The organism is Mycobacterium sp. NGS66 (assembly GCF_059812225.1).
The window spans coordinates 1-113129 of sequence record NZ_JCALCG010000010.1 but is presented as its reverse complement, the minus strand read 5'-3'; the positions used below and the strand labels follow the sequence as shown (position 1 = coordinate 113129).

Annotated in this window: 107 protein-coding genes, 4 tRNA genes and 1 pseudogene (1 of these 112 running past the window's edge); 60 read left to right on the top strand and 52 right to left on the bottom strand. The window is 65.6% G+C overall.

Features of this window, described 5'->3' with window-relative positions:
* The 3 genes in view from AC5Y2L_RS18540 to AC5Y2L_RS18530 are tightly spaced (each overlapping or abutting the next) and all read right to left on the bottom strand, a layout consistent with a single transcriptional unit that may run on beyond the window.
* Positions 1–232 carry the beginning of an NAD(P)-dependent oxidoreductase gene (locus AC5Y2L_RS18540; protein WP_499938932.1) on the bottom strand. Its footprint begins 602 nt before the window's first position, so the window shows 232 of its 834 coding nt (coding positions 1–232); its start codon is at positions 230–232; its stop codon lies beyond the left edge, outside the window.
* Entirely contained in the window at positions 229–1032 is an 804-nt protein-coding gene (locus AC5Y2L_RS18535) for an SDR family oxidoreductase (RefSeq protein ID WP_499938930.1), read from the bottom strand. The genes AC5Y2L_RS18540 and AC5Y2L_RS18535 overlap by 4 nt, the downstream gene beginning before the upstream one ends.
* Positions 1029–2483, bottom strand: coding sequence for an aldehyde dehydrogenase family protein (locus AC5Y2L_RS18530; RefSeq protein WP_499938929.1), 1455 nt, complete (start codon positions 2481–2483; stop codon positions 1029–1031). Before AC5Y2L_RS18530 ends, AC5Y2L_RS18535 begins: the two co-directional genes overlap by 4 nt.
* A gap of 87 nt (positions 2484–2570) precedes the next feature.
* Here AC5Y2L_RS18530 and AC5Y2L_RS18525 point away from each other — a divergent pair, with 87 nt between their 5' ends.
* Both AC5Y2L_RS18525 and AC5Y2L_RS18520 read left to right on the top strand, forming a co-directional pair.
* Positions 2571–3344 carry an SDR family oxidoreductase gene (locus AC5Y2L_RS18525; protein ID WP_499938928.1) on the top strand — a complete coding sequence of 258 codons (774 nt, stop codon included), beginning with the start codon at positions 2571–2573 and terminating at the stop codon, positions 3342–3344.
* Positions 3345–3370: 26 nt separating this feature from the next.
* Positions 3371–4156, top strand: coding sequence for a carboxymuconolactone decarboxylase family protein (locus AC5Y2L_RS18520; RefSeq protein ID WP_499938926.1), 786 nt, complete (start codon positions 3371–3373; stop codon positions 4154–4156).
* A 49-nt stretch (positions 4157–4205) separates the two neighbouring features.
* Here AC5Y2L_RS18520 and AC5Y2L_RS18515 read toward each other — a convergent pair whose 3' ends face one another.
* A complete protein-coding gene (locus AC5Y2L_RS18515) occupies positions 4206–4535 on the bottom strand; it encodes a hypothetical protein (RefSeq protein ID WP_499938925.1) in 330 nt (109 codons plus the stop codon).
* Between the two features lie 556 nt (positions 4536–5091).
* Between AC5Y2L_RS18515 and AC5Y2L_RS18510 the strand changes: the two genes are divergently transcribed.
* The 4 genes from AC5Y2L_RS18510 to AC5Y2L_RS18495 all read left to right on the top strand — a co-directional run bounded on the left by AC5Y2L_RS18510 (position 5092) and on the right by AC5Y2L_RS18495 (position 7187).
* A complete protein-coding gene (locus AC5Y2L_RS18510; protein ID WP_499938923.1) occupies positions 5092–5382 on the top strand; it encodes a GlsB/YeaQ/YmgE family stress response membrane protein in 291 nt (96 codons plus the stop codon).
* A gap of 151 nt (positions 5383–5533) precedes the next feature.
* Entirely contained in the window at positions 5534–5896 is a 363-nt protein-coding gene (locus AC5Y2L_RS18505) for a DUF7218 family protein (protein WP_499938922.1), read from the top strand.
* Positions 5897–6387: 491 nt separating this feature from the next.
* A complete protein-coding gene (locus tag AC5Y2L_RS18500) occupies positions 6388–6768 on the top strand; it encodes a DUF6197 family protein (protein WP_499938921.1) in 381 nt (126 codons plus the stop codon).
* A gap of 185 nt (positions 6769–6953) precedes the next feature.
* Positions 6954–7187 carry a hypothetical protein gene (locus AC5Y2L_RS18495; RefSeq protein ID WP_499938920.1) on the top strand — a complete coding sequence of 78 codons (234 nt, stop codon included), beginning with the start codon at positions 6954–6956 and terminating at the stop codon, positions 7185–7187.
* A gap of 16 nt (positions 7188–7203) precedes the next feature.
* Here AC5Y2L_RS18495 and AC5Y2L_RS18490 read toward each other — a convergent pair.
* From AC5Y2L_RS18490 to AC5Y2L_RS18480, 3 genes are all read right to left on the bottom strand, one after another.
* A tRNA-Ser gene (locus AC5Y2L_RS18490) sits at positions 7204–7293 on the bottom strand.
* A gap of 29 nt (positions 7294–7322) precedes the next feature.
* The gene (locus AC5Y2L_RS18485) at positions 7323–7778 is read right to left on the bottom strand and encodes a nucleoside deaminase (RefSeq protein WP_499938918.1); all 456 of its coding nucleotides are present in this window, start codon (positions 7776–7778) and stop codon (positions 7323–7325) included.
* Positions 7779–7806: 28 nt separating this feature from the next.
* On the bottom strand, positions 7807–8328 hold the full coding sequence (locus AC5Y2L_RS18480) for a tRNA adenosine deaminase-associated protein (RefSeq protein ID WP_499938916.1): 522 nt from the start codon (positions 8326–8328) through the stop codon (positions 7807–7809).
* A gap of 108 nt (positions 8329–8436) precedes the next feature.
* On the opposite strand from AC5Y2L_RS18480, the gene AC5Y2L_RS18475 reads away from it, so the two are divergent.
* Positions 8437–9381 carry a prephenate dehydrogenase gene (locus AC5Y2L_RS18475; RefSeq protein ID WP_499938966.1) on the top strand — a complete coding sequence of 315 codons (945 nt, stop codon included), beginning with the start codon at positions 8437–8439 and terminating at the stop codon, positions 9379–9381.
* Here the strand turns inward: AC5Y2L_RS18475 and AC5Y2L_RS18470 are convergent.
* The 5 genes from AC5Y2L_RS18470 to AC5Y2L_RS18450 are packed head-to-tail and all read right to left on the bottom strand — an operon-like array spanning position 9344 to position 13452.
* Positions 9344–9943, bottom strand: a complete 600-nt coding sequence (locus tag AC5Y2L_RS18470; protein WP_499938914.1) for a putative glycolipid-binding domain-containing protein — start codon at positions 9941–9943, stop codon at positions 9344–9346. The two genes, AC5Y2L_RS18475 and AC5Y2L_RS18470, sit on opposite strands and share 38 nt — an antisense overlap.
* A 4-nt stretch (positions 9944–9947) precedes the next feature.
* Positions 9948–10694, bottom strand: coding sequence for an ABC transporter permease (locus AC5Y2L_RS18465; RefSeq protein WP_499938912.1), 747 nt, complete (start codon positions 10692–10694; stop codon positions 9948–9950).
* Positions 10691–11377 (bottom strand): ABC transporter permease, encoded by a 687-nt coding sequence (locus AC5Y2L_RS18460; RefSeq protein WP_499938910.1) that lies wholly within the window; start codon positions 11375–11377, stop codon positions 10691–10693. The genes AC5Y2L_RS18465 and AC5Y2L_RS18460 overlap by 4 nt, the downstream gene beginning before the upstream one ends.
* Before the next feature lie 3 nt (positions 11378–11380).
* The gene (locus AC5Y2L_RS18455; protein WP_499938909.1) at positions 11381–12487 is read right to left on the bottom strand and encodes an ABC transporter ATP-binding protein; all 1107 of its coding nucleotides are present in this window, start codon (positions 12485–12487) and stop codon (positions 11381–11383) included.
* A gap of 8 nt (positions 12488–12495) precedes the next feature.
* A complete protein-coding gene (locus AC5Y2L_RS18450) occupies positions 12496–13452 on the bottom strand; it encodes an ABC transporter substrate-binding protein (RefSeq protein WP_499938908.1) in 957 nt (318 codons plus the stop codon).
* A 91-nt stretch (positions 13453–13543) separates the two neighbouring features.
* Between AC5Y2L_RS18450 and AC5Y2L_RS18445 the strand changes: the two genes are divergently transcribed.
* On the top strand, positions 13544–13915 hold the full coding sequence (locus AC5Y2L_RS18445; RefSeq protein ID WP_499938906.1) for a LapA family protein: 372 nt from the start codon (positions 13544–13546) through the stop codon (positions 13913–13915).
* 117 nt (positions 13916–14032) lie between these two features.
* Here AC5Y2L_RS18445 and AC5Y2L_RS18440 read toward each other — a convergent pair whose 3' ends face one another.
* The gene (locus AC5Y2L_RS18440) at positions 14033–15076 is read right to left on the bottom strand and encodes a phosphotransferase family protein (RefSeq protein ID WP_499938905.1); all 1044 of its coding nucleotides are present in this window, start codon (positions 15074–15076) and stop codon (positions 14033–14035) included.
* Between the two features lie 102 nt (positions 15077–15178).
* Positions 15179–15787: a histidine phosphatase family protein gene (locus tag AC5Y2L_RS18435; protein WP_499938903.1), complete on the bottom strand. Its 609-nt coding sequence runs from the start codon at positions 15785–15787 to the stop codon at positions 15179–15181.
* An 80-nt stretch (positions 15788–15867) separates the two neighbouring features.
* On the opposite strand from AC5Y2L_RS18435, the gene AC5Y2L_RS18430 reads away from it, so the two are divergent.
* The 5 genes from AC5Y2L_RS18430 to AC5Y2L_RS18410 are packed head-to-tail and all read left to right on the top strand — an operon-like array spanning position 15868 to position 20585.
* Complete coding sequence (locus AC5Y2L_RS18430; protein WP_499938902.1) at positions 15868–16893, top strand: phosphotransferase family protein; 1026 nt, start codon at positions 15868–15870, stop codon at positions 16891–16893.
* A gap of 1 nt (position 16894) precedes the next feature.
* Positions 16895–17659, top strand: coding sequence for an SDR family NAD(P)-dependent oxidoreductase (locus AC5Y2L_RS18425; RefSeq protein WP_499938900.1), 765 nt, complete (start codon positions 16895–16897; stop codon positions 17657–17659).
* Positions 17660–17686: 27 nt separating this feature from the next.
* Positions 17687–18985, top strand: a complete 1299-nt coding sequence (locus AC5Y2L_RS18420) for an acyl-CoA dehydrogenase family protein (RefSeq protein ID WP_499938898.1) — start codon at positions 17687–17689, stop codon at positions 18983–18985.
* On the top strand, positions 18982–19593 hold the full coding sequence (locus tag AC5Y2L_RS18415; protein WP_499938897.1) for a TetR/AcrR family transcriptional regulator: 612 nt from the start codon (positions 18982–18984) through the stop codon (positions 19591–19593). The genes AC5Y2L_RS18420 and AC5Y2L_RS18415 overlap by 4 nt, the downstream gene beginning before the upstream one ends.
* Positions 19593–20585: an NADPH:quinone oxidoreductase family protein gene (locus tag AC5Y2L_RS18410; RefSeq protein WP_499938895.1), complete on the top strand. Its 993-nt coding sequence runs from the start codon at positions 19593–19595 to the stop codon at positions 20583–20585. The genes AC5Y2L_RS18415 and AC5Y2L_RS18410 overlap by 1 nt, the downstream gene beginning before the upstream one ends.
* Positions 20586–20630: 45 nt before the next feature.
* Here the strand turns inward: AC5Y2L_RS18410 and AC5Y2L_RS18405 are convergent, their stop codons facing one another.
* Positions 20631–22505, bottom strand: a complete 1875-nt coding sequence (locus AC5Y2L_RS18405) for an alkyl/aryl-sulfatase (protein ID WP_499938965.1) — start codon at positions 22503–22505, stop codon at positions 20631–20633.
* 175 nt (positions 22506–22680) lie between these two features.
* Here AC5Y2L_RS18405 and AC5Y2L_RS18400 point away from each other — a divergent pair, with 175 nt between their 5' ends.
* Positions 22681–23166: a lipoprotein LpqH gene (locus tag AC5Y2L_RS18400; protein ID WP_499938894.1), complete on the top strand. Its 486-nt coding sequence runs from the start codon at positions 22681–22683 to the stop codon at positions 23164–23166.
* Between the two features lie 104 nt (positions 23167–23270).
* Complete coding sequence (locus tag AC5Y2L_RS18395) at positions 23271–24896, top strand: protein kinase domain-containing protein (protein ID WP_499938892.1); 1626 nt, start codon at positions 23271–23273, stop codon at positions 24894–24896.
* A 1-nt stretch (position 24897) separates the two neighbouring features.
* Here AC5Y2L_RS18395 and AC5Y2L_RS18390 read toward each other — a convergent pair whose 3' ends face one another.
* The 6 genes from AC5Y2L_RS18390 to AC5Y2L_RS18365 form a co-directional block, all read right to left on the bottom strand.
* Complete coding sequence (locus AC5Y2L_RS18390; RefSeq protein WP_499938891.1) at positions 24898–26388, bottom strand: sensor histidine kinase; 1491 nt, start codon at positions 26386–26388, stop codon at positions 24898–24900.
* On the bottom strand, positions 26366–27070 hold the full coding sequence (locus AC5Y2L_RS18385; protein WP_499938964.1) for a response regulator transcription factor: 705 nt from the start codon (positions 27068–27070) through the stop codon (positions 26366–26368). Before AC5Y2L_RS18385 ends, AC5Y2L_RS18390 begins: the two co-directional genes overlap by 23 nt.
* 175 nt (positions 27071–27245) lie before the next feature.
* Positions 27246–27404: a DUF6131 family protein gene (locus AC5Y2L_RS18380; RefSeq protein ID WP_499938889.1), complete on the bottom strand. Its 159-nt coding sequence runs from the start codon at positions 27402–27404 to the stop codon at positions 27246–27248.
* A gap of 33 nt (positions 27405–27437) precedes the next feature.
* On the bottom strand, positions 27438–27659 hold the full coding sequence (locus AC5Y2L_RS18375) for a hypothetical protein (RefSeq protein ID WP_499938962.1): 222 nt from the start codon (positions 27657–27659) through the stop codon (positions 27438–27440).
* Between the two features lie 145 nt (positions 27660–27804).
* Complete coding sequence (locus tag AC5Y2L_RS18370) at positions 27805–28215, bottom strand: MmcQ/YjbR family DNA-binding protein (RefSeq protein WP_499938888.1); 411 nt, start codon at positions 28213–28215, stop codon at positions 27805–27807.
* Positions 28208–29185, bottom strand: coding sequence for a class I SAM-dependent methyltransferase (locus AC5Y2L_RS18365; protein ID WP_499938886.1), 978 nt, complete (start codon positions 29183–29185; stop codon positions 28208–28210). The genes AC5Y2L_RS18370 and AC5Y2L_RS18365 overlap by 8 nt, the downstream gene beginning before the upstream one ends.
* Before the next feature lie 145 nt (positions 29186–29330).
* Here AC5Y2L_RS18365 and AC5Y2L_RS18360 point away from each other — a divergent pair, with 145 nt between their 5' ends.
* From AC5Y2L_RS18360 to AC5Y2L_RS18335, 6 genes are all read left to right on the top strand, one after another.
* Positions 29331–29678 carry a nuclear transport factor 2 family protein gene (locus tag AC5Y2L_RS18360; RefSeq protein WP_499938884.1) on the top strand — a complete coding sequence of 116 codons (348 nt, stop codon included), beginning with the start codon at positions 29331–29333 and terminating at the stop codon, positions 29676–29678.
* A gap of 5 nt (positions 29679–29683) precedes the next feature.
* A complete protein-coding gene (locus AC5Y2L_RS18355; RefSeq protein ID WP_499938883.1) occupies positions 29684–30715 on the top strand; it encodes a phosphotransferase family protein in 1032 nt (343 codons plus the stop codon).
* Positions 30716–31196: 481 nt separating this feature from the next.
* Positions 31197–31460 carry a hypothetical protein gene (locus tag AC5Y2L_RS18350; RefSeq protein WP_499938881.1) on the top strand — a complete coding sequence of 88 codons (264 nt, stop codon included), beginning with the start codon at positions 31197–31199 and terminating at the stop codon, positions 31458–31460.
* The gene (locus tag AC5Y2L_RS18345) at positions 31453–32463 is read left to right on the top strand and encodes a hypothetical protein (RefSeq protein WP_499938879.1); all 1011 of its coding nucleotides are present in this window, start codon (positions 31453–31455) and stop codon (positions 32461–32463) included. Before AC5Y2L_RS18350 ends, AC5Y2L_RS18345 begins: the two co-directional genes overlap by 8 nt.
* Positions 32447–32941, top strand: a complete 495-nt coding sequence (locus AC5Y2L_RS18340) for a hypothetical protein (protein WP_499938877.1) — start codon at positions 32447–32449, stop codon at positions 32939–32941. Before AC5Y2L_RS18345 ends, AC5Y2L_RS18340 begins: the two co-directional genes overlap by 17 nt.
* A 97-nt stretch (positions 32942–33038) precedes the next feature.
* Positions 33039–33824 carry a hypothetical protein gene (locus AC5Y2L_RS18335; protein WP_499938876.1) on the top strand — a complete coding sequence of 262 codons (786 nt, stop codon included), beginning with the start codon at positions 33039–33041 and terminating at the stop codon, positions 33822–33824.
* A gap of 281 nt (positions 33825–34105) precedes the next feature.
* Here the strand turns inward: AC5Y2L_RS18335 and AC5Y2L_RS18330 are convergent.
* Positions 34106–34178 (bottom strand) — tRNA-Arg (locus AC5Y2L_RS18330).
* An 18-nt stretch (positions 34179–34196) separates the two neighbouring features.
* A tRNA-Ser gene (locus tag AC5Y2L_RS18325) sits at positions 34197–34285 on the bottom strand.
* An 89-nt stretch (positions 34286–34374) separates the two neighbouring features.
* Here AC5Y2L_RS18325 and AC5Y2L_RS18320 point away from each other — a divergent pair.
* Entirely contained in the window at positions 34375–35442 is a 1068-nt protein-coding gene (locus tag AC5Y2L_RS18320; RefSeq protein WP_499938874.1) for an aromatic amino acid aminotransferase, read from the top strand.
* 3 nt (positions 35443–35445) lie between these two features.
* On the top strand, positions 35446–35901 hold the full coding sequence (locus tag AC5Y2L_RS18315) for a DUF4334 domain-containing protein (protein ID WP_499938873.1): 456 nt from the start codon (positions 35446–35448) through the stop codon (positions 35899–35901).
* On the opposite strand, the gene AC5Y2L_RS18310 is transcribed toward AC5Y2L_RS18315, so the two are convergent.
* Positions 35898–36491 (bottom strand): TIGR03086 family metal-binding protein, encoded by a 594-nt coding sequence (locus AC5Y2L_RS18310; RefSeq protein ID WP_499938871.1) that lies wholly within the window; start codon positions 36489–36491, stop codon positions 35898–35900. The genes AC5Y2L_RS18315 and AC5Y2L_RS18310 overlap by 4 nt on opposite strands.
* 23 nt (positions 36492–36514) lie before the next feature.
* Between AC5Y2L_RS18310 and AC5Y2L_RS18305 the strand changes: the two genes are divergently transcribed.
* The 4 genes from AC5Y2L_RS18305 to AC5Y2L_RS18290 are packed head-to-tail and all read left to right on the top strand — an operon-like array spanning position 36515 to position 39963.
* The gene (locus AC5Y2L_RS18305; RefSeq protein ID WP_499938870.1) at positions 36515–37339 is read left to right on the top strand and encodes a crotonase/enoyl-CoA hydratase family protein; all 825 of its coding nucleotides are present in this window, start codon (positions 36515–36517) and stop codon (positions 37337–37339) included.
* Between the two features lie 17 nt (positions 37340–37356).
* Positions 37357–38598 (top strand): lipase LipE, encoded by a 1242-nt coding sequence (gene lipE, locus AC5Y2L_RS18300; RefSeq protein WP_499938868.1) that lies wholly within the window; start codon positions 37357–37359, stop codon positions 38596–38598.
* Positions 38599–38626: 28 nt separating this feature from the next.
* Entirely contained in the window at positions 38627–38818 is a 192-nt protein-coding gene (locus AC5Y2L_RS18295) for a hypothetical protein (RefSeq protein ID WP_067374371.1), read from the top strand.
* A gap of 38 nt (positions 38819–38856) precedes the next feature.
* Positions 38857–39963 (top strand): Rv2629 family ribosome hibernation factor, encoded by a 1107-nt coding sequence (locus tag AC5Y2L_RS18290; RefSeq protein WP_499938866.1) that lies wholly within the window; start codon positions 38857–38859, stop codon positions 39961–39963.
* Between the two features lie 79 nt (positions 39964–40042).
* Here AC5Y2L_RS18290 and AC5Y2L_RS18285 read toward each other — a convergent pair.
* Positions 40043–40129 (bottom strand) — tRNA-Ser (locus tag AC5Y2L_RS18285).
* Positions 40130–40424: 295 nt separating this feature from the next.
* Here AC5Y2L_RS18285 and AC5Y2L_RS18280 point away from each other — a divergent pair.
* Complete coding sequence (locus AC5Y2L_RS18280; RefSeq protein ID WP_499938865.1) at positions 40425–41396, top strand: NAD(P)H-quinone oxidoreductase; 972 nt, start codon at positions 40425–40427, stop codon at positions 41394–41396.
* A 66-nt stretch (positions 41397–41462) separates the two neighbouring features.
* On the opposite strand, the gene AC5Y2L_RS18275 is transcribed toward AC5Y2L_RS18280, so the two are convergent.
* Complete coding sequence (locus AC5Y2L_RS18275; RefSeq protein WP_499938864.1) at positions 41463–42659, bottom strand: cysteine desulfurase-like protein; 1197 nt, start codon at positions 42657–42659, stop codon at positions 41463–41465.
* A 138-nt stretch (positions 42660–42797) separates the two neighbouring features.
* Between AC5Y2L_RS18275 and AC5Y2L_RS18270 the strand changes: the two genes are divergently transcribed.
* The 16 genes from AC5Y2L_RS18270 (at position 42798) to AC5Y2L_RS18195 (ending at position 60425) form a co-directional block, all read left to right on the top strand.
* Positions 42798–44768, top strand: coding sequence for a DUF6541 family protein (locus tag AC5Y2L_RS18270; protein ID WP_499938862.1), 1971 nt, complete (start codon positions 42798–42800; stop codon positions 44766–44768).
* 93 nt (positions 44769–44861) lie between these two features.
* Complete coding sequence (locus AC5Y2L_RS18265) at positions 44862–45332, top strand: bacterial proteasome activator family protein (RefSeq protein ID WP_499938961.1); 471 nt, start codon at positions 44862–44864, stop codon at positions 45330–45332.
* Positions 45333–45335: 3 nt separating this feature from the next.
* Positions 45336–46172 carry a galactan export ABC transporter ATP-binding subunit Wzt/RfbE gene (gene wzt, locus AC5Y2L_RS18260; RefSeq protein ID WP_499938860.1) on the top strand — a complete coding sequence of 279 codons (837 nt, stop codon included), beginning with the start codon at positions 45336–45338 and terminating at the stop codon, positions 46170–46172.
* Positions 46165–47073 (top strand): galactofuranosyltransferase GlfT1, encoded by a 909-nt coding sequence (glfT1, locus tag AC5Y2L_RS18255; protein WP_499938858.1) that lies wholly within the window; start codon positions 46165–46167, stop codon positions 47071–47073. Before wzt ends, glfT1 begins: the two co-directional genes overlap by 8 nt.
* 84 nt (positions 47074–47157) lie before the next feature.
* Positions 47158–47988 (top strand): galactan export ABC transporter permease subunit Wzm/RfbD, encoded by an 831-nt coding sequence (wzm, locus tag AC5Y2L_RS18250; protein WP_499938856.1) that lies wholly within the window; start codon positions 47158–47160, stop codon positions 47986–47988.
* A gap of 142 nt (positions 47989–48130) precedes the next feature.
* Positions 48131–49369, top strand: a complete 1239-nt coding sequence (locus AC5Y2L_RS18245) for a threonine/serine exporter family protein (RefSeq protein WP_499938854.1) — start codon at positions 48131–48133, stop codon at positions 49367–49369.
* Positions 49370–49458: 89 nt separating this feature from the next.
* Positions 49459–49992, top strand: coding sequence for a GTP cyclohydrolase I (locus AC5Y2L_RS18240; protein WP_499938852.1), 534 nt, complete (start codon positions 49459–49461; stop codon positions 49990–49992).
* A gap of 5 nt (positions 49993–49997) precedes the next feature.
* On the top strand, positions 49998–50531 hold the full coding sequence (locus AC5Y2L_RS18235; protein ID WP_499938850.1) for a 6-carboxytetrahydropterin synthase: 534 nt from the start codon (positions 49998–50000) through the stop codon (positions 50529–50531).
* Between the two features lie 56 nt (positions 50532–50587).
* On the top strand, positions 50588–50791 hold the full coding sequence (locus tag AC5Y2L_RS18230) for an NfeD C-terminal domain-containing protein (RefSeq protein WP_499938848.1): 204 nt from the start codon (positions 50588–50590) through the stop codon (positions 50789–50791).
* Between the two features lie 41 nt (positions 50792–50832).
* Positions 50833–51951 (top strand): SPFH domain-containing protein, encoded by a 1119-nt coding sequence (locus AC5Y2L_RS18225; protein ID WP_499938846.1) that lies wholly within the window; start codon positions 50833–50835, stop codon positions 51949–51951.
* Positions 51952–52121: 170 nt separating this feature from the next.
* The gene (locus AC5Y2L_RS18220) at positions 52122–52610 is read left to right on the top strand and encodes a GreA/GreB family elongation factor (protein ID WP_499938845.1); all 489 of its coding nucleotides are present in this window, start codon (positions 52122–52124) and stop codon (positions 52608–52610) included.
* A gap of 136 nt (positions 52611–52746) precedes the next feature.
* Entirely contained in the window at positions 52747–53088 is a 342-nt protein-coding gene (locus AC5Y2L_RS18215; RefSeq protein ID WP_499938960.1) for a GtrA family protein, read from the top strand.
* 31 nt (positions 53089–53119) lie between these two features.
* A complete protein-coding gene (dprE1, locus tag AC5Y2L_RS18210) occupies positions 53120–54517 on the top strand; it encodes a decaprenylphosphoryl-beta-D-ribose oxidase (protein WP_499938843.1) in 1398 nt (465 codons plus the stop codon).
* Positions 54518–55282 carry a decaprenylphospho-beta-D-erythro-pentofuranosid-2-ulose 2-reductase gene (dprE2, locus tag AC5Y2L_RS18205; RefSeq protein ID WP_499938842.1) on the top strand — a complete coding sequence of 255 codons (765 nt, stop codon included), beginning with the start codon at positions 54518–54520 and terminating at the stop codon, positions 55280–55282. It abuts the gene before it with no gap.
* A gap of 2 nt (positions 55283–55284) precedes the next feature.
* Positions 55285–57159 carry a galactan 5-O-arabinofuranosyltransferase gene (locus AC5Y2L_RS18200; RefSeq protein ID WP_499938840.1) on the top strand — a complete coding sequence of 625 codons (1875 nt, stop codon included), beginning with the start codon at positions 55285–55287 and terminating at the stop codon, positions 57157–57159.
* Positions 57159–60425, top strand: coding sequence for an arabinosyltransferase domain-containing protein (locus AC5Y2L_RS18195; protein ID WP_499938838.1), 3267 nt, complete (start codon positions 57159–57161; stop codon positions 60423–60425). Before AC5Y2L_RS18200 ends, AC5Y2L_RS18195 begins: the two co-directional genes overlap by 1 nt.
* A gap of 6 nt (positions 60426–60431) precedes the next feature.
* On the opposite strand, the pseudogene AC5Y2L_RS18190 reads toward AC5Y2L_RS18195, so the two are convergent.
* The 3 genes and pseudogenes from AC5Y2L_RS18190 to AC5Y2L_RS18180 all read right to left on the bottom strand — a co-directional run.
* Positions 60432–60536, bottom strand: a pseudogene (locus tag AC5Y2L_RS18190) (LuxR C-terminal-related transcriptional regulator); the annotation flags it as partial.
* 53 nt (positions 60537–60589) lie between these two features.
* Entirely contained in the window at positions 60590–61681 is a 1092-nt protein-coding gene (locus AC5Y2L_RS18185; RefSeq protein WP_499938837.1) for an ankyrin repeat domain-containing protein, read from the bottom strand.
* A gap of 661 nt (positions 61682–62342) precedes the next feature.
* On the bottom strand, positions 62343–63773 hold the full coding sequence (locus AC5Y2L_RS18180; RefSeq protein ID WP_499938836.1) for an ADP-ribosyltransferase: 1431 nt from the start codon (positions 63771–63773) through the stop codon (positions 62343–62345).
* Positions 63774–63883: 110 nt separating this feature from the next.
* Between AC5Y2L_RS18180 and AC5Y2L_RS18175 the strand changes: the two genes are divergently transcribed.
* Both AC5Y2L_RS18175 and AC5Y2L_RS18170 read left to right on the top strand, forming a co-directional pair.
* Positions 63884–64174: a WXG100 family type VII secretion target gene (locus AC5Y2L_RS18175; protein ID WP_499938834.1), complete on the top strand. Its 291-nt coding sequence runs from the start codon at positions 63884–63886 to the stop codon at positions 64172–64174.
* Positions 64171–64476 carry a WXG100 family type VII secretion target gene (locus AC5Y2L_RS18170; RefSeq protein ID WP_499938833.1) on the top strand — a complete coding sequence of 102 codons (306 nt, stop codon included), beginning with the start codon at positions 64171–64173 and terminating at the stop codon, positions 64474–64476. Before AC5Y2L_RS18175 ends, AC5Y2L_RS18170 begins: the two co-directional genes overlap by 4 nt.
* A gap of 10 nt (positions 64477–64486) precedes the next feature.
* Here the strand turns inward: AC5Y2L_RS18170 and AC5Y2L_RS18165 are convergent, their stop codons facing one another.
* Positions 64487–64963: a YbaB/EbfC family nucleoid-associated protein gene (locus AC5Y2L_RS18165; RefSeq protein ID WP_499938832.1), complete on the bottom strand. Its 477-nt coding sequence runs from the start codon at positions 64961–64963 to the stop codon at positions 64487–64489.
* 269 nt (positions 64964–65232) lie between these two features.
* Between AC5Y2L_RS18165 and AC5Y2L_RS18160 the strand changes: the two genes are divergently transcribed.
* From AC5Y2L_RS18160 to AC5Y2L_RS18150, 3 genes are read left to right on the top strand one after another with little or no spacing between them, the layout of a single operon-like run.
* The gene (locus AC5Y2L_RS18160; protein ID WP_499938830.1) at positions 65233–65550 is read left to right on the top strand and encodes an ArsR/SmtB family transcription factor; all 318 of its coding nucleotides are present in this window, start codon (positions 65233–65235) and stop codon (positions 65548–65550) included.
* Entirely contained in the window at positions 65547–66026 is a 480-nt protein-coding gene (locus AC5Y2L_RS18155; protein WP_499938829.1) for an SRPBCC family protein, read from the top strand. The genes AC5Y2L_RS18160 and AC5Y2L_RS18155 overlap by 4 nt, the downstream gene beginning before the upstream one ends.
* Complete coding sequence (locus AC5Y2L_RS18150) at positions 66023–66658, top strand: maleylpyruvate isomerase family mycothiol-dependent enzyme (protein WP_499938827.1); 636 nt, start codon at positions 66023–66025, stop codon at positions 66656–66658. Before AC5Y2L_RS18155 ends, AC5Y2L_RS18150 begins: the two co-directional genes overlap by 4 nt.
* Here the strand turns inward: AC5Y2L_RS18150 and AC5Y2L_RS18145 are convergent.
* Entirely contained in the window at positions 66647–67783 is a 1137-nt protein-coding gene (locus tag AC5Y2L_RS18145; protein ID WP_499938826.1) for a BTAD domain-containing putative transcriptional regulator, read from the bottom strand. The genes AC5Y2L_RS18150 and AC5Y2L_RS18145 overlap by 12 nt on opposite strands.
* 196 nt (positions 67784–67979) lie before the next feature.
* Here AC5Y2L_RS18145 and AC5Y2L_RS18140 point away from each other — a divergent pair, with 196 nt between their 5' ends.
* From AC5Y2L_RS18140 to AC5Y2L_RS18125, 4 genes are all read left to right on the top strand, one after another.
* Positions 67980–71303 (top strand): arabinosyltransferase domain-containing protein, encoded by a 3324-nt coding sequence (locus tag AC5Y2L_RS18140; protein ID WP_499938824.1) that lies wholly within the window; start codon positions 67980–67982, stop codon positions 71301–71303.
* Positions 71300–74548: an arabinosyltransferase domain-containing protein gene (locus tag AC5Y2L_RS18135; RefSeq protein WP_499938823.1), complete on the top strand. Its 3249-nt coding sequence runs from the start codon at positions 71300–71302 to the stop codon at positions 74546–74548. The genes AC5Y2L_RS18140 and AC5Y2L_RS18135 overlap by 4 nt, the downstream gene beginning before the upstream one ends.
* A gap of 456 nt (positions 74549–75004) precedes the next feature.
* Positions 75005–75514, top strand: a complete 510-nt coding sequence (locus AC5Y2L_RS18130) for a hypothetical protein (protein WP_499938822.1) — start codon at positions 75005–75007, stop codon at positions 75512–75514.
* Positions 75515–75552: 38 nt separating this feature from the next.
* Positions 75553–77334, top strand: a complete 1782-nt coding sequence (locus tag AC5Y2L_RS18125) for an acyl-CoA dehydrogenase family protein (protein ID WP_499938820.1) — start codon at positions 75553–75555, stop codon at positions 77332–77334.
* A 55-nt stretch (positions 77335–77389) separates the two neighbouring features.
* Here the strand turns inward: AC5Y2L_RS18125 and AC5Y2L_RS18120 are convergent, their stop codons facing one another.
* From AC5Y2L_RS18120 to glf, 11 genes are all read right to left on the bottom strand, one after another.
* Complete coding sequence (locus AC5Y2L_RS18120; protein WP_499938819.1) at positions 77390–78964, bottom strand: acyl-CoA carboxylase subunit beta; 1575 nt, start codon at positions 78962–78964, stop codon at positions 77390–77392.
* Between the two features lie 7 nt (positions 78965–78971).
* Positions 78972–84254 (bottom strand): polyketide synthase Pks13, encoded by a 5283-nt coding sequence (gene pks13, locus AC5Y2L_RS18115; RefSeq protein WP_499938958.1) that lies wholly within the window; start codon positions 84252–84254, stop codon positions 78972–78974.
* A gap of 95 nt (positions 84255–84349) precedes the next feature.
* Complete coding sequence (gene fadD32 / locus AC5Y2L_RS18110) at positions 84350–86239, bottom strand: long-chain-fatty-acid--AMP ligase FadD32 (protein ID WP_499938818.1); 1890 nt, start codon at positions 86237–86239, stop codon at positions 84350–84352.
* Positions 86240–86561: 322 nt separating this feature from the next.
* The gene (gene culp6 / locus AC5Y2L_RS18105) at positions 86562–87584 is read right to left on the bottom strand and encodes a carboxylesterase Culp6 (protein ID WP_499938817.1); all 1023 of its coding nucleotides are present in this window, start codon (positions 87582–87584) and stop codon (positions 86562–86564) included.
* A gap of 126 nt (positions 87585–87710) precedes the next feature.
* Positions 87711–88622 carry an esterase family protein gene (locus tag AC5Y2L_RS18100; RefSeq protein WP_499938815.1) on the bottom strand — a complete coding sequence of 304 codons (912 nt, stop codon included), beginning with the start codon at positions 88620–88622 and terminating at the stop codon, positions 87711–87713.
* 215 nt (positions 88623–88837) lie between these two features.
* Entirely contained in the window at positions 88838–89893 is a 1056-nt protein-coding gene (gene ag85A / locus AC5Y2L_RS18095; protein ID WP_499938814.1) for a diacylglycerol acyltransferase/mycolyltransferase Ag85A, read from the bottom strand.
* Positions 89894–90250: 357 nt separating this feature from the next.
* Positions 90251–92272, bottom strand: a complete 2022-nt coding sequence (gene aftB, locus AC5Y2L_RS18090; RefSeq protein ID WP_499938813.1) for a terminal beta-(1->2)-arabinofuranosyltransferase — start codon at positions 92270–92272, stop codon at positions 90251–90253.
* Positions 92259–93176 (bottom strand): decaprenyl-phosphate phosphoribosyltransferase, encoded by a 918-nt coding sequence (locus AC5Y2L_RS18085; RefSeq protein WP_499938811.1) that lies wholly within the window; start codon positions 93174–93176, stop codon positions 92259–92261. Before AC5Y2L_RS18085 ends, aftB begins: the two co-directional genes overlap by 14 nt.
* Entirely contained in the window at positions 93173–93694 is a 522-nt protein-coding gene (locus AC5Y2L_RS18080) for a phosphatase PAP2 family protein (protein WP_499938810.1), read from the bottom strand. The genes AC5Y2L_RS18085 and AC5Y2L_RS18080 overlap by 4 nt, the downstream gene beginning before the upstream one ends.
* Positions 93687–95615, bottom strand: a complete 1929-nt coding sequence (locus tag AC5Y2L_RS18075; RefSeq protein WP_499938808.1) for a glycosyltransferase — start codon at positions 95613–95615, stop codon at positions 93687–93689. The genes AC5Y2L_RS18080 and AC5Y2L_RS18075 overlap by 8 nt, the downstream gene beginning before the upstream one ends.
* Positions 95612–96811 (bottom strand): UDP-galactopyranose mutase, encoded by a 1200-nt coding sequence (gene glf, locus AC5Y2L_RS18070; protein ID WP_499938806.1) that lies wholly within the window; start codon positions 96809–96811, stop codon positions 95612–95614. The genes AC5Y2L_RS18075 and glf overlap by 4 nt, the downstream gene beginning before the upstream one ends.
* A 267-nt stretch (positions 96812–97078) precedes the next feature.
* Between glf and AC5Y2L_RS18065 the strand changes: the two genes are divergently transcribed.
* From AC5Y2L_RS18065 to AC5Y2L_RS18055, 3 genes are all read left to right on the top strand, one after another.
* A complete protein-coding gene (locus AC5Y2L_RS18065; protein WP_499938805.1) occupies positions 97079–98152 on the top strand; it encodes a PirG in 1074 nt (357 codons plus the stop codon).
* 173 nt (positions 98153–98325) lie between these two features.
* Positions 98326–99963 (top strand): N-acetylmuramoyl-L-alanine amidase, encoded by a 1638-nt coding sequence (locus AC5Y2L_RS18060; RefSeq protein WP_499938803.1) that lies wholly within the window; start codon positions 98326–98328, stop codon positions 99961–99963.
* A gap of 187 nt (positions 99964–100150) precedes the next feature.
* Positions 100151–102070 carry an alanine racemase gene (locus AC5Y2L_RS18055; protein ID WP_499938801.1) on the top strand — a complete coding sequence of 640 codons (1920 nt, stop codon included), beginning with the start codon at positions 100151–100153 and terminating at the stop codon, positions 102068–102070.
* 225 nt (positions 102071–102295) lie between these two features.
* Here AC5Y2L_RS18055 and AC5Y2L_RS18050 read toward each other — a convergent pair whose 3' ends face one another.
* From AC5Y2L_RS18050 to AC5Y2L_RS18025, 6 genes are read right to left on the bottom strand one after another with little or no spacing between them, the layout of a single operon-like run.
* On the bottom strand, positions 102296–102763 hold the full coding sequence (locus AC5Y2L_RS18050) for a DUF350 domain-containing protein (RefSeq protein WP_499938800.1): 468 nt from the start codon (positions 102761–102763) through the stop codon (positions 102296–102298).
* Positions 102764–102779: 16 nt separating this feature from the next.
* The gene (locus AC5Y2L_RS18045) at positions 102780–103946 is read right to left on the bottom strand and encodes a glutathionylspermidine synthase family protein (RefSeq protein WP_499938798.1); all 1167 of its coding nucleotides are present in this window, start codon (positions 103944–103946) and stop codon (positions 102780–102782) included.
* Positions 103943–104680, bottom strand: a complete 738-nt coding sequence (locus AC5Y2L_RS18040; protein ID WP_499938796.1) for a hypothetical protein — start codon at positions 104678–104680, stop codon at positions 103943–103945. The genes AC5Y2L_RS18045 and AC5Y2L_RS18040 overlap by 4 nt, the downstream gene beginning before the upstream one ends.
* A 58-nt stretch (positions 104681–104738) precedes the next feature.
* Positions 104739–105563, bottom strand: a complete 825-nt coding sequence (locus tag AC5Y2L_RS18035; RefSeq protein WP_499938957.1) for an HAD family hydrolase — start codon at positions 105561–105563, stop codon at positions 104739–104741.
* Complete coding sequence (locus AC5Y2L_RS18030) at positions 105560–106330, bottom strand: lysophospholipid acyltransferase family protein (RefSeq protein ID WP_499938795.1); 771 nt, start codon at positions 106328–106330, stop codon at positions 105560–105562. Before AC5Y2L_RS18030 ends, AC5Y2L_RS18035 begins: the two co-directional genes overlap by 4 nt.
* Before the next feature lie 6 nt (positions 106331–106336).
* The gene (locus AC5Y2L_RS18025) at positions 106337–107104 is read right to left on the bottom strand and encodes a lysophospholipid acyltransferase family protein (RefSeq protein WP_499938794.1); all 768 of its coding nucleotides are present in this window, start codon (positions 107102–107104) and stop codon (positions 106337–106339) included.
* 186 nt (positions 107105–107290) lie between these two features.
* Here AC5Y2L_RS18025 and AC5Y2L_RS18020 point away from each other — a divergent pair, with 186 nt between their 5' ends.
* The 3 genes from AC5Y2L_RS18020 to AC5Y2L_RS18010 are packed head-to-tail and all read left to right on the top strand — an operon-like array spanning position 107291 to position 108843.
* Positions 107291–108133 carry an AraC family transcriptional regulator gene (locus tag AC5Y2L_RS18020; RefSeq protein WP_499938956.1) on the top strand — a complete coding sequence of 281 codons (843 nt, stop codon included), beginning with the start codon at positions 107291–107293 and terminating at the stop codon, positions 108131–108133.
* The gene (locus AC5Y2L_RS18015; RefSeq protein ID WP_499938793.1) at positions 108087–108488 is read left to right on the top strand and encodes a VOC family protein; all 402 of its coding nucleotides are present in this window, start codon (positions 108087–108089) and stop codon (positions 108486–108488) included. Before AC5Y2L_RS18020 ends, AC5Y2L_RS18015 begins: the two co-directional genes overlap by 47 nt.
* A 1-nt stretch (position 108489) precedes the next feature.
* Entirely contained in the window at positions 108490–108843 is a 354-nt protein-coding gene (locus tag AC5Y2L_RS18010; protein ID WP_499938791.1) for a VOC family protein, read from the top strand.
* 713 nt (positions 108844–109556) lie between these two features.
* On the opposite strand, the gene AC5Y2L_RS18005 is transcribed toward AC5Y2L_RS18010, so the two are convergent.
* The 4 genes from AC5Y2L_RS18005 to AC5Y2L_RS17990 are packed head-to-tail and all read right to left on the bottom strand — an operon-like array spanning position 109557 to position 112500.
* Positions 109557–109889, bottom strand: coding sequence for a hypothetical protein (locus AC5Y2L_RS18005; RefSeq protein WP_499938789.1), 333 nt, complete (start codon positions 109887–109889; stop codon positions 109557–109559).
* A gap of 43 nt (positions 109890–109932) precedes the next feature.
* Positions 109933–110481, bottom strand: a complete 549-nt coding sequence (locus tag AC5Y2L_RS18000) for a hypothetical protein (protein ID WP_499938787.1) — start codon at positions 110479–110481, stop codon at positions 109933–109935.
* The gene (locus AC5Y2L_RS17995) at positions 110478–112112 is read right to left on the bottom strand and encodes a DUF4185 domain-containing protein (RefSeq protein ID WP_499938785.1); all 1635 of its coding nucleotides are present in this window, start codon (positions 112110–112112) and stop codon (positions 110478–110480) included. The genes AC5Y2L_RS18000 and AC5Y2L_RS17995 overlap by 4 nt, the downstream gene beginning before the upstream one ends.
* Positions 112113–112149: 37 nt before the next feature.
* Positions 112150–112500, bottom strand: a complete 351-nt coding sequence (locus AC5Y2L_RS17990; protein WP_499938783.1) for a hypothetical protein — start codon at positions 112498–112500, stop codon at positions 112150–112152.
* A gap of 196 nt (positions 112501–112696) precedes the next feature.
* Between AC5Y2L_RS17990 and AC5Y2L_RS17985 the strand changes: the two genes are divergently transcribed.
* Positions 112697–113129, top strand: a 433-nt coding sequence (locus AC5Y2L_RS17985; protein ID WP_499938781.1) for a hypothetical protein, incomplete at its 3' end; no start/stop codon positions are given.

The following is a 113129-nucleotide window of genomic DNA, read 5'->3' as shown; positions in this document are numbered from 1 at the left end:
GCAGCACCTCGTCGACGTCGTCGTCCCCAATTACGCAGAGGCACAACACATCTGAGGCAGCCCCGAGCGACCGGCGATCCGCTGCGTAGGCGGCGCCGGTACCGTCGAACTGCTGCATGGACTCGGGCCGGCGCGCCCACAACGTTGTCGGGAATCCATCCTCGATAATCCTGCGCGCCATCGGCCCGCCTTGAGATCCGAGACCGACGAATCCCACTCGGAGCGCCGTCACGAATTCGCCTTGATGCTCGCCTGGATGTACGCCTCGATGTCCTTGGCGCGTTCCAGCAGGGCGTCGTGCACCTCGGGCGCGGTGACCACTAGGAATCGCCCCGCTTCGACCGCTTCGGCGGTCATCCGTCCGACCTCCTCTGCGCTGACGATCGGGTGCGCCGGAGCGCGCGGTGTTGCGGGCGTGTCGCCGTATACGGTGATGCCTTCCAGGATGTTGGTGATCACGCCGGACGGGCACAGGCACGTCACACCCACACCCTTCGGCCCGAGATAGGTTGCCAGCGCCTCAGATATCCCGACGATCGCGTGTTTCGACGCGACGTAGGGAAGCCGGTCGAACCCGTAGCTCAGCAGCCCCGAAGCGGAAGCGGTGTTGACCACATGGCCGCTGCCCTGAGCGATCAACCCGGGGAGGAACACCCGGTTGCTGCGCGCGACGCTGAACAAGTTGACGTCGAGCGTGCGGACCCACGCGTCGTCAGGCAGCGTCTCAGGCGCGCCGATCGCGAGCACGCCGACGTTGTTCATCACCAGGTCGATCCGGCCGAACCGCTCGAGTGCAGCCTCGCGGAGCTGCTCGAGGTCCGCTTCGACGGTGACGTCGACGGGAAGCCCGATCGCCGGTCGGCCAAGCGCGGTGATCTGCTCGACGACCTCACTGACCCGCGCTTCGGACAGATCGCTGACGACGACGAACGCGCCGCGGTCTGCGAAAGCCAAGGCAGACGCCCGGCCGATGCCACTGCCCGCGCCGGTCAGCACGGCGACTGCGCCGTCGAGGCGAAGCGGCAAAGTCATGCGATGCCAACCGCTTTGGTGCGCAGGAACTCGAACAAACCCTCCTGGCCGCCTTCGCGACCGAAGCCCGAGATGCCGACACCGCCGAACGCGAGCTCGCAGCCGACGACGGGGCTGGCTCCGTTCACGTACACCCCGCCTGCTCTAAGCGCGGTCACCATCCGGTGCACCCGATCGATGTCTTTGGTGTACACGTAAGCGGCGAGTCCGTACTCCGTCGAGTTCGCCGTCTCGATCGCCTGCTCTTCGCTATCGAAGCGCATGAGCGAGAGCACCGGGCCGAACACCTCGATCTGACCGAGCTCGGAGCCTGGGTCGACATCGCCGAGCACCGTCGGTTCCACATAGAAGCCCCTCGACAGGTATTGAGGAGCGCTGCCTCCGGTCAACAGTTTCGCCCCATCGTTTTGCGCTCGCTCGATCATGGCCAGGATGCGTTGTTGCGCCTCCCGGGTCACGACCGGGCTGATGGCGGTCGCCGGGTCAAACGGATCACCGCACCGCATGCCCGCGACTGTTGCCAGGACTCGCTCCACAACGTCGTCGTAGATGTCGGTGTGCACGATCATGCGGGACGGGATCGCACAACCTTGCCCGGCCAGCGTGCCGAGGACGCTGAAGGCATTGACGGCAACGGCCATGTCCAGATCGGCATCCGGGAAGAGCACGTTGGCGGATTTGCCGCCGAGCTCGAGCACCGCCGGTTTGAGCGACTCGGCGCATGCCGCAAGGATTTTGCGCGCCGTTGCTGGTCCGCCAGTGAAGCTGACCTTCTCGACGAGCGGATGGCGGACTAGCGCCGCTCCCGTGTCGGGCCCGCCCAGGACGAGGTTCACGACGCCGTCGGGGATTCCCGCTTCTTTGACCAGACCCATCAAGTGCTCAGTCGCGTAGGGCGTCAGCTCCGACGGCTTCATCACGACCGTGTTCCCGGCTGCGAGCGCCGGGATCAGCTTCATGCCGATCGAGACGACGGGGCCGTTCCAGGTAAGGATGATCCCGACGACGCCGTAGGGCTCGGGCATCGAGTAGGCCAGTTCACGCTGGTTGGCCGGGAAAGACGTGACCCGCCCCTCGATCTTGTCGGCCCAACCTGCGTAGTACGACGTCCAATTCGCCATGACGCCGACGAGGGACTGGCTCATACCTGCCGTCATCCCGTTGTCGAGCACCGACAACCGTGCGAGCTCGGCGGCGTCGCGCTCCATCAGTTCACCGAGCCGGCGAAGCACGCGAGCGCGCTCCGCCGGCCGCCAGGCACGCCACTTCCGGTAGGCGGTGTGCGCGGCCTGCACGGCGTGGTCGACGTCGTCCGGGCCGGCCAATGGCACCGGTCCCTGAATCTCCCCGGTCGCCGGAAACACGTGCTGGTGCACGCCGCCCGAGCCGCTCGGGCGTGCCTCGCCTCCGATGTGCAGGTGCACGACGGGAACGCGTCGGTCAATGATCATGGTGGGCCTCTGCATCCCGGGGTTAAGACGAATTACTTATTAATAAGACACTTGACTTCATGGGTCAAGTGTCTTAGTAATGCTCGGATGGATGTGAAGCAGCTTTTCGACCTGACCGGCAAGGTCGCCGTCGTAACCGGCGGCGCCGGTGGCATCGGTGAGGTCTACGCCCAGGCGCTGTGCGAAGTCGGCGCTTCGGTCGTGATCGCCGACATCAACTTCGAAGCAGCGCGGCGCACCGCCGAAGAGTTGGTGAGCAAGGACTTCCCGGCCATCGCGGTGCACCTCGACGTCACCTCGGCCGAGTCGGCCGCTCAGATGGCGTCGGCGGCGATCGCGGCGTTCGGCGGCATCGACATCCTGATCAACAACGCCGCAATCATGACCGACCTGCCGCCGTACGGGTTGTCGAAAATGCCGGTGCCGGACTGGGATCGGGTGCTCAATGTGAACCTGCGCGGTCCGCTGCTCTGCACCCAAGCAGTTGTCGAGTCGATGGCCGGTCGCGGTGGCGGTCGCATCGTGAACGGCCTGTCCGCGGGTGCGTTCATGCCCGGCGGGATCTACGGCGTGTCGAAGTACGCGCTGCACGGCCTGACCTGCAATCTGGCCAGTGAGCTCGGATCACTGGGCATCAACGTCAACGGCATCGCGCCCGGACTCGTCGACAACGAAAGTGGCTATGCGAGCCTGCCGAAGGACTCGCCGGTCCGCGACATCCTCGGCGCACAGATCCCCGGCAAAACCTCGGGGCCTCCGGCGGATCTGGTCGGAACGATGCTTCTGCTGTGCTCCCCGGCGGGCGACTGGATCAACGGCCAGACGATCTCGGTCGACGGCGGCTGGATCATGCGGTTCTGACTATCGGGATCGGCGAAAGGATCCACATGAGCGACTGGACAACACGCGAAGAACGGCGGGCGGTTGCCAGAGCCGAGTACGAGCGCATTATGACGACCGAGAGCCCGGACCCAAGCGGTGCGTACCTCGAGGCCGGGGTCATCGGGTATGTCTTCGGCGAGATGTGGCGCCGAGGCGTCCTCACCCCACGAGACCGACGCTGGATCACCCTCACCTGCGTCGGGGCTGCGGGGGCGATCACCCCGATCGAAACTCATGTCTACGCGGCTCTGAAGAGCGGCGACATCACCTACCCGGAGTTCGATGAGTTCGTACTCCATTTCGCGACACAGGCCGGCTGGCCCAAGGCGTCGGTCATGCAGATGTACGGGATGATGGCCCGCTTCAAGCTCATCGAGGAAACCGGTGCGGAGGTGCAGCCGCACGACTTCGAGCTCTGGGCGGAACCGACTGACGACCACGCCCGTCGGCAACGCGGTGATGCGGCGTACGAACAGATCCACGGCACGCCACCACCGACGGCCTCGACGCCGTTCCAGCGCCACGCACGTCTTGACTATCTTTACGGCGAAATCTGGAGCCGGCAGAAATACCTTTGCCGCCGCGACCGAAGGATCATCAGCATCTGCAGCGCCGCGTCGGCCGCGGTCGACGAGGAGGTGACCGAGCACCTGCAAGCCGCCCTCAGACTCGGCGACATGAGCCGCGAGGAGCTCGAGGAACTCACGGTTCACTTCGCCGTCTATATGGGATGGAACCTCGCGCGGCGCCTCGATGACCTCTTGGTCAAGGTGGCCGGCGACAGCGGTTGAGGTGACAGCAAAGGCTCGCGCGATCTGTGCTTGCGCGAGCCCTAGGTCGTCACCCGCGGCGGGCGCGGGAAAACTCCCTGCTGGACCTTAGTGCCAGCAAGATCAGGATCGGCGCGACGAAAATTACGCCACCAACCGCTTGCACCACGGCTTCGCCCGTCGCGGTCTTATGAAAGAGGTCGCTGACGAGTCCCACAGCCGTGAAAGCCACCTGAATTATCGAAACGACCATCAGCATTGTTCTGCGGCCCTTCAAATTTCTGACGCCGCCCCAGATGAACAGAGCACTGTGGGCAACCGCCAGCAGGAGGACGGCGCCAAGGATCGCCACCAAAACGGGGCTTCGCATGCTGGCTAACACAAGTGTTGTCAGCAGCAAAAGAACGCAGCCTAGTGCGCCCAGACCGCCGACGATGAACGCCAGGACCGATGCGGCAGTGATAGTGCCTGGGCGGCCGTTGTCCTGGGCCGGAGGACCGTAGAACGGCGGCGCAAATGCGTACTGAGGCCGAGCCGCTACGTAGGGATGCGCGGGAGCGTGCGGCGCCGGCATGCCGGCGCGGGGCTCTGCGTACGCAGGCCAAACCGTTGCTTGGGGCACAGTGCGCTCGGTGCGTGCCCGGTCTGGATGTGACATCGTTTCTCCTTGAATGACTTGGTTTTTGGGTTGATTTCTGCGGCATGCAGTTGGCTCGGACGGTCGTCGCCGCCGCCGAAGTCGTTTGCTGCAGCGAGATTCGCAGTCAGCGCTTGGCGCGTCCTAAACAAGTCCTTGGAATGCGCCCGTGGTCATGCCGGGCTTCGCCGAGCCGACGCAGCCCGACGCTTCCCGCAAGTCAGCCCTAACCCGACGTATGTGTTATAAGCCGGCCGTTCCGGGGAACTCCTCGTCGAAGATGGAGCCCACCAGGGGCACTGTTATGACAGGAGATGCAATGATCGGGTCAATAGTCCTCGCCGTCGTCGTGGGGGCGCTAATCGGTTTGGTGGCGCGTCTCGTCATGCCTGGCAAGCAAGACATCGGCATGATCATGACGATTGTCCTAGGGGCCCTTGGCGGGTTGATTGGCTCATGGGTGGCCAGCAAATTCGGCTACCACAATGCCAATGGTGGAATCGCCTGGATTCCGTTCTTCATCGGAGTCGGTGCTGCCGTCGTCCTCATCGCGATTTGGGAAACCGTCCGGGGTAGTCGCACCCGCCGTTCTGGATTGCTGCGCCGGTAGCCGGCGGCTGGTGTCGGGCCGCGAACTTGATCAGTCCCCGGCGTTCGCAGCTTCGGTGTGGGCGATGTCGATAAGTTGGCGGTCGATGGATTCCAGCTGCCTGGACAGCGCACGTATCTGAGTGAGCAGGTCCACCCGCCGGTGAACCAGCGTGTCGCGGCAGCCGCGAATCGACAGAAAAATCCTATTCGTCCTCAATGCATTGAGTAATTCGCATGTTCTTCGCGGTTTGGAACGGGTATTCGGGCTGCACGAGGTAAAGGAGTTCCCAGTGGCGAAGGATCATGGCTCGAGCGTCAAGAATGACAAACAGTATGAGGGTCTGCGCAAAAAGGGGATGAGCAAGTCGCGGGCTGCGGCGATATCGAACTCGCCGGGCTCCTCCAGCAGGGGCGGCAAGATTTCCGGCAGCAGCCAGAGCAGCCGTAGCAGCGGTAGTGGCAGCGGTGGTAATCAGTCCCAGAAAAAGGCCGCTGGACGCAAAGGCGGCAAGAAGTCTAGCTCGAATTCATAACCCGCGAGTATTCGCGGGATTCTTAGCCGGCCTGCGACGACCGGCCCAACAGCCGACCGGGTGGTAGCCGGCTGGAATCTCCCACACATATCAGCCGGGGCAAGTCATTTCGCGACATGATACCGCCCGTGATATCGCATTCACGACTGCCACGTTGCCCACTTTGCTGGTACTTAAGTGGCAGGTGTGACCAGCGCGGCAGTATTCCGTCGACCATGCCCGAGAACCGCGATGAGTCTGCGTTGAGGGTGCGGCCCACTCGCACTTCTGTGCCATAGGCGCAGCACCAACGCCGGGAAAGTAACGCAATGATGTCGATAGCCGCCTTAGCGGCGTGGCGTACAGGTGAGCACCCCATTGTGTGAGCACCATCGAAGGGCTCCACCAGGAAAGTCGCCGACGAATTGAACGCGATGCGCGCACCGCTCTCGCGGCCGAAGTAATAGGACTCGGCGCCGCCCTTCGAATGGCTCAACCGCGAAAGGAATGAAATGAACGTCAGTCAGGTCAGTCAGAAATTGCAGGTGGCCCGCAATCTGGTCGCGCAAGGCTGGATCGCTGGCGGTCACGTGAGCCTGGGGACTGACGGGCAGTTCAGGTACTGTGCCCGGGGCGCACTCAACAAGGCTTTCTTCGGTCGTGCCACATCTAAGGCCGAGATGACGCCAGACGACGAATTGCGTTTGGCGCAGCGGCTTCTCGCAGAGGCAATGCACGGTCCGGTCCTCGTCGGATCAGACTCGACGACGATCCGCCACGCGATAAGCACATGGAATGACAGCCGGGCGGGACGTAATCCCAAGGCCCATGTGCTGGCCGCCTTCGACGCGGCAATTGCCGAGTGCAAGCGGTTAGAGGCCAACGCAAATTAGTTCGGCATTGGCTTACCACGCGCATTGCCCAGCGGCCGTGGGGCCGGTGCCACTGTCGTCCACCGAGCCAACATGCCGGTGACGCAGGACGTCCGCCTCTACACTCGGCGTCTAGCTCCTCGGTTTAAGTTCAATTGTCTGAATTTGAGCGTAGATTCAGACAGACGTAGAGCGAGGACGACGCGATGCCAGAGGAAGAGTCCAGCCCCGATACGGGTCGTCTGGCCGACAGCGGCGACACCTGTGACTGGGAGCGACCCAACTGGGGGTGGGGATCCCGCGAACCAGTGCCGATGTTCACCGAGGCCGAGATCCGCGCAGCCTGCACGGCGGCCAAGCTGTTAGATCAAGAGACCGACGCCCTCATCGAAGCCCTCAAAGACACCCGCGCCCACCACATTGGCAATATCACGCCGTAAACAGCCGTAGAAACTTTGGCGGTGGCGGAGGGATTTGAACCCTCGGACGGTGTTAGCCGTCACACGCTTTCGAGGCGTGCTCCTTAGGCCGCTCGGACACGCCACCGTCGAGCAGCTTACCGAATCAAGCGGCCGTCACCCCAATCGCTGGCGCGCGAAGAAGGCCTCCAGCGGCGCCGCGCACTCCTGCGCCAGCACACCGCCACGCACAGCTGGGCGATGGTTGAGCCGCCGATCACGGACCACATCCCACAGCGATCCGACCGCTCCCGTCTTGGGCTCCCAGGCGCCGAACACCAGCCGATCGACACGAGCCAGCACCAACGCCCCGGCGCACATCGTGCAGGGTTCGACGGTGACCGCCAGCGTGGTCCCCGACAGCCGCCACCCTTCGCCCAACGCGCGGGCCGCCGCCCGCAGAGCCAGGATCTCGGCATGCGCGGTCGGATCGGCAAGGGCCTCACGCGCGTTCACCGCCCGGGCGAGTTCGGTTCCGTCGGCACCGACGATCACGGCACCGATAGGCACGTCGCGTGGGCCTGCCGTCTCGGCCACTGCCAACGCGGCGCGGATCAGATCTTCGTCAGTCACCGACCGAGACGATCACCGAGCCCGACGATCACCGACCGAGCCGCTCGATTACCGCCGACAGCTCGTCAGCGAAGCCCATCTCCCGCGCAATGCGCCCCAATTGCTCGTCGGCGTACAGGTCCGTCTCGTCGAGGATGACTCCCAGCACCGCCTCGGGCAGTCCGATATCGGACAGCAACCCGAGGTCGCCCTCCTCGAAGGGCTCGGCGTCCTCGAGATCCTCGGGGTCGATGTCGGCGTCGAGATTGTCCAGCACCTCCGCCGCGATGTCGTAGTCCAGTGCCGCGGTGGCGTCGGACAACAGCAGCCGCGTCCCGGACGGCGCCGGGCGCACGATGACAAAGAATTCGTCGTCGACGTCGAGCAACCCGAAGACGGCGCCCGCGCTGCGCAGTTCACGTAGCTCCGTCTCAGCGGCCGACAGGCTCGTCAGCGAATTGGGCGCCATCGCCGAACAGCGCCATTGGCCCTCTTCGCGCACGACCGCGACGCCGAAGCCGTCCGGCGTGTCTGACGACGGGCCTGGTGCCGGGGCCCGTTGTGCTCCCATGGGCGCCTACGCTAGTCGCTGACCTGGCCCCTGACCAGATGAGCAGCCCGACCTCAAGGCTTGGCGAGCACCGAGCTGTGCCAACCTTGGACTGTGGTGCAGACACCGGTGTGTGTGCTCGGACTAGGACTGATCGGCGGTTCGATAATGCGTGCGGCGACGGCCGCCGGCCGCGAGGTCTTCGGCTACAACCGATCGGTGGAAGGCACGCAGGGCGCCAGCTCCGAAGGTTTCGACGCCACCACCGACCTCAGCGAAGCGCTGCGACGCGCCTCCGACACCGAAGCCTTGATCGTGCTCGCCGTTCCCATGCCAGCGGTGCCGATCATGCTGACCCACATCCGCGACCTGGCCCCCAACTGCCCGCTGACGGACGTTACGAGCGTCAAGTGCGCGGTCCTCGACGAGGTCGCCGCGGCCGGGCTGCAGGCGCGGTTCGTCGGCGGTCATCCCATGACGGGTACCGCTCACTCGGGGTGGGCCGCCAGTTACGCGGGCCTGTTCACCAGGGCCCCCTGGGTGGTCAGCGTGGACGACCATGTCGACCCCGCGGTGTGGTCGATGGTCATGACGCTGGCCCTGGACTGCTCGGCGGTGGTGGTGCCGGCCAGATCCGACGAACACGACGCTGCGGCAGCGGCCATCTCACATTTGCCGCATCTATTGGCCGAGGCGCTGGCCATCACCGCCGGCGAGGTGCCACTCGCCTTCGCGCTGGCGGCGGGATCTTTCCGCGACGCCACCCGGGTAGCGGCCACCGCTCCGGACCTGGTGCGCGCCATGTGCGAAGGCAACGCCAGCCAACTGCTGCCGTCGGCCGACCGGGTCATCGAGCTGCTGAGCCGCGCCCGCGATTCGCTGGCCGCCCACAACTCCGTTCAGGAACTCATCGAAGCCGGCCACGCCGCACGAACGCGCTATGACAGCTTCCCGCGCTTCGACATCATCACCACCATCATCGGTGCGGAGAATTGGCGGGAGGAACTCGCCGCCGCGGGCCGGGCGGGTGGAGTGATCAGATCCGCTCTGCCAAGCCTGGATAGTCCTCAATGAACCCGTCGGCGTCGACGGTCACGGTGGTGTCGGCCACCGGTGACCGCAGCTTGATCCCGTTCAGCCGGCCCTGGCTGGTGTAGCTCACAGTGGCCGCGGTTACGGACATCTCGGGCACGTTCACATAGACGATCGGCAACACGATCGTGTCCGCGCGTTCGTGCAAGCCGAGGCGCCGGATCGGCAGCGCGTTGAAGAACGGGCTGAACACCACGTCGACGTCAAGAGCGCCGTTGAACCCGGCCCGCCGCTCGCCCTGATGGTCGGTGATCAACCACATGTTTTCCTCGTCGCGCGAGATGGCCAGCTGGCGCTCTCGTTCGGCCAGGGTGACGGTGAGCCCGAACCGCTTCGTGGCACCGGTTTCATCGGTCTGCACTTCGTAGAAGGCGCCGAACGCCGGGTTGGCCGCGGTAGCCGCCGCTACAATGCGGCCGTTGGCCCGGATTCGCTTGCCAGACAACTGCACTCGCACCGATTCCATACGCGAGATGTCTTGCGCACGCCAGGTCAACATCGCCGGCCAGGTGCGCGGAGTCGAATCAGAAGAGGCTGCGTTCACTCATCTACCGTAGAGCGTGTCCGCCGACCGCGGCAGTGCTGTTCGCAACTGCGCTCGCCGGTAACGGGCGCCGACGGCCGATGGGTATACGCAGCCGGCCCGTGCCGGGCGCCGATGCCCACACGGCCAGCGCCAGCAGCCCATCCAGGATCAGTGCCAAGGCCGCCACCATCAGCGCCCCGACCAGGGCGAGGTGAAACTGGCGCACCTTGATCCCGTCGATCAGGTAGCCGCCCAACCCGCCGAGGCTGGCGTAGGCGGCCACCGTCGCGGTGGCAACCACCTGCAGTGTCGCGCCCCGCAAACCGCCGAGGATCAGCGGCAGCGCGTTGGGCACCTCTACACGCAGCAGCACCTGGGTCTCCGTCATACCCATGGCACGCGCGGCGTCGACCACGATGGGATCGACGTTGGCGATGCCCGCATAGGTGCCCGCCAATAGGGCCGGGACACCCAGCAGCATCAGGGCAAACAGCGGCGGCCCCAGACCCAGCCCGAACAACAGCACACCCAGCAACAACACACCCAGCGTCGGCAGCGCGCGCAACCCGTTCACCGCTCCGACCACCAGCAAGGTGCCCCGACCGGTGTGCCCGATGATCAGCCCGATCGGCACGGCGATCAGCGCCGACGCAGCCACGGCCAGCGCGGTGTACTCCAAATGCTCGGCGATGCGCGCCGCCAGCCCCACCGGACCGGTCCAGTTGTCGAGGGTCAAGATGTAGGACACCGCCCGTTGTACGAAGTTCATCGCGCGCCGCCCACGATCGGGGCCACCACGGAACGACGGCGCGCGGTTCGGGCGGCGCGTTCCCACGGCGTAGCCAGCCGCCCGATCAGGTCGATCAGCATGTCGATCACGATCGCCAGGGTGAACAGCGCGATGATGCCGGCGACGATCTGGTCGCTCTTGTTGGCCTGGTAGCCCTCGGTGAACCAGGTGCCCAGGCCGCCGATGCCGATCACCGAACCCACCGAGACCATCGCGATGTTGGTCACCACGACCACCCGCAACCCGGCCACCAGTACCGGAATGGACAGCGGCAGTTCGACTTTCAGCATCCGGGTGATCGTCGGGTAACCGACGGCGGTCGCGGCGTCCCGCACCTGCGCCGGCACCGCGTCCAGTGCCTCGAGTACCGCCCGCACCAGCAGCGCGGTGGTGTAGGCGGTCAGCGCAACCATGACGTTGGCCTCGTCGAGAATGCGGGTTCCGATGATCATCGGCAACACCACGAACAGCGCCAGCGACGGGATGGTGAACACGACGCTCGCGGTTGCCGTCGTCAGCCGTCGTGCAAACGGCGCCCGCTGCACCAGCATGCCCAACGGCACCGCGATGGCGAGCCCGATCAGCACCGGCACCAACGCCAGCCGCAAATGGACCACGGTCAGTGCCCAGGCGTCGTCCAGGTGCGTAAGCAGATAGTGCATCGCTCAAGCCTTTTCGGGTTTGCGCCGGGCTTCGGCGGCGGCCAGCACGTCGGTCGCCACCACCCCGCCTACCGCCTTGCCCGCGCCGTCGACGACGACACCCACCGACGACGGCGACGACAACGCCGCATCCAGCGCTTGGCTGAGATTGCCGCCCAGGTGAAACACCGAACCGACGACGCTGATGCAGTCGGACAACGACGCTCCGGCGCGGTGCCGGCCCACACCGTCGGCGTCGATCCAACCCAGCGGCGCACCCTTCCCGTCCACTACCACCGCCCAACCGTCCAGAGCTGGTGGGTCGCTGCTAAGCCGGCTCGCCGCGATCAGCTCGATGTCGTGCAACGGCAGGCTGTCCGCGTCGATGAGTTGTAACCACCGGTAGCCGCGGCCCAGACCGATGAACCGCGACACGAAGTCGTTGGCGGGCTGTGCCAACAGCCGGGCGGGTTCGTCGTACTGCTGCAGGACTCCACCGCGTCCGAACACCGCCACTTTGTCGGCGAGCTTGAGCGCCTCGTCGATGTCGTGCGTCACGAAGACGGTGGTTTTGTGCAATTCATTTTGCAGGCGCAAGATTTCGTTCTGTAGCTCGTGGCGCACCACCGGGTCGACGGCCGAGAACGGCTCGTCCATCAACAAAATCGGTGGATCTGCGGCGAGTGCACGCGCGACTCCGATCCGTTGTTGTTCGCCGCCGGAGAGTTGTGCCGGATAGCGGGTCGCGAGCTTGGGGTCCAGCCCCACCCGTTCGAGCACCTCGTAGGCGGCTTTACGAGCGGCCCTGCGCGACTGGCCCGTTAGCACCGGGACCGTCGCAACGTTGTCGATGACCCGCTGATGGGGCATCAGACCCGCATGCTGGATAACGTAGCCGATGCCGAGGCGCAGCTTCACCGGGTCCACGCCGGCCACGTCGGACCCGTTGACTTTGATGGTGCCCGATGTCGGCTCGATCATCCGGTTGATCATCCGCAGCGCCGTGGTCTTGCCGCTGCCGGAAGAGCCGACGAAGACGGTCAACTCGCCATCGGGGATCTCGAGGTTCAGCCGGTCGACGGCCGTGGTCCCGTCGGTGAATACCTTGCTGACGTTCTCGAACGTGATCAACTGGACGCCTATTTTCCGAGCGGATGGTCGAACCCATTGCCGCGCAACCAGTTCCGTGCGGCCTGGTCGGGATCGACGCCGGCGTTGCCCGACACCGCAGCGTTGAGTTCCGCCAGACCCGCGGTGGTGAGCTTCGCCGACACCGCATCAAGCACATCTTTTAGGCGGTCCGACTTCTTCTGCGAATTCACCAGCGGCACAATGTTTCCCGCCAGGAAATTGTGCTCGGGGTCTTCGAGCGCGACCAAATGGTTCTGCAGGATCGCCGGCGACGTGCTGAAGATGTTCGCCGCGGTGACCCTGCCCTCAACCAGCGCTCGCACCGTCACCGCGCCGCCACCGTCGTTGACGGCGACGAAGTTGCCGGGCGCGATGTCGAGCCCGTACTTCTGCCGTAAGCCGGGCAAGCCGGCCGGCCGGGTTTGAAACGCCGACGGCGCGGCGAACTTCACGTCCGCCGAATGCGCGGCCAGGTCCGCGATTGTTCGGAGGTTCCACATGGCGGCGGTGCCGTCGGTCACGGTGACGGTGTCGGTGTCCGAGGCCGGCGACGGCGTCAGGACCGACAAATCACCGGGGAGCCGTTTGTAGAGTTCGAGTTCGACGGCATCGAGCATGGTCGCCGTGGAATTGGGCGCGAAGTACAGCAGCAAGTTGCCGATGTACTCCGGCACCAGGTCGATGGAATGGTCTTTGAGTGCCGGGATGTACGTCTCGCGGCTGCCGATCCCCATCCGTCGTCCGATGTCGAAACCGTTGGCCTGCAAGGCTTGTGCATAGATTTCGGCCACAATTTCGGATTCCGGGAAGTCGGCGGATCCCACCACGATGGATTTCATGCTGCGGGTCTCGGGGCCGAGCGGATCGGCGTTGCTGCATGCCGACAGCAGGCACACCGCCAGGAACACTGCCAGCCATGCCGCGCCGGGAATCGTCGCGCTCAGCGCGCGCCGCAGCATGATCATGCTGCAGACACTAACGGCACGGGCGGTGAAAAGCCGCTGCGGAGCGCGTGGCTCCGTTTCATTCCGGGGCGAATGGGGCAAAGATGGCTACATGAGCAGCACTCCTTCTGCCACGCCCGACGAACCCACCCGCAACCCGGTGCCGCCCCCGCCCCCACCGCCGCCAGCGCCGCCGACGGCGACGAAGGTCGTGGATCCGGCCGTCGGATTGACCCGTGCCGGCGCGCTGTGGACTTCCTTGGTCATGGGCTTTCTGGTGCTGATCCTGCTGCTGGTCTTCGTAGTCCAGAACATCGACCCTGCTGAAGTCCACCTTTTCGGATGGCACTGGCGACTGCCATTGGGTGTGGCGATACTGCTCGCGGCGGTGGGCGGAGGCCTGCTCACCTTCGCGGTCGGCACCGCGCGCATCCTTCAGTTGCGGCGGGCTGCCAAGAAACACGCCGTCGCCTCTGCCGAATAGTGACTTTTCCGACCCCCGGCCTCTGCCGAGCCTGCGGTGAGGGCGCTCGGACCGCGCGAAAAGAGGCCGTGAGCGCAGGATCGACGCCGTAGCCGCAGACTCGACGGCAATGCGCGGCTAGAGCTTGGCGAGTTCGGCGAGCCCGCGGGCGATCAGCGGCGCCACCACTTCCGGCCCGTCCGATGTGTCGTCTGTGCCCTGCGCCTGCTCCGACATGCGCCGGCGGAAATCGATGCCGGCCGCGATGATGGCCAGCTTGAAGTAGGCCAACGCCAGGTAGAACTCCCAGTGCCCCAACGACAGCCCGGACACCAGCGAATAGCGATCGGCGAGCTCGTCGGCCGTGGGCAGCAGCGGCGAGGTCCAGGCGGCCTGCGTATTGACGATCAGATCCAATGCCGGATCGCGATAGACACACATCAGGGCCGCGTCGCTGAGCGGGTCCCCTAACGTCGAGAGCTCCCAGTCGACGACCGCGCGCACGCGCGTCGGGTCGTCCGCGTCCAGGATCGTGTTGTCGATCCGGTAGTCACCGTGCACGATCGACGTGCGGCTCTGCGCCGGAATCGATTGCTGCAAACCGGAATGCAGTCGCTGGACATCGGCATCGCGGTAGTCGTCGGGCAGGCGTACCAGCTCCCACTGCGAGCCCCAGCGGCGTACCTGGCGCTCCAGATAGCCGGTGGGCCGGCCGAAGTCGCTCAGACCGACCGCGTTCGGATCGACGCTGTGCAGGTCGACGAGTACCCGGATCAGCGAGTCGACGCAGCCGTCGATGGCCCGGCGGCCCAGCGCTTCGAGTTGGGCACGGCGGCGCACCACTTGTCCCGCGACAAATTCGACGATCTGAAAGGGCGCCCCCAGCACCGCGTCGTCCTCGCACAGGGCGACCGTGCGCGCCACCGGAACCGGGGTGTCCTGCAGCGCGGCAACCACCTTGTACTCGCGGGCCATGTCGTGTGCCGACGGTGTCAAACCATGCAGCGGTGGACGCCGGACCAACCAGTTCGTCTTGTCGTCGTAAACCCGGAAGGTCAAGTTGGAGCGGCCACCGGAGATGAACTCCCCGCGCAGTTCGCCCTCGCGCCCAATGCCGAGCGAACGCAGATACCGGTCCAGTGCAGCCAGGTCGAGCCCGTCGAGTCGGTCTGACGAAGTCACCTGACTTGTTTACCACCGCGAGTTTTGCCATCGACTCTGCGTCTATGGCGCAGAAGTGCGAGTGGGGCGCGCCGTCAGCGCAGAGTGAATGCAGGCCGCCAATTACCACCGCTGATTTCGCGGCAGCAGGTCCCATACGTGTTCGGTGGCATTGACCGTCGACACCGTCGCCTGGCCTGTGCGGGAGAACAACAACCGGGTGATCGACGCGTAGTCGATGGGAAACGACAGCAACCGGGCCGTGCCCAGGATCTCGTGCAACACGACGTTGATCACCCCGCCGTGGCTGAACACCGCAACGGTGTCCTCGGGATCGGCTTTGGCGACCACGTCGTCGACGGCCGCGCGGACACGCCCCCGGAATGCGTCTTCGTCGACCGCGCTGGGCAGGCGTCCCTGGGCCATGCGCGCCCATTCGTCGGGATTTTCCTGGCGAATCTGCTCGACGGGGATGTACAGCGGCAGGTCGCGGTCGTACTCGGCGAACCGGTCGTCGATCTCGACCGGGAGTCCGCATGCCGCGGCCACCGGTTCGGCGGTCTGGATGGCCCGGCGCTGCGGACTGCTCACCACCCGGGAGATAGGGAATCTGGCGAGCGCCTTCGGCAGCCTCTCGACCTGCGCCAACCCGTCCTCGGACAGGTCCGGGTCGGAGCCCTCGCCGTGTTCACTGCGGAGCGGCAACGCATGCCGGACCATAAGCAGTTGCATGGCCCAAGCCTCGCATGTGGATTTCCAGGCTTTCGAAGCCGTTGGAGAATGCTATTCTCTCTCAGGAGATTGGGGTGTGCATGGATGCGGGTGTTCTCGGTCGTTGGCTCGACGCGAATCACGCGCCGGGTCACGGCGAGGAGCCGACCCTTGAGCAACTCGGCGGCGGCTCACAAAACACCCTTTATCTGATCCGGCGCGGTACCGAGCGCATGGTCTTGCGGATGCCCGGGCCGCGCGCCGATGCCGCTCGCATCGACGGCCTGTTGCGGGAGATCCGGCTGGTACGAGCGCTGTCCGGAACCGACGTGCCGCACGCGGAGCTGATCGCCGCCGACGACACCGGCACGGTGCTGGGCAACCCGTTCTACGTGATGCGCGCGATCGACGGATGGAGCCCGATGGACGGCGGCTGGCGGGCACCGTTCGACACCGACCTGCAGGCCCGCCGCGGGCTGGCATTTCAACTTGTCGAAGGCGCCGCCAAACTGGGCCGGGTGGACTGGCGCGCTCAAGGCCTGGACGGGTTCGGCCGGCCCGACGGGTTCCACGACCGACAAGTCGACCGCTGGCTGGCCTTCCTCGACGCCTACCGCGTGCGTGAACTTCCCGGCCTGGACGTGGCCGCGGACTGGCTGCGCCGCAACCGTCCGGCACACTACACGCCGGGCATCATGCACGGCGACTACCAGTTCGCCAACGTGATGTTTGCGCACGGGCAGCCGGCCCGCCTGGCCGCGATCGTGGATTGGGAGATGACCACGGTCGGCGATCCGCTGCTGGACCTGGCTTGGGCGCTGCTGGGCTATGACGGGGAGCAGCCGCGCACCGACGGCTTCTATCTGGACATGCACGGCATGCCCGCGCGCAGTGAATTGCTCGAGCATTACGAGAAGATAAGTGGGTTGTCCACCGAGAACATCGACTACTACCTGGTGTTGGCCAACTGGAAGCTGGGCATCGTGTTGGAGAAGACCTATGCCGCCGGTGTGCGCGGGCCTGCAAAAGTCGACCCCAAGATCACCGAGACGTTCGGGGCGATGATCCCTCAACTCATCGCCACAGCAGCCGAGCTCGCCCGCTCGCTACCTTCCAAGGCGACGTGAAATGGGTTACGCTGACCAGCTTTTCGACCTCACCGGCCACGTGGTGCTGATCACCGGCGGCAGTCGCGGACTGGGCCGCGAAATGGCCTTCGGTGTTGCGCACTGCGGCGCCGACGTGGTGATCGCCAGCCGCAACATGGACAACTGCGTGGCAACGGCCAAGGAGATCGAGGCCGAGACCGGGCGTTCCGCCATGCCGTATCAGGTCCACGTGGGCCGCTGGGATCAGCTCGACGGATTGGTCCACGCCGTATACGAGCGATTCGGCAAGATCGACACCTTGATCAACAACGCGGGCATGTCGCCGATCTACGACAGATTGAGCGACGTCACCGAGAAGCTTTACGACGCAGTGTTCAACCTCAACCTCAAGGGCCCGTTTCGCCTGTCGGCGTTGGTCGGCGAGCGGATGGTGGCCGCGGGTGGCGGGTCGATCATCAACGTGAGTTCGGCCGGCTCACTGCGGCCCAGCCCGGACATCGTTCCCTATGCCGCCGCCAAGGCGGGCCTCAACGCCATGACTGAAGGGTTCGCGCGGGCATTCGGACCGACGGTGCGGGTCAACACCTTGATGGCGGGACCGTTCTTGACCGACATCAGCAAGGCCTGGAACCTCGGCGAGCGGGAATCCGACATGTTCGGGCACTTGTCGCTGAAGCGTGCCGGAAAGCCGTCCGAAATCGTCGGCGCTGCTCTGTTTCTGGCATCCGACGCCTCCAGCTTCACCACCGGCTCGATCGTGCGAGCCGACGGCGGCATTCCCTGAATTTCGGCGACAGACAGGAGCCTTCGGATGTCTTGGGACTTTTCCACCGAACCCGAGTTCGAGAAGAAATTGGACTGGATACGCCACTTTGTCCGCGAAGAGGTGGAACCGCTCGAGGTGCTGTTTCCCGGCTGCGAGTTCCTGCCTCTGACTGACGAGCGGCGCCGGATAGTCGACCCGCTCAAACAGCGGGTCCGCGATCAAGGCTTATGGGCACCGCATTTGGGCCCCGAGCTCGGCGGGCAGGGCTTCGGCGCGGTGAAGCTGGCACTGATCAACGAGATCCTCGGCCGCAGCCCTTGGGCGCCAATCGTATTCGGTACGCAAGCGCCGGATACCGGCAACGCGGAGATCATCGCCCGGTTCGGCACCCAGGAGCAGAAGGACCGCTACCTCGCGGGCCTGTTGTCCGGCGAGATCTTTTCGTGTTTCTCCATGACGGAGCCCCAAGGTGGCGCCGACCCGCGGGTGTTCACCACGCGCGCCGTGCGCGACGGTGACGACTGGGTGATCACCGGGCGGAAGTTCTTCTCCTCCAACGCCGCTGTGGCATCGTTCTTCATTGTCGTCGCCATCACCGACCCGGATGTGCCGGTGCATCGCGGCGCGTCGACGTTCCTCATCCCCGCGGGCACCGAGGGCCTCACCATCGAGGCGAACTACCACCTGGTCGGCGCGTCTCCGAATGAGCCCGGACACTCCCTGGTGCGCTACGACCAGGTGCGGGTGCCGTCGGATGCGCTGCTGGGCGAACCCGGTCAGGGCTTCCTGATTCTGCAGGCGCGGCTTGCCGGCGGGCGCCTGCATCATGCGATGCGATCCATCGGGGTGGCGCAGCGGGCGGTGGAGATGATGTCCCGACGAGCGAAAAGCCGCTTCACCCAAGGCAGTTCGCTCGCCGACAAGCAGCTGGTGCAGCAGTTCATCGCCGACTCCTACACCGAGCTGATGCCATTCCGGCTGGCCGTGCTGCACGCCGCCTGGCTGATCGACACCGCAGGCGAGCATGCGGCCCGCGCCGAGATCGGTGCCTGCAAGATCCTGGCGTCGCAGGTGCTCAAGTCGATTGGGCTACGCGCGATCCAGGTGCACGGAGCATTGGGCACTACCGACCAACTCCCGTTGGTCAACGTGCTGCTCGGCGGGGTGGCCCTCGGGCTGGCCGACGGGCCCACCGAGGCGCACAAGGTCAACCTGGCCAAGCTGCTGCTCAAGAACTACGACGGCGACGATCCGGAGTGGCCCAGCGAATTGCGGGATATCCGGCTCGCGGCGGCTCGCGCCAAGTATCCGGATCTCGTTCCCGCACTTGTTGATTCGCCGTGAATATCCGGGTCAGTGCCGCCGTCGAGCGCGCCCTCGACGACCGCCACCGCGAGGCCACCGAGGAGGTAGAACGCATCCTTGCCGCCGCAGTGCGCGTGATGGAGCGTGTTGCACCCGAGCCGCCGCGTGTCAGCGACATCGTCGCCGAAGCCGGTTCGTCGAACAAGGCGTTCTACCGCTACTTCGCCGGTAAGGACGATCTCATCTTGGCTGTGATGGAACGCGGGGTGGCCATGGTCGTGTCTTACCTTCAGCATCAGATGGCCAAGGAATCCCGGCCGCAGGACCAGGTCGCGCGCTGGATCGAGGGCACGCTGGCACAGGTCGCCGACCCGCACCTGATCAGCATGAGCCGCGCGGCTGCCGGGCAGATGTCGGCCGGAACCAATTGGCGGGCAGCCGAACAGGAGATGATGCGTCCGCTGCGCGAGCTGCTGATCGAGCCGGTCGCCGCCCTGGGCAGCCGCGATGTCGACCGCGACGTCGAGGCGGTGTTCAGCTGCACCGCCGCAACCCTGCGGCGATATGTGGGCTCGACGGACCGCCCCGATGCCGCCGACATCGACCACTTGGTGCGGTTCTGTTTGAGTGGGCTGGGAGTCAGTTGATGCGTGCGGTCGTCTGCAATGCCTATGGGCCGCCGGAGGATCTGACGATATCCGAGGTGCCCGATCCGGTTCCGGGTCCGGGTCAGCTGCTGGTAAGGGTCCATGCCGCGGCGGTCAACTTCCCCGATGTGCTGTTCATCGCGGGCAAGTATCAGATACGGATTCCGCCTCCGTTCATCCCCGGCAGTGAACTCGCCGGTGAGGTGCTGGCCGTCGGCGAAGGTGCGCCGTTCAGCCCCGGCCAGCGAGTGTTCGGCACAACGGCGGTCGGGGCGTTCGCCGAACGAGCGCTCCTTGATGCGGCCGGGGCGTCGCTGGTGCCCGACGACGCCGACTTCGCCGCGGCCGCGGCCTTCGGTGTCACCTATCGGACGGCGTATCACGCGCTGCGATCGGTTGCCGCAGTGGCGCAAGGTGATTGGGTGGTGGTATTGGGCGCTGCCGGCGGCGTCGGATTGGCTGCCGTCGACCTTGCGGTGGCCATGAAGGCACGCGTGCTGGCGGCGGCATCCGGGCCGGACAAGCTGAAGCTGTGCGCGCAGCGAGGTGCGGAAGCCACCGTCGACTACGATAGGGAGGATCTGAAAACTCGCATTCGCGAACTTACCGGCAACGCCGCCCGGGTTGTCCTCGACCCGGTCGGCGGACCGTATGCCGAGCCGGCGCTGCGAGCTCTGGCGCGTGGCGGAACCTTCGTCACCTTGGGCTATGCGGCGGGAGAGATCCCGGCCATACCGCTGAATCTTGTGCTGCTGAAGGGCATTTGCATTCGCGGCATGGAGATCCGCACTTTCATGGTTGATCATCCCGCGGAGGCCGAGCGCGACTTGACCGAATTGTCAGAGATGTTCGCCGACGGGACGGTTCGGCCGTACATCGGTGCGCGATTTCCGTTGGCCGATGCTCCGGCGGCGTTGCGGCATGTGGCCGAGCGCAAAGCACTTGGCAAGGTGGTCATCGATGTGGTGCCGAGCAGACGCAAAATCCCCTAATTCGGGCACGAATTAGGGAATTTTGCGTCTGCTCGCCAGGGATCGCTACGGCGTGACTATGTTGAAGGCCGGGTCCGGCTGATCGAGTGCGCCCAGCAGGTCCTGCAGCGCCGCGGGGTCACCGGACAGCTCCAGCCCCGGCGAGCTGAGGTCGCCCATCGATGCGGTCAATAGCCGAAACTTGCTGTCCAGCTTCACCGTAACGGATGCCGTCGCGGAATCGGCCGCAACCTTGCGATAGACGAGCACGCCGTTGCGCAGCGTCAGCCGGTAGTTGACGTCCAGCTCTGCAAAGGTGACATCGACGGCGATGTCGAGATCCCAGCTGCGTGGTCCATTGACCCGGATGGCCAGGCTGTCGAAAATCTGCTCCGGCGTCAGCTGGGAAAGCAATGTCGGCGAGGTGATTTGAGTTGCGGTACCGAAGTTGCCGTCGCGCAGTTCGGTGGCGCCGGATAGGAAGAAGTTGCGCCACGTCGCGTTCTCGGCGCCGTAGGCGAGCTGCTCGAGGGTGTCGGCATAGAGGGTGCGGGCGCCGGCATGTTCGGCATCGGTGAACACCGCGTGATCGAGTAGCGTCGCAGCCCAACGGAAATCGCCAGAATCGAAAGCGGTCTGGGCAAGTTCGACAACCCGGTCGATGCCGCCGAGCGCCTCGACGTAGCGTGGCCCCAACGCCTCGGGGGGATGTGGCCACAGCCGGCCGGGGTTGCCGTCGAACCAACCCATGTAGCGCTGATAGACCGCCTTCACATTGTGGCTGACCGAGCCGTAGTAGCCGCGACTGTGCCAGGCCTGTTCCAAAGCCGGTGGCATCTTGAGCATTTCGGCGATTTCCACCCCGGTATACCCCTGATTCAGCAGACGTAGCGTCTGGTCGTGCAGGTAGGCGTACAAATCCCGTTGTAGTGAGAGGAAGTTGACGATGTTCTCCCGCCCCCAGGTCGGCCAGTGGTGCGACGCGAACACGACATCCGCACGGTCGGCGAATATGTCGATGGCTTCGGTGAGGTAGCCCGACCAGGCGTGCGGATCGCGCACCAACGCACCCCGCAGGGTCAGCAGGTTGTGCAGGTTGTGAGTGGCGTTCTCGGCCATGCACAATGCGCGATAACGCGGAAAATAGAAATGCATCTCGGCGGGAGCCTCGGTGCCCGGCGCCATCTGGAACTCGATCTGCACGCCGTCGATGGTGTGCGTCTCGCCGGTCTCCCGGATGTCGACGGTTGGGACGATCATGCCCACCTCGCCCGTCGACCCGACCTGACCGAGGCCGCAGCCAACCTGTCCCTGCGGTCCGCGCCTGAGTTGCAAGCCGTACATGTAGGTCGCGCGGCGGGTCATCGCCGGCCCCGCGTAGACGTTTTCCTGGACGGCGTGGGCCGTGAAACCTTCGGGCGCCAACACCGATACCGCACCGGAATCCACGTCGGCTTGCGAGGTGACGCCCAGTACCCCACCGAAATGGTCGGCGTGACTGTGGGTGTAGATCACCGCGACGACGGGCCGGTCACCACCCCGATGGCTTCGATACAAGCCGAGGGCCGCGGCGGCTACCTCGGTGCTGATCAAGGGGTCGATAACGATGATTCCCGTGTCACCCTCGACGAACGTGATGTTCGAAATGTCGAGTCCGCGTACCTGATATATGCCCGGGACCACTTCATAGAGTCCTTGCTTGGCGGTAAGCGTTGACTGCCGCCACAGGCTGGGGTGCACGGAAGTAGGCGCGGGGCCACCGAGAAACGAGTACGCGTCGTTGTCCCAGACGACGCGTCCATCGGCCGCTTTGATCACGCACGGGGACAGCGCAGCAATGAATCCACGATCGGCGTTGTCGAAATCCGTCGTGTCATCGAACGGCAAGCTGTGTTCGCTATGGGCTGATGCGATGACCGCGGTAGGGGGTTTCTGGTCCACCGTCAATACCTTGCCATCACCGGCTCGCACCGAGAAGAGCCTGATCAACGGCTAACGCTCTACGAAGACGTCAATAATTTTCCGAAGAACCTAGAACTTCTGTCCAGTTAACCCGCATACTGCCGAGACGGTCCGCACTGTCGGCGGATCGCAACGATCGGGCAAAGGAGAACAGGTGAAGCGTGGGCTGACGGTTGCGATAGCCGGAGCGGCGGTTCTGGTCGGGGGTCTTTCTGGGTGTTCGGACAACAAGTCCGGCGGTGGCGGTACTTCGAGCGGCGCGTCGACGGGTCCGACCTCGGCAGCCGTGGGCGGTGCCGCCGGCACGAAGGTCATCATCGACGGCAAGGACCAGAACGTCAGCGACAGCTCGGTGGTATGCGCAAAGGTCGGCGCGGATGTCAGCATCACGATCGGTGGGGCCGGCAGCGGCATCAATGCTCTTGTTAGCGACGCCAATCCGCCAGAGGTGAAGTCCGTCGGGCTGGGCAGCGTCAACGGAGTGGCGCTGGCATATCGGGCCGGCTCCGGGCAAGGCGACGCGAAGGCCACCAAGGACGGCAACAAGTACAAGATCACCGGGAACGCCACCGGCGTTGACGTGGCCAACCCGATGACGCCGGTGAAAAAGCCGTTCGAGATCGACGTCACTTGCCCCTAGACCCGGATTCAGCAAGCGGTGCGGTTGTCACCCCTGGAGTGGCAATCGCACCGTAAGCTCAACGTCAAACATCGATGGGATCAGGCGCCCGCGAGGGCGTCTCAATGGTGGAGATAACCGTGCCCGACGCACACGGCGGCTCTGCAGCAAAAGACGACGACGATTCCGTCGACGGAGCCAACGCAGAACCTCCGAATCTTTCGCCCGCCGTCCGCGGTAGGCCGTTCGGCCGATACCGGTTGATCGAATTGCTGGGCCGTGGCGGCATGGGCGAGGTATGGCGCGCGCTCGACACCGAGGCCAACAACCGCACGGTGGCGATCAAACTGCTGCCCGCGCATTTGGCCGGGGACAGCTCCTTTGTGCAGCGATTTCGGCGGGAGGCGGAGGCCGCCGCGCAGCTGAACAATCCGCACATAATTCCGATCCACAACTACGGCGAAATCGACGGCCAGCTGTATGTGGATATGCGGTTGGTCGAGGGCCGCGACCTGCAGCACGTCCTCGCCGAGGGCCCATTGGAGCCGGCTCGGGCGGTGCGGATCATCGAGCAGGTAGCCAGGGCATTGCAGGCCGCCCACAAAGTCGGCTTGGTGCATCGGGACGTCAAGCCGTCGAACATTCTGATCGACGGCGACGATTTCGCCTATCTGATTGATTTCGGCATCGCCCGCGGCGCCGATCAGACCGGCTTGACCGGCACCGGGAACATGATCGGCAGCTTGCACTACATGGCGCCGGAGCGCTTGCAGGCTCAAGAGGCCGACGCCCGCGCCGACATCTATGCGTTGGCATGCGTGCTTTATGAATGCCTGACCGGCAGCCGTCCGTTCCGGGGTGATTCGTTGGAAAGCCAAGTGGCCGCCCACCTTACCGAGCCGCCACCACAGCCGTCGGCCCGCTCCGACGTGCCACCGCAATTGGACGCGGTGATTGCCAGAGGGATGGCCAAGAATCCAAATGTGCGGTACCCCACCACGATTGAATTCGCGACCGCCGCGCGAGATGCGATCACCGTCCCGAATCAGCAGCCGCCAACCAACACTCCGATAACACGGCAGGCGACGTTCCCGCCGAGCACCGTTGCGCCCGACAGATTCGCGAACCCCCTTCCGCCACCGTGGCCCGCGCCGTATGCCCCGGCAAGCGGTGCCCGGAGCGGTCGGGGCGTGGCGATCGCGCTGATCGGCGGTGCACTGGCACTTGTGCTGGTGGTTGCAGTCGTCGTCGGGATTTTCCTGGTCGGCAAGTTCGGTAAATCGCGGTCATCGCCGACGACGGCGGAATCCCCACTTGCTGTGCCGTCCTTCGGTATTCAGACCGCTGCGCCGTCCACCAGACCGTCGAGCGTCCCCTCGGCTGCCCCGAGCGCCGGGGATGGTGCCGGGGCCGCAAAAGTGCTTATCGACGGCGTGGACCAGAACGTAAACGGCAAGGTCGTCTGCACAAACTCGGGCGGCAACATCAACATCGTGATTTCGGGCGGGACGTCGACAGGCGGCGTCACCGCCGTCCTCACCGACGCCAGCCCTCCGGTGGTGAAAACCGTTGGGCTGGGGAACATCAACGGCATGTCGCTTGCGTACTCGGCCGGCATGGGGCAGGGCGATGCGTCGGCCAGCAAGAACGGCAACAGTTACAAGATCAACGGAACCGCCATTGGAGTCGATAAGGCCAATCCGACGGCGCCGGTGACCAAGCCGTTCGAAATCGACGTCACCTGCCCGTGATTCACGCCGACGGTTGCCACCCGTTGAGCGGCAACCGCACGGTGAACTCGGTATGACCGGGCGAACTCTTGACGGTGATCGTGCCATGGTGCGCCTTGACAACCGCGGAAGCGATCGCCAAACCCAACCCGGTGCTGCCGCCTTTGCGGGATCGTGAGGAGTCCCCGCGCGCAAACCGCTCGAAGACCTCCGACTGGAGTGCTTCGGGAATTCCGGGCCCATTGTCGATCACCTGAAGGACGCTGTGCGACGGCTCGGTGGTCAGCCGGGTCGTCACGACGGTACCGGCGCCGGTGTGGATGCGGGCGTTGGCGAGCAGGTTCGCCACCACCTGGTGCAGCCGGGCCGCGTCGCCGGGCACCACCACCGGTTCCTCGGGCAAGTCGAGCTCCCACTGGTGATCCGGCCCGGCCACATGCGCGTCGCTGACCGCGTCGACCGCCAGCCGGGAAAGGTCGACCGGTTCGCGTTCCAGTGGTCGGCCGGAATCCAGGCGGGCCAACAGCAGCAGGTCCTCGACGAGGCGGGTGACCCGCTCGGTTTCCGACGCCACCCGGCTCATCGCATGCGCCACCGCTTCGGGGTCATCGCCCATCCGTTGGGTGAGTTCGGTGTAGCCCCGGATCGCCGCCAGCGGGGTGCGCAATTCGTGGCTGGCGTCTGCCACGAACTGACGCACCCGGGTCTCACTGGCCTGGCGTGCCGACAGGGCAGAGGCGATGTGGTCGAGCATCCGGTTCAGGGCCGAGCCGAGTTGACCCACTTCGGTATGGGGGTTTGCGTCGGATTCCGAGACCCGCACCGGCAGTTCGACTTCGCCGCGGTCCAACGGTAAATCGGCGACCTTGCTGGCGGTTTGCGCGACCCGGCGCAGCGGTGCCAGTGCCCGCCGGATGATCACGATGCCCGCGCTGGTCGCGGCGAGCAGCGCGACCAGGGTGACGATCGCGAAGATCAGCAGCATCCGCAACATCGTCGCGTCGACGTTGGCCATTGACAGGCCGGTCACGATGATGTCGTTGCCGCTACGGCTGGGCGCAGCGACCACGCGGTACCGCCCCAGCCCGTCGAGGTCAACCGTGACCGGTCGGCGGCTATCCGCGATCTGTTGCAGCTGGGCCTGCGCGGCCGGGGTCAACGCGGCCCGGGAACCGCTGCTGGTCAGATAACCGGCGTCGACCGTCGTGCCATTGCTGACGACCGCCGCGACCATGCCGGCCGGCTGGCCCGGCGCGTCGAGGAACCGCGGCCCAGGTCCGGGCCTGACGTAATGCTCATGGCGGTGCGGCGGTTCGGGGTACATCAGCGCCGAACGGTAGGAGGTGCCGCCGAGTTGCTGGTCCAGTTGCTTCAGCAAGTGGTGCCGCAGCGCCAGCTCGGTCACCGCGGTGATTCCTACACATACGACCGCGAGCACCACGACTTGTCCGACCAATAGCCGGAATCGGAGTGACCAGACTCGGGGATTGCTAGCGGGCCGGCTTAAGGACATAGCCCGCGCCGCGCAGCGTGTGGATCATGGGTTCGCGACCGCTGTCGATCTTTTTGCGCAGGTAAGAGATGTACAACTCGACGATGTTCGACCGGCCGCCGAAGTCGTAGCTCCATACCCGATCCAGGATCTGCGCCTTGCTCAGCACCCGCTTGGCGTTGCGCATCATGAAGCGGAGCAGTTCAAACTCGGTGGACGTCAACGAGATCGGTTCGCCCGCGCGGGTCACTTCGTGACTGTCCTCATCGAGGACCAGGTCGCCGACGACCAGCTGTGCGCCGCTGTCCACCGTCGTCACGCCGGTGCGTCGCAGCAACGCCCGCAAGCGCAGTACGACCTCTTCGATGCTGAAGGGTTTGGTGACATAGTCATCACCGCCCGCGGTTAGGCCCGCAATGCGGTCCTCGACCGCGTCCTTGGCGGTCAGCAGCAGCACGGGCAGTTGGGGAATCTCTTCGCGCAGTTTGTGTAGCACCTCGAGGCCACTCATGTCGGGCAGCATGACGTCGAGAACGACGACGTCGGGCCGCTGGGCGCGGGCCGCGGCGATCGCGGACAGGCCGTCGCCGGCGGTGGCGATATTCCAGCCCTCGTACCGCAGCGCCATCGACACCATCTCGGCGAGAACGGGTTCGTCGTCGACTACCAGCACGTTGATCGGGTTGCCGTCCGCGCGGCACATGACCACGCGGTCAACCGCGGCTCGGGGATACGACACAGGTTCAAGTATCCGCGTGGGTCTGGGCCGACGCTATGGGATTCCTTTGGGTGAACTGTGAAAAGCCGCGTGACTGCTGACCCAGTCACGCGGCTTCACCCCGCTCGGTTGCTGGTCTAGCGGGTCGCCATCGAGCGATCTAGTACCAGTACCGCCTGCCGGCGACCGGACGACCCACAGATCCCATGATCCACAACACGGCGCCGATCACCAATAAGACGATGCCGATCTTCCAAAGAATGGCGAGGGTTGGGAAAACAAATCCCAGAATCAACAAGATGACACCGAGTGCGATCATGATAGTTTCCTTTGTTGAGGGGTGGGGGTTAACTTATGGCTTCGGCGTTGGTGTACTTATCGGCGGCACTTCCACCTTCGGGCAAGTCACCGCGGGATTCATTGCATAATTCAATGGACCCGCAATCACCGTCGTTGCGATGGAAGCCCCTGTGGCGCAGTTAGTTGGCCCATTCTCGAAGTAGTGCCGCTGATAAGCCGCAAAAACTCCGATGAGCAGCCAGACCACGGCAATGATGCCGAGAACTCCGCCGATCCCACGACCACGCACCGTGACCTCCGTTGTGTCCGAGAAAAATCTCGTGCCACTAGCGATACCCGTCGGCCCGATCTTTAAACATCTTCTTAGACTGCGTCGGTGCCGTTTAAAGGCCGCCTATGTCAGATGCAGGAGCACGGCACTATTGTTGTCGGGCGAGCCAGGCGGTGGCGCGTTTCTTCGACGCTCGCGACAGCCAGGCGTCCTGAATCAATTCGGTCAATTCGGCCTTGCTGATTTCCTTGAGCCGGCAGGCCCGCACCAGAACCGACGGATGCCCGTCGAAATGGCCGGTGGTGAAGAACGGTGAATCAGGGTCTTGGACCAGCGCCAGTTTGTCGCTCTCCGACTCCACCCAGAGCATGATCACGTCGTCATAGCGTTCGCCGGTGTCGGGATCGACGGCGTCGGGCTGGGGCGTTCGGAAGAACACGAACGACTTGCCGCCCACCTGATAGATGGAGTTGCCCTTGGGGCCTTCCAGGCGCGTGACGTGGGGCATTGACGCGGCGATGCGATGCACGTCGTCAACTCGGGCGGGGCGCTCAGCCATTGCCGCGACGATGCCCGGCGCCGCCGTCGTCGTCGCGCCGCTGAGCGGATACGAAAAGCGTTGGGGGCATTGAGTCCTCGGCGCCCTTCGGAACGCTGCGGCCGTAGCGCGCCATCAGCTCGGGCAAGGTGACCGCCGATGTCTGCCAACCGCGTTCGCGCAGCCAGTCGGCGACAGGTGTGCGTTCCTCGGCGTACCAGAGGTCGTCGAAATCCGTTATCTCGGCGTCGACCAGCTTGGCCGCCGCCGCCCTCATGCGTCGCATCTCCTCGCGTTGACGCTGCACCCGCTCGGGATCTGTGAAACCCGCTGCGGGCACATTGGCGGCCAGCCAGCTGCCGGTCACGCTAAGGGCATGCACGCGCTCGAACAACAGATCTTGCGCCTGCGCCGGTAGATACCGCACCAGCCCCTCGGCCGACCAGGCAGACGGCCGAGATGGGTCAAACCCGGCTTGCTGCAACGCCTTTGGCCAGTCCTGGCGCAGATCTATCGGCACGTTCACCAATTGTGCCGCCGGTCGAGCGCCGTGATCGCGCAGCGTTTCGGATTTGAATTCCAGCACCTTGGGCTGGTCCAGCTCGTAGACGACGGTGCCGTCGGGCCAAGGGAGTCGCCAGGTCCGAGCGTCCAGCCCGGACGCCAGAATGACCACCTGCCGAACACCGGTGTCGGCCGCACCCAGAAAGAACTCGTCGAAGAACGCTGTCCGGGTGGCCATGAAATCGACCATCAAACGCAGGCGTGCTCGCACATCGGGCTCCAGGTCGGACTTTTCGGCCAGCAGCGCCGGGTTCGAGTACAGGCTCCACACCCCGTCGCCGGCCGCCTCCACGAACACCCGCGCGAAGGGGTCGTTGATGAGTGGGTCTTCGCTGTCGGTTTCCGCGGCCCGAGCCGCGGCGACGCCCAGCGCGGTGGCGCCGACGCTGTGCGTGATGTCCCAGGAGTCGTTATCGGTGCGCGGCATTACTTTGTCTCCCCGCTGGATCGTCAGTTTCGCAAACTATTCTTCCAGGCGGCGTGGCCCTGCTTGAGGTTCCAGCCGCTTGCCACGGGTGTCCTACGCTTTTCCCAGAAACGAGCACCAGGTCATCGGGAGGTCGAGGAGCGACATGACTCGTACGCCGCACCAAATATTCGCCCACCACGGCCAAGCCCTTGCCGCGGGTGACCTCGACGAGATCGTCGCCGACTACGCCGCGGACTCGGTGCTGATCACCTCGTCAGGGGTGGCGCGCGGGAAGGACGAGATTCGGCAGGTGTTCGTCAAGCTGCTCGACGAGCTGCCCCACGCCGCCTGGGACTTGAAGACCCAGATCTTTGAGGGCGACGTGCTTTTCCTCGAGTGGGCCGCCGATTCGGCGGTGAGCCGGGTTGACGACGGCGTCGACACGTTTGTCTTCCGCGATGGCGTGATCTGGGCGCAGACCGTCCGCTACACGCCGCAGGCGAAGGGCTGACGCTGATGGACCCGGTGGATTTGAACGCCGTCGCGGACTGGATGTCGCAGCAGGGGCTGGGCGAGGGTCCGCTGACCGACGTCGCGGCCATCACCGGCGGAACCCAGAACGTCATGGTGCGCTTCACCCGGTCCGGTCGCTCGTATGTACTGCGCCGCGGTCCCCGGCACCTGCGACCGCGCAGCAACAGCGTGATCCTGCGGGAGACCAAGGTGCTCGCCGCGCTGGCGGGCACCGACGTGCCGCACCCGCACCTGATCGCCGCCTGCGATGACCCGCGCGTGCTCGGCGACGCGGTCTTCTATCTGATGGAGCCGATCGACGGGTTCAACGCCGGCGAAGGCCTGCCGCCGCTGCACGCCGGTGACCCGCAGGTGCAATACGGCATGGGGTTGTCGATGGCCGACGCGTTGGCGAGGCTCGGGGCCGTCGACCACGTCGCCGTAGGTCTTGCCGATTTCGGCAAGCCGGAGGGCTTCCTGGAACGTCAAGTGCCGCGCTGGCTTTCGGAGCTGGAGTCTTACCAGGAGTACGACGGCTACCCCGGGCCGCAGATCCCCGGCGTCGAGCAGGTGGCCGCCTGGTTGGAGAGCCACCGTCCGACGACATGGAAACCCGGCATTCTGCACGGCGACTACCACGCCGCCAACGTGATGTTCTCCCGCACCGGGCCGGAAGTGGTCGCCATCTGCGACTGGGAAATGTCGACGATCGGCGACCCGTTGCTGGATCTGGGCTGGCTGTTGGCGACCTGGCGCCAGGACGACGGCTCGTCCGTTTTCAGCCACTTTCTGGGCACGCAGGAGGGGCTGGCCAGCACCGACGACCTACTACAGCGCTATGCCGCCAACACCACTCGCGACCTTTCCCAGATGACCTGGTACACCGTGCTGGCCTGTTTCAAGCTCGGCATCGTGATCGAGGGGACGCTGGCCCGTGCGTGCGCCGGCAAGGCCGAGAAAGAGGTCGGCGATCAACTCCACGCAGCTACGGTGCAGCTGTTCGAAAGGGCGTTGGGGCTCATCGAGACGCGTTAGTCGCGACGCGCAGCTTCGGTTGTTGTCACTTCTGACGCGGGAAGCGGGCCACACTCCGAGTCCGGAAAGCGCTATCACGGGTGATATCTCGCAATCGGGAATCAACAGTCCTGGGTTAACGGTGCAGGCGTGATCAACATGACTCCCGGAACATGCTGCACAGGTGCCAATGGCAAGGCGCGCCCCAGAGATTGGAACTCCCAACCTTCCGTTAGTCATCCGTCGGCGTGTCGCGCCGTGCCCCACGACAGGGAGCCGATCGGGGATTCAGTGGCTGCCATTTGGCGCGTTCGGCGGCAGTCAACTCGGGATGCCGTGTTCGTTCTCTCTCATGCCGTCAACATCGCCCCGCACCCCGCCACCGGGAAAGCTGATTGCCGGCATCCGTGATGTCCCCGACCGGCGGTCCACTCTGCGGCGGCGTCGCGGCTAAACTTCGAGCCGGTGACTGGTGGAACCCGAGGTCGAGGGGCGGTTTGCGATGAGCGATCTGGTGGTGAGCGAAGATGTTGGCAAGGTGCCTGGTGTCCTGGTCGATGTCGGTGACTCGCTCTCGGCGGGTGATCTTCCACAAACAGACGGCAGGCAAAGCCCCTCTCTGGTTGCGGCGTTGTGGGTGAGCACCGAGGTGCTGCCGCAGTTGAACCAGACTCACGCCGATCACATCTACGCCGCAGGCGATGCGACCCATAAACACCATTGGGCGGTGACGGCCGCCGACGACGCGGGCGTCACGTATGTCTGACGAGCCCGACGAACCGGCAGGGATCACCGAAACTCAGATTCGATCGTCGGACCCGCAGCTGACGCTCAACGTAATCAACGGGTGGCCGAAGGCCGCGCAGCGGATGGCCGACCATGGGGATGCCTACGAGGGTGCGGTGCGGGCGCCGGAGTGGGAGGGAGCCACCGCCGGTGCGGTGATCACGACGGCGTCCCGCCGCAACGCCACCATCGCGGACGACAAGGACACAATCAACACACTGCACCGCCGGGCAGTTGCGGCGATGGATAACGTCATTAGAACGCGCACTACAGTGCTGGACCTCATTGGCGACGCGCGGGCGAGCAATCAGTTCACGGTCAGCGACGATTTGAAGGTGACCGCCGCCAACCTTCAGTACCCGGCAGCGGCCAACTCAAAGGAAACCGAAATCCGGCGGGCGGCGCAAAAGTGGGCGGATGCCGAAACATTCGCGGCCAGTGAGATACGCGCCGGCGCGCAACCATTGACCGGGCGCGGGAGCCGAGGCGGGTTTCAACTGGTCGATCACAATATCCCGCTAAAGCCGCCGGGGGATTGGTACCCGACCAATGAGGTGATCAGAGAGGCCACCGACCTGGATGGTCACCACGTCGTTCTGCGGCGCGGTTACTACGATGGCAAGAGAGGATTTGGGTTCGACAAGCTGTTCTGGAGGCATGGCATAACCAATCCAGAGGTATTCGTAGATCTGATTTCGCACAGTCGCCCTATACGCAATAAGGATGGTGAACTTATTTACGAGGTTCCGATCGTTCGCGTCCATTGCTCGACAGGAATTTTCGGCAGCTGCCAGGACACAAACGAACGGTTGACAATGAGGATCGTGGTCGATACCAGCACGGGACGTGCGGGCGTGCCCGATGGGGGACAGAAAGGGGTGATCACGATGTTTCCCATCGCTGGGGGCAGTGGAGTGACAGAACCACAACCCGGTGTGACGGTAGTTCCGAATTGGGTGAACACGAATGTGCCCATCAACTGAATCCTCCGACGCGCAAAGCGATTTCGCCGCAGATGTGCTACGCAATCTGTTGCGTCACGTCGACGAGGAGAATGAGCGGGGAAGCAACCCCTTCCTGATCTCGCATGCATGGACCGAAGGCCCGTTCATGTACCTCGTGTATAAAGCTCCGCCGTCAGAAATCACCTGGGGACTAGCCCGCGACACCAGGGAGTCGATCATTGACCCAAGCCCGTGGACCGACTTGGACGAGGCCGTGCGCTACTACTACCTCCTCGATCTCGACGAGAATCGGATGTCCGCGTCTTTTCGTCATCCGGGAAACCCGGACACGATTCTGTGGCTGGGCGACACTCACGAAGGACTTCCGGAACGCCCTCTGGACATTCCCGACTCACACCGGCGTACCCAATCGCTGGGAACGTCATCGGCGAAGCACGCGCAGAGCCAAGATCAGCCCATTGTCAACGTGCCCCGGCGATATGCAGACCCTCTGTGAGCTAACTCGCTCAACTCGGATTTGCTTCGAGCGCGACCGTGCGCAGCGCAAGTGGTCACCCCAACAACGCTCGGCTCGCCGGCCACCGAGGATATGAATGCCGAACCATTCGGTGACGCTGCAACCCGTGGGCAGTATAGGGCTGGCTGATCTGGCCGCGATTTGCTGGCTGGAGGGACTCGAATATCTGCCGTATCCATTCTTCACCCACACCTGGCTTCCGGGGATCGCCCCTCAAAGCGGTACCATCGCAGACCGTCTCGCTGATGGCGATTTGCGCGACTTTCGCCCGTGGATGAAGGCATACACGCAGGCGGACATCTGGGTGGAATGCCAGGTCCACTACTCGGCACCAGAAACCCCGGCGGTACGGATAGCGGCGTGTCGGATCAATGACTCGGGGTTTGTCGCCGCACAGCAGCCCGGCAAAGACATGGTGGACGTGTTCACCGTATCCGCTTATGAAATCGGTTCTGCGATAGCGGCATCGGTCGGACTGACTACGCCAGGCACGCATTCCCGCATCATCGCGCCGCCGTTTTTCATCGAGCTGGGCCGTACCGCCGACGACACAAACACCAGCGAGGACCACGGCGTGCTCGTTCCGGTGGCCAGTCGCGGTCGCACCGGGACGGGAGTGCTCGAATCCGATGTAACCGCAATGGCAGTGGTCCAGTCGCGCTGCGATCCCGCGCGGGAAGCCAGGTTAGGCCAGGGCAGGAAAGCCGTCGGGTGGTTGCGGGTCCGCGACGACGGCGAATACATCTACGCTCCCGATTTTTCTCACGCCACACCGGTGACGCCGCAGATTCTCGGGAAGCAGATCGACCAGATGATCGGGAAGGATGTCGCGGTATTGCGTCACCGTCGCCGGGTACATTGACACGGGTAGATCGCACTGGGAACGCCACAGGCCGCCGCCGCGCAGCTCGGTCACATTACGCCGGAGGTGACTCGCAAGCACTACATCGACGGGGCCATCGACGCGACGGACAACCGCGCCGCGCTGGACGGCTTCATCTCCAATTCCGATGCATAACCGAGGAGTTACGGACAACCGCGCCGCGCTGGACGGCTTCATCCCCAATTCCGATGAATAACCGAGGAATTTAGCCCCGCTCGAGATTCCGGCCGTACTAACAAGCCTCTGACCTGCCAATTAAGCGCGCCCGAAGAGATTCGAACTCCCAACCTTCTGATCCGTAGTCAGATGCTCTATCCGTTGAGCTACGGGCGCCTGTCTTCAGTTGTCTTGCGGAGGCGAGAGGATTTGAACCTCCGGTCCCCTTGAAGGGGGACAACTCATTAGCAGTGAGCCCCATTCGGCCGCTCTGGCACGCCTCCATTGGACTTCCCGAGGGTACCCGACTTCATTTCGGCATCGCCGAACCGCCGGAGGGTTAGCGTACACAGCGGCGACATATGCTGTCGAAGTGAGCGCCCGCCTGCGTCCCGTGCTGGCCGGGCTTCCGGTTTACGTACCGGGAAAAACGGTGCCGGGCGCCATCAAACTGGCCAGCAACGAGACGGTGTTCGGCCCGCTGCCCAGCGTTCGGGCGGCCATCGAGGGGGCCACCGACGTCGTCAACCGCTACCCCGACAACGGCTGCGTGCAGCTGAAGGCCGCGCTGGCCCGGCATCTGGGGTCGGGCTTTGCCCCCGAGCACGTGGCCGTGGGCTGCGGCTCGGTCAGCCTGTGCCAGCAGCTCGTTCAAATCACCGCCTCAGCGGGCGACGAGGTGATCTTCGGCTGGCGCAGCTTCGAGCTGTATCCGCCGTTGGTCCAGGTCGCCGGAGCGGTCGCGATCAAGGTGCCGCTGACCGACGAGACCTTCGACCTCTATGCGATGCTGGCCGCCGTCACCGAGCGGACGCGACTGATCTTTGTGTGCAACCCCAACAACCCCACCTCCACCGTCGTCGAACCGGACGCGCTCACCCGCTTCGTGGAAGCGGTGCCGCCGCACATTCTGATCGCCATCGACGAGGCCTACGTCGAGTACATCCGCGACGGCATGCTGCCCGACAGCTTGGGGCTGGTCCGCTCCCACAGCAATGTTGTTGTGTTACGGACGTTTTCAAAAGCTTACGGGTTGGCTGGGCTACGCGTCGGCTATGCGATTGGGCACCCCGACGTGATCACCGCGCTGGACAAGGTCTACGTGCCATTCACGGTGACGAGCGTGTCGCAGGCCGCGGCCATCGCCTCGCTGGACGCGGCCGGGGAGCTGCTGGCGCGCACCGACGCCGTCGTCGCCGAACGCACCCGAGTCAGCAACGCCCTGCGCGACGCCGGATTCACGCTGCCGTCGTCGCAAGCCAACTTCGTCTGGCTGCCGCTCGGACCACGCACGGGGGATTTCGTGGAGCAGGCCGCCGACGCGGGGCTCGTGGTTCGCCCGTACGGCAGCGACGGCGTGCGGGTCACCATCGGCGCGCCGGACGAAAACACCGCCTTCCTCGAATTCGCCCGCAACTGGAACACCGACCGTAAGGAGTGACGAATGAGCCTGGCGCGCAAGAAGTTCGCCGATTTCAAGGAGCGCACCGTTTCCGACGGCGAGCTCGATGATTACTGGGCCAGTCTGGAGCCGGCGACCATCGACGACATGATCGGCGAATGGTCGGGCGGCGAGTTCGTCACCGGACACAAGATGAACGGCAAGCTAGAGAAGGCCCGTTGGTTCGGCAAGACCTTCAATTCCGTCACCGACGTGAAGCCGCTGGTGTGCCTGGACGCCGACGGCAACAAATTCTCGAATGTGGAGATGGGCAAGGGCGAAGCCAGCCTCTGGTTGGAAGAGTTCCGCGGCGAGATTACCGCCACGATGGTCTACGACGGGCAGCCCGTGCACGACCATTTCAAGAAGATCGACGACGACGCGGTGATGGGCATCATGAACGGCAAAGGCGTCGTCGACGACGGCCGGTACTTCTACTTCTATCTGGAACGCGTTTAGGCTCGCCACGCCGGATTGCGGCCGGTGAATGCGATCAGTCGGTCCATCGGGCTGGCATCGGTGGGCACTTCGACGGGCTCGGCGAATCCGCGCCGCGCACGTTGATCCGGCCCGATGAGCCGCCGCGCCAGGTCGAGGACGTATTCGACGAGCGCATCCGGGGCGTTCACCTCACGTCCGAGCGAGGCGGCGTAGTCCCAGGCGTGCACCAGAAATTCGACGGACAGGACCGAGGCGGCGACTTTCGCGGGCAGCTCGTTTTCGCCCAGCGACACGTTGCCGTCCAACCCGTGCCGGTGCCAGGCATCCAAGGTGGGACGGGCCGCGCCGATGATTCGGCCTTCTACCGCGTCTTCGGTGTCTGGACGCGTCGAATAGTCCGCGCCCACCATGCGCCCCAGCGTGGTGATCGAGTTCAGCAAATGCTCCGTCAACTTCGATATGTCGTACTCCGCACACGGTGTCTGCTTGGTCAGGTCGTCATCGGCGATGGTGTGCAGCACCTGCTGCAGCACGGCAAGAGACTGCTCGGCGCTGCGTAGCTCGTCGGTCGGCGGCGAATCTGGCCCGGGTCGCAAATCAGAAGGCATATCCGCCACGCTACGGTCTGGGCATGGGCGAAACATACGAATCCGTCACCGTCGAAATCAAGGACCAGGTTGCGCAGGTGACGTTGATCGGGCCGGGCAAGGGCAACGCGATGGGGCCCGCCTTCTGGTCGGAGATGCCGGAGCTGTTCGCAAAGCTGGACGCTGACCGCGACGTGCGGGCCATCGTGATCACCGGATCGGGCAGAAACTTCAGCTACGGCCTGGATGTGCCCGCGATGGGAGGTTCGTTCACCACGCTGCTGGCCGATGGCGCGCTCGCCCGACCGCGCGCCGATTTCCACGCCGAGATCAAGCGCATGCAGAACGCGATCAGCGCCGTCGCCGACTGCCGTACTCCAACGATCGCCTCGGTGCACGGCTGGTGCATCGGTGGGGGCGTCGATCTGATCTCCGCGGTGGACATCCGCTACGCCAGCGCCGACGCCAAGTTCTCGGTGCGTGAGGTCAAGTTGGCGATTGTCGCCGATGTCGGCAGCCTGGCCCGGCTGCCGCTGATCCTCAACGACGGGCACCTGCGCGAGCTGGCGCTGACCGGCCGCGACATCGATGCCGCCCGGGCCGAGAAGGTCGGCCTGGTCAACGACGTCTACGACGACGCCGACGCCGCGCTGGCCGCCGCCCATGCCACCGCCGCCGAGATCGCCGCCAACCCGCCGCTGACCGTCAACGGCATCAAGGACGTCCTGGACCAGCAGCGCATTTCGGCCGTATCGGAAAGCCTGCGCTATGTGGCGGCCTGGAACGCAGCCTTCCTGCCGTCCAAGGATCTGACCGAAGGCATTCAGGCGACGTTCGCCAAGCGCCCGCCGCAGTTCACCGGGGAATGACACGTACCCTCGCTGAGGTGACGACTACACCAGACGGAAGAATCCGGGTGCCGACCGACCTGGATGCCGTGACGGCTATCGGCGACGAGGACCACTCCGAAACCGACACCGCGGCCGTCGAGCGGATCTGGCTGGCTGCCCGGCATTGGTATCAGGGCGGCATGCATCCCGCGATCCAGCTGTGCATCCGCCGGAACGGGCGCGTCGTGCTCAACCGGGCGATCGGCCACGGCTGGGGCAACGCGCCCACCGATCCGCCCGACGCCGAGAAGGTACCCGTCACAACCGACACCCCGTTCTGCGTGTACTCGGCGGCTAAAGGGATCACCGCCACCGTCGTGCACATGCTCGTCGAGCAGGGGCACTTTTCGCTCGACGACCGGGTGTGCGAGTACATCCCCAGCTACACCAGTCACGGTAAGCACCGCACCACAATCCGCCACGTGTTGACCCACAGCGCCGGCGTCCCGTTCCCCACCGGACCCCGGCCCGACCTGAGTCGCGCGGACGACCACGAGTACGCGCAGGAACAGCTCGGCAAGCTGCGACCGCTGTATCGGCCGGGCTTGGTGCACATCTACCACGCTTTGACTTGGGGCCCGCTCATGCGCGAGATCGTCTACGCGGCCACCGGCAAGGACATCCGCGACATCCTGGCCACCGAGATTCTGGACCCGCTGAGCTTTCGGTGGACCAACTTCGGCGTCGCCAAGGAGGACATCCCGTCGGTCGCACCCAGCCACGCCACCGGGAGGCCGTTGCCGCCGGTGGTCGCAGCAATCTTCCGCAAGGCGATCGGCGGAACCGTGCACGAGATCATCCCCTACACGAACACGCCGGCGTTCCTGTCCACCGTGGTCCCGTCGTCGAACACGGTGTCCACGGCCAACGAGATGTCGCGCTTCGCCGAGATCTGGCGTCGCGGCGGCGAACTCGACGGAGTACGGATCATGAGTGCCGAGCGGATGTACGGCGCGGTGCAGGAATGCCGCAGGCTACGGCCCGACTTCGCGGTGGGTCTGATGCCCGCGCGCTGGGGCACCGGGTACATGCTGGGCACCAACCGATTCGGGCCGTTCGGGCGCAACGCACCGGCGGCGTTCGGCAACCTGGGTCTGTCCAACGTCGCGATCTGGGCCGACCCGGCGCGCGGCATTTCCGCCGGGGTGATCAGCAGCGGCAAGCCGGGGCGCGATCCATTCCTCAAGCGCTACACGGCGCTGATGGACACGATCACCGCGACGATCCCCGCCGGTTAACGCGGCGCTTGGGGGGAACCCCTTCGGTATGGCTACCTACCGAGTGCTCAACCCCAAAGGCGATGTGGTCGCCACCAAGGACATCGAAAGCGCCGACGACGCGCATGCCTGGTTCGTCGACAACAAGGTCGAGGGCAACGAACTGGGCTGGCGCATGGAAGTCGAGCACGACGGCGAATGGCATTTCTTCGACGACAGCGAGGGCGACCGGAGCTATTAGTGTTTGTCCTGCCGCTGGCGCGGGCAACCCTAATTCTTATGGATTCCAATCGCTTCCGTGGATTGCTGGAAACCCCGGGGCCGTTTGCCTCGGTCTATTTCGAGGATTCACACGACACGCACGACGCCGAAACGCAACTCGATCTGAAGTGGCGCGCGTTGCGCGAGGAACTCGAAAGGCAGGGCGTGGAGGACTCGCTGACCGACGAAATCGAGCACGCCGTCATGGATTTGCGTCCGCCGATTGGCCGTAGCGGGCGCGCGGTTATCGCGGGCGCGACCGGTGTCGTTCTCAACGAACACCTGTTGCATCCCACCGCCGAGACCGTGGTGCGGGTATCGGAATTGCCGTATATCGTCCCCATTCTCGAGCATGGCTTCGAGCAGCCCGACTACCTGTTGGCGGTGGTCGACCACACCGGCGCCGACATCACCATGCACGTCAACGGCACCCTGCGTTCGGAAACCGTCGACGGCGGCGGATACCCCGTGCACAAAGCGTCCGGCGCCGAAACGGCGGGATACGGCGACCCGCAGTTGCGCACCGACGAAGCGGCCCGCAAAAACGTACGCGCCGTTGCCGACCGCATCAGCGAGCTCGTCGACAAGTATGCGTTGGACGCGGTTTTCGTGGTGGGCGAAGTGCGATCGCGCTCAGACCTGCTGGCGGCGCTCCCAGAGCGGGTGGCCGAGCGGGCTGTGCCCCTGCAGGTCGGTGCTCGACACAGCGGGCACGACTTCGAGGAGATCCAGCAGGCCATCGAAGACTGGTTCGTGAGGCAGCGGCAGAGTGCCATCGAGGCTGCCGAGGAACGCTTCACCGCAGAGGTTGGGCGCGGATCCGGGTTGGCCGCCGAGGGGCTGGATGCCGTCTGCTCGGCGCTGCGCCAGGGTGCTGTCGACACGCTGATCATCGGCGACGTCGAGGATGCCACCGTGGTTGCCGACGAGGGTGTGACGACGGTGGCGCCCAACGCCAATGTGCTGTCCGAACAGGGTGCCGCGCCCGCCAAGACGCTGCGCGCCGACGAGGCGCTGCCGCTGTTCGCGATTTCGGTCGGGGCATCGCTGCTTCGCGCCGACGAGCGGATCGCCCCGGCCGACGGCGTCGCCGCTGTGCTTCGGTACGCGCCGACGCTGCACTAGGAGTCTGCTGGTCGCGAGGGTGCGCAAAATGCCACCCGCACCAGGGTTTTGGTGTACATATGCGCACCCTCGCGAGGGGCGGTGGCGGAGGGATTTGAACCCCCGGACGGTTTTAGCCGTCTCTCGCTTTCAAGGCGAGTGCATTAGGCCGCTCTGCCACGCCACCGCCGTCAAGGGTAGCGGCCGCTGGTGTACCGGACCTCAATGCGGGCAGCGACTGCACCGCATTGGTCACAGCTGTCGCAGCAGTCGGTCGTGGGCCGGGCGCCTACGCATGTAGGGCTTTCGCCGTGCATCTACGGCGTTCAGTGTGTACGTACGGCTTTCGGTGTGCAGTGAGGGCGGGTTTTTTGTCGTGAGACCGCCCTGGGCTCACTCTGAAAGCCGTCGCTGCACACTGAACGCCCTGGGCTCACGCCGACCGCCTCGTACACCTGACGGCACCCGGTAGCGTGGCCGCTATGCGCGCCATCGTCGCCGAATCCCCCGAGCAACTGACTTGGCAAGAAGTACCCGACGTCTCCCCCGGCCTGGGGGAGGTACTGATCAAGGTCGCAGCGGCCGGCGTCAACCGTGCCGACGTGCTGCAGGCCGCCGGACAATACCCACCACCGCCGGGGGCCGACGACACCATCGGCCTGGAGGTAGCCGGCGTCATCGCCGAGGTGGGCCCCGATGTGCCCGGATGGACTGTCGGGCAAGAGGTTTGCGCGTTGCTTGCCGGCGGCGGATACGCCGAGTATGTGGCCGTTCCGGCCGGCCAGCTGATGCCGATTCCGTCGGGTGTCTCAGTGGCCGACGCCGCCGGGTTACCCGAAGTGGCCTGCACGGTGTGGTCGAACCTGGTGCTCGTCGCTCACCTCGGTGCAGGACAGGTCGTCCTGCTGCACGGTGGGGCGAGCGGCATCGGAACCCACGCGATCCAGGTGGCACGCGCTCTGGGTGCCCGGGTTGCCGTCACCGCCGGATCGCCGGAAAAGCTGGAATTGTGTCGCGACCTGGGCGCCGAGATCACCATCAACTACCGCGACGAGGACTTCGTGGCTCGCCTGAAAGAGGAGACCGACGGCGCCGACGTGATCCTCGACATCATGGGCGCGGCGTATCTGGACCGCAACGTCGACGCGCTGGCTACCGACGGTCAGCTGATCATCATCGGCATGCAGGGCGGCGTGAAGGGCGAGCTCAACTTGGGCAAGCTGCTGGGCAAACGGGCCCGGGTGATCGGCACGACGCTGCGCGCCCGGCCGGTGTCCGGTCCGAACAGCAAGAGCGAGATCGTCGCGGCGGTGACGTCCGCGGTGTGGCCGATGATCGCCGACGGCAAAGTCCGACCGATCATCGGCAAGCGCATGCCCATCCAACAGGCCGCCGAAGCACACCAACTGCTGGTCTCCGGGAAGGTGTCCGGGAAGATCGTGCTCACCATCTAGCGCCGAGAAGACGCAAAAGCACCTGTTTCGGTACGAAATTGGGTGCTTTTGCGTCTGCTCGCCGGGCTAACCCAGCGATGCCAGGGCCCGCACCAGTTGGTCGACCTCCGCCGTCGTCGAGTAATGCGCCAACCCGACGGTGACCGCCCCGCCGACGTCGTTGACGCCCAGCACATCCAATGCGCGAGAATGCCGGTCGGTGATGGCCAGGATTCCGTTGTCCGCCAGACGCTGGACCACGCGCTCGGCCGGCACACCTTGCAGCGCGAAACTGATCACCGGTATACGCGTCTCCGGCCGACCGATCAGCATCACCAACGGTAACGACCGCAACGCCACCATCAGGTAATCGAAGATGCGGTTCAGATAAGAGGCCGCCGATTGCATCGACACGGCCAGGCGTTCGCGTCTGCTGCCACGTGCCGATTCGTCAAGCGCGGCAAGGTATTCGATGCTGGCGACCACACCGGCCAGCAGACCGAACTGGTGCCCCCCGACTTCCAAGCGCGCCGGGCCGCGGGCATGCGGATCCGTGGAGACCGAGCTGAAGGAGTCCACCAGGGCCGGATCGCGAAACACCAACGCCCCGATCGGCGGACCGCCCCACGCGTTGGCGTTCACCGCGACCACGTCGACGTCGGTCTCTTTGACGTCGAGCAACCGATAGGGCGCCGCGGCGGAATGGTCGACCACCGCCAGCCCGCCGACGTCGTGAATCAACTTGGTCATCACCCGCAGATCGGTGACGGTGCCCAATGTGCCCGACGCGGAGGTGACGGCCACCAGCCGGGTCGACTTGCCGATCAGGCTCTCCCACTGCCACGTCGGCAACTCCCCGGTTTCGATGTCGACCTCGGCCCATTGCACCTTGGCGCCGTAACGATGGGCCGCGCGCAGCCACGGAGCGATGTTTGCCTCATGGTCCAAACGGCTGACGATCAACTCGTAGCCCAGGCCGGCCCGCGACGACGACGCTTCGGCGAGTGAGGACAACAGGATCGCGCGATCGGCACCCAACACGACACCGGCCGGGTCGGCGTTGAAGAGGTCAGCGACGGCTGTGCGCGCCGCATCCAAAACCGCCGCGCTGCGCTGCGCCGACGGGTGAGCGCCCGTCATGGTCGCGCTGGATCTGCGAAATGCGGTCGACACGGTGGTCGCGACGGAGTCGGGAATCAGCATCCCGGCGGGCGCGTCCAGATGTACCCACCCGTCACCCAGCGACGGATGCAATCCACGCACCCGGGCGACGTCGTATGCCATGACAGCCACCTTAGAGCTTCCGCAATTCCGCCAAATTGTGACGGTAGCGGGCTTCCTAGCCGGCCCGATACAGCCCAGCCGGTCAGCTGTACGACGAGGCCTCGCAAGCCAGGTCACCCGGCCAGCCATACTAGTCGAGTGGGGCTTGCCTTCGGAACGCTGATCGCGCTGTTCTTACTAATCGCCCCCGGCGCCATCGTCGCGCGCATCGCGCAGCTAACTTGGCCGACCGCCATAGCAGTTGCTCCGGCCCTCACTTACGGGGTGGTTGCGCTGGCCATCATTCCCTACGGGGCGGTGGGAATCCCCTGGAACGGGTGGACGGCGCTGGCCGCACTGGTCGCGGTGTGCCTGGTGGTGACGGGTTTGCAGGTGTGGCTCGCCCGCTACCGCGACAGGGACGCTGAGGCCCGCGCGCCGGGCGGCCGTCCGGCGCTCATCGTGGCCGCCGGTGTGCTGCTGGGCGCTCTGTTGATCGCCTTTGCCGCCTATCGCGGCCTGGTGCACTGGCAATCCATTCCGAGCACCTGGGACGCCGTCTGGCATGCGAACACGGTGCGCTGGATCCTCGACACCGGACAGGCGTCCTCGACCCACATGGGCGAGTTGCGCAACGTCGAAACGCATCGCGCGCTCTACTACCCGGCGGTGTTCCACGCCCTGACCGCGGTGTTCTGTCAGCTGACCGGCGCGGCGCCAACCACCGGCTACACCCTGAATTCGGTGGCGGCATCGATCTGGCTGTTTCCGGTCAGCGCCGCCGTCCTCACCTGGCATGTGCTCCGCCCACGGACCAGCGAACTACGCGCCGCCGGCGCCGCGGCCACCTCGGCCGCGCTGTCGGCGTCGTTCACCGCAGTGCCCTATGTCGAGTTCGGCGTCGCCGCGATGCCGAACCTGGCCGCCTACGGCATCGCGGTTCCGACCATGGTGCTGATCACCTCGACATTGCGGCATCGCGATCGCATTCCGCTGGCCGTGCTGGCGCTGGTAGGGATTTTTTCGGTGCACATCACCGGCGGGGCCGTCGTCATGCTCTTGCTGGGTGCGCGGTGGCTTTTCGAAGAATTGTGGCGTCCCGTGCGGGGCCGCATCGCCGACGTTTTGACGCTTGCCGCCGTCGGGGTGATGGCCGGGCTGATCCTGTTACCCCAGTTCTTCAGCGTCACGCAACAAGAAGACATCATCGCCGGGCACTCGTTCCCCACGTACCTGAGCAAGAAACGCGGCCTGTTCGACGCCGTCTTTCAGCACTCGCGGCATCTCAACGACTTTCCGGTGCAATACGCGGTGATCGTGCTCGCCATGATCGGCGGGCTGATTCTGCTGTACAAGAAGGTGTGGTGGCCGCTGGCCGTCTACCTTCTGCTCATCGTCGTGAACGTGGATGCCGGAACACCCTTGGGTGGGCCGATCGGCGTCGTGGCCGGCGGAATCGGCGAGTTCTTCTACAAAGATCCGCGGCGCATCGCGGCGGCGACAACGCTGCTGCTGACAGCTGGAGCGGGCCTCGGATTGTTCGTGACCGTCATGCTGCTGGCGGCACTGGGGAGGCGACTGACCGACCGTTTCAGACCGGTGCCCGCACCGGCCTGGGCCGCGACGACAGCAGTGCTGCTGACCGCTATCACCCTGGCAAGTGCGTGGCATTACTTTCCGCGGCACCGGTTTCTGTTCGGGGACAAATACGACTCGGTGATGATCGACCAAAGAGACCTCGACGCCATGGCCTACCTGGCGAAGCTGCCGGGCGCGCGCGACACCATCATCGGAAACTCCAACGTCGACGGCACGGCCTGGATGTATGCGGTCGCCGACCTACATCCGCTGTGGACCCACTACGACTTCCCGCAGCAGACCGGCCCGGGCTATTACCGCTACATCTTCTGGGTCCACGCCCGCGAAGGCACCAGCAATCCGAAGGTGGTCGAAGCCATCCGCGCGCTCAACATTCGTTACATCCTGACCAGCGAGCCGACGGTGCGCGGGTTCGCCGAGCCCGAAGGGATAAGGTCTCTGGAGAAATCGCCGTCGTGGGCGAAGATCTACGACAACGTCGGGGCCCAGATCTGGGAATGGCGCGGGTATACCGCAGCGAAACCCTCCTAACCGACACGCAAGAGGACGGTGACTGGATTGAGAACTGGCGATGGCCCAGATGACAACGGCATCGAGATCGTCGGTGGTGTCGACCCGCGGATTATGGCGGTACGCGGCGCGGCGAACGACGATGACGACAACGACGAACGCTCGCTGACCGACCTGGTCGAGCAGCCGGCCAAGGTGATGCGCATCGGCACGATGATCAAGCAACTGCTGGAGGAAGTCCGCGCCGCACCGCTCGACGAAGCCAGCCGCAACCGGCTGCGGGAAATCCACGCCACCAGCATCCGGGAACTCGAAGACGGGCTGGCGCCGGAACTGCGCGAGGAGCTCGACCGCCTCACCCTGCCCTTCAACGAAAACAGCGTGCCCTCGGACGCCGAACTGCGAATCGCCCAGGCCCAGCTGGTCGGCTGGCTCGAGGGGCTGTTCCACGGCATCCAGACGGCGCTGTTCGCCCAGCAGATGGCCGCCCGCGCGCAGCTGGAGCAGATGCGCCAGGGCGCTTTGCCGCCAGGCATGGGGAAGCCGGGCCACCCCGGCGGTCACGGCACCGGCCAATATCTGTAAGCCGTGCCCAGCCGCCCGTACATCGAAACCCGCAATGCGTGGGTGGAGTTTCCCATCTTCGATGCCAAGTCGCGTTCGTTGAAGAAAGCGGTACTGGGCAAGGCGGGCGGCACGATCGGGCGCAACAACTCCAACGTCGTCGTCGTCGAGGCATTGCGCGACATCAGCATGTCGCTGAGCCTCGGCGACCGGGTTGGTCTGGTGGGCCACAACGGCGCGGGGAAATCGACTCTGCTGCGGCTACTTTCGGGCATCTACGAACCGACCCGCGGCTCCGCGACGGTCCTGGGCCGGGTGGCTCCGGTGTTCGACCTGGGTGTCGGCATGGACCCGGAAATCTCCGGCTTCGAGAACATCATCATCCGGGGCTTGTTCTTGGGGCAGACCCGAAAGCAGATGCTGGCCAAGGTCGACGAGATCGCCGAGTTCACCGAGCTCGGTGAATACCTGTCGATGCCGCTGCGCACCTACTCCACCGGGATGCGGGTGCGGCTGGCGATGGGTGTGGTCACCAGCATCGACCCGGAGATCCTGTTGCTCGACGAGGGCATCGGCGCGGTGGACGCGGACTTCTTGAAGAAGGCCCAGACGCGGCTGCAGCGCCTGGTGGAGCGGTCCGGAATCCTGGTGTTCGCCAGCCATTCCAACGAATTCCTGGCCCGGCTGTGCAAGACCGCGATGTGGATCGACCACGGCGTCGTCAAGCTGACCGGCGGCATCGAGGAAGTGGTGCGCGCCTACGAGGGCGAGGACGCCGCCCGGCACGTCCGGGAAGTGCTGGAGGAGACCCGGTCCGACGCCGTTGAGCCGCTGGCGCAAAAAGCTTCCGGGGATGAGTGACGCCGTCTTCGCCGTCGTGGTTACCCACCGGCGCCCCGACGAGTTGGTCAAGTCGCTGGATGTGGTGACCGGCCAGACCCGGTTGCCCGATCACTTGATCGTCGTCGACAACGACGCCGCCGAAGAGGTGCGGGAACTCGTTGCGCGCCAACCGATTCCCAGCACCTATTTGGGTTCGCGCCGAAACCTCGGGGGGGCAGGCGGTTTCGCACTCGGGATGCTGCACGCGCTGGCCCAGGGCGCCGACTGGATATGGCTGGCCGACGACGACGGACGCCCGCAGGACGACCGCGTGCTGGCGACGCTGCTGGCCTGCGCCGAGAAGTACGGTCTGGCCGAGGTATCGCCGATGGTGTGCAACATGGACGACCCGCAGCGGCTGGCGTTTCCGCTGCGACGTGGGCTGGTATGGCGCAGGCGCGCAAGCGAATTGCGCACCGAGCCGGGACAGGATCTGCTACGCGGGATCGCGTCGCTGTTCAACGGCGCCCTGTTCCGGGCGTCCACGTGCGAATCGATCGGCGTTCCGGATCTACGGCTGTTCATCCGCGGCGACGAGGTGGAAATGCATCGCCGGCTGGTGCGGTCCGGCTTACCGTTCGGCACCTGCCTGGACGCGGTTTACCTGCATCCGTGCGGATCCGACGAATTCAAGCCGATTCTGGGTGGCCGGATGCACACGCAATACCCGGACAACCCGACCAAGCGATTCTTCACCTACCGCAACCGCGGCTACCTGATGTCGCAGCCGGGTCTACGCAAGCTGCTGTTTCAGGAATGGGTGCGCTTCGGTTGGTTCTTCGTGGTGACCCGCCGCGACCCCAAGGGTCTGCTGGAATGGATTCGGTTGCGCCGCTTGGGTCGTCGTGAGAAGTTCGGACGGCCTGGAGGTTCGGTGTGACGCGCGCCGGCGACGATGCAGTGGGGGCACCCCCAGCAGCGCAGCGGCTAGGGGGACAACGAGCGATGAGGAGGAGCGGCGCAGATGACATTTGTTGACGCGGCGGCTCAATCCAAGACGTTCGCGCGCGCCCGGACAGATCTGATCGAGGGCTTCCGCCGCCACGAACTCTGGCTGCACCTGGGCTGGCAGGACATCAAGCAGCGCTACCGTCGCTCGGTGCTGGGACCGTTCTGGATCACCATCGCGACCGGCACCACCGCGGTCGCCATGGGCGGCTTGTATTCGAAGCTGTTTCACCTGGAGCTGTCGGTGCACCTGCCCTATGTGACCCTCGGGTTGATCATTTGGAACCTGATCAACGCCGCCATCTTGGAAGGCGCCGAGGTCTTCGTCGCCAATGAAGGCTTGATCAAGCAATTGCCCACACCGCTGTCCGTCCACGTCTACCGGCTGGTGTGGCGGCAGATGATCCTGTTCGCGCACAACATCGTCATCTATCTGGTGATCGCGGTCGTGTTCCCCAAACCGTGGTCGTGGGCCGACTTGTCGGTCGTGCCGGCGCTGGCGTTGATTTTCCTCAACGCCGTGTGGGTGTCGCTGTGCTTCGGCATTCTGGCGACCCGGTACCGCGACATCGGACCGCTGCTGTTCTCCGTCGTGCAGTTGCTGTTTTTCATGACGCCGATCATCTGGAACGACGACACGCTGCGCCAGCAAGGCGCCGGGCGCTGGTCGAGCATCGTCGAACTCAACCCGCTGCTGCACTACCTCGATATCGTCCGGGCTCCGCTGCTGGGTGCTCACCAAGAGCTGCGGCACTGGGCGGTGGTGGTCGTCCTGACGGTCGTCGGCTGGGCGTTGGCGGCCATCGCGATGCGGCAATACCGGGCGCGGGTTCCGTACTGGGTCTAGATTGGCGCCGGATTACCCGTCGATTGACCCACCCAAGCGCTCGCTGAGCGTCATGATTAGTCAACGGTCAGGAGCTTGTAGCCGGTGCTCAACAGCGGCCGCCGGCTTGGTCCGAGGGGACGGGCGTAACGATGAGCAGACCATGACCGCGTCCCCCGACCGGAGCGAGACATTGGTCGTCGACTTCCTCGCCCGCCTCGGCGGGGCCATGATCGCCGCCAACTACCCGGTGAACCTGGTGAGACGCACGCTTTCCCGAGCGGCCGACCGGTACGGGTTAGCCCATCATCTGCTGGTATTGCCCAGCTACATCCAATTGGGCGGATCGAATCACGCGGGCGGCGAGCTTGTGCGAGTGGTGCGCGCGGAGCGTGAACTGCGATACGACCAGACCTTCCCGCTGGCTCACCTCGTCGACCGCGCCGAGCATGGCAGTATCGCTCCCGCGGCAGGGCTGACCGAACTGGGCCGCATCCACGATCTGCCGCGCCGATTTCCCTTGTGGGTCAACGTGATCGGCTATACCGTACAGAGCGCCGGCTTCGCGTTGATCCTGCAGCCCACCCCGATTGCGCTGATTGCGGCCAGTCTTTTCGGCCTGCTGGTAGGCCTGTTGGGACTCCTGGACCGAGTCAGCGCCGCGATCGGCCAGTTACTGCCGGCCATCAGCGCATTCCTCGTCGGCACATGCGCATTCACCCTGGACCGGCTGTTGCATCTGGGGCCGAACAATCTGCGGGTGGAGGCAGCGCCGCTGGCCCTCTTTCTTCCCGGCGTCGCAATCATCTTGGCTGTCATCGAGCTGACCACTCGAGAGATGGTGTCCGGGTCGGCCCGGCTGGCCGCCGGATTGATGCAGCTGGCTCAGGTGGCCTTCGGCATTCTCATCGCCGCTCAACTGGTAGGGGTGCCCGCCGGCGACTTCGTCGTCGGGCCGGTGAACAAATTCGGCGCATGGGCGCCCTGGCTTGGCGTCGCCGTGTACGGGATCGGGATACTGCTGTACCTCGGTCCGCCACGCGGGTTCACCCCGTGGCTATTGGCGATCCTTTTCGTCGCCTACTCCGGCCAAGTCCTGGCGAATGCGGTGTTCGGCAGTTACGCAAGCGGATTCGGCGGCGGCTTCGCACTAATGTTGTGCGCCTTGGCCGTTTCGCAGCTACCCAACACCCCACCGACCGCCGCCATGCTATTGCCGGGATTTTGGCTGCTGGTTCCCGGGGCGCTCGGCCTGGTAGGAGCCACGCAACTGATCGGCACAAACCAGGGCGCGGTGTTCAGCGTGGCACTGGTGTCGATGATTTCCATCGCGCTCGGCTTTCAGGCCGGCCTCTTGGTCTGGGGGGCGTTCCATCAGCTCCGCGACACCGTTTGGAAGTGAAGGCCTCCACTCCATACGGGGTGTGACTGCGCGCTGCGCTATGGCGGGCCGCGGCTCCAAGAATCCTTTGAGAATTCGCCAAGGATCTTTTGAGAATCCTTCAAGGCATCGCGCGGACGCTGGGCCGGCTACCACAAACGATTCCCGAGAGGATCTACATGCTGCGTCATGCCGATGTGTCGATGCTCGCCGGTGGCTCAGCCCCAACCTCGGACAGCGACTGCGAGGTGGACCTGGCCCGTCCGATTCCGTTTCATTCCCTGTGCGAGCAGCATCTGCTTCCGTTCTACGGCGTCGTGCATGTGGGATACGTCCCCGACGAAACGCGGTTAGGAGCGTCCGAGTTAGCCCGCATCGTCGAGGCGTGTGCCCGGGGCATTCAGATCCAGCAGCGGATGACCACCCGGATCGGGCTGTGGCTGCACCACCAGTTGGCGCCTCGCGGGGTGGCCGTCCTGGTGGAGGCGGTCCACATCTGCACGCCACCGAGCCGCGTCTCTTCTGTTGGCACGCAGACGATCACCACCTCCTACTACGGATCCTTCTTCGAGAGCGCGCGGGCCCGTCGTGAATTCCTCAAGCTGGCAAGCCAAGAGCAGACGTCGACTCAGGAAGGAAAGTGACGCCAATGAGTAACTCCGCCCTCGCCGACGTGGTGCAGATTGCGACAATGCACCGTGACGATGCGCCGCTGGGCCGGACGGCGCGGTTCCATATGCGCGAGCAGTTCGACAGTCTGCCGTGCTGCCACCGCTCCTGGACCAAAGCCGGAAAGCGTTTCTTCCTGCACGGCTACGAGCGGGCCTTTCAAATCGAATTCGCTTGCGCGCAAACCGATCCGGGCACCGGATTGGTGTTGGATCCCGATGTGGTCGAGGAAATCCGGTCGGCACTGCGAAAGCAGTTCGACCACACCACGCTGATCGCCGCGGACGATCCAGAGCGTGATCTGTTCGAACTGCTGGCCGAGCGGGGTGTGATCGATCTGCGGATCATGGACAGCACCGGCATGGAGCGCTCTGCAGCTTGGGTTTTCGACACCGTCGAGGGCATCGTCGTGCGGGCAACACAAGGCCGGGTCTGGGTGTCACAGATCAAGGCGCGGGAGAGCCACAGCAACGCCGTCACGTTGACCGCGCGGGCGGCGGCATTCCCGAACTGAAACGTTGGCGATTAAGAGCCTCGACGCCGAACCACCCCGAGGAGCATTATGCGATCGTGACTGAGGTCGTCGGCTGCGTTGGAACGCTGCTCGTCGCGACTCGCGGCCAAGACGGCGCCGGCGAGGTGTTGCTCACCGTACGCGGCGCCAAAGAGGCATTCCTGGCCTGGTCCGACGAACCACTACCCAAAGGCACCCAGGTGCTGGTGGTTGAGGCTCGGGGCGCGCGAACTGTGGTCGTCGAACCTTGGAGCCACTAACGAAATCCCCTGCAACACAACAACAAAATCGAGGAGTCATCATGCTCGGCTACAAAGTGCCCAACCCGGACGAGGCCATGCTGATCTCTGGCGGCCGAGCCAAAGGCAACGCGCCCTTTCGCGTGGTGACCGGCCATGGCGCCTTCGTCATCCCGTTCTTCCGCAAGGTCCGGTTCCTTACCTTGTCCATGTGTGAAGCCGAGGTCGCCGACAAGTGCGTCACCCAGCAGGGCATCACGCTCAACGTCCGCGCGGTAATCGCCTTCAAGGTCGGCAGCGACAACGAAAGCATCGTCGCCGCGGCGCAACGATTCCTCTCCGAACAGGACCAGATGTCGGTGCTCACCGGCCGGATCTTCGCCGGTCACCTGCGCTCGATCATCGGCTCGATGACCGTCGAGCAAATCATCCGGGAACGCCAGAAGCTGGCGACCGAGGTGCTCGACGGGTCCAAGGAAGAGATGGCCCGGATCGGCCTGAGCGTCGACGCCTTGCAGATCCAGTCCATCGACGACGGCGGTATCGGCTACATCAACGCGATGGCGGCGCCGCACAACGCCGCCATCCAGCAGCAGGCGCAGATCGCTCAGGCGCAGGCGAACCAGAAGGCCGCCGAAGCCGAGCAGGAGTCGCAACGTAAGCAGGCCGAATTCGCCCGCGAGACGGCCATCGTCAAGGCGCAATACAAAGCGGAGGTGGACAAGGCACAGGCCGAGGCAGCCCAGGCCGGTCCGCTTGCCGAAGCCGAGGCTCAGCGTGAGGTGCTGGCGATGCGCACTGAGTTGGCCCAGCGCGCCGCCGAACTGCGCCAGCAGGAGCTGGTCGCAGAGGTGGTCAAGCCCGCGGAGGCCGAAGCCGAACGGGTCCGGATTTTGGCGCTGGCCGAGGCGGAGAAGATGAAGATCCAGGCCGAGGCGGCCGCGTCGCACAACCGGGTGGCGCTGGACCGGATGCTCATCGACCAGTTGCCCGAAATTGTGGAAAAGGCCGCCGGCGGGCTGGCCGGTGCAAACCTGACGGTGCTCAACGGCGCCGACGGACTCAGCCAGGTGGCCAGCGGACTCGTCTCGCAAGGCAAAGCAATTTTCGACGCCTTGCGGGGCGAAGTCATGGACTACGGATACGACGGTGAAGCCGCCCCTGCGGCCACCGCGCCGTGAGGTAAGTGCGCAGCTTGGCGTCCGTTTGAAAACGCTTGCCGGAAATCGGTGACGGCCGCGCCCGGTGGTGTCACACTGAGGCGCCACGGGTTGGATTCACGATTGCTGAGCTGGTCGGCAAACGGGTATCCATGGGCAATACGTCAATCTGGCGCGAAAGGTCGGCGGACGTGAGTAAGAAGGTCCAATCATCGGGGCTGGCGGAGGCGGCGCGCGATCAGCTCGCCGCGGAGTTGGCTCGGCTGCGCCAGCGCCATGACCGCCTCGAGACCGAGGTCAAGAACGACCGCGGCATGGTCGGCGATCACGGCGACGCGGCCGAGGCAATCCAGCGCGCCGACGAACTGGTCGTGCTAGCCGACCGGATCAACGAACTCGATCGCCGCTTGCGCGCCGGGCCGGTCGAACAAACGGATGCGTCCGAAGCGCTGCCCGTCGGTACCGAGGTGACATTGCGGTTCTCCGACGGAGAAGTGGTCACCATGCACGTCATCTCCATCGTCGAGGAGACTCCGGCCGGCCGCGAAGGCGAAACCCTGACGGCTCGCAGTCCGCTGGGCCAGGCGCTGGCCGGACGCCAGCCGGGCGACACGGTGACCTATTCCACCCCGCAGGGGCCCAACCAGGTCGAATTGATCGCCGTCAAGCTGCCCACCTGAGCCGCCCGCCACCGGCCGGTTACCTGCACCGCCCGTTAGACTCCCCCCGATGGTTGCCCCGATCCCCGAGGCTGCACCGGCGCGCCAGCAGCTGAGCCTGAGCACGCAGGTGTGGCGCTTCGTCGTCACCGGTGCCATGTCGGCCGTGGTCGACTTCGGTCTCTACGTCATTCTGCTCAAGGTGGCGGGGTTGCCATACGATCCGTCGAAGGCGCTCAGCTGGTTTGCCGGGACCATCACCGCATACTTGATCAACCGCCGATGGACATTTCAGGCCTCCCCCAGCACCGCTCGCTTCATCGCGGTCATGGTGCTCTACGGCATCACCTTTGCCGTGCAGGTGGGGCTCAACCATCTGTGCCTGGCGTTGCTGCACTACCGGGGCTGGGCGATACCCGTCGCGTTCGTGATCGCCCAGGGGACCGCCACGGTGATCAACTTCGTTGTGCAGCGAGCCGTGATCTTCCGGATCCGCTGACCCGGCCCGGCAAGCGGTACCCTCTTTGACGATGTTCAGCAACCCGGAGCCCATCAACGCTGCCACCAGGCCGGTCCGCCTCACCGGGTGGGGCCGTACGGCACCGTCGGTGGCCACGGTGCTGCGCACCCCCGATCCAGAGGTGATCGCCAAGGCCGTCGCCCAGCTGGCCGACTCCCGGGCCGACCGGGGCGTGATAGCCCGCGGACTGGGGCGGTCCTACGGCGACAACGCGCAAAACGGCGGCGGCCTGGTGATCGATATGACCGCGCTGTCCAAAGTCCACTCCATCAGCGCGGACTCGAAGCTGGCCGACGTCGACGCCGGGGTGAACCTCGATCAGCTGATGAAGGCGGCCCTGCCGTTCGGGTTGTGGGTGCCGGTGCTGCCGGGAACCCGTCAGGTCACCGTTGGCGGTGCGATTGCCTGCGATATCCACGGCAAGAACCATCACAGCGCGGGCAGCTTCGGCAACCACGTCCGCAGCATGGACCTGCTGACCGCCGATGGCGAAATCCGTCGCCTCACCCCCGACGGGGAAGAGTCCGAACTATTTTGGGCCACCGTCGGGGGCAACGGCCTGACCGGGATCATCCTGCGCGCGACCATCGAGATGACACCCACCGAGACGGCGTATTTCATTGCCGACGGCGATGTGACGGCCAGTCTCGACGAAACCATCGCGCTGCACAGCGACGGCAGCGAAGCGCGCTACACCTATTCCAGCGCCTGGTTCGACGCGATCAGCGCTCCGCCGAAACTGGGCCGCGCCGCGGTGTCGCGGGGGTCGCTGGCAACACTCGACCAGTTGCCCGACAAGCTGCGCCGAAATCCATTGAAATTCGATGCACCGCAACTACTTACGTTGCCCGATGTGTTCCCCAACGGGCTGGCCAACAAATACACCTTCGGGCCCATCGGCGAGTTGTGGTACCGCAAATCCGGCACTTATCGCGGCAAGATCCAGAACCTGACGCAGTTCTACCACCCGCTGGACATGTTCGGCGAATGGAACCGCGCCTACGGGCCGGCGGGTTTCCTGCAGTACCAGTTCGTGGTTCCCACCGAGGCTGTCGACGAGTTCAAGAAGATCATCCGCGACATCCAGGCCAGCGGCCACTACTCGTTCCTGAACGTGTTCAAGTTGTTCGGCCCGGGTAATCAGGCGCCGCTGAGTTTTCCGATCCCGGGCTGGAACATCTGCGTCGACTTCCCGATCAAGCCGGGGCTGGGCGAGTTCGTCAGCAAATTGGACCGCCGCGTACTGGAGTTCGGCGGACGGCTGTACACCGCCAAGGACTCGCGCACCACCGCCGAAACCTTTCACGCCATGTATCCACGGATCGACGAATGGATTGCGCTGCGCCGCAAGGTAGATCCGATGCGGGTATTCGCATCCGACATGGCTCGACGCTTGGAGCTGCTGTAAATGGTGCTGGACGCCGTGGGAAATCCGCAAACCGTGCTGCTGCTGGGCGGTACCTCCGAAATTGGACTGGCCATCTGTGAGCGGTACCTGCAGAACGCTCCAGCCCGGATCGTGCTGGCCGCCATGCCCGACGATCCCGGCCGAGACGACGCCGTCGCGCAGATGAAAGCCGCCGGCGCGCGGTCGGTGGAGTTGATCGACTTCGAAGCCACCGACACCGACAGCCACCCCAAGATGATCGAGCAGGCTTGGGCCAACGGTGATGTCGACGTGGCGATCGTCGCGTTCGGGTTGCTCGGCGACGCCGAAGAACTCTGGCAGAACCAGCGCAAGGCGGTGCAGATCGCCGAAATCAACTACACCGCAGCGGTTTCCGTGGGCGTGTTGCTGGGCGAGAAGATGCGCGCCCAGGGCTTCGGTCAGATCATCGCGATGAGCACGGTGGCCGGTGAGCGGGTGCGACGGTCCAACTTCGTCTACGGCTCCACCAAGGCCGGACTGGACGGCTTCTACCTGGGCTTGTCAGAAGCCTTGCGCGAGTACGGTGTTCGCGTTCTGGTCATCCGCCCGGGACAGGTGCGGACCCGGATGAGCGCGCATATCAAGGAAGCTCCACTGACCGTCGACAAGGAGTACGTCGCCAACCTCGCGGTGACGGCGTCGGCAAAAGGTAAGGAACTGGTTTGGGCGCCAGCAGCGTTCCGGTACGTGATGATGGTGTTGCGACACATCCCGCGGAGCATCTTCCGCAAGCTGCCAATCTGACCATGCGCAACATGCTGGCCGTTCTCGGCCAGATGGTGCTGGCGGTATTGGTGGCCGTTCTGGTTTCGGTGATTTCGCTGGTCGCCATCTCCCGGGTGCAGTGGCCGGCGTTTCCGTCGTCGAACCAGCTGCACGCGCTGACCACCGTCGGGCAGGTCGGTTGCCTGGCCGGGCTGATCGCGACCGGCTGGCTATGGCGGCGCGGCCGCTTTCGGTGGTTGGTTCAGCTGAGCGGTCTGGTGTTCGTTTCCGCCTTCACCGTCGTGACATTGGGCATGCCGTTGGGAGCCACCAAGCTGTACCTGTTCGGCATCTCCGTCGACCAGCAATTTCGCACCGAATACTTGACCCGGCTGACCGACAGCCCCGCCCTGCAGGACATGACTTATCGCGGCCTGCCGCCGTTCTATCCGCCGGGCTGGTTCTGGATCGGCGGGCGCGTCGCCGCGCTCACCGGTACGCCGGCCTGGGAGATGTTCAAGCCGTGGGCGATCACGTCGATCACCATCGCGGTCGCCGTCGCGCTGGTGCTGTGGTGGCGGATGATCCGCTTCGAATACGCGTTGATCGTCACCACCGCCACCGCGGCGGTGATGCTCGCCTACAGCTCGCCAGAACCGTATTCCGCGATGATCGCGGTGTTGCTGCCGCCGGTGCTGGTGCTGACTTGGTCGGGACTGCGCGCCGGGACCCGCGCGGGCGGATGGGCGGGGGTCGTCGGCTCCGGGATATTTCTGGGCTTCACGGCGACGTGGTACACGCTGCTGTTCGGCTATACCGCGTTCGCGATCGGGTTGATGGCGCTGGTGCTGGCCGTTTCACGCTGGCGCGGCGACGGGCTGAAAGCGGCCCTGGATCCGCTGCGGCGGGTGGCCGTGATCGCCGTCATCGCGGCGGCCATCGGGTCCACCACCTGGCTGCCGTTCTTGTTGCGGGCGGCCCGCGCGCCGGTCAGCGACACCGGCAGCGCCCAGCATTACCTGCCGGCCGACGGCGCGGAGCTGACCTTCCCGATGCTGCAGTTCTCGCTGCTGGGCGCGATCTGCATGCTGGGCACGCTGTGGCTGGTGGTGCGGGCTCGGTCGTCGGTGCGGGCGGGCGCGCTGGCGATCGCGGTGTTGGCCGTCTATCTGTGGTCGCTGTTGTCGATGCTGACCACGCTGGCGCGCACCACGTTGCTGTCGTTCCGGCTGCAGCCGTCGCTGTCGGTGCTGCTGGTCGCGGCCGGGGTGTTCGGGTTCGTGGAAGCGGCCCAGGCGTTGGCCGGACGGAGCCGCGCGGTGCTTCCGGTGGCCGGCGCTATCGGTTTGGCCGGGGCGATCGCGTTCAGCCAGGACATTCCCGACGTGCTGCGCCCGGATCTCACCATCGCCTACACCGACACCGACGGCTACGGCCAGCGCGGTGACCGCCGACCGCCGAGTTCGGAGAAGTACTACCCGGCCATCGATGCCGCCATCCGGCGCGTCACCGGCAAGCCGCCCGACCAGACCGTGGTGCTGACCGCCGACTACAGCTTCTTGTCCTACTACCCGTACTGGGGCTTTCAGGGGCTGACGTCGCATTACGCCAATCCGCTGGCGCAATTCGACGAACGCGCCGTGCAGATCAAGCACTGGCCCAAGCTGAAGACCGCCGACGAGTTCATCCACGCGCTGGACACGCTGCCCTGGCCGCCGCCCACGGTCTTCCTGATGCGCCGCGGCGCGAGCCACACCTACACTTTGCGGCTGGCCGAGGACGTATACCCGAACCAGCCCAACGTGCGCCGCTACATCGTCGAGCTACCGGCCGCGCTCTTTGCCGACCCGCGGTTCGCGCTGGAGAACATCGGCCCGTTTGTGCTGGCTATTCGCCAACCCGGGGGTGGCGGCTGATGGCGACCGAGACCGCACCTGAAACGGTCGAAGAACTACGATCTACCTCCGTGAGCGACGCGGGAGCTAATCACCGGATCGCTCGCTTTATTGCCGTGGTCGCCGGTCTGCTGGGCGCCCTACTGGCGATCGTCACCCCGGTGCTGCCGGTCAAGCAGACCACCGCCCAATTGAACTGGCCGCAAAACGCCACCTTCAACAGCGTCGAGGCGCCGCTGATCGGCTATGTGGCCACCGAGTTGAATGTCAGCGTGCCCTGCCAGGCGGCTGCCGGACTGGCCGGGCCGCAGAACACGGGCAAGACGGTGCTGTTGTCCACCGTCCCCAAGCAGGCCCCGAAGGCCGTGGACCGCGGTCTGCTCATCCAGCGCGCCAACGAAGAGCTGGTGCTGGTGGTGCGCAACGTCGCGGTGGTCACCGCGCCGCTGAGCCAGGTGCTCAGCCCGGCCTGCCAGCGGTTGACGTTCACCGCCCACGCCGACCGGGTGACCGCCGAGTTCGTCGGCCTGACGCAGGGACCCAATGCCGAGCATCCGGGTTCCCCCCTGCGCGGCGAACGCAGCGGCTATGACTTCCGGCCCCAGATCGTCGGCGTGTTCACCGACCTGTCCGGGCCGACGCCAGCGGGTCTGAGCTTCTCGGCGACCGTCGACACCCGTTACAGCAGCAGCCCGACCACGCTGAAGCTGGTCGCGATGACGCTCGGCGTGCTGTTGACCGTTGTCGCGTTGGTCGCCCTGCACATCCTGGACACCGCGGACGGCACCAGGCACCGGCGCTTCCTGCCCGCTCGCTGGTGGTCGATCGGCGGGCTGGACGCCCTGGTCATCGGCGTGCTGGTGTGGTGGCATTTCGTGGGGGCCAACACCTCCGACGACGGCTACATCCTGACCATGGCGCGGGTGTCGGAGCATGCCGGATACATGGCCAACTACTACCGCTGGTTCGGTACGCCCGAAGCTCCGTTCGGCTGGTACTACGACCTGCTCGCGCTGTGGGCCCACGTCACCACCGCCAGCATCTGGATGCGGCTGCCGGTCCTGGCGATGGCGCTGACCTGCTGGTGGGTGATCAGCCGAGAGGTCATGCCCCGGTTGGGTCAATCCGTCAAGCACAGCCGGGCGGCGGCCTGGACCGCGGCGGGCATGTTCCTGGCGGTGTGGTTGCCGCTCGACAATGGCCTGCGGCCCGAGCCGATCATCGCCCTAGGCATTCTGCTGACCTGGTGTTCGGTCGAACGCGCGGTGGCGACCAGCAGGCTGCTGCCGGTGGCGGTCGCTTGCATCATCGGCGCGCTGACCCTGTTCTCCGGCCCGACGGGCATTGCCTCCATCGGTGCGCTGCTGGTAGCGATCGGGCCGCTGCGGACCATCCTGCACCGCAGGTCCAAACGGTTCGGCCTGCTGCCGCTGGTGTCGCCCATCCTGGCCGCCGTGACCGTCACCACGATCCTGATCTTCCGCGACCAGACCCTGGCCGGCGAGGTGCAGGCCAGCATGCTCAAGCGGGCCGTCGGGCCCAGCCTGAGCTGGTTCGACGAACACATCCGCTACGAACGGCTGTTCATGGCCAGCCCCGACGGGTCGGTGGCGCGCCGGTTCGCGGTGCTGGCCGTGGTGCTCGCGCTGGCGATCTCGGTGGCAATGTCGTTGCGCAAGGGCCGGATTCCGGGCACCGCCACCGGGCCGAGCCGCCGCATCGTCGGCATCACGATCATCTCGTTCCTGGCGATGATGTTCACTCCCACCAAATGGACACATCACTTCGGGGTGTTCGCCGGGCTGGCCGGATGCCTGGGAGCGCTTGCGGCGGTGGCGGTCACGGCTGGGTCGATGCATTCCCGACGCAATCGCACGGTGTTCGCCGCCGCCGTGCTGTTCTTGGTCGCGCTGTCGTTCGCCAGCGTCAACGGCTGGTGGTACGTCTCCAATTTCGGTGTGCCGTGGTCGAATTCGTTCCCCGATTGGCATTATGCGTTTGCCACGGTGCTGTTGGCGCTGACCGTGCTGGTGCTGTTGCTTTCCGCGTGGTTCCACTTCGTGGCTACCTCCGACGGGCCCCCCAAGACGCGGTACGGGGCCCGGGTGGCGGGAATTGTGCAGTCGCCGTTGGCAATTGCGACCTGGATCCTGGTGATTTTCGAAGTGTTCTCGTTGACCGCGGCGATGGTGACCCAGTATCCGGCGTGGTCGGTGGGCCGATCCAACCTGCAGGCGCTCACCGGGAAATCTTGCGGACTGGCCGAAGACGTGCTGGTGGAGCAGGATCCCAACGCCGGCATGCTGACTCCGGTGAACGCTCCGGTCGGCGACGCCCTGGGCTCTGGCCTGTCGGAAGCCTTCACGCCCAACGGGATTCCCGCCGATGTATCCGCCGACCCGGTGATGGAACGTCCGGGCGACCGCAGCTTCATCAATGAAGAAAGCAAGACCACTACCAGCGAGGCGGGCACCGAGGGCGGCACCAACGCCGCCCCGGGCATCAACGGCTCCCGCGCCCAGTTGCCCTACCACCTGGATCCGGCCCGCACGCCGGTGCTGGGCAGCTGGCGTTCCGGCATCCAAGTGCCCGCGATGCTGCGGTCGGCCTGGTATCGACTGCCCAGCAAGGACCAGCGCGACAAGCTGCTGGTGATCTCGGCGGCCGGCCGCTTCGACCCCCGCGAGATCCAGCTGCAGTGGGCCACTGACGACGGCGCCGCCAACGGACACCCTGGCGGGTCATTCCAATTCGGCGACGTCGGCGCCGCCCCGGCGTGGCGCAACTTGCGCCTGCCGCTATCGGTGATTCCGAGCAACGCCACCCAGGTCCGGTTGGTCGCCGACGACTCCGACCTGGCGCCGCAGCACTGGATTGCGCTTACGCCGCCGCGGATTCCGCAGCTGCGCACCCTGCAGGAGGTGGTGGGCTCGCGCGACCCGGTGTTCCTGGATTGGCTTGTGGGACTGGCCTTTCCGTGCCAGCGACCGTTCGGCCACCGCAACGGCGTGGACGAGACGCCGAAATGGCGCATTCTGCCCGACCGATTCGGTGCCGAGGCCAACTCTCCGGTGATGGACAACAACGGCGGCGGCCCCTTGGGCATCACCGAATTGCTGGTGAAGGCGACGACGGTGGCGACCTACCTGCGAGACGACTGGTTCCGGGACTGGGGCGGATTGCAACAGCTGACGCCGTACTACCCCAACGCCCAGCCGGCGCAGCTCGAGCTGGGGACGGTGACCCGCAGCGGGCTGTGGAACCCCGCGCCGCTGCGCAAGACCTAGTGACGGGGCGAGTGCCTGCACCAGCTGCACGTGGGACGCCGGTCCGAGTTTGGTGTCGACGTGCGTCAGGTGGGTTTGCACGGTGCGCGGCGAGATGAACAGACGTGCCGCGTCCGCTCACCGACCGCGCCCGACGAGTGCGGCCGAGGGTCTGCGCGGTGAGTTCATCGTTGGTATTTGGGGCGACCCGGTAGCGGTGTGGGATCGGGGTTGGCGAGTACCCAGGCGACCGCAAGCTCGTTGACGCGGTGAACAGCGTGGGCGTCGAAGTCTGCGCGCAGGCCCCTGGAAAGCTCGGCCAGTTCTTCGGCGCTGGTCACCGGCGTCTTCGAGCCGAGGTGGGAGATGAGGGCTTTTTTCATCCGGGCGAAATCACGGTCCCAGTTGACGGCGCCGTTATCGAGTAGTTCGCGCGCGATGCGGCCGGCCAGGCGAATCACCTCGCCCTGGATGGTGGCCGCCGCGCCGCTGCCGGGGACCAGGAGGTCCCATAGTTCGTTGAACTGCTCCTGCCACGCGGTGGCGGTGACCGCTATTGGTGAGATGCCGTCGTGTTTGCGGACCGGCATTGCGGGAGTGCCGCCGAACATCGCGTGAAGACTCTCGACTGCGTCGATGATGTCCGAGTTGTCGTCATCGGGCCAGCGGTCCAGGAGCGCCTGAACCCGCTGTCCGATGGCGGTCACACAGTCCGCCGCGTTGGCCGGCACGGGACTGCCAGCATCGAGCAGTATCCGCGCCGATTCAGCGACGCGCACTACCTCGCTGTTGCTGCATTGTTCCAGGGCCAGCTGCAAAGGCGTGCGTCCTCGGCCGTCGATGGACGACGTTTCCAAGGCAGTGATGTTGGCGCCGTGCTCGAGCAGGATGCGCACGTTGCGTGGGCTGCGCGGAACCGCCGAATGCAACGGGGTACGACCGTTGTTGTCCGCAGCGTTGACGTTGGCGCCGAGCTCAAGCAGCACACTGATGTCTTTATCGTGCAGGCACCAAAACGCCAGCGGGGTTTGCCCGCTGGCGTCAGGTGTGTCGACGTCAAGTCCCTGGCCGACGAGCCAGCGGGTCAAATCATCAGGGCAGTTCCGAAACCCGATGGCAACGACCTTGCACGGGCCACCGCGCGCATCAATCACACAGTCGTCGTAGACCCTCTTCAACGCATGAAGGTCGCCGGCATCAAGCAGTTGTTCGAAGTGCTTCGGCAAAGTCTTTCGCCTGGCCGCCATCATCACCTCCCCACGGGTCGAAGCGGACATCGAACCTTCATCACCGACTCAATCACCGAGGAAGTCCACCGTATCGTCGCAGCCCCATAGAATACAGGGTCAACGGAATAACCGCCGCGCCAAAGCCGCGGCCACCCGGAAAGATCAACCCGATCGCGCCGAACGACGCCGGCGGGGCCGCTACGGTCACGAAAATGCGTGCAATAAAACGGATTTCAGCGCGCTCTCCCATCCTGCCTATATACACCCTCGTTTTGTGTCATTTCTAAGCTAGTCAGGAGTGAGTCTTGAGCCGCTTATAAATCGCCCACGGGCGGTTCGTGTGCCAGCTCTTGCACTGATGCGTTAATTAATGAGGAGGAACCGGTTTTTGGATGGGCGGATAGACGCGGATGTAAATTTGCCGGCACGACAGATTGGCGACACCCGCGTGAGTAGTCGAAGTGACCGCCCCGAATCCTTGCGCGGAAGTACTACATCTTACGTCTCGTATTCGGTCCCGGATGTGTCATCCCAGAACTTCGGTGGCGCCGGCATGCGATCCTCGGGCTTAACGCCATCAATTTCTCGCTGAAACGCGTCAAACAGTCGGCGAGCGCGCTCTAGTTCCGAAGCGCTTGGCGGTGTCACGCCCGCCTCCTCCGGGGTCGAAAATGTCTTGCCTGCAATTCGTTTACTCATTTCACGACTCCTAGCGCTGTAACATTTCGATGATTGTCCTGCCTGTCCGGGGGTCGACGGTCCGACTACTCACGTAGAATTGCGTTCCCGGAGGAAAGAGTATCTCCTGCTCATGGGCATAACTCGACACACCGGAGATGTCTCGTCCGCTACTTGAAATGATGCGAAATTCTACGTTACCCGAAAAAGCCGCCGAACTGGCAATGGCTGGATTCGTTGAGGTGCTTGTGAATGCGCTTTCTGTAACAACTGTCCCGGGCTGGTAACTCGCGAGGGCCTCGGGAGGAAGGTCTGTACCACGCCAGACCGGTCCCTCGTACGTGGGGAGTTTCGTCAAGGCGCTGTTGATTGCGTCTATTCGCGCTTGCTGCGACGCATTCAAAGTGCCGCTCCTTAATGCCGCGTTTAATTCCTTGTACCCGTTACCGGTGTAGTCGGCTACCGCCAACAAATCATCGGCACTCAGCTTACTCGTCTCGGGCGCACGCTTGACGATGGCGGCGACCGTGCTCTTTATCTTTGTGACCAGACCCATGATCTTCTCGCCAGCAACCTTGGCGATCCGGGCCGCTCCTCGTGCGAGGTCGATGAGTTTTTCGATGATGCGGGCGCACCGGCGCGCTACATTGATGGCTCGGGCAGCCATGGCTGCGTTACCCCAAAGCTCGCCGCCCACTTCAACCAACAGGCCGAAGACGATTTCTCCGACTATGAACTCGGCGGCAAATTCGGCGAGTTCATCGGTCAATTGTTGGTGGGCGTCCCTGATGGCCTGGGCGAGGTTGTTGCAGCTGGTGGCCATTTGCAAGCACGCGCCACCGACTTTGTCGAACGTGCCCTTAAGGTCGTTGAGGTGCGCTGTGGCGGCCGGGATTTCGGGCGATTCCTGGCCGGCCAGGTCGGTAGTCGCCCAATCGATGGGTGTTTCACTGCTTTTGATGGTGTTGAAAGCGGTCGTCCAGGCTCGAGCAGCGGCTTCCAGCCTTTCTGGGCTGCCGTTGGGCCAGACGTAGCCGACCCATTGCTGGACGTAGTGCCAGGCCGTGGCGATGACACCGGTCGGCTCGCCGCCTCCGCCGCCGTAGGCGGACGGAACGCTCGGCACGGCGGTTGTTGGAATGGCGGGTATCGGTGCCGACGGTGGCGGCGGACTGCCCTCCGTGGAAGAGCGTTGGGCGGCTTGGTGGTTCAAACCGCTGGCCCGGATCAACTCGGCAGCGTTGACGGACATGTCGACTAGCCCGGCAAGACCGGCCACGACACCTTGGGCGACGTGGTCATATCCGCCGCTGAACTCGTGGCCAGTGTTGTCCGAGCCAGCCATCCCACCTGACCCGGTCAGACCGATTTTAAGCTGGTCGAGTGCACCGTCGAGGATCTCAGCACTGAACCGTGTCGAGGTTGATGCGCGGAAATACATCTCCGGATCTACATCAACCATCGCCCCCCTTCCGGCCGCGACGATCTCAGTGGTCGCTGGCAGGGACAGTAGTGTAGAGCGCATCAGGGGGCATCACGAGCGTGGGTAAGCGACGAAAGCGAGCAACAGGCATGGCTGAACGTGGCGGCGATGGTGTGCTTTATGTGCAGCCCAGGGAGGTGATCGCCTCGGCCAAAGACATCGATGACGTGAATACCGACATCAAAGACGCGTTTATGCGGCTCAAATCCGAGGGCGAGGAGGTGATCAACGGCTCGTGGACCGGTAGTGCGGCCACCAAGCTCGATGAGGGCTGGCAGCTATGGCAACAGGGCATCCACAAGGTCGTTGTCGCGCTCGAGCAAGTTACGGGATTAGTTATGCACTCCGCTACCGCATTCCAAACCACCGATCAAGCATGAGCGTGTTGGGGGCAGCCGGTGACGACGCCTACGCCGTTGACCTGGACGCACTGGGCAACCTCATTACGCACATGAGCCAGTTCACCAGGGCGACCGATGCCAACATCGACCTGATCGACGCCTACGTCGCGAACATGCCGTGGACGGGCGCCACCGAACAGGCCCACAAACAATGGCAAGCCCAGTGGCGTTCCGGCGTCGAAGACCTCCAAGAAGGACTCCGCAAAATCCGCGACAGCGCCAAGATCGCCCACGAGAACTACACCAGCGCCATCAACGCCAACCTGAAAATGTGGGGCTAAAAGCTGTCGCTCAGCTGCCGATGGTCCGCCCCAGCGGATCGGAGCTCGGGTCCCACTCCGGCGTCTCCCAGTCCGGCCCCAAATCCTGCTCTTCGCGCTCTTGAACAGCGCGCGTTTTCGGCGCCCGCAACGCCGTGCTGAGCTTCCCGAAATCCCGGTCCAACTGATCGAACATGTCAGCCAGCTGTGGATTAGCGCCGGTAACCTGCTTGATCAGCCCCCGCACCTGAGCCACAGCAGACTCGCATGCTTCCACGTACGCCTGCTCTATCCACGCCGCCAAACGGTCGGAGCGCAACTGCATTGCTTGCGGCGTCAATTCCAGTCGCAGCAACCTCCCATGCGCTGAAACCGTCACCCGCCCAACACCACCCGATACGGCGGGGACAGCGACCGGTGCAAACCCAGAAACCTTCACGAGCGCATCGGCCAACCAATCGCCCACCCTGCGCACCGCATCCACATCCACCGCGGAATCAAAATCCATCCCAACAAAGTAGGCCATTAGGAAGAGGTGGGCGCGCGTACGAGTCGACCAGATCGCCGATCCGCCCCCATTCATGCAGTGCCTCGCAAATGGTTCGTTCGACCCGTCGTGTGTGGGCACCAGGACTTCAATCGTGGCCTTCCTCGGCACGCGATGTCATGGGCCGAAGGATTACGCGAGCACCACGGATTTCCGAGCGGGACTGACTAAAGCACCAACCCGCACAAAACCTTGAGCTCCAGCCCTCCGTAAGCCTAGACTTACGGTTCGTGGCCACTTACCAAGACGGTTGGGTCGCGTTGGCCGACGGGACACGACGCTCGATCGTGGAGCGCCTTGCCCACGGCCCGCTGGCCGTCGGCGAACTGGCTCGTGACCTGCCGGTCAGCCGACCGGCCGTTTCACAGCACCTCAAGGTGCTCAAATCCGCCGGATTGGTGCGCGACCGCGCTTCGGGAACGCGTCGCGTCTACCAACTCGACCCGACCGGCCTGCAGGCGTTGCGGGCCGACCTCGACCGGTTTTGGAGCCAGGCACTGGCCACCTACGCACAAAGCTTCGATGAGACGGGAGGAGATCCTGCATGACCACACCCGACGTGCGTCACCACATCGTCGTCAATGCCCCGATCGAGCGGGCGTTCGCGGTCTTCACCGAGCGCTTCGGCGACTTCAAACCGCGTGAGCACAACCTGCTCGCCGTTCCCATCGCCGAGACGGTTTTCGAACCCAGGGCGGGTGGGCACATCTACGACCGGGGCGTCGACGGGACCGAGTGCCGATGGGCGCGCGTGCTGGTCTACGAGCCGCCCACCCGCGTCGTGTTCACCTGGGACATCGGTCCGACTTGGCAGCTGCAGGACGATCCGGCCAAAGCCAGCGAGGTCGAGGTGCGCTTTGTCGCCGAGGCGGCCCAACGCACCCGCGTCGAACTCGAACACCGTCATCTGGACCGGCACGGTCCGGGCTGGCAGTCGGTCGCCCGCGGCGTCGACGGTGAGGCGGGCTGGCCACTTTATCTGGACCGCTACGGTCGGCTGTTCAGCGTGGCGGCGCGATCATGACGACAGACGGTGCAACCACTTTGATGGACATGGCCCGCGCCGAGCGGGCCGACCTCGCGGCATTCCTGGCCACCCTGACGCCCCAACAGTGGGATGCGCCCAGCCTATGCACCAAGTGGAGTGTGAAAGACGTTGTCGCGCATGTGATCAGCTACGAGGAGCTGGGCACTCTCGGGTTGATCAAGCGATTCGCCAAGGGCCGGATCGTGCGGACCAACCAGGTTGGCGTCGACGAGTTCTCCGCCCTCAGCCCGCAGGAATTGCTGGATTTTCTCGGCAATCACCTGACCCCTCGCGGCCTTACCGCAGGCTTCGGCGGCATGATCGCGCTCGTCGACGGCACGGTCCACCACCAAGACATTCGGCGCGCGCTCGACCAGCCGCGCGTCATTCCCGCCGAGCGGCTGGTCCGGGTGCTCGGCCTGGTGCCGGGCAACCCCAGGCTGGGCGCCGGGCGTCGGATCAGGGGACTGCACCTGCGTGCCACCGACGTCGACTGGGAACACGGCAGCGGGGCCGAAGTATCCGGCCCCGGCGAGGCGCTGCTGATGGCAATGACCGGCCGTCCCGCGGCGCTGGCCGACCTCACCGGCCCCGGCCTGCCCACGCTGGCCAAGCGGCTAACCGGCTGAGCCGCCGCTGATCTCGACGACGAACTCCGTGCCACCGATGCGGATACGGTCGCCATCACCAAGGTTGGCGCTGCCCCGGATGCGCTGGCCGCCTACTTCGACACCATTGGTCGACCGCGAGTCGTAGATCACGAAACCTGCTCCGGTGTCGATGATCACCGCGTGATGGCGGCTGACGTCGGCGTCGTCGCCGATGACGATGTCGTTGTCGTCGAGACGCCCGATCCGGGTGGTCGCGCCGCTCAGCCGGTACCGCCGACCCGCCCGGTCAAGCAACCAGGCGTCGACCGACTCCGCAGCGTCCGCGTCGCCTTGATATGCGCCCAGCCGGCGGGTGGTGGAGATCAAGCGCTTGGCAGCCAGCGGCTGCTGGCGCAGGATGCGCTCGTGCAGCGCGGTGACGGTGGGGCCGGGGTCGATGCCGAGCCCGTCGGCCAGGGCCGTTTTGAGACGGCGATACGCGCCCAGGGCATCCGATTGGCGCTCGGTGACGTAGTAGGCGGTGATCAGCTGCGCCCACAGCGGTTCGCGATAAGGATGCTCGGCGGTAAGCGCCTCGAGCTGCCCGATCACCGCCCCGGCCCGGCCGCAAGCGATCTCGGCATCGGCGTGCGCGGTGTGCGCCGCCACCTTTTCTTCCACCAGTGCGGTGGCGAACGCCTGCACGAATGTGTAATCGCGCAAGTCGTCGAGGACCGGTCCGCGCCATTCGCGCAGCGCGGCCGACAGGTGACTGCTGGCATCCTCGAATCGTCCAGCCGCGGCGGCCTGGATGCCGGCGGCCTTTTCGGCCGTGAACCGCCCGACGTCGCACTCGGTATCGGCAATGCTGAGCTGGTACCCCGGCGGGGCGCTGGCCAGCACCTGGTAAGGGTCGACGCCGGCGTCGCGCAGCAGCCGCCGCAGATTGGAAACGTGGGATTGGATGCTGGTGCGAGCGGCCGGTACCGGATCGTCGTCCCAGACCGCGTCGATCAACGCGTCGACCGAGACCGGACGGTTGCGGTTGATCACCAGCATGGCCAAAACCGCCCGCTGTTTGGGCGCGCCCAACGGCAACCGGACGCCGTGAGTGGTCATCAGTAGCGGCCCCAGCACGCCGAACCCGAGTCCCGAGCACTTCATTTGCGCCGCCAGCCTCCTGGGTTTCGAGGGCCTTATAGCTCCTGATGTAGCTCCCCTTGTAGCTCCCCATTGTGACGGCATGCGCGGCCGCAAGCGGGTGAATCCACGCGGCTCGGGTTGCGTTGGGCAGCGGGGCCTGCATTGCCCGGCCCGGCGTCCTCACTCGGGAAAGCGGCGTCGCTTACCATCGACCCTCGTGTCCTCCGACGGTAACGAGCGATCGCAGCGGATCCCGCGGTTGGTCGCCGCCGTCGCCGGCCTGGTGGGCCTGATCCTGTGCGCCCTTGTTCCGTTGCTTCCGGTAAGGCAGACCACGTCGACCATCCGGTGGCCCCAAGGCGCCACGGCGGACGGTCACGTCACGCAGATCACCGCGCCGCTGGTTTCCGGGTCGCCGCGTGCGCTGGACATCTCCATCCCGTGCGCGGCGATGGCCACCCTGCCCGCCGACGGCGGCCTGGTGCTGTCCACCCTGCCGTCGGGCGGCATAGACGCCGGCAAGCACGGATTGTTCGTGCGCGCCAGTAAAGACGTGATCGTCGTCGCGTTCCGGGACTCGGTGGCCGCGGTGGCGCAGCGCTCGGCCGTCGGCGCCTGCAGCGTCCTGCACATCTGGGCTGACGCCGGTTCCGCGGGTGCGGACTTCGTCGGCATCCCGGGGGCCAGGGGTGTCCTCGCCCCGGAGAAGAAGCCCCAGGTTGGTGGGATCTTCACCGAGATGAAGGTTGCCGCCCAACCCGGGTTGTCGGCGCGCATCGACGTCGACACCAGGTTCATCACGGCGCCGACGACGCTGAAGACGCTGCTGATGGTCCTTGGTGCGCTCGCGGTGCTGGTAGCCATCGTGGCGATGAGCGTGCTGGATCGCCACAGCCGGGGCGACGTCACACTGCGCGACTGGCGATCACCCATCGCCTGGCTCTCCCGGTACCGCCCCCGTGAGCATCGCCCATCGTGGTGGCGGGTTGGCCTGACGACCTGGATCGCCGATGCCGGAGTGATCGCGACGCTGCTGCTCTGGCACGTCCTCGGCGCCACGTCGTCGGACGACGGGTACAACTTGACCATCGCCCGCGTGGCACCACACGCCGGATACATCGCGAACTACTACCGGTATTTCGGTACCACGGAGGCCCCGTTCGATTGGTACCACTCGGTGTTGGCCCAGCTGGCGTCGGTGAGCACTGCCGGGGTATGGATGCGAGCGCCCGCCACGCTGGCCGGGATCGCCTGCTGGCTGTTGATCAGCCGCTGCGTGCTGCGACGACTGGGACCGGGGCGCGGCGGGTTGGCGGCGAACGGGGCGGCGGTGTTGACCGGGGGCGCCGTCTTCCTGGCCGCCTGGCTGCCGTTCAACAACGGGCTGCGACCCGAGCCGCTGATCGCGCTGGGCGTGGTCTTGACCTGGAAGCTGGTGGAACGATCCATCGCACTGGGCCGCTTGGCTCCCGCGGCGGTCGCGATCATCGTCGCGACGCTCACCGCGACGCTCGCACCGCAGGGATTGATCGCCGTCGCCGCTCTGGTTACCGGCGCGCGGGCCATCGCCCAGACGATCCGGCGCCGACGGGCGACCGATGGTCTGCTGGCCCCGCTGGCCGTGCTGGCGGCGTCGTTATCGCTGATCACCGTGGTCGTGTTTCGCAGTCAGACGCTCGCCACGGTTGCCGAGTCGGCACGCATCAAGTACAAGGTCGGCCCCACCATCGCGTGGTACCAGGAATTCCTGCGTTACTACTTCCTGACGGTGGAGTCCAACCCGGACGGGTCGATGGCGCGGCGGTTCGCGGTGCTGGTGCTTCTGCTGTGCATGTTCGGCGTGATGTTCATACTGCTGAGGCGCGGCGGAGTGCCCGGGCTGGCCGGCGGCCCGGGGTGGCGGTTGATCGGCACCACCGCGGTTGGCCTGCTGCTTTTGACGTTCACCCCGACCAAGTGGGCCGTGCAGTTCGGCGCATTCGCCGGGCTCGCCGGCGCGCTGGGTGCGGTGACCGCGTTCGCGGTCGCCCGTATCGGCCTGCACAGCCGCCGCAACCTGACGCTGTACGTGACGGCGCTGCTCTTCGTGCTGGCGTGGGCCACCTCCGGCATCAACGGCTGGTTCTACGTCGGCAACTACGGGGTGCCGTGGTGGGACATTCAGCCCGTGATGGCGAGCCTCCCCGTGACGTATATGTTCCTTATTTTGTCTGTCCTCACCGGATTGCTGGCCGCCTGGTTCCACTTCCGGATGGACTATGCCGGGCACACCGAAGTCAAGGACAACCGGCGCAACCGCGTGCTGGCTTCTACGCCACTGCTGGTGGTGGCGGTGATCATGGTCCTCGGCGAAGTCGGCTCGCTGGCCAAGGGCGCGGTGGTCCGCTATCCGCTTTACACCACCGCCAAAGCGAACGTGGCCGCGATCAAGTCCGGGCTCTCCAACACCAGTTGCGCGATGGGCGATGACGTGCTCGCCGAACCCGACCCCAATGTTGGACTGTTGCAGCCGGTCCCGGGGCAGCAATTCGGCCCGGCGGGACCGCTCGGCGGAACCAACCCCGTTGGCTTCAAACCCGACGGAGTCGGCGATGACCTGAGATCAAACCCGGTGGTGACCAAACCGGGAGTGGTGAACTCCGATGCGTCACCCAACAAGCCCAACGCCTCCATGACCGATTCCGCGGGCACCGCGGGGGGTAAAGGCCCGGTCGGGGTGAACGGGTCGCGCGCGGCGCTGCCCTTCGGCCTGGACCCGGCCCGCACCCCGGTGATGGGCAGCTACGGAGAGAACTCGCTGGCCGCCACCGCGACGTCGGCTTGGTATCAGCTGCCGCCCCGCGCGCCGGACCGGCCGCTGGTCGTGGTCTCCGCGGCCGGTGCCATCTGGTCGTACAAAGAGGACGGCACCTTCACCTATGGGCAGCAGCTGAAACTGCAGTGGGGTGTCACCCGCCCCGACGGCAGCACCCAACCGCTTGCGGAGGTACACCCGATCGACATCGGGCCGGAGCCGGCGTGGCGCAACCTGCGCTTCCCACTGGCCTGGGCGCCACCGGAGGCTAACGTGGCACGCATCGTCGCATACGACCCCAACCTCAGTTCCGAACAGTGGTTCGCGTTCACGCCGCCACGGGTACCGGTGCTCCAAACGTTGCAGCAACTGCTCGGCTCGAACACCCCGGTACTCATGGACATCGCGACGGCCGCGAACTTCCCCTGCCAGCGGCCGTTCTCCGAACACCTTGGCGTGGCGGAACTTCCGCAATACCGCATCCTGCCCGACCACAAACAGACGGCCGCGTCGTCGAACGGGTGGCAGGCCGCCGAGACGGGCGGGCCGTTCCTGTTCACTCAGTCAATGCTGTATGCCACGACGGTCTCGACGTACCTGAGTGGCGACTGGCATCGCGACTGGGGGTCCGTCGAGCAGTATCACCGGTTGGTGCCGGCCGAACAGGCGCCCAACGCCGTCATCGACCAGGGCGCCAAAACGGTTTCCGGGTGGGCCCGGCAAGGACCGATACGGGCCCTGCCATGAGCGTCATCGACTCCGAACACCGAGCGGCGGCGACGCAGCGTGACGCCGATCAGAACGTGCGGGTGACGCGCTGGGTGGCGACGATCGCGGGGCTGCTCGGCTTCGTGCTGTCGGTCGCCACGCCGCTGCTGCCCGTGGTGCAGACCACCGCGATGCTGAACTGGCCGCAAAACGGCCAGCTGAACAGCGTTACCGCGCCGCTGATTTCGCTGACGCCGGTCGACGCCAGCGTGACCGTGCCGTGCTCGGTGGTGCGCGACCTGCCGCCCGACGGCGGGGTGATCCTGAGCACGGCACCCAAGAAGGGCAAGGACGCCGCGCTCAATGCGTTGTTCGTCGTCGTCAGCAGCCAGCGGGTAGACGTCACCGACCGCAACGTGGTGATCGTCAGCGCGCCACGCGACCTGGTGGCCTCACCGCAGTGCGACCACATCGATGTCACCTCCACCCGGGCCGGTACCTTCGCGACCTTCGTCGGCCTGACGGATCCCGCGGGCAAGCCGTTGCGCGGCGGGTTCGCCGATCCCAACCTGCGCCCGCAGATCGTCGGGGTGTTCACCGACCTGACCGGACCTGCCCCGCCCGGCCTGCGGTTCTCGGCGACCATCGACACCCGGTTCTCCACCACGCCCACGACGCTCAAACTCGTCGCGATGGTGGTGGCGATCGTGTCGACCATCGTCGCGCTGATCGCGCTCTGGCGCCTGGATCAGTTGGACGGCCGGCGAATGCAACGCTGGATTCCGACGCGATGGCGCAAGTTCACCCTGATCGACGCCACGGTGATATTCGGGTTCCTGCTGTGGCATGTGATCGGCGCGAATTCCTCCGACGACGGCTACATCCTCGGGATGGCCCGGGTAGCCGATCACGCCGGCTACATGTCGAACTACTTCCGCTGGTTCGGCAGCCCGGAGGACCCGTTCGGCTGGTACTACAACCTGCTGGCGCTGATGACGCACGTGAGCGACCACAGCCTGTGGATGCGACTGCCCGACTTGGTCGCCGGGCTGGTCTGCTGGCTGCTGCTGTCGCGGGAGGTGCTGCCCCGGCTGGGGCCGGCGGTGACTTCCAGCACCGCCGCCAACTGGGCGGCCGGTTTGGTCCTGCTCACCGCGTGGATGCCGTTCAACAACGGCCTTCGTCCGGAGCCGATCATCGCGGTCGGTTCGCTGGTGACCTACGTGCTGATCGAGCGGTCGATGCGGTACAGCCGCATGACCCCGGCGGCGCTGGCGGTCATCACCGCGGCGTTCACGCTGGCTGTCCAGCCCACCGGTCTCATCGCGGTGGCCGCGCTGATCGCCGGTGGCCGCCCGATCCTGCGAATCCTGGTCCATCGCCATCGCCTGGTCGGCACCTGGCCGCTGGTCGCCCCGATGCTGGCGGCCGGGTTCGTAGTACTGACCGTGGTCTTCGCCGACCAGACACTGTCAACGGTGTTGGAGGCCACCAGGATTCGCACCGCGATCGGCCCCAGCCAGGCGTGGTACACCGAAAACCTGCGCTACTACTACCTCTTCCTGCCCACCGTCGACGGTGCGGTGTCGCGGCGGTTCGGCTTCCTGATCACCGCGCTGTGCCTGTTCACCGCCGTGTTCATCATGTTGCGGCGCAAGCGAATTCCAGGGGTGGCCCGTGGGCCGGCGTGGCGGCTGATGGGTGTCATCTTCGCGACCATGTTCTTCCTGATGTTCACCCCGACCAAGTGGGTGCACCACTTCGGGCTCTTCGCCGCGGTGGGGGCGGCGATGTGCGCGCTGACCACGGTTTTGGTGTCGCATGACGTGCTGCGCTGGTCGCGCAACCGGATGGCGTTCGCGGCGGCCGTGCTGTTCGTGTTGGCGCTGTGTTTCGCCACCTTCAACGGCTGGTGGTACGTGTCCAGCTACGGCGTGCCGTTCAACAGCGCCATGCCGAAGATCGCCGGAATCACGGTCAGCGCAGTCTTTTTCGCGCTGTTCGCGGTCGCTGCCCTGTGGGCGATGTGGTTGCACTTCGCGCCGCGGGACCGCGGTGAGGGCCGGCTCGCGCGGGCGGTGACGGCCGCGCCGGTGCCGCTCGCGGCGGCGTTCATGGCGGTGGTGTTCGTAGCGTCGATGGTGGCCGGGATCGTGCGTCAGTACCCCACCTACTCCAACGGCTGGTCCAACTTGCGCGAGTTCGCCGGTGGCTGCGCACTCGCCGACGACGTGCTCGTCGAACCGGACAGCAACGCCGGCTATATGCCGCCCCTGCCCGGCGATTACGGTCCGTTGGGTCCGCTGGGCGGCGTCAACCCCGTCGGGTTCACGCCCAACGGCGTACCGGACCACACGGTGGCCGAGGCGGTTCAGGAGACATCGGTGCCGCAGCCCGGCACCGACTACGACTGGTACGCATATGACTGGCGCGCACCGACCAGGTTGAAGACGCCGGGCATCAATGGATCCCTGGTGCCGTTGCCCTACGGCCTCAATCCCGAGCAGGTTCCGCTGGCGGGCAGCTACACCACCGGTGCCCAACAGCAGAGCAGGCTCGCCTCGGCCTGGTACCAGCTACCCAAGCCGGACGACGGCCACCCGCTGATCGTGGTGACCGCGGCGGGCACGATCGCCGGAAACAGTGTGCTGCACGGGCATACCAATGGGCAGACCGTGGTCCTCGAATACGGCCGGCCCGGACCCGGCGGTGACCCCGTGCCGGCGGGGCGGCTGGTGCCCTACGACCTGAACGGGGAACAGCCGAAGGCGTGGCGCAACCTACGGTTCGCCCGCGACAAGGTGCCCGCGGACGCGGTCGCGGTCCGGTTGGTCGCCGAAGACCTCTCCCTGACGCCCGACGACTGGATCGCGGTGACACCGCCGCGGGTGCCGGAATTGCGTTCCCTGCAGGAGTACGTCGGCTCTACCCAGCCGGTGCTGATGGATTGGGCGGTCGGCCTGGCCTTCCCGTGCCAGCATCCGATGCTGCACGCCAATGGCGTCACCGAAATCCCGAAGTTCCGCATCACACCGGACTACAACGCCAAGAAGCAGGACACCGACACCTGGGAGGACGGCGTCAACGGCGGTCTGCTGGGCATCACCGACCTGCTGCTGCGGGCACACGTCATGTCGACCTACCTGTCCCGGGACTGGGGTCGCGACTGGGGGTCGCTGCGCAAGTTCGACACCCTCGTGGACGCCGGGCCGGCCCAGCTCCAACTCGGCACCGCGACCCGCAGCGGCTGGTGGTCACCCGGAGCGATGCGGATCAAGCCGTAGCGCCAGGCTGTTCAGAGCGGGCTTCGGCGGGGCCGTCTCGTGGTGGCGCTTCTCCGGAGCGCCCCAGACACATCAGCCACGCTCGTCCCTACGATGCTGGGCAAGTCATTTTGCAACGTGATACCACCCGCGATATCGACTTCGAGACCGCAACATGGGAATGTTTCTGGCCTGCGAGTGACGTGAGCACGACGAAGAACATGCCTACGGCCGTGTCGCCAGCCGCGCAGCGGAGTCAAGTGAGTTTCGACCGGACTTATGACTTACGAGTGGATGCCCAATTTCCCAACTACCGCTCGGATCGGCGCATTGGGGTGTATCAAGCCCAACTAGCCGCTTGAATTTCTTCAGCTAACTAAAGGGTTTGAATTCAAAGAATTGCTTCTAGACTCGGTTTGAGTTTCGCGTATAGCGTCAATACTCGGTATCCGGAAAACTCAAAACAATGGTGGGGAAATGCGCACGTGTACAACAGCGGCGAAATCCGCCGCATTAATCGGTGTGGTCAGCTCCTCGGCGTTTGCCCTGAACATCGCCGTCGCCTCGGCCGATCAGGGCGGCACAATTGTTGGGCTGCAAGCAAATCTGCGGAATTGCGATTTCAGCCTCGTGCACTACCCACCACTGGAGACCGAGGTGGCACTGGGCACCGGCTCGGTCCGTATTCACAAGAGCGGGTCGTCCGTGGTCGCAGAGGTTTCCCTGGCGGACTCGCCATCGCCAAACACTCATTTCGACGTCGGGCTGATCCAAGAACCGCGGCCGTCATCGGCAGGCTGCGGTCCCGGAGCGCCGGGTACCGCTTTCGTGGGCCTGCAAACCGACCCGGCCGGGGTCGGGACCGTCACCGTTCAAGACACCCTTCGGCCGGGCACAAAGGGTGTGTGGGTGATCGTCGAACGACCGAGTCCTCATCTCCAGGATCCGGCCGAGTACTACACCTCCGAGTTTTTGGTGCCGACCTAAACGCTGGTAACACCGCGCTTTTGTAATACCGTCGCGGTGTGAGCGAGTACGACCTCGAGGCGGTGGACCGGCTGCCCTTCTCCACCCCGGAAAAAGCGCAGCGCTACCACACGGACAACTATCGCGGAGCCGTCGGCCTCAATTGGTATCTCACCGATCCCAGCTTGCAGTTCCTCATGGCGTACTACCTGCGCCCCGACGAGTTCGCCTTCGCAGAGCCGCATTTGACGCGCATCGGTGAGCTGATGGGCGGTCCGGTCGCGCGGTGGGCGGAGGAAACCGACCGCAACCCGCCGCGGCTCGAGCGATACGACCGCTGGGGACACGACATCAGCCGCGTGGTCATGCCCGCGTCGTTCACGGCGTCCAAGCGCGCGGTGCTGGACGCGCAGCGAACCTTGCGCGCCGAGGCTCGCAGCGCGGGGCTGAGCTCGTCACTGCCGATGTTCGCGTCCAACTACCTGCTCAACCAGGCCGACATCGGGATGGGCTGCGCGCTGGGCACCGGCGGCGGCATGGTCCAGTCGCTGGTGGCCGCCTACGCACCCGCCGACGTTCGCGACCACGTCCTGGCCAAGTTCGACTCCGGCGAATGGGCCGGCGAGACCGCGCAACTGCTGACCGAGCGCACCGGCGGCTCCGACCTGGGAGCGCTGGAGACGACGGCAACGCGCGCCGGAGATGCCTGGGTGCTCAACGGCTTCAAGTGGTTTGCGTCGAACTGCGCCGGCGAGGCGTTCGTCGTACTGGCCAAACCCGAGGGCGCGCCCGACTCGTCCCGTGGGGTGGCCAATTTCCTCGTCCTGCGCACGCGACGCGACGGTTCACGCAATGGGGTGCGGGTCCGTCGCCTCAAGGACAAGCTCGGCACACGGTCGGTGGCGTCCGGCGAGGTGGAGTTCGTCGACGCCGAGGCGTTTCTGCTATCCGGGAACCCCAGCGCTGAGTCCGGCCCGTCCGACGGCAAAGGCCTGGCTCGCATGATGGAGCTGACCAACGCGGCGCGGCTCGGCATCGCGCTGTTCGGGCTGGCCAACGCGCGCCGGGCCCTGGTCGAGTCGCTGTGCTACGCCCGGCAGCGGCAGGCGTTCGGCGGCCCGCTGATCGACAAGCCGCTGATGCGACGCAAACTCGCCGAGCTGATCGTCGACGTCGAGGCCGCGCAGGCGCTGGTGTTCGACGGCCTCGGGGCAAGCAACCACCGCCAGCCCCGAAGCATCCGGCAGCGCATTGCGGTGCCGGTCACCAAGCTCAAGGTCTGCCGGCTTGGGATCACCGCGGCCTCCGATGCGATCGAAATTCACGGCGGCAATGGCTACATCGAAACCTGGCCGGTGGCAAGGCTTTTGCGCGACGCGCAGGTGAACACCATCTGGGAGGGCCCGGACAACATCCTGTGTCTGGATGTGCGGCGCGGCATCGAGCAGACGCAGGCGCACGAGACGCTGCTGGCTCGCATGCGTGACGCGGTTTCGGTTTCCGACGACGACGAAGCCACCCGATTGGTCACACGGCGTATCGATGATCTCGAGGCGGCGACGACGGCCTGGACGAAGCTCGACCGGCCGGTGGCCGAGGCGCGGCTGTTCCCGCTGACGGTGTTCATGGGCGACGTGTACGCCGCCGCGTTGCTCACCGAGCAGGCCGCCTGGGAGCGGGACACCCGCGGCGCCGACCGGAAGGGCCTCGTCGCGCGACTGTATGCGCAACGGTATCTGGCCGATCGCGGCCCGCTGCGCGGTATCGACGCCGAATCCGACGAGGCGCTGGAGCGCTTCGACGAGTTGGTGGCCGGCGCGTTTAGTGGCGAGCAGACGTAAAATCGCCCAAAACTGCGTCGTTTTGGGCGATTTTGCGTCTGCTCGCGCTACCTAATTAGATCGGGATCAGGCCGTGCTTGCGGCCCACCCGGAACCACAGTTGCTTGTCGCGCAGCAGGTGCATCGACTTGCGCAGCAGCAGCCGGGTCTCGTGCGGGTCGATCACCGCATCGATGAAGCCGCGCTCGGCGGCCGTCCACGGGATCGCCATATTGAGGTTGTAGCCCTCGATGAAGTCCTTCTTGATCTTCTGCGCCTCGGGCGTGGTCGGGTCGGGGAAGCGCTTCATCAGCAACTGCGCGGCGCCCTCGGCGCCGATCACCGCGATCCGCGCGGTGGGCCAGGCGAAGTTGAAGTCAGCGGTCAGCTGCCGCGACCCCATCACGGCGTACGCGCCGCCGTAGGACTTGCGGACCGTGATCGTCACCTTCGGCACGTCGGCCTCGACGACGGCGTAGAGGAACCGGCCGCCGCGCTTGATGATGCCGCGCTTCTCCTCCTCCGCGCCCGGCAAGAACCCGGGCGTGTCCACCACGAAGACGAGCGGGGTGTTGAACGAGTCGCAGAACCGGATGAAGCGCGCCGCCTTGTCCGACGCCTCGTTGTCGATCGCACCCGACATGTGCATGGGCTGGTTGGCGATCACCCCGACCGGGTGGCCGTCGACGCGCGCGTACCCGGTGATGATGGCGGGCCCGTGCTGCGCGGCGATCTCGAGGAAGTCGCCGTCGTCGAAGATGCGCAGCAGAATCTCGTGCATGTCGTAGGCCGCGTTGTCGGAGTCCGGCACGATGGCGTCGAGTTCCAGGTCGGTCGGGGTGATTTCCGGCTCCAGCCCGGGGTTGACGATCGGCGGCTTGTCGAAGCAGTTGGACGGCAGAAACGACAGGTAGTCGCGGACATACTGGAACGCCTCGGCCTCCGAGTCGACCACGTGGTGAATGTTGCCGTAGCGCGCCTGCGCATCGGAGCCACCGAGCTCGTCGAGAGTGACCTCCTCACCGGTGACTTCCCGAATCACGTCGGGCCCGGTGACAAAGAAGTAACCCTGGTCGCGCACCGAGACCAGCAAATCGTCCTGGATCGGCGAATACACCGCTCCCCCAGCGCATTTGCCGAAGATGAGGGAGATTTGCGGCACCAACCCGGACAGTGCCTCGTGGCGGCGGCCCAACTCGGCGTACCACGCCAGCGAGGTGACCGCGTCCTGGATGCGGGCGCCACCCGAGTCCTGGATGCCGATGATCGGGCACCCGGCCATCGCGCACCACTCCATCAGCCGGGCGACCTTGCGGCCGAACATCTCGCCGACGGTGCCCTGGAACACCGTTTGGTCGTGGGAGAACACCCCGACCGGCCGGCCGTCGATCATGGCGTGCCCGGTGACGCACCCGTCGCCGTAGAGCGCGTTCGGGTCGTTCGGCGTCTTGCACAGCGCACCGATCTCGAAGAAGGTGCCCGGATCCACCAACGCATGAATGCGGGCGCGGGCACTGGGGATGCCCTTCTTGTCGCGCTTGGCGGCGGCCTTCTCGCCGCCCGGCTCCTTGGCCAGCTCCAGTCGAGCGCGCAGCTCGGCCAGCTTCTCCGCGGTGGTGTGCAGGACCGGTTCTGCAGCTAAATCCGTCACTACGTGCCTACCTCACCTGTTCTGACTCGGCCGCCTCGATGTCGCCAAGCGCACGGCTCATGTGTGCGCCCACCTTGGCGATGATCGGCTCGTCGATGGCCTGGATGTGCTCGCCACCGATCGGCACGACCTCGAGGTCGGAGACGTACTCGCCCCAGCCGCCGTCGGGTTGGCGAACGGCGTACCGCGGCTCGAACATGATCGCGTCGTCATGGTAGCGATCGGCCATGTAGAGGGTGACGTGGCCGTCGTACGGCTGGATCTGAGCGGTGTCGATCGCCCGGTTGTCCAGATACGACGTGCGCTGGTGCTCGATGATCCCGGCCGGGATCTGCACACCGCTTTCGCGGACGGCGTCCAGCACGAACCGGACCTGGCCCTCGTCGTCCAGCTGCTCGAGCTGCTCGTACGGGATCTCCGGAATGGTGACGTTGAACGTCTTCTCGGCGAACCGCGCATAGCGGTCCCAGCGCTTGCGGATCTCCTCCTTGGTCTGCGGAATCTCTTCGCCCGCACGGACCGCGTCGATCAGCCCGACCCACCGGACGTCCTTGCCGAGCCGCTTCAACCCGATCGCGCACGCGTAGGCCAGCACACCGCCCAGCGACCAGCCGGCCAGGATGTAGGGCCCGTCGCCCTGCATTTCGATCAGCTTCGGAACATAGGCCGCGGCACGCTCTTCGATGGTGCCTTCCACCCGCTCGAAGCCGTACATCGGAGTGTCCGGTGGCAGCCGGTTGAGCAGCGGCTCGTAGACCACGGTCGAGCCGCCGGCCGGATGGAATACGAACACCGGGATCTTCGAGCTGCCCTCGGGCCGGGCCCGCAGGGTGCGGACGAACCCGTCGATCTGGCCCGCCTCCAAGTAGCCGCGCACCTTGTCGGCTAGCTCCTCGATGGTCGACGAGCTCAGCACGTCCTCGACCGTGATCGGCCCCTCGGCGCGCTCGGAAAGTCGCTGCGCCATCTTGGCCGCGCTGTCCTGGTCCAGCTGGGGCAGCGTGTTGAAGATCCCGCCGGGCGACTTGCCGGTGACGATGGCCCAGGTGGCGAAGGTGACCCGCTCGGCGGCATCGCGTGGCGGCACGTCGGAGTTGAGTGCCGCGGCCACCGCCTGCTGGTTCAGCGCCTCCGCGGCGGCAGCCAGGTTCGGCTGTGCGCCGTTACCGCCAGATGGGCCCGACGGATCCGTCGGCGGCGGCGGGATGGCCCCTTCCGAAGCGGGCTGGGTTTCCGGCTCCGCTTGCGGATCGGGCGCCGGGGCCAGCACGGTCGACGGCGTGGCGCCGCTGAGCAACTCCGCCTGCGCCCGGGCGATCTCCTCGGCGGTCTGATTCTTCTGGTATTCGTGCAGCTGCTCCACCTCGTCGCGGTGCTCGATCGCGTACTCGATCAGCTTTTCGACGTTGTAGAGGTTGGCGTCGCGCACGGCCTGCAACTGGATCGGTGGCAGGTCGAAGTCGTACTCGACGCGGTTCTTGATCCGCACCGCCATCAGCGAGTCCAGTCCGAGCTCGATCAGCGGCACCTCCCACGGCAGGTCCTCGGGCTCGTAGCCCATTGCCGCCGCGACGATGCTGCCCAGCCGGTCGGCGATGGTCTCACCGGAGTCCGGCGACCACTTGACGAAGTCGCTGGGCATGTAGCGGGCGGTCAGGCTGTCCGACAGCGTCTGGGCCTCTTCTTCGGTGGCGGCAGGTTCGGGCACGGCCGTGGCGGCCCCGTTGGTGGCCGTGGCCGCAATCGCGGCGCCGGCGCCAACCGCCGTCGGCAACACCGCCTCGGAGCCAGCGCGGGCCACCAGCGCGTCGTACACCAGCGTGAACGATTCGTCGATCCGCGCGTGCACCTGAACCGACGCACCGCCGGGATGGCGGGTCATCGTGGTGACCAGCCGCGCACCCTCGCCAGGCACCGCGCGCTGCTCGGCGGCCGTCAACTGCGCATCCGGAAGCACTTGGGCCGCAGCGGCTCTCACCAACCCGGCCAGGTCCGTCTTGCCGTCGCGGGGCGCGTACTCCCAAACGTGCCGGCCGTCGGGCAGCGCGACGTGGTTGCCCGGCATCATCACCGAGGCGTCGCCGGAGAAGTGCGCGGGCAGCCAGTGCTCCTTGCGCTTGAACCGGGTCGGCGGGATGTTCGCGTAATCCTCCGGGCCGACAGGGCCCTCGGAGCGCCGCGGGAACAGGGTCCAGATGTCCAGGTCGTGGCCGTACACGTACAGCTGGGCCATCGTCGAGATGATCGACTCGACCTCGTCCTGCTTGCGGGCCAGCGTCGGGATCAGCTGGGCGTCGACAAGACCGGCCGCGGCCGTCGTCAGGCCCACCTGCATCAACGCCACGGGGTTGGGCGCGAGCTCCAAGAACGTGGTGTGCCCGCTGTCCACCGCGTTGCGAACGCCGTGGGTGAAGTAGACGGAATGCCGCAGGCCCTTCTTCCAGTACTCGACGTCGTGGATCGGCTCGCTGCCCGGCTTGATGTAACGGCCCTCGTGCACCGTGGAGAAGTAGCCGCACGTCAGCGGCATGGGGTGGATGCCCTGCAGCTCCGCGGTGAACTCGCCGAGCAGCGGATCCATTTGCGCGGTGTGGCTGGCGCCCTTGGTCTGGAACTTGCGGGCGAAGCGGCCTTCGGCCTCACAGCGGGCGATGATCGCGTCCACCTGGTCGGGCGGGCCGCCGATCACGGTCTGGGTCGGAGCGGCGTAGACGCAGACCTCAAGATCGGGGAAGTCGGCGAACACGGTCTTGATCTCGTCGGCGGAGTATTCCACCAGCGCCATCAGCCGGATGTACTCGCCGAACAGCATCGCCTCGCCCTCGCCCATCAGCCGGGCGCGCGGGACGATAATCCGCACGGTGTCGCGCAGCGAGAGCCCGCCGGCGAAGTAGGCGGCGCCCGGCTCACCCAGCGACTGACCGATCACCGCGGCCGGATTGGCGCCGTGCGCCTTGAGCAGCTCGCCGAGCGCGATCTGGATGGCGAAGATCACCAATTGGACGGCCTCGATGGGGTATTCGACGGTGTCGCCGGTGTAGTCCACCGCGTCGTCGAGGATCATCTCGAGAATCGAGATGCCGCGCTCGTCCTGGATCAGGGCGTCGATCTTGTCAATCCACTCGGCGAAGACCGCGTTGCGCAGATACAGGCTCTTGCCCATCTTGCGGTGCTGCGCGCCGAACCCGGCGAGCACCCACACCGGACCGTTGGTCACCGGACCGTCCACGCTGAACACGTTCGGCGCCTGCTTGCCCGCGGCCACCGCGCGCAGGCCCTTGATCGCCTCGTCGTGGTCGTGGGCCAGCACGACGGCACGGGAACGGCCGTGGTTACGCCGCGACAGCGACCGGCCGATCGACTCCAGCGACGACGCCCGGCCTTCCGAGCTTTCCATCCAGTCCGCCAGCTCGGCGGCGGCGGCCTTCTTGCGTGACGTCAGGAACGCCGACACCGCCAGCGGGATCAGTGGTGGCTTAACCTCTTGTGCCGCAAGCTCTTCCAGCGCGGCTTCCTTGAGCCGCAACGCCTCTTCGGTCAGGCCCGGAAGTTCGGGTTCGGCCTCTTCGGCGGCCGGCGTGTCGGTGAGGATGTTGCCGAAGTCGTCGAACCGCAGCGCGTGGCCTTCCAGCGCGCCGGCCTGCGGTTCAGACGCTTGGGCCGGCGGGGCGGGCTCGGGCTCGGGTTCACGCTCGATCACGTCGCGGGGCAGCACTTCGCGGACCACCATGTGCGCGTTGGCCCCGCCGAAGCCGAAGCTGGATACCCCGGCCAGCGCGTAGCCGCCGTAGCGCGGCCAGTCCGTGGCCTGGTCGATGACCTTCAGGTGCATCGCTTCGAAGTCGATGTACGGGCTGGGCCCGGCGAAGTTGATGGACGGCGGCAGCTTGTCGTGCTGCAGGGCCAGCACCACCTTGGCCATGCTGGCCACACCGGCCGCCGACTCCAGGTGCCCGACGTTGGTCTTGACCGCACCCAGTAGCACCGGGCGGTCGGCGGGGCGGCCCTTGCCGACGACCCGGCCCAGGGCCTCGGCCTCGATTGGGTCGCCGAGGATGGTGCCGGTGCCGTGTGCCTCGACGTAGTCGACGGTGCGCGGGTCGATGCCGGCGTCCTTGTAGGCCCGGCGCAGCACCTCGGCCTGGGCGTCCTGGTTGGGGGCGATCAGACCGTTGGACCGGCCGTCGTGGTTGACCGCGCTGCCGGCGATGACGGCCAGGATCTGGTCGCCGTCGCGGCGGGCGTCGTCGACCCGCTTGAGCACCACCATCCCGGCACCTTCGGAGCGGGTGTAGCCGTCGGCGTCCGACGAGAACGATTTGATCCGGCCGTCGGGGGCCAGCACCGCGCCGATCTCGTCGAAACCGAGCGTCACCATCGGGGTGATCAGGGCGTTGACGCCGCCGGCGACCACCACGTCGGCCTCGCCGTTGCGCAGCGCCTGCACGCCCTGGTGCATCGCCACCAGCGAGCTCGAGCATGCGGTGTCGATGGTGACCGACGGTCCGCGGAAGTCGTAGAAATAGGACACCCGGTTGGCGATGATCGAGCTGCTGGTGCCGGTGATCGCGTAGGGATGGGCGACCGTCGGGTCCGAAACGGCCAGGAAGCTGTAGTCGTTGGTGGAGCTGCCGATGTACACGCCGACGGGCTTGCCGCGCAGGCTGGACGCCGGGATGCGGGCATGCTCCAGCGCCTCCCAGGTCAGCTCCAGCGCCATCCGCTGCTGCGGGTCGATGTTGTCGGCTTCGGTCTTGGCCACCGCGAAGAACTCCGAGTCGAAGCCCTTGATGTCCTTCAGGTAACCGCCGCGGGTGCGTGCGGTGGCGATGCGCGCGGCCAGCCGCGGCTCTTCGAGGAATTCCGACCAGCGGCCCTCGGGCAGGTCGGTGATCGCGTCGCGGCCCTCCATCAGGGCCTGCCAGGTCTCTTCAGGACTGTTCATGTCGCCCGGGAAGCGGGTGGAAAGCCCGACGATCGCGATGTCCACGCGTTCCGCCGCGCCCTCGCGTGACCAGTCCATATCGTCGTCGGTGTCGTCGGCTGCGGTTTCCGGCTCGCCCTCGACGATCCGGGTGGCCAGCGACTCGATGGTCGGATGCTGGAACGCCACCGCCACCGACAGCGTGACGCCGGTCAGGTCCTCGATGTCGGCGGCCATCGCCACGGCGTCGCGCGAGGACAGACCAAGTTCGACCATCGGCACCGACTCGTCGATCGAGTCCGGCGACTTGCCGACCGCCTTGCCCACCCAGTTGCGCAGCCATTGACGCATCTCGGGGATCGTCATGTCGGTCTTTTTGGCGGGCACGTGGGCCTCAGAGCCGGTGTTGTCGGTGTGCTCCGCAGAATCGTCGATCTCAGACATAAGTACCCTTTGGTTGCTCAGGATCCGGTGGCGAAGACCGTCGGGGATGCGACGCCGCTGCGCAGGCTGCCGTCGAGATAGGCGGTACGGCAGGCGCGACGGCCGATCTTGCCGCTGGACGTGCGCGGGATGGTGCCGGCCTGGACCAGCAGCACGTCGCGCACGGTCACCCCGTGCCCGACGGCGATCGCCGCCCGGACGTCATCGGCGATGGGCTGGTAGTCGAGTTTGTGCGTACCGGCCGCCCGCTCCGCGACGATCACCAACTGCTCGGAGGTGTCTTCGGGGTCGAACTTCAGGCCGGCGTGCGGATCGTCGAACACGCTCTGCGGCAGCTGATTGGCCGGCACCGAGAAGGCGGCGACATAACCGACGCGCAGCGCCTTGTTCGCTTCCTGCGCCGTGTACTCGAGGTCCTGCGGGTAGTGGTTACGGCCGTCGATGATGACGAGGTCCTTGATCCGGCCCGCTATATAGAGGTGTCCCTTGTAATAGGTGCCGTAGTCGCCGGTGCGGACCCACAGCCCGTCGTCGGCGGCGCCCTCGGCGTGTGACTCGCTGATCCGCGACTTGAGGATGTTGCGGAAGGTGTGGTTGGTCTCTTCTTCCTTGTTCCAGTAGCCGGTGCCCAGGTTCTTGCCGTGCAACCAGATCTCGCCGATCTGCCCGTCCGGCAGCTCGCTGGCCGAGTCGGGGTCGACGATGACGGCCCACTCGTCGACGCCGACCACGCCGGCGGAGACCTGCGCGACGGCGTTCGGGGCGTCCGCGGCCACCTCGACGAAGCGCTGGTTGTTCAGCTCCTCTCGGTCGACGTGGATGACCGTCGGGGGCTGGTCCATCGGGGTCGTCGACACGAACAGCGTCGCCTCGGCCAGACCGTAGGACGGCTTGACCGCCGTCTCCGGCAACCCGTAGGGCCGGAATGCTTCGTAGAACTTGCGCATCGATGCCGGCGACACCGGCTCGCTGCCGTTAAGGATGCCCTTGACATTGCTCAGGTCCAGTGGCGGCTCGTCGTCGCGGGGCACCCCGCGGTTCGCGGCATGCTCGAACGCGAAGTTCGGCGCGGCCGAGAACGTGCCGCCGGTCTCGCCGGGCTTGCGGGCCAGTTCGCGGATCCAGCGGCCGGGCCGGCGCACGAACGCCGCGGGAGTCATAAAGGTGAAGCTGTAACCGAACACCGGCGAAAGCAGCGCGGTGATCAGGCCCATGTCGTGGAAGAACGGCAACCAGCTCACCCCGCGGTCGCCTTCGGAACCCTCCAGCGCGTTGAGCACCTGCAGCACGTTGGTGGGCAGGTTCAGGTGGGTGATCTGCACACCGGTCGGGGTGCGGGTGGAGCCCGAGGTGTACTGCAGGTACGCGGTGGTGCCCTCGGTGGCTTCCGGTTCCTGCCAGGTGACGGCTACCTCATTGGGCACCGCGTCCACCGCGATGACGCGCGGGCGTTCCTTGGCGGAACGGGAGCGGATGAACTTGCGTACTCCCTCGGCGGAATCGGTGGTGGTCAGGATCGTCGACGGGGTGCAGTCGTCGAGCACCGCGTGCAACCGGCCGACGTGACCCGGCTCGGCCGGGTCGAACAGCGGCACCGCGATCCGGCCGGAATACAGCGCGCCGAAGAAGGCGACCAGATAGTCCAGGTTCTGCGGGCACAGGATGGCGATGCGGTCACCGGGCTGGGTGACCTGCTGCAGTCGCGCGCCGACGGCACGGTTGCGGGCGCTGAAGTCGGACCACGAGATGTCGCGTTCGACACCCTCCCGTTCGGTGGAGTAGTCCAGGAACCGGTACGCCAGCCTGCCGCCGCGGAGCTTGGCCCACCGCTCGACGTGCTTAACCAGGTTGGTGTTATCCGGGAACCTGATCTTCCCGTCCACGATGAACGGGTTGTGGTACGCCATGCCGGTCTCCTGTCAGATACTCCGTTGTGTCGGCTTCGCCGACGTCTCCGCTTTTGGTCGGCATCGCCGACGGTGTCTGTCTACGTGCACGCGCACCGACCCTCGCGTCGCGCAGGCTGGCGCGGTGCCAGGTCGGTGCCAGTTGCGACCCAATCGGGTCAACCACAATGCTCTGATTGCTCTTAATTTTCTCTTAATGTTAAGGGGCGGCGCGCGGCATACCAAATCACAAGGTACCTCTGATCGCGCCCGCCATCGCCGCTCTAATGCGTGTCGAACGACGCGGCTTGTCCGGCATCGATCAAAGCGGGTGCAAGCGGCGTCAGCCGTGTTTGGGATGCGGCGCGTTCTCGATGAGGCCGTGCGCCCAGTTCAACGTCCAATCGGTCGCCGGTATACCGTCCACGTTCCAGAACTGCGTGGTGGCATACATTGCATGGATCGGCTGGGCGCCGTTGCCGGCCAACGTGTTCAGCGTGTTGGGCAGGTTGGTGATGCTGAAGGCTTCTTTCGGAGCGGCGCAGATGAGGTCGCCCGGTGCGCAGATCTCGTTCGTCTTGTCGTTGAGCGAGCCGAAGCCGTCCGGCCGCGCGCCCGTCATGGTCAGACCCAGACCAGACAGGACCGGCACCTCATGCAGGGTGATCTCGGCGCCCTCGCCGGGTGGGCTGGGCCCGATCTGCTTGCCCACGTCCGCCTGCCGGCGACCGTCGGCGATCAAGGTCACACCGAGGACCAGGTCGTCGTCGACGGGTCCGCGGCCGTTGCCGATGTCGCTGGCGATGTCGCCCGCGATCACCGCCCCTTGCGAAAAGCCGATCAGCACGTAGCTGGTCAACGGGCACTTGGTGTTCATGTCCGTGATCGCGCGCACGGTCGCCTGGGTACCTTGCGCCCGGCTTTCGTTGTAGGACATCTGGTTGTCCGCGGAAAGCGGATTGTGGAACTGCGCCGTGTAGGGCGTGGTGTACGTCTGCACCCGCGACGGGCCGAATTGTTGCCCCAGCGTGGTCACCACGTTGTGCAACAACGCGTTCGGAAATTGGATGGGGGCAAACGGCGGGTCCTGCAGCGACGACTCCCAGGTGCCCGGAACGTTGACCAGCAGCACATCGGGGCAGGACGCGTCTTGATAGGCCGGTCGCGGCTTGTGCGGGTGCGGGGTCGCGGTAGCCGACGGCGGCAGCGCCCCCGGCGGCACCGCCGACGGCGGCGACGCGGGCGTGCGCAGCATCAGAACGATGGCCACGATCACCACGATGACGACCGCCGCCATCCCGCACGCCGCAACCCAGGCAAGGATTCGATGCCGCTTGCGTCGCGAATTCTTGGCCCGCTTGGCCATCCGGAGTCTCCTGGCAGTGTCGGTAGGTCGCAGCGACGCGGCCGTCGGAGACCCCCGCTGCACTTGCCTACACGGTACCGGCTACTCCGAGGGCGCCGGCGGCGTCGCAGCTAGGCCTTGGTGTGGTTATCGGATGGCGCCGGCGATGTCGCCGGACATGGCACCCAGCTCCGCGCTCCACGAACCCCAGCCGTGGTCGCCGCCGGCCGGGAAGTCGAAGTGGCCGTTGTGCCCGCCGACGTTCCGGTACTGCTGGTAGAAGGACAGGCTGCTGCCCAGTGCCTGATCGGGCACGTCGATCATGGCCACGGGATCGCCGGTGGTGACCTTCGGCGCGTAGACCCAGACCCGGGTGTTGTTCGCCGCGAGCAAAGACGCGTGGACCCACGGGTCGTGCCACTTCCACCGGCCCAGCTGTGGTGCACCCCACATGCCGTTGCCGTCGACGCCGCCGTACTTCTGCAGGCCGGCCAGGATTGCGCCGTTCATGGTGGTTTCCGACGGGTACAGGAAGCCCGACAACGAACCGGCGAAGCCGAACCGGTCGGGATGGAAGGCCGCCAGCGCCATCGCGCCGTATCCGCCCTGCGATGCGCCGACGGCGCCGTGGCCGGTGGGCGCCAGGCCCTTGTTCGCGGCCAGCCAGTCGGGCAACTCCTGGGACAAGAACGTCTCCCACTGCTTGCTGCCGTCCTGCTCCCAGTTGGTGTACATGCTGAATGCCCCGCCGGCGGGGGCGACCACCGAGATGCCCTTGCCGGCCAGCGTGTTCATCGCGTTACCGGCGGTCACCCAGGTGCTGACGTCGGGACCGGCGTTGAAGGGGTCCAGCAGATAGACGGCGTGCGGCCCGCCGGCCAGGAAGGCCACCGGAATGTCCCGGCCCATGGCTGCGGAAGGCACCATCAGGGATTCGTAGCCTGCTGCCCTGGCCGTGCCGGTGGAGCCGGCGGTAACCGCGACACCGCCGATCCCGATCGACAGCACGGCAACGCAGAGCAGCCGCAGAACCGTCGACAGACGCCTTATGCCCCTCATGTCCACCTCCATGGTCGGTTGCTCTGTGAACACTATCCAGCCCCGGCCGCTCTTGACTAGTAAACCGGCGCGAGTCCTGGCGCGGCTCAACAGCTAACGGCGGCGATCCCCTCGGGAGTCAGCGCCGTTGCGTGTGTTCATACGCGACTGTGGGGCTTAGGTACGAAATCCCGTACGTAAGCCCCACAGTCGGCAACCGATGCGTCAGCAGACCCCTAGGCGCCGTGCGTGGTGCCGGCGCCACCGGCGCCGGCCGCGGCGGCGGGCGGGGTGGCGCTGCCACCTGGGGTGGCGCCCAGTACCCGCTGCAGGTCCGGCTTCATCGCGTTGAGCTGCTGGCCCCAGTATTCCCAGCTGTGAGTGCCGTTGGCGTCGAAGTTGAACACCGCGTTGTGGCCACCGGCCTGGTTGTAGGCGTCCTGGAACTTGATGTTGCTGGTCCGCACGAAGCCCTCCAGGAACTTCGCCGGCAGGTTGTCGCCACCGAGCTCGGACGGCTTGCCGTTACCGCAGTAGATCCAGATCCGGGTGTTGTTGGCGACCAGCTTGCCCACCTGAAGCGACGGGTCGTTGCGCTGCCAGGCCGGGTCGTCCTTGGGACCCCACATGTCGGCGGCCTTGTAGCCGCCCGCGTCGCCCATGGCCAGACCGATCAGCGACGGGCCCATCGCCTGCGACGGGTCCAGCAGCGCCGACAGCGAGCCGGCGTAGATGAACTGGTCGGGGTGGTAGGCGGCCAGGATCAGCGCCGACGACCCGGCCATCGACAGGCCGACGGCGGCGCTGCCGGTGGGCTTGACCTGCCGCTGGCTCTGCAGGTACTGCGGCAGCTCGCTGGTCAGGAAGGTTTCCCACTTGTAGGTGGTGCAGCCGGCCTTACCGCAGGCGGGCTTGTACCAGTCGGAGTAGAAGCTGGACTGCCCACCGACCGGCATGGCGACCGACAGGCCGGACTGGTAGTACCACTCGAACGCCGGGGTGTTGATGTCCCAGCCGTTGAAGTCGTCCTGCGCGCGCATACCGTCGAGCAGGTACAGGGCCGGTGAGTTGGGTCCACCGCTCTGGAACTGGACCTTGATCTCGCGGCCCATCGCGGCCGACGGCACCTGCAAGTACTCCACTGGCAGGCCCGGCCGGGAGAACGCCCCGGCAGTGGCGGTGCCGCCGACGGCGCCGATCAGACCCGACAGCAGGGCCGCACCGACGGCTCCCACCACGAGTCGGCGCGGCATGCCCGTCACGGCAGCGCGAAACCTGTCAACAAGCTTCATTCGTTGTTTCCTCATCCTCGTAGGCCACATCCAAAAGGGGTTTGGGCGCATCCTGAACTAGGTCGGACTGCAAGCGTTGGACGCTGCAGTGCCCGTGTAGTCAATCACAACTTGGGGCGTCGGCTCGCATCGAGCGAGCCGCGCAAACCCTCATCGGGCGTTCCGCCACGCCGGATCAGGGGTCAAAATCGGCGGCGCAGACCGGCATTTCCGCATGTGCCCGCCCGTCGTCGCGTCCTGGTAAGCGACCAGATGTGATTTTGCTGTCAGTCTCTCCCAGCGCGCCGGACCCGGGCCGGCCGTGGCGGGCCCGAAATCAGGCGAAAAAATTTTGCCGGCGAAGTCGGTGACACGCTGTCAGTCGTGCGGTGCCGGCGGACCCGCGTCGGGGATCTCGAGCCCACATCTGACGAGTTCGTAGAGCGGGACACGGTCGATGCGATACATGGTGAATTCATAGGAGTGAACGAAATTCGACACGAACCGGTGCAGGGTCATCGGGGCACGCACCGAGCTCAGCACGGCCTTCGTCGCGGGGCACTGCAGGGCCGCAACCGCCTCGGCGACCCACTGCTGATCGAGGTAGCCGGGAATACCCGGATACACCTTGACCCAGGGACCGTCGGCGACCACCCAGTCCGGGAAGAGGTTCTTGTCGTGTCCGATCCGGCCGTGTTTGAGCCGATCGGTGTGTTGCGCGAGCGGATTTGCCAACCCGATCTGGTCGATCACCCGGACATCCAGGCCGACATTCATGCCCAGCATCCCGAGGTTGGTGAAAAACACTGCGTGCTGGGGTTTTTCGTGCGCCGGGCTGCCCGGCGGGGGCGGGATCATCGGCACCAGGTCCCACTGGGTGTAATTGCCCGACGGCAGCAGCAACGCCCCGTTCGGGGTGTCGTTGATCGCGGTCAGGACGGCGGCCATCCTCGGGTAGCTCAGGTAGTCCGCAGCGGTCAGCGGATGCGCGTGCCCGGTGGCCTGCGCATAGAACCGGCGTTCGTCGACGATTCCGGAGTACGTGACGCGAGTGGCGTCGTCGCCCATGCCCGGCGAGTTTGCCGCCCACAAGGACCAGCCCGCGACGCCCAGCCACAGCACCCCGGCCGCCCCGGCGGCCAGCCAATTGCCGGTCTGGCGGGTGAAATCCTTGCCGTCGGGCAGCGTCACCGGGATCACGGCAACTGGTGCCAGCAAACAAAATAGCGGCGCCAGCAAAACTCGGGCGTGCATGAAGTCGCCGCCCTGCCGGATCCAGTAGAGCGCCTGCAGCAGCCCACTGACGAGGACGAAGGCGACCGCGGCCGGTGGGCTTTGCACCGCCCGGGCCACGCGCCCGTAGTTCGGCGCCTCCGGGGGCCGCAGGAATGACGGCCGCCGCCGGGCCACCATCAGCAGCAGCCCGAGCGGCACCAGCAGCACCACCGGGGCCCAAAGGGCATATGGCGCATTGAAATTCGACAGATAGGTCATGCCCTGCGACCACTTGTCGCCGGCAGCGTCCTTGGCCAGGGCGGTGCCGGGCACCAGCAGGCCGTAGTAACCCATCCGGAAGATCTGGTAGGCGACGGGCAGCAAACCGCCTGCCACCACGATCAGCACCCGCCGCTGCCACGTCCGGGCCGCAATCAGCATCATGATCAGCGCCAAGCCGCCCATCAGCGCCAGCTCCGGTCGCACCAGCACACTCAACCCCGCGACGCAGGCCAGCGCAGCCAAGAACCATCGATTGCCCGGCCGGTTGCGCAGCGGCTGCGACCAGCAGACCATCATCCACCACAGCAACCCCAAATAGGCCAGCACCAGCCCGCTTTCCAGGCCCGAAGTGGCGAAGTCCCGCGCCGGCGGCAGCGCGATGTAGACCAGTGCACCGGCGGGCAGCATGATCGCGCGGCGGCCCCGCAGGCTGGGCGCATACAGCCGGCCCGCGCCCAGCATGAGCAACGCGACCCCCAGCAGGGAGAGCGCCAGGGCCAGCGCCAGCGCCACGTATTCCATGCGCATCGGTCCACCGACCCAGCTGCCCAGGTACATCAGGTAGGTCCACAGCGTGGAGGTGTTGGCCTCTACCCGCTCGCCCTTGTTGAACACCGGGCCGTTGCCGGCCAACAGATTTCGCACCGTACGCAGCACGATCAGGCCGTCGTCGGCGATCCAGCGACGTTGCCATGCGCCCCACCCGAACAACACGACGACCACCGCGACGCTGCTCCACAGGCTGACCCGGACCACCCGGTGGTAGCGGAACACCGGCCGAACGGGTCGCCGGACCACCGGTCGGCGCCGCAGCACGGCGGGGTTCAGGCCCTTGAAACCATCGAGGCGTAGCGGCCCGGTGACGGCCTTCAGGCGGGCGGATATCGGGCTAGCCGAAGGCAACGGCGGCTCCAACCGTTGCGATCCACGCCAAGAACAGGAACTGCAAGACCCGGTCGCGCAGCGCGATGTCCTCGGGCTCTCCGGCCAGGCCGCCGTCGACATCCACCGCATAGCGCAGGATCGCGATGGTGAACGGGACCATCGTCACCGCGAACCACGACCCCGAGCCGTGGTCACGTTCAAAGGCCCACAACCCGTAGCACATCACCACCGCGGTGGCCGACAATGTCCAGACGAATCGCAGATAAGTGCCCGTATAGCTTTCCAGGGATTTGCGGATGGCGGCCCCGGTACGTTCGGCGAGTTGCAGCTCGGCGTAGCGCTTGCCGGCACCCATGAACAAGGACGCGAACGCAGCGGAGAGCAGGAACCACTGGGACAGCGAGATGTCCGTGGCCGCACCGCCGGCAATGGCCCGCAGCAGATACGCCGACGACAAGATGCAAATGTCAAGCACCGCTTGGTGTTTGAGGCCGAAACAGTAGGCCAGCTGCATGGCGATGTAGACCGCCATCACCACCGCCAGGCTCGGCCTCAACCACCAGGCCATGCCGAGTGAGGCCACAGCCAGCCCCACAGCGAGCGCGTACGCCAGCCACTCGGGCACCACGCCGGCGGCGATCGGGCGAAACCGCTTCGTGGGGTGTTCGCGGTCGGCCTCGACGTCGCGGACATCGTTGATCAGGTAGATGGAAGACGCCGCCAGGCTGAACACCACGAAGGCGACCGCCACCTGGATTCCCAATTGGGCGTAGTCGTAGCGGTGGCCGCGGCCCGCCGCAGCCACCGGCGCGGCCAGTACCAGCACGTTCTTCACCCATTGCCGCGGGCGGATCGCCTTGATCACGCCGGTGACCAGGTTCCCCGGAGGTCCGGTCACCACGTGTTCATTCGTGTCACTCATGCAATGCCCCTATCGAGCCGGACGGCGATGCCCGCCACCACGGCGCCCAAGGCGATCCCGGCGGCGACGTCGCTGGGATAGTGCACCCCGGCCAATACCCGCGACAGCGCCATAGGTGGCACCAGCACCACCGGCAGGGGAAGCCCGGTGGCGCGGCCCATCAGGACTGCGGCCGTCGTGGTGGAGGTGGCATGCGCCGACGGGAAACTCAATTGACTGGGGGTGCCGATATTCACCACGACGGCGGGGTGTGACGGTCGTTTGCGCCGCACCACCCGCTTGATCAAAACGGCCGCGGCATGCGCGGCGAACGCGCCCGCCCCGGCCACCAGCCACTCCCGGCGGTGCCGCGGTATCAGCAGCGCACCCAGCAGCGAGACGGCCACCCAGCCGATGCTGTGCTCGCCGAAATGCGACAGCCCGCGAGCGGCGGTCAGCACGCCGGGGCGGTCGGCCAGGGCGGACTGAATGGCCACCATTGCGGCCACTTCGCCGCTCGGCGGGCCCGGTTCAGGCATTTCTCGGCTCGTGCTTTGCTGCCGACCCAGCTGCGGCCGCCGGAGCCGGTGCCGGAGACAGAGCGGCCTCCCATCTCTCTTTGCTGGACAGCACTGGCAATGCGCCTCGGTACACCCGCCGCATCTCATCGAACCGCCTGGCCAGCCGGCGTTGCCGGCGCAACGACTGCAACAACAGCGAGAACATCTTGGCTCGATCGCGCTGCCGGTACACCACACCGCAGCCATCGGCCGTCGTGACGGTGACACCGTCGACAGTGCAGAGCCGGAACCAGCGCGCGTCCTGAGTCGGCACGTTGTACTCGGGGCGCTGGTGGTGCGCGGGGTCGGCGGCCTTCAGGTTGTGCAGCGTGCCGCGGGCCAGCCGGTAGCCGATCATCAACGGGTTCACCGGCGGCTTCATCGCCTTGGTCCGGTGCCGCGGCGGCGGCAGTTCGCTGGCGGCCGGGAGCACGACCGCGTCGGGAAATTCCTTGCGGATGCGGTGCACTTCCGGCAGCGCGGACTCCAGGATGGCGAAGATGTGCTCCGGGCCGGCGAGGAAGTCGTCGATGGCCTTGTTCTGAATAGCCACCGTCGAGTATTCCAGGCAGGCAAGGTGTTTCAGGGTCGCCTTGAGATGACTACGGATCAGGCCGCCGATGTCACCGTCCCAGTGCATCGCCGCCACCACCAGCCGATTGCGCAGATGGAAGTAGGCCTGCCAGTCGATGGCGTCGTCCTTGTCGCTCCAGGCCATGTGCCAGATCGCCGCGCCCGGCAGCGTGACGGTCGGATAGCCGTGCTCGGCGGCCCGTAGCCCGTAGTCGGCGTCGTCCCATTTGATGAACAGCGGTAGCGGCTGGCCCAGCTCCTCGGCGACCTGCCGCGGGATCATGCACGTCCACCAGCCGTTGTAGTCGACGTCGATGCGCCGGTGCAGCAGCTTGCTTCGGATCTCCTTGTCGCTCAGCGCATATTCGGCGAAGTCGTGGTCGTATTCGGCGTGCGGTGCAGCGGTCCACATGAAGTTCGTCCGGTCCACGACCTCGCCCATGATGTGCAGGTGTGACGGCTCCTGCAGGTTGAGCATCTGACCGCCGACCAGCATCGGGGACTTGGCGAAACGGTGCATGGCCAGCACCCGCAGGATCGAGTCCGGCTCGATGCGGATGTCGTCGTCCATGAACAGGATCTGCTGGCAATCGGTGTTTTTCAGCGCTTCGTACATCACCCGGCTGTAGCCGCCGGAACCACCGAGGTTGGGCTGGTTGTGGATGGAGAGCCGATTGCCCAGCCGGGCAGCCGCAGCGGGGAAGTCGGGATGGTCGCACACCTTGCGGGTGCCCTGATCCGGCACGATCACCGCGCCGATCACCTCGTCCACCAGCGGGTCGGCGGTCAGTTCGCGCAACGCGTTGGCGCAGTCCGCGGGCCGGTTGAAGGTCGGGATGCCGACGGCGATATTCGCGGTCCCGGGAGCGGGGATGGTCGCATACCAGCCGCCGTTGAGCAGGGTGACCGCGGTGTCGGTGGTGATGTCGAACCAGATCCAGCCGCCGTCCTCGAACGGCTGCAGGCCCACCTCGATCTCCAGGACCGCTGGCGCGGCGCCATCGCCGCCGAACTGCCGGCCCTCGACGAAGATGCGAGCGCCGGTGGCCTTGGTCCGGTAGACGTCGACACGCCCGGATCCGGTCAGCTCGACGCGCAATACCACCGACTTGCAGATCGTCCAGCGCCGCCAGTAGCTGGCCGGAAACGCGTTGAAGTACGTCGCGAACGACACCTCCGACTCTTTGCCGATCTCCAGCGAGGTGCGGCTGGGCGCGTGCGCACGACGGGAGTTGGTTGCGGATTCGGCCAGGTACAGCTTGCGCACGTCGAGGGGTTCGCCCGGGCGCGGCAGGATGATCCGAGACAGCAAGCTCACCGCAGTCATTTGTTTTCCCCGTTGTCGGCCGCCAGCGGGGCGCCATCGCGCAGGTGCGGCGCGAGGACGTTGTCGTACATACTCAGTGCGCTGGCAATGGCCATGTGCATATCCAGATATTGATAGGTGCCCAGCCGTCCGCCGAACAGTACCTTCGCCTCGGCGGTCTCGGACTTCGCCCTGGCCCGATAGGCGGCCAACAGGGCGCGGTCGGCCTCGGTATTGATCGGATAGTAAGGCTCGTCGTCATCGGCGGCGAACCGGGAGTACTCCCGCATGATCACCGTCTTGTCGGTCGGGTAGTCGCGTTCGTTGTGAAAATGCCGGAACTCGTGGATGCGGGTGTACGGGACGTCGAGGTCGTTGTAGTTCATCACCGGCGTGCCCTGGAAGTCGCCGATCGGCAGCACCTCCACCTCGAAGTCCAGTGTGCGCCAGCCAAGTCGGCCCTCGGCGTAGTCGAAATACCGGTCAAGCGGGCCGGTGTAAACCACCGGAGCGTCGGGACTCTCGGCGCGCAGTTGCTCGCGCACGTCGAACCAGTCGGTGTTCAGCCGCACCTCGATGCGGTCGTCGGCGGCCATCCTCGTCAGCCAGGCCGTGTAGCCGTCGGCCGGCAGGCCCTCGTAGGTGTCGCTGAAGTACCGGTTGTCGAAGGTGTAGCGCACCGGCAGCCGGGTGATGTTCGCGGCCGGGAGCTCCTTGGGGTCGGTCTGCCATTGCTTGGCGGTGTAGCCCTTGACGAACGCCTCGTACAGCGGCCGGCCGATCAGCGAGATGGCCTTCTCTTCGAGGTTCTGCGCCTCGGCGGTGTCGATTTCCGCGGCCTGCTCGGCAATGAGGGCTCGTGCCTCATCAGGGGTGAAGTACCGCCCGAAGAACTGCGACACCAGGCCCAGTCCCATCGGGAACTGGTAGGCCTGGCCGTTGTGCATGGCGAACACCCGATGCTGGTAGTTGGTGAACTCCGTGAACTGGCGCACGTAGTCCCAGACCCTCTTGTTAGAGGTGTGGAACAGGTGGGCGCCGTACTTGTGGACCTCGATGCCGGTCTGCGGCTCGGGCTCGGAGTAGGCGTTGCCCCCGATATGCGGGCGGCGTTCGACGACGAGCACGCGCTTGCCGAGTTGGGTAGCCACGCGCTCGGCAACCGTCAAGCCGAAGAATCCGGAACCGACGACGAAGAGGTCGAAACGAGCTGTCATCGGTTGCCTAGGTTAGCTGACCTTGCTGCCAAAACCTGATTTGACAACTCGTGGCAGGCCCACTTCTGCCGCTGCACGCGGCCGTGATGCGCCCACATCTCAATGCAGTAGGCAAGGTCGCGATTGCCTCACGATTCGATATCGCCACTCTAGTCACAGCAACCACACTCGTACCATCGATCGTGTGAGGTTCACGCCATGCACGACGGGCAGAGACGGACCACACAACACATAGTCCCGATAGCGGACCAGATTGAGGAGACTTCCGTGCCGAACCGACGCCGACGCAAGCTTTCTACAGCCTTGAGCGCGGCCGCCGCCCTGGCAGTCGCAAGTCCTTGCGCATATTTCCTTGTTTACGAATCGACCGCCACCAGCAAGCCGACCGAACATCACGACTTCAAGCGGGCCGCCCAGATCAGCGACCTGCCCAATGAGCTGATCGGCGCGTTGTCGCAGGGCCTGTCGCAGTTCGGCATCAACTTGCCGAACGTGCCGAGCATTACCGGGGCCGGCGGTGCCAGTCCCGGCCTGACCAGCCCCGGACTGACCGGTACGACACCCGGCTTGACCAGCCCAGGTCTGACCGGTACGACACCCGGCTTGACCAGCCCAGGTCTGACCAGTCCCGCCCTAACCAGTCCGGGTCTGACGGGGACGACGCCCGGTGCGACCAGCCCGGGCTTGACCGGTACTACGCCGGGTTCGCTCGCTACGCCTGGTACTCCCCTGCCGCCGACGCCAGCCGCGGGAGCCAACCCCGCACTGTCGAACCCCGCGCTGACCAGCCCGGCCGGGGTGGCGCCGGGCGTGGCCACTCCGGGGGCTGCGAACCCGGCGATTGGCTCGCCCATCGCCGCTCCGGGCGAGGTCCCGATCACCTCGCCGGGAACCGGATTGGACCCCGGCGCCGATGGCACCTACCCGATCCTGGGCGATCCGTCGGGGCTGGGCGGTCTGCCCGGGACCTCCCCCGCGGCCGCTGCCCCGGGCGGAGGCGGTGGTCTGATCAACGACCTGATGCAAGCCGCCAACCAACTGGGCGCCAGCCAGGCCATTGACCTGATCAAGGGCATGGTGCTGCCGGCGATCACGCAGGGCATGCAGGGTGGGGCCGCCGCGGGTGCGCCCGGTGCCGGGCTACCGGCCGGCGGAATACCCGCACCCTCCTTGCCCGCGGGCATGCAGGGTGCCGGCTTGCCCGGCGCACTGCCGGGGGCTGCGCTACCCGCTGCCGCAGGCGCCGCGGGCGCACTGCCAGCCGCTGCCGCCGCTCCTGCTGCGGGTGCGGCGGCTCCGACCTTGGCCTCTGCGCCGGTCGAAGCCTTGCCCAGCGGCTAGGGGTTATTGGGACGTGTCGCCTGACGGCACCGCAGAGGCCCGCTGGCGCCGGCACCTAGCAAGCCGGTCGGCAAAAATCTCTGCGGTGCCGTCGAACCCGGCTCGGCCAAATTTCCGCGTGGGCAACCGTGTCGGCTCAGAAATAACAATGGGCACACGCGTAACATCGCCTGGTGCCGTCTCGCAGCCGCGCACCCACGATGTGGCTCACCGCTGTCGCGGCGACCGCAGTCATCGTCACGTGGCTGGTAAGCCCGACCGGTCCAAGCGCCGGCCGACCCCGGGCGGACGACACCCGACTCTCCGAGCAACCGCTGGTCGGGGTGGGCGGCGGTGTGACGGTGCGCGAGCTCACCCAAGACACGCCGTTTTCTCTGGTCGCGCTGACCGGCGACCTGGCCGGCACCTCGACGCGGGTACGCGCGAAGCGCCCCGATGGTTCCTGGGGGCCCTGGTACCAGACCGAGTACCAGACCGGAGCCCCAGATCCGCAACCCGGGCCTGACGGTTCCCCTCGGCGGCCCGACAGCACCGACCCGGTCTTCGTCGGCTCCACCAACGTGGTGCAGATCGCAATCACCCGACCCGTCGATGCCGTGGTGACACAACCGCCGGCGAGACCACCGAATGCCGGTAAGCCGGGTCTGGGGTACAAACCGGCCACCAAGGAAGAGCCTCTCGGGCAGACCATCTCCGCGGTACTCATCTCCCCACCGCAGGCGCCTGCCGGGTCGCACTGGGCGGCGCCGGCCATCGCCGTGCTGCCGGGCCAGGCACCCAACATCATCAGCCGCGCCGAGTGGGGCGCCGACGAGTCGCTTCGATGCGGAACACCACAGTACGGCAACGGGATTCGCGCCGCCGTCGTTCACCACACCGCGGGCAGCAACGACTACTCGCCGCAAGAATCGGCGGGGATTGTGAAGGCCATCTACACCTACCACAGCAAGACGCTGGGCTGGTGCGACATCGCGTACAACGCGCTCGTCGACAAATACGGACAGGTTTTCGAAGGCAGTGCCGGCGGGCTCACCAAGCCGGTCGAGGCGTTCCACACCGGCGGATTCAACCGCGGCACCTGGGGTGTGGCCATGATCGGCAATTTCGACGACGTACCACCCACGCCGCTGCAGATCCGCAGCGTGGGCCGGCTGCTGGGCTGGCGCCTGGGGGTGGACAGCGTCGATCCCAAGGCAACGGTGGAGTTGGTCTCGGCCGGCAGCCACTTCACCACGTTCCCCGCGGGGACGTTGGCGAAGTTGCCCGCCATCTTCACGCACCGCGACGTCGGAAACACCGACTGTCCGGGCAATGCCGCCTACGCGCTGATGGACGAGATCCGGGATATCGCATCGCATTTCAACGACCCGCCAGAGGAGCTGATCAAGGCGCTGCAGGGAGGTGCGATCTACGAACATTGGCAGGCGATCGGTGGGATGAACAGTGTGCTGGGGGCGCCGACGTCGACCGAGGAGAGCGGGCTGGGCGTAACCCGTTACGTCACGTTCGCCAAGGGAGCTATGTACTGGTCGCCCGAAATCGGCGCCAAGCCGGTGACCGGAGCGATCTACGAAGCCTGGGCGTCACTGGGCTACGAACGCGGCCCACTCGGTTTGCCGACCAGCGCCGAACTACACGAGCCGTTGCGCATCACCCAGAATTTCCAGCATGGCACGTTGAACTTCGAGCGCCTCACGGGCAACATCGCCGAGGTGGTCGACGGCATCACCACCTCGCTGTCGCCGCAACCCCCGAGCGGCCCGACGGTCCCGGCCGAACACTTCTCGGTTCCGACGCACCCAGCCGGTTAGCGCTGCGGCGTCGGCGTTGGGCGTGAAACGTTGGCGTTCGAAGTGAAGCCAGGGCGGAAAATTCGCCCAGATCCCGCCATTGTTTCGCTCTCAAAACCCTAATTTCACCCTCAAAGCCCTGGGCTGACAATCAACGGCCCTAGAGGCCGCGCCGCCCGGTGTTGCTGCGCGTACTACTCTGCGACGTGTGCCCGAGACGCCGTACCTGACCATCGATCTCGATCGGGTGCGGGACAACCTCCGAAGCCTGCAATCGGCCCTGCCTGCCGCGCGGATTCGCTACGCCGTCAAGGCAAATCCGGGCGAACCCATCCTGCGCCTGCTCGCGGCCGAGGGCTCGGAATTCGACGTCGCATCCGTCGGTGAGATCGACGCGTGCGCGACGGCCGGCATCGACGGCGGACTGCTGACCTTCGGCAACACCGTCAAAAAACCTGCCCAGATCGCCGCGGCGTACTCGCGAGGGGTACGCCGGTTCGCGTTCGACACCGACGACGGCGCGGTCGCCATCGCCGAACACGCGCCAGGCGCCGCGGTGGAATGCCGTATCGCGCCGGTGTTTCCGTCGTCGGTGACACCGTTCGGGCACAAGTACGGATGCGCCCCCGCCGACGCCTCGGCGTTGCTGGAGCACGCCCGGCGGTTGGGCCTGCGCCCGGAGGGGGTGTGCTTCCACGTCGGCTCACAACAACTCGACCCGGCCGCTTGGGATCTCGGTATCCGTTGTGCCGCTGATGTTTTCGACCGGGTCGACGGGCTGACGACGATCAATGTCGGCGGTGGCTTCCCGCTGGCGTACGCCACCGGCGCACCCACTCTGGAGGCGGTGGCCGACGCCATATTGTCGGCGCTGGCACGCTATTTCGGGTCCAGCCCACCACAGCTCGCAGCGGAGCCGGGGCGGGTGATCGTGGGTTCGGCGGGGGCCATCCGCGCTGAGGTGGTGTCGGTGCGCAGCGGCACCGACGGCAGGCGTTGGGTGTATCTCGACATTGGCCGCTACAGCGGGCTGGCCGAAACCGAGAACGAATACATCCGCTATCGGCTGCGGACCGATCGCGACGACGATCCTATCGACGATGCGGTGGTCGCCGGCCCGACGTGCGACGGCGATGATGTGCTCTACCAACGGTATCCGCTTCCGGTTACGCTGCGCGTCGGTGACCGTGTCGAAATCGAGGACACTGGTGCCTATACCGCGAGCTACGCGTCGGTGGATTTCAATGGGTTCGCCCCGTTGCCAACGTATTTCGCGGGGCAAACACTCCCTAGAGAGCTCATCGAGCCGATCGCGCCAGGCATTACCCGCAGCTGGCGACTGTCCGACGTCGTCTGCGACGTACGAACCGAGTTCCAGCATCTGGTGATCGGCCACACGCAACAGGGCATGGCGTTGTTCAGCGACGGCGAGCGGCAGAGCACCGAGTTCAGCCAGCTCGTCTACCACGAAGCGCTGCTGGTGCCGGCACTGCTGCTGGCGGATAACGTCGAACGGGTGCTCGTCATCGGCTCGGGTGAAGGCGTGGTCAGCCAGTTGGCGGTGGCCGCCGGCGCCGCACACGTCGACCATGTCGACATCGACCGGGAAGCCGTGCGGCGGTGTGCGGAGCATCTGCCCTATGGCTACTCGGTCGACGAACTACGCAGAGCTGAAAGCGGACTCGGGCCGATAACCATGCATTACCTCGACGGGTGGAGCTTCGTCGAGCGCAGCGCCGTTGACTACGACATCGTCGTCGTCGACCTTCCCGACGAGCGCACCGAACCGGCGCAACACAACCGGCTCTACGAGGGTGATTTCCTGGAAAAGTGCTGCGGCATAGGTCAAGTCGTCGCCTTCCAGGCGGGCTGCCCGACGCTGTGGCGCAACGAGTCGCTGCAGCGGTCGTGGCGACGGTTTCACGAAACATTCGACACGGTGGTCTATTTCGGCAGCGACGAACACGAGTGGGCGTTCTTGTCCGGATTGGCCGAGCCCGTCGGGGATCCCGTCGCGGTCATGTCGGCCCGACTGGCGGCGTTGCCTTACCAACCGCAGACCATCGACGCCGACTCGTTGCGGGCGGCCACAGTCCCGCCAAAGACACTGCGCGACACGGGATGCTAGGAGCTGATTAAAGTTGCCTCGCAGACACGACTCTCGATTGTCTGAGGTACGCTGGCCCCCACCCGGCACTCCAGTCACCGGAAACAGGGCCTATGTCTTTTGCCTGCCTCGGAGCGACAATGATTGAGCGCCAATAGATTTGTCGCTCCGAGCCGGGCAAAACAGACATGTCCCGACGATTTGTGACGGATGCGACTCCTGAAGGACCGGCTGCCAACGCGACAACTACAGAATCGCCACCGCCACCACAATGCCGAGCGCGAACTGCGCGGCGGCCACCATAAGCGAGTCATAACTGAACTCGTCGGCGTCGAACAACGCGTTCATGTCGATGCCGATCACCAGGGTCGCGATCCTCATCATCACCACCTGGGCTATCAGGCCGACGATGCCGAAAATGGCTGAGCCCACCAGTCCTTCGACCAGCTTGCCCGACGACGCATAGATCGCCACCACCACGATCAACGCCATGCTGACCATGCCCGCCGCGGCGACGACGATCGCGTTCGGCTTTCCCGCATCGACCATCTTGCGCAGCGGCCCAGGGGTGGTGAGGTCGATCGCGTAGAAGCCGATGATCATCAGCACCAAGCCGACGATCGCGTACAGGATGATGGCATAGACCCCGCGGCCCAGCACATTCCAATATCCCGCATCCCAGTAGCCCGACAGCGCAACGCTCGTTGTCGTCATCGATGATCAACTCCGTTCATTTGAGAGGAATTCGGTGCGGGACAAAAGCTGCGCCGTCGTCGGTCACCAGGCCGGCCGTCTCGCGGATGCCGAGGCCGGCCGCCGAATCGCCAACCAGCCAGGCGCCCAACGCGGGTCGCATGTCGTCGAACTGGGGCAGTGGGTCCAGCAGTTGGTAGACGAACCCCTCTTCTCCGTAGACCCCACCGGTCGCGGTCTCGAGGCCGGCGCCGACGATGGTGATGTTCGCCCCTTCCCGGCCCAGCTTGGGCTTGCGAACGTATTCGGTCAACTCGTGCGGGTCGTCGAGGTAGGCGGGCAGCAGGTTCGGGTGACCCGGGTACATCTCCCACAGCACGGCCAAAATCGCCTTGTTGGACAGCAGCGTTTTCCACAGCGGTTCTACCCACATCGTCTGCGGCAGGCTAGCAACGACATGCCTGCCGAACTCGTCATCGAGCACCCACTCCCACGGGTAAAGCTTGAAGACGGCGTGGATCTGGTCCTCTTCCAGGTCGACGAATCGCTCCAGGGCCGAATCCCAACCGAGGTCTTCGATCATCAACCCGATGGTCTGAAAGCCCGCTTCGGCGGCGGTTTCCTGCATATAGGTGGTAGTGATCTGATCTTCGCCGGTCGCTTCCACACCCGACCAGGTGAAGTGCAGCTCGCCGCTCGGCAACGAATCACCGACCACCTTCCAGCGGTCCACCAACTGCTCGTGCAGCGAGTTCCATTGGTCGTCGTCCGGGAACTTGTCCTTGAGCCAATACCACTGCAGAATTGCGGCTTCCAGCAACGTAGTTGGCGTATCGGCGTTGTACTCGAGCAGAACCGCCGGCCTGCGCCCGTCGTAACGCAAGTCGAATCGACCGTAGACGTGTGGGTCGGAGCGGCGCCAGGATTCGGCGACGGCCGGCCAACTCCATTCCGGCAGACCGAAATCCGCGTACCGCTCCATCAGCACCACTTGCTCGACGGCGTTGAGGCACATCGAGTGCAGCAATTCGACGTCGGCCTCCAGGGCCAGGATCTCGTCCATGTCGAACTCGTAGTAGACCGACTCGTCCCAGTAGGGGCGGTCTCTGCCCCGCGCGTCGCGGGCTGGGGTGCCGTACACCAGCCCTTGCGATTCCACGATCGAACGCCACTTCGGGCGCGGCTCCGTTCGGCAGCGTTTCACGAGCGGCCGCTCCTACCGAACTTGCCGCCCAGCCCGCCGCGCTGAATGGTGGCGCCGGACCTGGTCTTGATCGTTGCGCCGGACGGTCGCGTCGTCGTGCCGCCGATTGGTCGGGAACCCACCAAGCCCGAGCTGCCGTAGTAGTACCGGTACTGGTGCCCGCCGTAGTAGAAAAAGCCATTGAGGCCCGACGTGTGTCCGGTGCAGTAACTATCGGGGACGATCACCGGCTGACCGTTCGGGTCGTCCCGGACGCATTGGGCATAGACGGTGGGCGCCGACAAGGCCCAATATCCCAGGCCCGCCACCACGCCCACTATCCCGACGCCGGCGCCGGCCCCGATCAGCCGTCGGTTGCGCTTCCGGCGCTTCTCCTCCGCCGCGAGGCGCGCCTCTTCGATCTCGCGCTGCTTCTTCTCGTACTTCTCCCTGGCACGCAACTCGGCGGGCGTCGGCGGGCGCGGCCGCGTCGTCTCCGCATCCTGGGAAGTCATGCTGCCGCCGGACGCGAATTTGCCGGGTTCGTCGTGGCCTGAAGCCGCGTCTTCCGAACCGGCTGACAGCCAAACGGGGTTCACCGACTCCGGTTGGTCACCAGAAGTTGGGATGGGCGGCAGCGAAATCGCGGGGTCCTGACCGGCGCCAGGGATCGGCGGCAGCGGCTTGGGAAACGCCGATTCGTCATCCGAGCCGCCGCGCTCATTCCGGCGTTCCGGTGGCGGGTCTTCTGGCACGACCGGCAGTGTCCCACATTGCCGCGCCGTTGGGCGATAGCGAAACCACACTCGGCTTCTAGTGCCACCATCGCTCGAGCACGCGCGCGACACCGTCGTCGCTGTTGGGTGCGGTCACCTCGTCCGCCGCGGTCAGCACCTCGGGATGGGCGTTGCCCATCGCCACGCCTAGGCCGGCCTGTACCAGCATGGGCAGGTCATTGGGCATGTCGCCGAATGCGACCACCTCGTCGTCGGTTATCCCCAGCGGAGCGGCGATCTCGGTTACGCCGCTGGCCTTGCTGATTCCCGACGGCACGACCTCCACCAGCCCGTTGTTGGTCGAGTAGGTGATTTCGCCTACGTCGCCGATGTACTTGGCCAATTCGGCGGCCATGTCCGCGCTGCGGGCACCGCTCTTGCGGATCAGCAACTTGATTGCCGGCGCGCTGAGCAGGTCGGGGATCGACACTTCGGTGTTGTCGGGGTTGAGCCAGGCGTGCTCGTAGCCCGGGGAGCTGACGAACTGGGGTGTCGCGGTGTCGTGCGCGCGCTCGCCGATGCGCTCGACGGCCAGGCCCGCGCCGGGAATGGCCCTGGTTGCGATCTCGGCCAACTCGGCCAGGGTGTCGACGGACAATGTGCGCGCCGAGATCACCCGGTCGGTCGAGGGGTCATAGATGACCGCGCCGTTCGCGCACACCGCCATTGGAGCAAAACCGAGCGCCTCGACGACGGGACGCACCCACCGCGGCGGACGGCCGGTCGCCAGGATGAAGTGCGCGCCCCCGCCGACGGCGGCGTGCACCGCAGCCCGGGTCCGCGGACTGATGGTTTCGTCGTCGTCGAATAACGTGCCGTCGACGTCGCACGCGATGAGCGTTGGCGGCGGTCGTGTGGTCAGGTCGGTCCGCCTTCGCTGCGCGGCAAGGGCGTCGCGGCAGCGGCTTTGGCTGCCAGCTCCTCGGCCTCCCGCCGAGCTGCCTCCGCCAAACTCGGGGCGCCGCCACCCAACCGGCGTGGCACCCAGTACTCGCCGGCCGGATGCGGATACCGCTGCTGCACCTGCTCGAGCAGCGCCGTCATCGACTTCCGCAGCGCCGCATTGGTTTCCGCGATGCCGGAGGCGGCCCGCAGCGGCGCGCCGACCTGCACGCTGATCGGAATCTTCTTGCGGCCCAATTGTCTTGGGTGATCTTTGGTCCAAATCCGTTGTGCGCCCCAGACAATCATCGGCACGATCGGCACGTCCGCGTCGACGGCCATTCGGGCCGCGCCGGTCTTGAATTCCTTGAGCTCGAAGCTGCGGCTGATGGTGGCCTCCGGATACACCCCGACCAACTCTCCCTCGCGCAGCCGCTGCACCGCGATGGCGTAGGCGCCGGCCCCGGCTCCGCGGTCCACCGGGATGGTCTTGGTGCGCTTGATCAAGAAGTTGACCACCTTCACCTGCTGCATCTCGGCCTTGATCATGTACCGCATCCGGCGACCGCGGCGATACACCGCCAGCGCCGCCGGTAACCAATCGACATAACTGGTGTGGTTGATGGCGATCACGGCCCCGCCGTGTTCAGGGATATTCTCTTCGCCGCTGTAGGTGATCGGGCTGCCGGTGGCCTTGACGATCATCCGGGCCAGTATTTCAAGGGTGCGGTAGACCGGTTCCGCCATCGGCCACTACTCCGGGGCTCCGGCCCGCTGATTCCGGCGCGCCGCCCGTCGCACTGCTTCCTCTTGGTCCAAACGGGCCGCTTCGGCCATCGACGGGGCACCACCACCGAGCCGGTGCGGGACCCAGAACTCCCCTGCCGGATGCGGCCCGTACTGCTCTTGCGCGCGCTCCAACAGCTGCTGCATCCGCGAATGCAGCAGCTTGGTCAGCTCCTCGACGCCCAGCGTCGGCTCAATCGGCTCCCCGACGATCACCGTGATCGGCACTTTTGGCCGGAACAGCTTCTTGGGATGGTCCTTGGTCCAGATCCGTTGCGCACCCCAGATGATGTGCGGAATGATCGGCACCCCTGCTTCGATCGCCATCCGCGCAGCGCCGCTCTTCAATTCTTTGATCTCGAAGCTGCGGCTGATCGTCGCTTCCGGATACACGCCAACCCATTCACCGTCCTTCAAGTTCTTGACGGCGGCTTCGTAAGAGGCTGCCCCGGACGCCCGGTCCACCGGTATGTGCCGCAGGCTGCGCATGATCGGGCCGGTGATCTTGTGGTCGAACACCTCCTGCTTGGCCATGAACCGCACCTTGCGGCCGAGGCCCTGCCGATAGGCGGGCAAACCGGCGAGCATGAAGTCCAGGTAGCCGGTGTGGTTGATCGCGATGACCGCGCCGCCGCTGGTGGGCAGGTTCTCCACGCCGATGACGGTGATCTTCAGGCCCTGTATACGAAAGGCCAAACGGGCAAGCTGAATGACTGTCCCATATACCGGTTCCACAGACGTCGAGCCTAATGCTCTCGGCAATGCGGCGCCCGAAGTGGTGGTCAGCGGCAATATCGCCCTCGCGGTTGTGCCGACGGCCGTCTCCGCGTCGCTAGGGTGACACTTGTGGCCACCGACAAACTGGGGCGCACTTCGGAATTTGTGGCTGCCCCGCCTCGCATCGCTCCCGGTGTTGCGTCGATGGTCGGATACCGCGCCTTGCGGACGCCGGGCGAGACGCATCGCGGTATGCCGTCGTCGACGTTGACCTTCATCGTCAGCCTCGACGACGGAGTGGAGGCGGCTGAGACGCCCGAGGCCTTGGCCAGCGCCCGGCCCAACCCGTTGCTGTTGGGTGGCCTGCATGTGCGGGCCGCTCATGTGCGACAGCGACGCGGCCAGGCCGGGGTGCAGCTGGCGGTGCATCCGTTGGCGTCGCGCGCGCTTTTCGGTGTCCCCAGCGCCGAATTGAGTGTTACCGACTTCGACGCCACCGCGCTGTTGGGCCGACGCGCCCTCGAGTTGCATGAACGCGTCGCGGATGTCGGCCATTGGCAGACGGCGTTCGCGCTGATCGCCGAGTACCTGGTGTCCGCGCGACGGGACCATGACCGTGCGACGGTGCGCCCCGAAGTCGCCTATGCCTGGCACCTGCTGGAACGCAGCCGCGGCCGGTCTTCGATCAGGGTGGTCGCTGACCGGGTCGGCGTGAGCGCACGGCATCTGACGACGCTGTTCCACCGTGAGGTCGGCCGCTCGCCCAAGAACGTCGCGACGCTGATGCGCTTCGAGCACGCCACCGCCCGGATAGCGGAGTCGGTCCGTCGGCACGGGTTCGTCGATCTGGCTACCGTCGCGATCGCCTGCGGATACAGCGATCAGGCCCATTTGACCCGCGAGTTTGTCCGGTTTGCCGGAGCGCCGCCGCGCCGCTGGTTGGCTGAGGAGTTCCAAAACATTCAAGACGGTGGCCACCCGTCCCGCGCACACTGCGAGCATGACTGTTTCCAACCCGACCGTCTGGTTGACATTGCAAGCCCGTAATGCGCCGAAGCTGATCGAGTATTACGTCGACACCTTCGGATTCGTCCTGGCAGCTCGCTACGGCGAGGGCGAGACCGTTGATCACGCACAACTCAATTGGCCCGAGGGAAGCGGTGGAATCATGCTCGGCAGCCACAAACCCGGCGCCGACTGGTCTCTCGAACCCGGCAGCGCCGGCGGTTATGTCGTCACCGCCGATCCGGACGCGCTTTACGAGCGTGTTCTTCAGCACAAGGCCGACATTGTGCGCCCGCTCGCCGAAACCGATTACGGCGCCCGCGAATTCGCCGTGCGTGATCCGGAGGGCAACCTGTGGTCCTTCGGTGACTACCGCGGCGCGGCGATGCCGGACTGACATGCGAGCCAAACGAATCACGCCCAACCTGCCGGTGGCGGATGTCGAAGCGGCGAAAAGCTTCTACACCGACTACATCGGCCTGAGCACCGAGGAATTCAACTTGGGGTGGGTAGCGCGATACACCTCTCCGGACACCGGCGTGAGCGTCCAGCTGGTGTCCGGCGATGCATCCGCTCCCGAAGACTCAGTCGTCTCCATCCACACCGACGACGTCGACGGCGCCTTTGCGGAAGCCCAGGCGCGGGGCTATGAGATCGTGCATCCGTTGACCACCGAGCCGTGGGGTGTACGCCGCTTCTTCGTCCGCGCGCCGGACGGCGCGGTGATCAACATCGTGGGTCACCCGGACTGAAACGTAATCGCTTGGCAAGCGGTCTTCGGCGACGGTCAGTTCCAACTCCGGCGCTCACACCTTAGGAATCCAGGCTGACCAGGACGGTGACAACACAAACCCCGTCCTTGGGGGTCTTTACATGCGGTCATCCTTTTATCGTCCACCCCGCAAATCACCCCGCTGAGGGTGATGGAATGGAACGGAGGAAGACCCGACTTAGGATTTTATCGTCCACCCCGCAAATCACCCCGCTGAGGGTGATGGAATGGAACGGAGGAAGAGTCTTTACCTGCTGGCCATGAACAACGCCTGATATCGGTCCTTCATTGGTCTGATGCAATCCTGTGTCGGTACGGATCCAATTCACCCCATTAACTCCCTCTGCAGGATTTGAAGTAGCAGGAGGAATTGCCGGGCAGATTATTTCCGCTGCATTGGGCTGCTCCAATAGGAAAAACGCATAGGATCCCGTCGGGGGTGAGGAAGTATATCCCCGAACTGGGATGTCCTGGAGTGGTCATGTCGATCCGGTAGTCGGCAATGTTGACCGGCGTGTAGCCGCTCATGTCGGGGAATTTTGAAGGCTCCGCGTGTGCAGTACATGCACTGAGTGCAACGGTGCCGACAACACCTACAGCGAAGCTAAGTGCCGTGGCGGTCATGTCATTTGGCCGTAGGCGGAAAACTCGACGTTAGTCCATAAGAGGGCGTGACCGGATCCCTTGGCCGGTTCATTCGTCGTCCTGTTTTGCGATCCTGCGGCGGTGAGCGGCCCATTGATGCTGTATCTGTCGGCGGCAGTCCTCCTCGATGCGTTGTCTCATCTCCGCTGGGGCGTGCTTGCCGTGCTCGGGGTGCTCGTCGAGCCAGTCGGTAATTTTCTCGTCCACCATCGCGTGATAGCGAGCGCGGAACACTGCGGCGTCGGGATCTTCCGGCTCGGACCGGATCTCATCGGAAGCCGCTTCCTCCTCTGGTTCGGGGATCTCCGCAATGTTCTTGCCCAGCAGGCGGGCCAGCTCGTGGCGTTCGGGCACGGCGCCGGTGCGCAGCGCTTGCTGCATCAGCGGATGCAGATGGGCGATATCAGACAATTTCGAGAACCACTCAAACCTTAGGAATCCAGCCCGACCACGAGGGCGACAACACAAAACCTCGCCCCTGCGGATCTTTGCAGGCGGTCATCTTCTTGTCGTCCACGCCGCAAATCACCCCGCTGAGCGTGATGGAATGGAACGGAGGAAGAGTCTTTACCTGCTGGCCATGAACAACGCCTGATATCGGCCCTTCAGTGGTCTTCTTCAATCCGGTATCGGTACCGATCCAATTCACCTCATTGAGGCCGGTAGCGGGGGGAATGCCCGGTAAGTTATTTCCGCTACATTGGGCTGCTCCAATGGGAAAGTTGCAGGTAATGCCGTCGGGGGTGAGGAAGTAAATGTCTGAACTAGGATGTCCCGGGGTGGTCGTATCGATGCGGTAGTCGGCGACGTTCACTGGTGTGTAGCCGCCGAGGTCGGGAAACTTCGACGGTTCGGCGTGTGCGGTGCACGCGCTGAGCACAGCGACGACGGCCGCACCAGCGGCGGTAAGTGTCTTGTCGGTCATGGTTGTCCCTTCGACGCTGGCGGCGGTGTTGTGATCGGCGGCGGTCATCGGTTGGGGTTCACCTGGAACTGCTCGACGGTGTAAGGGATGCCGGGGTTGACCGGTGTGGTGTTCCATTGGCTCACCAAAATCCCCATGTTGTTTAGTGTGGCACCGGGCATGATGTAGCCGCCGTAGTTCTGTGGGACCGTGCCCGGCTCACCCCAGGGGCCACCTGCCGCGACTGTGGTCGGTACGCCGTCCAAGACTTCAGTGGGAAGCCCACTGCCCACGCGTACTTCGGTGTTTCCTGTGTTGCCGTTGAACCCGGACAGTACTGGCTTTCCCTGAACCTCGCGGAAGCTGAGCTCTCCGAAGTTGTCGCGACCGATGCCGGCGGCGTGCTGTGCGGAGGTTTCTCCTGCTTGACCCCAGCCGTTGCCGGTCCAGGGTTGCCAGGCGTTGCGGTCGGCGATGTGGTCGGGGTCGACGCGGTACATGGTGACGCGTTGGTGGCGGTCGAAGCCGTCGGCGGCGATGTAGATATTGCCGTCTTTTCCTTGGTAGCCGCTGATCTGGGTGGGCGCCTTGGTGGGGTCGCTGATGCGGGGGGGTTCGCCGGGCACACCCGCGGCGGGGTTGGGTATCGAGGCCCAGGGTTTGTAGCTGGCCTCGATGGGTTTCCAGCCCTGGGCGGGGTTGTTAGTGACCTCGACTAGCCAGGAGCCGCCTTTGGGGGCCAAGCCTTCGTTGGTGTTGGTGCCCACGACCATCATGTAGGTCCTGCCGTCGCGAGTGGTGATGCTGCCCGCGGGTAAGGCGTTGTTGGCACCGGCGTTTCTGGCGGCCTGGGGCAGCGGGAATAAGACATTAGTGCCGTCGGGTCCGGTCAGGGGTGCGCCGAAATGGGCGTGTCCCTGCGCATCAAAGGTGACCGGGACCGCCACCGAGGGAAAGTGTTGCCCTTCGCCCATCCGGTTCCCGCGATACGAGTCACCCAGAACGGCAACGTATTGCCCGTTGGGCAGTTGGATGATCTCACCTAAGTCCGCTGCCCCGATGCCGGGAATGTCAGCGCCGGTGCCGGCGACGGGCCCGAGGTTGGCCACCTGCCCACGGGCAAGCCCGGGGGGCAGGGCGAGCGGGGTGCCGGTGCCGGTCAGCGCCGCGGTCGCGTTGGCGATCGCGGCGGCGGTGTCGGCGTCGGCGGCGCCCAGCGCATCGGCCAGCCGCTGCAAGTTGCCGGTCTCGGTGGCGGCATCGTTGGCGCGTTGGGATTGCAGCGCGTTGATCGCGGAGTCGTCCAGGCCCATCAGTTTGGCGAGCTTTTTAGCGGCGGCGTAGTCGTAGGTGTCGGTGACTACCCAGTCTTCAGAGACCGCGAAATAATCGGCCTCCAAGCCCTGGGCCTTGGTCCTGAGCCCATCGATCATGTGCTGCATGGTGTCCCGACCGTTCTCGTACGCATCGGCCAGCGCATTGAGGTCGGCGGCGACGATGCGGTCCTGGGTCAACTCGCGCTCGGCGCGAAGAGCAGCGGCGTTTCGTGCCTGCCCTTGCCAGTCGAAGTTGTCCACCGTGTTGTGCACCCGCTCCCCCGAGCCGGTGAGCTTGGTCGCGGCATCCCGCAACGGCCTAGCCATGTCACCGAGGGCGTTCGCATTCGCCTTGTAAACCGTGCCCTTTTGCGGGCGGCTCATTCACACCCACCTAGGCAAGACGATCGGGTCGACACCTCTAGCGCCTCGACAGGTTCATATCGCCCATCGCGGTCAGCCCCTCACCCACGTGCTGAGACATCCACGGCGCCGCCAACAATCCCGGCGTGACTAGATCCGCGAGTTCGAAAGTGGTAGCCGTCTGCCGAAGCAGCGCCGCAAACAGCTCGAACCGGCCACTGGCGATCTTCAACGCCGACACCACCGCATCATGGGCCGCAGGCAGCACTGCGGCGGTGGCGAACCCGGGCAACCCGGCCATCGCCGCCGTCGCGTCCGGCACCGCCAACCCGGCCACCGAAGACTTCTCCGCGTCAATGCTCTCGGCACCACTACGCAGGTTGGTGGGGGTAACTTCCAGAATCGTCATCGCACCTCGCTCGCACTCGGACGACCGCTCGCCGATCCCCATTCGGTACGCGCGCGAACTTCACCTATCGGCATATAGACAACCCTATGTGGCGGCCTAGGACATAATCTGCGCAGCAGTTCACTCCCGGCCACATAGTTTGCCGTCCCAGAGAATTCCGGCGCTGTTCAACCGGGCAGACATCGAGGAGTCACCCATGGGCGTACGGCACGAGTACTTTGTGCTGGACAATGACGAGCAGGCAGCCGCGCTGGTTGACTCCTACGGCGAAGGGGTCCTCGGGGCCGAGGCCGTCACCGAGCTGGCGTCCCTGGAAGCGCTGCTGTTGGGTTTGAGTCCACACTGGCCCGCGGTCAAGGACTTGATGGACCGGCCCGATCATGCCGTCATGGTCGCCGCCGACGCCGACGAACCGACCAATGTCAATGTGGTGGTTTCCAGGATCGCGGATCACACCACCGCCCTGATCGCCAACGCCACCGCCGTGCAACTGGCCACCGCCATGGAACCCTGGTCGCAAACTGAGGCATACGCCGGGTATGTCACTGCCACGGACCTGGCCGAGATGATGGAGCAGGTGCTGCCGCTATTCCGCCAGGCCGTTGCCCAGGGCCAAACCATCTACGTGC

Bases quoted from the DNA above. Each gene is read 5' to 3' on its own strand.
- AC5Y2L_RS18535 (WP_499938930.1), bottom strand. From the start codon at position 1,032: ATGACTTTGCCGCTTCGCCTCGACGGCGCAGTCGCCGTGCTGACCGGC.
- AC5Y2L_RS18530 (WP_499938929.1), bottom strand. From the start codon at position 2,483: ATGATCATTGACCGACGCGTTCCCGTCGTGCACCTGCACATCGGAGGC.
- AC5Y2L_RS18525 (WP_499938928.1), top strand. From the start codon at position 2,571: ATGGATGTGAAGCAGCTTTTCGACCTGACCGGCAAGGTCGCCGTCGTA.
- AC5Y2L_RS18520 (WP_499938926.1), top strand. From the start codon at position 3,371: ATGAGCGACTGGACAACACGCGAAGAACGGCGGGCGGTTGCCAGAGCC.
- AC5Y2L_RS18510 (WP_499938923.1), top strand. From the start codon at position 5,092: ATGATCGGGTCAATAGTCCTCGCCGTCGTCGTGGGGGCGCTAATCGGT.
- AC5Y2L_RS18500 (WP_499938921.1), top strand. From the start codon at position 6,388: ATGAACGTCAGTCAGGTCAGTCAGAAATTGCAGGTGGCCCGCAATCTG.
- AC5Y2L_RS18495 (WP_499938920.1), top strand. From the start codon at position 6,954: ATGCCAGAGGAAGAGTCCAGCCCCGATACGGGTCGTCTGGCCGACAGC.
- AC5Y2L_RS18480 (WP_499938916.1), bottom strand. From the start codon at position 8,328: ATGGGAGCACAACGGGCCCCGGCACCAGGCCCGTCGTCAGACACGCCG.
- AC5Y2L_RS18465 (WP_499938912.1), bottom strand. From the start codon at position 10,694: ATGAACTTCGTACAACGGGCGGTGTCCTACATCTTGACCCTCGACAAC.
- AC5Y2L_RS18460 (WP_499938910.1), bottom strand. From the start codon at position 11,377: ATGCACTATCTGCTTACGCACCTGGACGACGCCTGGGCACTGACCGTG.
- AC5Y2L_RS18450 (WP_499938908.1), bottom strand. From the start codon at position 13,452: ATGATCATGCTGCGGCGCGCGCTGAGCGCGACGATTCCCGGCGCGGCA.
- AC5Y2L_RS18445 (WP_499938906.1), top strand. From the start codon at position 13,544: ATGAGCAGCACTCCTTCTGCCACGCCCGACGAACCCACCCGCAACCCG.
- AC5Y2L_RS18435 (WP_499938903.1), bottom strand. From the start codon at position 15,787: ATGCAACTGCTTATGGTCCGGCATGCGTTGCCGCTCCGCAGTGAACAC.
- AC5Y2L_RS18430 (WP_499938902.1), top strand. From the start codon at position 15,868: ATGGATGCGGGTGTTCTCGGTCGTTGGCTCGACGCGAATCACGCGCCG.
- AC5Y2L_RS18425 (WP_499938900.1), top strand. From the start codon at position 16,895: ATGGGTTACGCTGACCAGCTTTTCGACCTCACCGGCCACGTGGTGCTG.
- AC5Y2L_RS18420 (WP_499938898.1), top strand. From the start codon at position 17,687: ATGTCTTGGGACTTTTCCACCGAACCCGAGTTCGAGAAGAAATTGGAC.
- AC5Y2L_RS18410 (WP_499938895.1), top strand. From the start codon at position 19,593: ATGCGTGCGGTCGTCTGCAATGCCTATGGGCCGCCGGAGGATCTGACG.
- AC5Y2L_RS18395 (WP_499938892.1), top strand. From the start codon at position 23,271: ATGGTGGAGATAACCGTGCCCGACGCACACGGCGGCTCTGCAGCAAAA.
- AC5Y2L_RS18390 (WP_499938891.1), bottom strand. From the start codon at position 26,388: ATGTCCTTAAGCCGGCCCGCTAGCAATCCCCGAGTCTGGTCACTCCGA.
- AC5Y2L_RS18385 (WP_499938964.1), bottom strand. From the start codon at position 27,070: ATGTGCCGCGCGGACGGCAACCCGATCAACGTGCTGGTAGTCGACGAC.
- AC5Y2L_RS18380 (WP_499938889.1), bottom strand. From the start codon at position 27,404: ATGATCGCACTCGGTGTCATCTTGTTGATTCTGGGATTTGTTTTCCCA.
- AC5Y2L_RS18370 (WP_499938888.1), bottom strand. From the start codon at position 28,215: ATGGCTGAGCGCCCCGCCCGAGTTGACGACGTGCATCGCATCGCCGCG.
- AC5Y2L_RS18365 (WP_499938886.1), bottom strand. From the start codon at position 29,185: ATGCCGCGCACCGATAACGACTCCTGGGACATCACGCACAGCGTCGGC.
- AC5Y2L_RS18360 (WP_499938884.1), top strand. From the start codon at position 29,331: ATGACTCGTACGCCGCACCAAATATTCGCCCACCACGGCCAAGCCCTT.
- AC5Y2L_RS18355 (WP_499938883.1), top strand. From the start codon at position 29,684: ATGGACCCGGTGGATTTGAACGCCGTCGCGGACTGGATGTCGCAGCAG.
- AC5Y2L_RS18350 (WP_499938881.1), top strand. From the start codon at position 31,197: ATGAGCGATCTGGTGGTGAGCGAAGATGTTGGCAAGGTGCCTGGTGTC.
- AC5Y2L_RS18345 (WP_499938879.1), top strand. From the start codon at position 31,453: ATGTCTGACGAGCCCGACGAACCGGCAGGGATCACCGAAACTCAGATT.
- AC5Y2L_RS18340 (WP_499938877.1), top strand. From the start codon at position 32,447: ATGTGCCCATCAACTGAATCCTCCGACGCGCAAAGCGATTTCGCCGCA.
- AC5Y2L_RS18335 (WP_499938876.1), top strand. From the start codon at position 33,039: ATGCCGAACCATTCGGTGACGCTGCAACCCGTGGGCAGTATAGGGCTG.
- AC5Y2L_RS18315 (WP_499938873.1), top strand. From the start codon at position 35,446: ATGAGCCTGGCGCGCAAGAAGTTCGCCGATTTCAAGGAGCGCACCGTT.
- AC5Y2L_RS18310 (WP_499938871.1), bottom strand. From the start codon at position 36,491: ATGCCTTCTGATTTGCGACCCGGGCCAGATTCGCCGCCGACCGACGAG.
- AC5Y2L_RS18305 (WP_499938870.1), top strand. From the start codon at position 36,515: ATGGGCGAAACATACGAATCCGTCACCGTCGAAATCAAGGACCAGGTT.
- AC5Y2L_RS18295 (WP_067374371.1), top strand. From the start codon at position 38,627: ATGGCTACCTACCGAGTGCTCAACCCCAAAGGCGATGTGGTCGCCACC.
- AC5Y2L_RS18290 (WP_499938866.1), top strand. From the start codon at position 38,857: ATGGATTCCAATCGCTTCCGTGGATTGCTGGAAACCCCGGGGCCGTTT.
- AC5Y2L_RS18280 (WP_499938865.1), top strand. From the start codon at position 40,425: ATGCGCGCCATCGTCGCCGAATCCCCCGAGCAACTGACTTGGCAAGAA.
- AC5Y2L_RS18275 (WP_499938864.1), bottom strand. From the start codon at position 42,659: ATGGCATACGACGTCGCCCGGGTGCGTGGATTGCATCCGTCGCTGGGT.
- AC5Y2L_RS18265 (WP_499938961.1), top strand. From the start codon at position 44,862: ATGGCGGTACGCGGCGCGGCGAACGACGATGACGACAACGACGAACGC.
- glfT1 (WP_499938858.1), top strand. From the start codon at position 46,165: ATGAGTGACGCCGTCTTCGCCGTCGTGGTTACCCACCGGCGCCCCGAC.
- wzm (WP_499938856.1), top strand. From the start codon at position 47,158: ATGACATTTGTTGACGCGGCGGCTCAATCCAAGACGTTCGCGCGCGCC.
- AC5Y2L_RS18245 (WP_499938854.1), top strand. From the start codon at position 48,131: ATGACCGCGTCCCCCGACCGGAGCGAGACATTGGTCGTCGACTTCCTC.
- AC5Y2L_RS18235 (WP_499938850.1), top strand. From the start codon at position 49,998: ATGAGTAACTCCGCCCTCGCCGACGTGGTGCAGATTGCGACAATGCAC.
- AC5Y2L_RS18225 (WP_499938846.1), top strand. From the start codon at position 50,833: ATGCTCGGCTACAAAGTGCCCAACCCGGACGAGGCCATGCTGATCTCT.
- AC5Y2L_RS18215 (WP_499938960.1), top strand. From the start codon at position 52,747: ATGTCGGCCGTGGTCGACTTCGGTCTCTACGTCATTCTGCTCAAGGTG.
- dprE1 (WP_499938843.1), top strand. From the start codon at position 53,120: ATGTTCAGCAACCCGGAGCCCATCAACGCTGCCACCAGGCCGGTCCGC.
- dprE2 (WP_499938842.1), top strand. From the start codon at position 54,518: ATGGTGCTGGACGCCGTGGGAAATCCGCAAACCGTGCTGCTGCTGGGC.
- AC5Y2L_RS18200 (WP_499938840.1), top strand. From the start codon at position 55,285: ATGCGCAACATGCTGGCCGTTCTCGGCCAGATGGTGCTGGCGGTATTG.
- AC5Y2L_RS18195 (WP_499938838.1), top strand. From the start codon at position 57,159: ATGGCGACCGAGACCGCACCTGAAACGGTCGAAGAACTACGATCTACC.
- AC5Y2L_RS18185 (WP_499938837.1), bottom strand. From the start codon at position 61,681: ATGTCCGCTTCGACCCGTGGGGAGGTGATGATGGCGGCCAGGCGAAAG.
- AC5Y2L_RS18180 (WP_499938836.1), bottom strand. From the start codon at position 63,773: ATGGTTGATGTAGATCCGGAGATGTATTTCCGCGCATCAACCTCGACA.
- AC5Y2L_RS18175 (WP_499938834.1), top strand. From the start codon at position 63,884: ATGGCTGAACGTGGCGGCGATGGTGTGCTTTATGTGCAGCCCAGGGAG.
- AC5Y2L_RS18170 (WP_499938833.1), top strand. From the start codon at position 64,171: ATGAGCGTGTTGGGGGCAGCCGGTGACGACGCCTACGCCGTTGACCTG.
- AC5Y2L_RS18165 (WP_499938832.1), bottom strand. From the start codon at position 64,963: ATGGATTTTGATTCCGCGGTGGATGTGGATGCGGTGCGCAGGGTGGGC.
- AC5Y2L_RS18155 (WP_499938829.1), top strand. From the start codon at position 65,547: ATGACCACACCCGACGTGCGTCACCACATCGTCGTCAATGCCCCGATC.
- AC5Y2L_RS18150 (WP_499938827.1), top strand. From the start codon at position 66,023: ATGACGACAGACGGTGCAACCACTTTGATGGACATGGCCCGCGCCGAG.
- AC5Y2L_RS18145 (WP_499938826.1), bottom strand. From the start codon at position 67,783: ATGAAGTGCTCGGGACTCGGGTTCGGCGTGCTGGGGCCGCTACTGATG.
- AC5Y2L_RS18135 (WP_499938823.1), top strand. From the start codon at position 71,300: ATGAGCGTCATCGACTCCGAACACCGAGCGGCGGCGACGCAGCGTGAC.
- AC5Y2L_RS18130 (WP_499938822.1), top strand. From the start codon at position 75,005: ATGCGCACGTGTACAACAGCGGCGAAATCCGCCGCATTAATCGGTGTG.
- pks13 (WP_499938958.1), bottom strand. From the start codon at position 84,254: ATGACGATCCCCGAGATGCGTCAATGGCTGCGCAACTGGGTGGGCAAG.
- fadD32 (WP_499938818.1), bottom strand. From the start codon at position 86,239: ATGGCGTACCACAACCCGTTCATCGTGGACGGGAAGATCAGGTTCCCG.
- culp6 (WP_499938817.1), bottom strand. From the start codon at position 87,584: ATGGCCAAGCGGGCCAAGAATTCGCGACGCAAGCGGCATCGAATCCTT.
- AC5Y2L_RS18100 (WP_499938815.1), bottom strand. From the start codon at position 88,622: ATGAGGGGCATAAGGCGTCTGTCGACGGTTCTGCGGCTGCTCTGCGTT.
- ag85A (WP_499938814.1), bottom strand. From the start codon at position 89,893: ATGAAGCTTGTTGACAGGTTTCGCGCTGCCGTGACGGGCATGCCGCGC.
- AC5Y2L_RS18085 (WP_499938811.1), bottom strand. From the start codon at position 93,176: ATGAGTGACACGAATGAACACGTGGTGACCGGACCTCCGGGGAACCTG.
- AC5Y2L_RS18080 (WP_499938810.1), bottom strand. From the start codon at position 93,694: ATGCCTGAACCGGGCCCGCCGAGCGGCGAAGTGGCCGCAATGGTGGCC.
- AC5Y2L_RS18075 (WP_499938808.1), bottom strand. From the start codon at position 95,615: ATGACTGCGGTGAGCTTGCTGTCTCGGATCATCCTGCCGCGCCCGGGC.
- glf (WP_499938806.1), bottom strand. From the start codon at position 96,811: ATGACAGCTCGTTTCGACCTCTTCGTCGTCGGTTCCGGATTCTTCGGC.
- AC5Y2L_RS18050 (WP_499938800.1), bottom strand. From the start codon at position 102,763: ATGACGACAACGAGCGTTGCGCTGTCGGGCTACTGGGATGCGGGATAT.
- AC5Y2L_RS18030 (WP_499938795.1), bottom strand. From the start codon at position 106,330: ATGGCGGAACCGGTCTACCGCACCCTTGAAATACTGGCCCGGATGATC.
- AC5Y2L_RS18020 (WP_499938956.1), top strand. From the start codon at position 107,291: ATGGTCGGATACCGCGCCTTGCGGACGCCGGGCGAGACGCATCGCGGT.
- AC5Y2L_RS18015 (WP_499938793.1), top strand. From the start codon at position 108,087: ATGACTGTTTCCAACCCGACCGTCTGGTTGACATTGCAAGCCCGTAAT.
- AC5Y2L_RS18010 (WP_499938791.1), top strand. From the start codon at position 108,490: ATGCGAGCCAAACGAATCACGCCCAACCTGCCGGTGGCGGATGTCGAA.
- AC5Y2L_RS18005 (WP_499938789.1), bottom strand. From the start codon at position 109,889: ATGCAGCAAGCGCTGCGCACCGGCGCCGTGCCCGAACGCCACGAGCTG.
- AC5Y2L_RS18000 (WP_499938787.1), bottom strand. From the start codon at position 110,481: ATGACCGCCGCCGATCACAACACCGCCGCCAGCGTCGAAGGGACAACC.
- AC5Y2L_RS17995 (WP_499938785.1), bottom strand. From the start codon at position 112,112: ATGAGCCGCCCGCAAAAGGGCACGGTTTACAAGGCGAATGCGAACGCC.
- AC5Y2L_RS17990 (WP_499938783.1), bottom strand. From the start codon at position 112,500: ATGACGATTCTGGAAGTTACCCCCACCAACCTGCGTAGTGGTGCCGAG.